The organism is Pleionea sp. WD8-19 (assembly GCF_055326765.1).
In genome coordinates, this window is the sequence record NZ_JBUZOU010000007.1 from 115,343 (window position 1) to 230,685 (window position 115,343).

Annotated in this window: 105 protein-coding genes, 1 pseudogene and 1 riboswitch (2 of these 107 running past the window's edge); of the genes and pseudogenes, 43 read left to right on the forward strand and 63 right to left on the reverse strand. The window is 43.6% G+C overall.

The genetic code is table 11. The features are described 5' to 3' along the window. The 3 genes from ACTUJY_RS10505 to ACTUJY_RS10515 all read left to right on the forward strand — a co-directional run. Positions 1-105 carry the end of a hypothetical protein gene (locus ACTUJY_RS10505; RefSeq protein ID WP_463616040.1) on the forward strand. It extends 171 nt beyond the left edge of the window, so only the last 105 of its 276 coding nucleotides appear in the window; its start codon lies off the left edge, out of view; it ends in the stop codon at positions 103-105. Between the two features lie 163 nt (positions 106-268). Beyond that, positions 269-2,698: a winged helix-turn-helix domain-containing protein gene (locus ACTUJY_RS10510; protein ID WP_463616041.1), complete on the forward strand. Its 2,430-nt coding sequence runs from the start codon at positions 269-271 to the stop codon at positions 2,696-2,698. 2 nt (positions 2,699-2,700) lie between these two features. Then, positions 2,701-3,150, forward strand: a complete 450-nt coding sequence (locus ACTUJY_RS10515) for a hypothetical protein (protein ID WP_463616042.1) — start codon at positions 2,701-2,703, stop codon at positions 3,148-3,150. 92 nt (positions 3,151-3,242) lie between these two features. Here ACTUJY_RS10515 and ACTUJY_RS10520 read toward each other — a convergent pair whose 3' ends face one another. Next, positions 3,243-3,470, reverse strand: a complete 228-nt coding sequence (locus tag ACTUJY_RS10520; protein ID WP_463616043.1) for a DUF6316 family protein — start codon at positions 3,468-3,470, stop codon at positions 3,243-3,245. A 433-nt stretch (positions 3,471-3,903) separates the two neighbouring features. After that, positions 3,904-4,182 carry a met regulon transcriptional regulator MetJ gene (gene metJ / locus ACTUJY_RS10525; protein WP_463616044.1) on the reverse strand — a complete coding sequence of 93 codons (279 nt, stop codon included), beginning with the start codon at positions 4,180-4,182 and terminating at the stop codon, positions 3,904-3,906. Positions 4,183-4,704: 522 nt separating this feature from the next. Here metJ and metX point away from each other — a divergent pair. The 4 genes from metX (at position 4,705) to ACTUJY_RS10545 (ending at position 13,362) form a co-directional block, all read left to right on the forward strand. Beyond that, positions 4,705-5,718: a homoserine O-succinyltransferase MetX gene (metX, locus tag ACTUJY_RS10530; protein ID WP_463616045.1), complete on the forward strand. Its 1,014-nt coding sequence runs from the start codon at positions 4,705-4,707 to the stop codon at positions 5,716-5,718. Positions 5,719-5,730: 12 nt separating this feature from the next. Next, a complete protein-coding gene (gene metB / locus ACTUJY_RS10535) occupies positions 5,731-6,924 on the forward strand; it encodes a cystathionine gamma-synthase (protein ID WP_463616046.1) in 1,194 nt (397 codons plus the stop codon). A 1-nt stretch (position 6,925) separates the two neighbouring features. Then, on the forward strand, positions 6,926-9,334 hold the full coding sequence (metL, locus tag ACTUJY_RS10540; RefSeq protein ID WP_463616047.1) for a bifunctional aspartate kinase/homoserine dehydrogenase II: 2,409 nt from the start codon (positions 6,926-6,928) through the stop codon (positions 9,332-9,334). A gap of 107 nt (positions 9,335-9,441) precedes the next feature. Then, positions 9,442-13,362, forward strand: coding sequence for a PAS domain S-box protein (locus tag ACTUJY_RS10545; protein WP_463616048.1), 3,921 nt, complete (start codon positions 9,442-9,444; stop codon positions 13,360-13,362). 40 nt (positions 13,363-13,402) lie between these two features. On the opposite strand, the gene ACTUJY_RS10550 is transcribed toward ACTUJY_RS10545, so the two are convergent. The 3 genes from ACTUJY_RS10550 to ACTUJY_RS10560 all read right to left on the reverse strand — a co-directional run bounded on the left by ACTUJY_RS10550 (position 13,403) and on the right by ACTUJY_RS10560 (position 17,079). After that, positions 13,403-14,686, reverse strand: a complete 1,284-nt coding sequence (locus ACTUJY_RS10550) for a PilT/PilU family type 4a pilus ATPase (protein WP_463616049.1) — start codon at positions 14,684-14,686, stop codon at positions 13,403-13,405. 178 nt (positions 14,687-14,864) lie between these two features. Next, a complete protein-coding gene (locus tag ACTUJY_RS10555; RefSeq protein ID WP_463616050.1) occupies positions 14,865-15,809 on the reverse strand; it encodes a DUF4097 family beta strand repeat-containing protein in 945 nt (314 codons plus the stop codon). Positions 15,810-15,867: 58 nt separating this feature from the next. Continuing rightward, positions 15,868-17,079, reverse strand: a complete 1,212-nt coding sequence (locus tag ACTUJY_RS10560) for an MFS transporter (RefSeq protein WP_463616051.1) — start codon at positions 17,077-17,079, stop codon at positions 15,868-15,870. A gap of 123 nt (positions 17,080-17,202) precedes the next feature. Between ACTUJY_RS10560 and ACTUJY_RS10565 the strand changes: the two genes are divergently transcribed. Further along, entirely contained in the window at positions 17,203-18,462 is a 1,260-nt protein-coding gene (locus ACTUJY_RS10565; protein ID WP_463616052.1) for an alpha/beta hydrolase, read from the forward strand. 2 nt (positions 18,463-18,464) lie between these two features. Here ACTUJY_RS10565 and ACTUJY_RS10570 read toward each other — a convergent pair whose 3' ends face one another. Continuing rightward, entirely contained in the window at positions 18,465-19,214 is a 750-nt protein-coding gene (locus ACTUJY_RS10570) for an SIR2 family NAD-dependent protein deacylase (protein WP_463616053.1), read from the reverse strand. Between the two features lie 115 nt (positions 19,215-19,329). Here ACTUJY_RS10570 and ACTUJY_RS10575 point away from each other — a divergent pair, with 115 nt between their 5' ends. Next, entirely contained in the window at positions 19,330-20,955 is a 1,626-nt protein-coding gene (locus tag ACTUJY_RS10575; protein WP_463616054.1) for a methyl-accepting chemotaxis protein, read from the forward strand. A gap of 151 nt (positions 20,956-21,106) precedes the next feature. Here ACTUJY_RS10575 and ACTUJY_RS10580 read toward each other — a convergent pair whose 3' ends face one another. Next, on the reverse strand, positions 21,107-23,254 hold the full coding sequence (locus tag ACTUJY_RS10580) for a metallophosphoesterase family protein (protein ID WP_463616055.1): 2,148 nt from the start codon (positions 23,252-23,254) through the stop codon (positions 21,107-21,109). Between the two features lie 239 nt (positions 23,255-23,493). After that, the gene (locus ACTUJY_RS10585; RefSeq protein WP_463616056.1) at positions 23,494-25,623 is read right to left on the reverse strand and encodes a winged helix-turn-helix domain-containing protein; all 2,130 of its coding nucleotides are present in this window, start codon (positions 25,621-25,623) and stop codon (positions 23,494-23,496) included. A 161-nt stretch (positions 25,624-25,784) separates the two neighbouring features. Here ACTUJY_RS10585 and ACTUJY_RS10590 point away from each other — a divergent pair, with 161 nt between their 5' ends. After that, positions 25,785-26,804, forward strand: a complete 1,020-nt coding sequence (locus tag ACTUJY_RS10590) for an alpha/beta fold hydrolase (protein WP_463616057.1) — start codon at positions 25,785-25,787, stop codon at positions 26,802-26,804. Positions 26,805-26,837: 33 nt separating this feature from the next. On the opposite strand, the gene ACTUJY_RS10595 is transcribed toward ACTUJY_RS10590, so the two are convergent. Genes ACTUJY_RS10595 through ACTUJY_RS10620 form a run of 6 tightly spaced genes read right to left on the reverse strand, consistent with a single transcriptional unit; the run spans position 26,838 to position 31,038 of the window. Next, on the reverse strand, positions 26,838-27,272 hold the full coding sequence (locus ACTUJY_RS10595; RefSeq protein ID WP_463616058.1) for a hypothetical protein: 435 nt from the start codon (positions 27,270-27,272) through the stop codon (positions 26,838-26,840). A 42-nt stretch (positions 27,273-27,314) separates the two neighbouring features. Continuing rightward, the gene (locus tag ACTUJY_RS10600) at positions 27,315-27,944 is read right to left on the reverse strand and encodes a dUTP diphosphatase (RefSeq protein WP_463616059.1); all 630 of its coding nucleotides are present in this window, start codon (positions 27,942-27,944) and stop codon (positions 27,315-27,317) included. A gap of 13 nt (positions 27,945-27,957) precedes the next feature. Continuing rightward, complete coding sequence (locus tag ACTUJY_RS10605; RefSeq protein WP_463616060.1) at positions 27,958-28,524, reverse strand: acyloxyacyl hydrolase; 567 nt, start codon at positions 28,522-28,524, stop codon at positions 27,958-27,960. After that, positions 28,521-29,342, reverse strand: a complete 822-nt coding sequence (djlA, locus tag ACTUJY_RS10610) for a co-chaperone DjlA (RefSeq protein ID WP_463616061.1) — start codon at positions 29,340-29,342, stop codon at positions 28,521-28,523. Before djlA ends, ACTUJY_RS10605 begins: the two co-directional genes overlap by 4 nt. Next, positions 29,339-30,007 carry an N-acetylmuramate alpha-1-phosphate uridylyltransferase MurU gene (gene murU / locus ACTUJY_RS10615; RefSeq protein WP_463616165.1) on the reverse strand — a complete coding sequence of 223 codons (669 nt, stop codon included), beginning with the start codon at positions 30,005-30,007 and terminating at the stop codon, positions 29,339-29,341. The genes djlA and murU overlap by 4 nt, the downstream gene beginning before the upstream one ends. 5 nt (positions 30,008-30,012) lie before the next feature. Next, positions 30,013-31,038, reverse strand: a complete 1,026-nt coding sequence (locus ACTUJY_RS10620; protein WP_463616062.1) for an aminoglycoside phosphotransferase family protein — start codon at positions 31,036-31,038, stop codon at positions 30,013-30,015. A 145-nt stretch (positions 31,039-31,183) separates the two neighbouring features. On the opposite strand from ACTUJY_RS10620, the gene ACTUJY_RS10625 reads away from it, so the two are divergent. From ACTUJY_RS10625 to ACTUJY_RS10655, 7 genes and pseudogenes are all read left to right on the forward strand, one after another. Continuing rightward, positions 31,184-33,568, forward strand: coding sequence for an LPS-assembly protein LptD (locus tag ACTUJY_RS10625; RefSeq protein WP_463616063.1), 2,385 nt, complete (start codon positions 31,184-31,186; stop codon positions 33,566-33,568). 47 nt (positions 33,569-33,615) lie between these two features. Next, positions 33,616-34,431: pseudogene (locus ACTUJY_RS10630) on the forward strand (peptidylprolyl isomerase); the annotation flags it as partial. Positions 34,432-34,449: 18 nt separating this feature from the next. Next, positions 34,450-34,914 carry a peptidylprolyl isomerase gene (locus ACTUJY_RS10635; protein ID WP_463616166.1) on the forward strand — a complete coding sequence of 155 codons (465 nt, stop codon included), beginning with the start codon at positions 34,450-34,452 and terminating at the stop codon, positions 34,912-34,914. Between the two features lie 16 nt (positions 34,915-34,930). Then, positions 34,931-35,950 carry a 4-hydroxythreonine-4-phosphate dehydrogenase PdxA gene (gene pdxA / locus ACTUJY_RS10640; protein WP_463616064.1) on the forward strand — a complete coding sequence of 340 codons (1,020 nt, stop codon included), beginning with the start codon at positions 34,931-34,933 and terminating at the stop codon, positions 35,948-35,950. Between the two features lie 21 nt (positions 35,951-35,971). Next, positions 35,972-36,778: a 16S rRNA (adenine(1518)-N(6)/adenine(1519)-N(6))-dimethyltransferase RsmA gene (gene rsmA, locus ACTUJY_RS10645; protein WP_463616065.1), complete on the forward strand. Its 807-nt coding sequence runs from the start codon at positions 35,972-35,974 to the stop codon at positions 36,776-36,778. Positions 36,779-36,850: 72 nt separating this feature from the next. Next, complete coding sequence (gene pyrE / locus ACTUJY_RS10650) at positions 36,851-37,492, forward strand: orotate phosphoribosyltransferase (RefSeq protein ID WP_463616167.1); 642 nt, start codon at positions 36,851-36,853, stop codon at positions 37,490-37,492. 19 nt (positions 37,493-37,511) lie between these two features. After that, positions 37,512-38,498, forward strand: coding sequence for a hypothetical protein (locus ACTUJY_RS10655; RefSeq protein WP_463616066.1), 987 nt, complete (start codon positions 37,512-37,514; stop codon positions 38,496-38,498). Between the two features lie 93 nt (positions 38,499-38,591). Here ACTUJY_RS10655 and ACTUJY_RS10660 read toward each other — a convergent pair whose 3' ends face one another. After that, positions 38,592-39,860 carry a response regulator gene (locus ACTUJY_RS10660; RefSeq protein WP_463616067.1) on the reverse strand — a complete coding sequence of 423 codons (1,269 nt, stop codon included), beginning with the start codon at positions 39,858-39,860 and terminating at the stop codon, positions 38,592-38,594. Positions 39,861-39,873: 13 nt separating this feature from the next. Here ACTUJY_RS10660 and ACTUJY_RS10665 point away from each other — a divergent pair, with 13 nt between their 5' ends. Continuing rightward, positions 39,874-40,074 carry a hypothetical protein gene (locus ACTUJY_RS10665; protein ID WP_463616068.1) on the forward strand — a complete coding sequence of 67 codons (201 nt, stop codon included), beginning with the start codon at positions 39,874-39,876 and terminating at the stop codon, positions 40,072-40,074. Between the two features lie 64 nt (positions 40,075-40,138). On the opposite strand, the gene ACTUJY_RS10670 is transcribed toward ACTUJY_RS10665, so the two are convergent. The 3 genes from ACTUJY_RS10670 to ACTUJY_RS10680 form a co-directional block, all read right to left on the reverse strand. Then, positions 40,139-41,347 (reverse strand): RtcB family protein, encoded by a 1,209-nt coding sequence (locus ACTUJY_RS10670; protein WP_463616069.1) that lies wholly within the window; start codon positions 41,345-41,347, stop codon positions 40,139-40,141. A gap of 265 nt (positions 41,348-41,612) precedes the next feature. Beyond that, positions 41,613-42,383 carry an ABC transporter substrate-binding protein gene (locus ACTUJY_RS10675; RefSeq protein WP_463616070.1) on the reverse strand — a complete coding sequence of 257 codons (771 nt, stop codon included), beginning with the start codon at positions 42,381-42,383 and terminating at the stop codon, positions 41,613-41,615. A gap of 105 nt (positions 42,384-42,488) precedes the next feature. Continuing rightward, entirely contained in the window at positions 42,489-45,071 is a 2,583-nt protein-coding gene (locus tag ACTUJY_RS10680) for an EAL domain-containing protein (protein WP_463616071.1), read from the reverse strand. Between the two features lie 253 nt (positions 45,072-45,324). Here ACTUJY_RS10680 and ACTUJY_RS10685 point away from each other — a divergent pair, with 253 nt between their 5' ends. From ACTUJY_RS10685 to ACTUJY_RS10710, 6 genes are all read left to right on the forward strand, one after another. Further along, a complete protein-coding gene (locus ACTUJY_RS10685; protein WP_463616072.1) occupies positions 45,325-46,224 on the forward strand; it encodes a GGDEF domain-containing protein in 900 nt (299 codons plus the stop codon). Positions 46,225-46,265: 41 nt separating this feature from the next. Beyond that, on the forward strand, positions 46,266-47,114 hold the full coding sequence (gene fdhD / locus ACTUJY_RS10690) for a formate dehydrogenase accessory sulfurtransferase FdhD (RefSeq protein ID WP_463616073.1): 849 nt from the start codon (positions 46,266-46,268) through the stop codon (positions 47,112-47,114). 110 nt (positions 47,115-47,224) lie between these two features. Further along, positions 47,225-48,877 (forward strand): NADH-ubiquinone oxidoreductase-F iron-sulfur binding region domain-containing protein, encoded by a 1,653-nt coding sequence (locus ACTUJY_RS10695; protein ID WP_463616074.1) that lies wholly within the window; start codon positions 47,225-47,227, stop codon positions 48,875-48,877. After that, positions 48,874-51,600 (forward strand): formate dehydrogenase subunit alpha, encoded by a 2,727-nt coding sequence (fdhF, locus tag ACTUJY_RS10700; protein ID WP_463616075.1) that lies wholly within the window; start codon positions 48,874-48,876, stop codon positions 51,598-51,600. Before ACTUJY_RS10695 ends, fdhF begins: the two co-directional genes overlap by 4 nt. Before the next feature lie 227 nt (positions 51,601-51,827). Next, complete coding sequence (locus tag ACTUJY_RS10705; RefSeq protein WP_463616076.1) at positions 51,828-52,664, forward strand: glycosyltransferase family 2 protein; 837 nt, start codon at positions 51,828-51,830, stop codon at positions 52,662-52,664. Positions 52,665-52,703: 39 nt separating this feature from the next. Continuing rightward, a complete protein-coding gene (locus tag ACTUJY_RS10710; RefSeq protein ID WP_463616077.1) occupies positions 52,704-53,369 on the forward strand; it encodes a class I SAM-dependent methyltransferase in 666 nt (221 codons plus the stop codon). Here the strand turns inward: ACTUJY_RS10710 and ACTUJY_RS10715 are convergent. The 5 genes from ACTUJY_RS10715 to ACTUJY_RS10735 all read right to left on the reverse strand — a co-directional run bounded on the left by ACTUJY_RS10715 (position 53,366) and on the right by ACTUJY_RS10735 (position 56,992). Further along, the gene (locus tag ACTUJY_RS10715; protein WP_463616078.1) at positions 53,366-54,139 is read right to left on the reverse strand and encodes a mechanosensitive ion channel family protein; all 774 of its coding nucleotides are present in this window, start codon (positions 54,137-54,139) and stop codon (positions 53,366-53,368) included. The two genes, ACTUJY_RS10710 and ACTUJY_RS10715, sit on opposite strands and share 4 nt — an antisense overlap. Before the next feature lie 103 nt (positions 54,140-54,242). Further along, positions 54,243-54,812 (reverse strand): DJ-1 family glyoxalase III, encoded by a 570-nt coding sequence (locus tag ACTUJY_RS10720; protein ID WP_463616079.1) that lies wholly within the window; start codon positions 54,810-54,812, stop codon positions 54,243-54,245. Between the two features lie 101 nt (positions 54,813-54,913). Further along, positions 54,914-55,330 (reverse strand): SRPBCC family protein, encoded by a 417-nt coding sequence (locus tag ACTUJY_RS10725; RefSeq protein WP_463616080.1) that lies wholly within the window; start codon positions 55,328-55,330, stop codon positions 54,914-54,916. A gap of 2 nt (positions 55,331-55,332) precedes the next feature. Then, complete coding sequence (locus tag ACTUJY_RS10730; protein ID WP_463616081.1) at positions 55,333-55,665, reverse strand: ArsR/SmtB family transcription factor; 333 nt, start codon at positions 55,663-55,665, stop codon at positions 55,333-55,335. 82 nt (positions 55,666-55,747) lie between these two features. After that, positions 55,748-56,992, reverse strand: a complete 1,245-nt coding sequence (locus ACTUJY_RS10735; RefSeq protein WP_463616082.1) for an HDOD domain-containing protein — start codon at positions 56,990-56,992, stop codon at positions 55,748-55,750. Between the two features lie 298 nt (positions 56,993-57,290). Here ACTUJY_RS10735 and ACTUJY_RS10740 point away from each other — a divergent pair, with 298 nt between their 5' ends. The 3 genes from ACTUJY_RS10740 to ACTUJY_RS10750 all read left to right on the forward strand — a co-directional run bounded on the left by ACTUJY_RS10740 (position 57,291) and on the right by ACTUJY_RS10750 (position 60,507). Continuing rightward, positions 57,291-58,955 (forward strand): hypothetical protein, encoded by a 1,665-nt coding sequence (locus tag ACTUJY_RS10740; protein ID WP_463616083.1) that lies wholly within the window; start codon positions 57,291-57,293, stop codon positions 58,953-58,955. Positions 58,956-58,958: 3 nt separating this feature from the next. Beyond that, a complete protein-coding gene (locus ACTUJY_RS10745; protein ID WP_463616084.1) occupies positions 58,959-59,810 on the forward strand; it encodes an EamA family transporter in 852 nt (283 codons plus the stop codon). Between the two features lie 262 nt (positions 59,811-60,072). Further along, positions 60,073-60,507 carry a hypothetical protein gene (locus ACTUJY_RS10750; protein ID WP_463616085.1) on the forward strand — a complete coding sequence of 145 codons (435 nt, stop codon included), beginning with the start codon at positions 60,073-60,075 and terminating at the stop codon, positions 60,505-60,507. Positions 60,508-60,544: 37 nt separating this feature from the next. Here the strand turns inward: ACTUJY_RS10750 and ACTUJY_RS10755 are convergent, their stop codons facing one another. The 3 genes from ACTUJY_RS10755 to ACTUJY_RS10765 form a co-directional block, all read right to left on the reverse strand. After that, a complete protein-coding gene (locus ACTUJY_RS10755; protein ID WP_463616086.1) occupies positions 60,545-60,910 on the reverse strand; it encodes an acyl-CoA thioesterase in 366 nt (121 codons plus the stop codon). A 130-nt stretch (positions 60,911-61,040) separates the two neighbouring features. Then, positions 61,041-62,153, reverse strand: a complete 1,113-nt coding sequence (locus tag ACTUJY_RS10760; protein WP_463616087.1) for a ribonucleotide-diphosphate reductase subunit beta — start codon at positions 62,151-62,153, stop codon at positions 61,041-61,043. Between the two features lie 10 nt (positions 62,154-62,163). After that, positions 62,164-64,968: a ribonucleoside-diphosphate reductase subunit alpha gene (locus tag ACTUJY_RS10765; RefSeq protein ID WP_463616088.1), complete on the reverse strand. Its 2,805-nt coding sequence runs from the start codon at positions 64,966-64,968 to the stop codon at positions 62,164-62,166. A 409-nt stretch (positions 64,969-65,377) separates the two neighbouring features. Next, positions 65,378-65,596, reverse strand: a riboswitch (cobalamin riboswitch). Positions 65,597-65,810: 214 nt separating this feature from the next. On the opposite strand from ACTUJY_RS10765, the gene ACTUJY_RS10770 reads away from it, so the two are divergent. Genes ACTUJY_RS10770 through ACTUJY_RS10780 form a run of 3 tightly spaced genes read left to right on the forward strand, consistent with a single transcriptional unit; the run spans position 65,811 to position 68,614 of the window. Next, entirely contained in the window at positions 65,811-67,622 is a 1,812-nt protein-coding gene (locus ACTUJY_RS10770; protein WP_463616089.1) for an ABCB family ABC transporter ATP-binding protein/permease, read from the forward strand. An 18-nt stretch (positions 67,623-67,640) separates the two neighbouring features. After that, positions 67,641-68,144, forward strand: a complete 504-nt coding sequence (locus ACTUJY_RS10775; RefSeq protein WP_463616090.1) for a DUF6265 family protein — start codon at positions 67,641-67,643, stop codon at positions 68,142-68,144. Beyond that, a complete protein-coding gene (locus ACTUJY_RS10780; protein ID WP_463616091.1) occupies positions 68,144-68,614 on the forward strand; it encodes a GNAT family N-acetyltransferase in 471 nt (156 codons plus the stop codon). Before ACTUJY_RS10775 ends, ACTUJY_RS10780 begins: the two co-directional genes overlap by 1 nt. A gap of 36 nt (positions 68,615-68,650) precedes the next feature. On the opposite strand, the gene ACTUJY_RS10785 is transcribed toward ACTUJY_RS10780, so the two are convergent. Further along, the gene (locus ACTUJY_RS10785) at positions 68,651-68,833 is read right to left on the reverse strand and encodes a PA3496 family putative envelope integrity protein (RefSeq protein WP_463616092.1); all 183 of its coding nucleotides are present in this window, start codon (positions 68,831-68,833) and stop codon (positions 68,651-68,653) included. A 140-nt stretch (positions 68,834-68,973) separates the two neighbouring features. On the opposite strand from ACTUJY_RS10785, the gene ACTUJY_RS10790 reads away from it, so the two are divergent. After that, complete coding sequence (locus tag ACTUJY_RS10790; RefSeq protein WP_463616093.1) at positions 68,974-69,414, forward strand: hotdog fold thioesterase; 441 nt, start codon at positions 68,974-68,976, stop codon at positions 69,412-69,414. Positions 69,415-69,584: 170 nt separating this feature from the next. Then, the gene (locus tag ACTUJY_RS10795; RefSeq protein ID WP_463616094.1) at positions 69,585-72,722 is read left to right on the forward strand and encodes a two-component regulator propeller domain-containing protein; all 3,138 of its coding nucleotides are present in this window, start codon (positions 69,585-69,587) and stop codon (positions 72,720-72,722) included. 50 nt (positions 72,723-72,772) lie between these two features. Here ACTUJY_RS10795 and greA read toward each other — a convergent pair whose 3' ends face one another. The 9 genes from greA to hrcA all read right to left on the reverse strand — a co-directional run bounded on the left by greA (position 72,773) and on the right by hrcA (position 84,664). After that, entirely contained in the window at positions 72,773-73,252 is a 480-nt protein-coding gene (gene greA / locus ACTUJY_RS10800) for a transcription elongation factor GreA (protein ID WP_463616095.1), read from the reverse strand. Continuing rightward, complete coding sequence (gene carB, locus ACTUJY_RS10805; RefSeq protein WP_463616096.1) at positions 73,252-76,473, reverse strand: carbamoyl-phosphate synthase large subunit; 3,222 nt, start codon at positions 76,471-76,473, stop codon at positions 73,252-73,254. The genes greA and carB overlap by 1 nt, the downstream gene beginning before the upstream one ends. Before the next feature lie 60 nt (positions 76,474-76,533). Next, on the reverse strand, positions 76,534-77,661 hold the full coding sequence (carA, locus tag ACTUJY_RS10810; protein ID WP_463616097.1) for a glutamine-hydrolyzing carbamoyl-phosphate synthase small subunit: 1,128 nt from the start codon (positions 77,659-77,661) through the stop codon (positions 76,534-76,536). Positions 77,662-78,251: 590 nt separating this feature from the next. Further along, positions 78,252-79,055 carry a 4-hydroxy-tetrahydrodipicolinate reductase gene (gene dapB, locus ACTUJY_RS10815; protein WP_463616098.1) on the reverse strand — a complete coding sequence of 268 codons (804 nt, stop codon included), beginning with the start codon at positions 79,053-79,055 and terminating at the stop codon, positions 78,252-78,254. Positions 79,056-79,177: 122 nt separating this feature from the next. Further along, complete coding sequence (locus tag ACTUJY_RS10820; protein WP_463616099.1) at positions 79,178-79,519, reverse strand: outer membrane protein assembly factor BamB family protein; 342 nt, start codon at positions 79,517-79,519, stop codon at positions 79,178-79,180. A gap of 52 nt (positions 79,520-79,571) precedes the next feature. After that, positions 79,572-80,705: a molecular chaperone DnaJ gene (dnaJ, locus tag ACTUJY_RS10825; RefSeq protein WP_463616100.1), complete on the reverse strand. Its 1,134-nt coding sequence runs from the start codon at positions 80,703-80,705 to the stop codon at positions 79,572-79,574. Between the two features lie 108 nt (positions 80,706-80,813). Further along, positions 80,814-82,748 carry a molecular chaperone DnaK gene (dnaK, locus tag ACTUJY_RS10830; protein ID WP_463616101.1) on the reverse strand — a complete coding sequence of 645 codons (1,935 nt, stop codon included), beginning with the start codon at positions 82,746-82,748 and terminating at the stop codon, positions 80,814-80,816. A gap of 171 nt (positions 82,749-82,919) precedes the next feature. Next, positions 82,920-83,546 (reverse strand): nucleotide exchange factor GrpE, encoded by a 627-nt coding sequence (grpE, locus tag ACTUJY_RS10835; RefSeq protein WP_463616102.1) that lies wholly within the window; start codon positions 83,544-83,546, stop codon positions 82,920-82,922. A gap of 77 nt (positions 83,547-83,623) precedes the next feature. Continuing rightward, on the reverse strand, positions 83,624-84,664 hold the full coding sequence (gene hrcA / locus ACTUJY_RS10840; RefSeq protein WP_463616103.1) for a heat-inducible transcriptional repressor HrcA: 1,041 nt from the start codon (positions 84,662-84,664) through the stop codon (positions 83,624-83,626). A 162-nt stretch (positions 84,665-84,826) separates the two neighbouring features. On the opposite strand from hrcA, the gene ACTUJY_RS10845 reads away from it, so the two are divergent. Beyond that, positions 84,827-85,714, forward strand: coding sequence for an NAD(+) kinase (locus ACTUJY_RS10845; protein ID WP_463616104.1), 888 nt, complete (start codon positions 84,827-84,829; stop codon positions 85,712-85,714). Between the two features lie 91 nt (positions 85,715-85,805). Continuing rightward, complete coding sequence (gene recN / locus ACTUJY_RS10850) at positions 85,806-87,464, forward strand: DNA repair protein RecN (protein WP_463616105.1); 1,659 nt, start codon at positions 85,806-85,808, stop codon at positions 87,462-87,464. Between the two features lie 100 nt (positions 87,465-87,564). On the opposite strand, the gene fur is transcribed toward recN, so the two are convergent. Then, complete coding sequence (gene fur, locus ACTUJY_RS10855; RefSeq protein ID WP_463616106.1) at positions 87,565-87,963, reverse strand: ferric iron uptake transcriptional regulator; 399 nt, start codon at positions 87,961-87,963, stop codon at positions 87,565-87,567. A gap of 164 nt (positions 87,964-88,127) precedes the next feature. On the opposite strand from fur, the gene ACTUJY_RS10860 reads away from it, so the two are divergent. Next, the gene (locus ACTUJY_RS10860; RefSeq protein ID WP_463616107.1) at positions 88,128-88,472 is read left to right on the forward strand and encodes an outer membrane protein assembly factor BamE; all 345 of its coding nucleotides are present in this window, start codon (positions 88,128-88,130) and stop codon (positions 88,470-88,472) included. Between the two features lie 8 nt (positions 88,473-88,480). On the opposite strand, the gene ACTUJY_RS10865 is transcribed toward ACTUJY_RS10860, so the two are convergent. Then, the gene (locus ACTUJY_RS10865; protein ID WP_463616108.1) at positions 88,481-88,738 is read right to left on the reverse strand and encodes an anti-sigma factor family protein; all 258 of its coding nucleotides are present in this window, start codon (positions 88,736-88,738) and stop codon (positions 88,481-88,483) included. Continuing rightward, positions 88,732-89,343, reverse strand: coding sequence for an RNA polymerase sigma factor (locus ACTUJY_RS10870; protein WP_463616109.1), 612 nt, complete (start codon positions 89,341-89,343; stop codon positions 88,732-88,734). Before ACTUJY_RS10870 ends, ACTUJY_RS10865 begins: the two co-directional genes overlap by 7 nt. A 136-nt stretch (positions 89,344-89,479) precedes the next feature. Here ACTUJY_RS10870 and ACTUJY_RS10875 point away from each other — a divergent pair, with 136 nt between their 5' ends. Together ACTUJY_RS10875 and ACTUJY_RS10880 are read left to right on the forward strand one after the other, a co-directional pair. Next, a complete protein-coding gene (locus ACTUJY_RS10875) occupies positions 89,480-90,103 on the forward strand; it encodes an HvfX family Cu-binding RiPP maturation protein (RefSeq protein WP_463616110.1) in 624 nt (207 codons plus the stop codon). Positions 90,104-90,231: 128 nt separating this feature from the next. Then, positions 90,232-90,435: a hypothetical protein gene (locus ACTUJY_RS10880; RefSeq protein ID WP_463616111.1), complete on the forward strand. Its 204-nt coding sequence runs from the start codon at positions 90,232-90,234 to the stop codon at positions 90,433-90,435. 43 nt (positions 90,436-90,478) lie between these two features. Here ACTUJY_RS10880 and ACTUJY_RS10885 read toward each other — a convergent pair whose 3' ends face one another. From ACTUJY_RS10885 to ACTUJY_RS10900, 4 genes are read right to left on the reverse strand one after another with little or no spacing between them, the layout of a single operon-like run. Beyond that, the gene (locus ACTUJY_RS10885) at positions 90,479-90,640 is read right to left on the reverse strand and encodes a hypothetical protein (protein WP_463616112.1); all 162 of its coding nucleotides are present in this window, start codon (positions 90,638-90,640) and stop codon (positions 90,479-90,481) included. After that, a complete protein-coding gene (locus ACTUJY_RS10890) occupies positions 90,641-91,012 on the reverse strand; it encodes a DUF423 domain-containing protein (protein WP_463616113.1) in 372 nt (123 codons plus the stop codon). It lies immediately after the preceding gene. 2 nt (positions 91,013-91,014) lie between these two features. Continuing rightward, positions 91,015-92,664 carry a glycosyltransferase family 2 protein gene (locus ACTUJY_RS10895; RefSeq protein ID WP_463616114.1) on the reverse strand — a complete coding sequence of 550 codons (1,650 nt, stop codon included), beginning with the start codon at positions 92,662-92,664 and terminating at the stop codon, positions 91,015-91,017. Between the two features lie 59 nt (positions 92,665-92,723). Then, a complete protein-coding gene (locus ACTUJY_RS10900) occupies positions 92,724-93,617 on the reverse strand; it encodes a glycosyltransferase family 2 protein (protein WP_463616115.1) in 894 nt (297 codons plus the stop codon). Positions 93,618-93,761: 144 nt separating this feature from the next. On the opposite strand from ACTUJY_RS10900, the gene lpxL reads away from it, so the two are divergent. Next, positions 93,762-94,673, forward strand: coding sequence for an LpxL/LpxP family Kdo(2)-lipid IV(A) lauroyl/palmitoleoyl acyltransferase (gene lpxL, locus ACTUJY_RS10905; protein ID WP_463616116.1), 912 nt, complete (start codon positions 93,762-93,764; stop codon positions 94,671-94,673). On the opposite strand, the gene ACTUJY_RS10910 is transcribed toward lpxL, so the two are convergent. The 7 genes from ACTUJY_RS10910 to ACTUJY_RS10940 are packed head-to-tail and all read right to left on the reverse strand — an operon-like array spanning position 94,667 to position 99,992. Next, positions 94,667-95,263, reverse strand: coding sequence for a hypothetical protein (locus ACTUJY_RS10910; protein ID WP_463616117.1), 597 nt, complete (start codon positions 95,261-95,263; stop codon positions 94,667-94,669). The genes lpxL and ACTUJY_RS10910 overlap by 7 nt on opposite strands. Positions 95,264-95,273: 10 nt before the next feature. Beyond that, a complete protein-coding gene (locus tag ACTUJY_RS10915; protein ID WP_463616118.1) occupies positions 95,274-96,008 on the reverse strand; it encodes a hypothetical protein in 735 nt (244 codons plus the stop codon). A 15-nt stretch (positions 96,009-96,023) separates the two neighbouring features. Next, entirely contained in the window at positions 96,024-96,665 is a 642-nt protein-coding gene (locus ACTUJY_RS10920) for an SCO family protein (protein ID WP_463616119.1), read from the reverse strand. After that, positions 96,662-97,564 (reverse strand): heme o synthase, encoded by a 903-nt coding sequence (gene cyoE, locus ACTUJY_RS10925; RefSeq protein WP_463616120.1) that lies wholly within the window; start codon positions 97,562-97,564, stop codon positions 96,662-96,664. Before cyoE ends, ACTUJY_RS10920 begins: the two co-directional genes overlap by 4 nt. Beyond that, positions 97,561-98,574 carry a COX15/CtaA family protein gene (locus ACTUJY_RS10930; RefSeq protein WP_463616121.1) on the reverse strand — a complete coding sequence of 338 codons (1,014 nt, stop codon included), beginning with the start codon at positions 98,572-98,574 and terminating at the stop codon, positions 97,561-97,563. The genes cyoE and ACTUJY_RS10930 overlap by 4 nt, the downstream gene beginning before the upstream one ends. Further along, a complete protein-coding gene (locus ACTUJY_RS10935) occupies positions 98,567-99,229 on the reverse strand; it encodes a hypothetical protein (RefSeq protein ID WP_463616122.1) in 663 nt (220 codons plus the stop codon). Before ACTUJY_RS10935 ends, ACTUJY_RS10930 begins: the two co-directional genes overlap by 8 nt. 1 nt (position 99,230) lies before the next feature. Next, the gene (locus ACTUJY_RS10940; RefSeq protein ID WP_463616123.1) at positions 99,231-99,992 is read right to left on the reverse strand and encodes an SURF1 family protein; all 762 of its coding nucleotides are present in this window, start codon (positions 99,990-99,992) and stop codon (positions 99,231-99,233) included. 46 nt (positions 99,993-100,038) lie between these two features. Here ACTUJY_RS10940 and ACTUJY_RS10945 point away from each other — a divergent pair, with 46 nt between their 5' ends. Further along, positions 100,039-100,293 (forward strand): twin transmembrane helix small protein, encoded by a 255-nt coding sequence (locus ACTUJY_RS10945; RefSeq protein WP_463616124.1) that lies wholly within the window; start codon positions 100,039-100,041, stop codon positions 100,291-100,293. Positions 100,294-100,327: 34 nt separating this feature from the next. Here ACTUJY_RS10945 and ACTUJY_RS10950 read toward each other — a convergent pair whose 3' ends face one another. The 7 genes from ACTUJY_RS10950 to ACTUJY_RS10980 all read right to left on the reverse strand — a co-directional run bounded on the left by ACTUJY_RS10950 (position 100,328) and on the right by ACTUJY_RS10980 (position 106,347). Continuing rightward, complete coding sequence (locus ACTUJY_RS10950) at positions 100,328-101,290, reverse strand: cytochrome c oxidase subunit 3 (protein WP_463616125.1); 963 nt, start codon at positions 101,288-101,290, stop codon at positions 100,328-100,330. A 20-nt stretch (positions 101,291-101,310) separates the two neighbouring features. Then, complete coding sequence (locus tag ACTUJY_RS10955) at positions 101,311-101,871, reverse strand: cytochrome c oxidase assembly protein (protein WP_463616126.1); 561 nt, start codon at positions 101,869-101,871, stop codon at positions 101,311-101,313. 28 nt (positions 101,872-101,899) lie between these two features. Next, positions 101,900-103,468 (reverse strand): cytochrome c oxidase subunit I, encoded by a 1,569-nt coding sequence (gene ctaD, locus ACTUJY_RS10960; RefSeq protein ID WP_463616127.1) that lies wholly within the window; start codon positions 103,466-103,468, stop codon positions 101,900-101,902. Between the two features lie 11 nt (positions 103,469-103,479). After that, positions 103,480-104,637 (reverse strand): cytochrome c oxidase subunit II, encoded by a 1,158-nt coding sequence (gene coxB / locus ACTUJY_RS10965; RefSeq protein WP_463616128.1) that lies wholly within the window; start codon positions 104,635-104,637, stop codon positions 103,480-103,482. A gap of 228 nt (positions 104,638-104,865) precedes the next feature. After that, the gene (locus tag ACTUJY_RS10970; RefSeq protein WP_463616129.1) at positions 104,866-105,510 is read right to left on the reverse strand and encodes a hypothetical protein; all 645 of its coding nucleotides are present in this window, start codon (positions 105,508-105,510) and stop codon (positions 104,866-104,868) included. After that, positions 105,507-106,142 (reverse strand): sigma-70 family RNA polymerase sigma factor, encoded by a 636-nt coding sequence (locus tag ACTUJY_RS10975; protein WP_463616130.1) that lies wholly within the window; start codon positions 106,140-106,142, stop codon positions 105,507-105,509. Before ACTUJY_RS10975 ends, ACTUJY_RS10970 begins: the two co-directional genes overlap by 4 nt. Continuing rightward, positions 106,114-106,347: a hypothetical protein gene (locus ACTUJY_RS10980; RefSeq protein ID WP_463616131.1), complete on the reverse strand. Its 234-nt coding sequence runs from the start codon at positions 106,345-106,347 to the stop codon at positions 106,114-106,116. Before ACTUJY_RS10980 ends, ACTUJY_RS10975 begins: the two co-directional genes overlap by 29 nt. 202 nt (positions 106,348-106,549) lie before the next feature. Between ACTUJY_RS10980 and ACTUJY_RS10985 the strand changes: the two genes are divergently transcribed. From ACTUJY_RS10985 to ACTUJY_RS10995, 3 genes are all read left to right on the forward strand, one after another. After that, positions 106,550-106,999: a YiiD C-terminal domain-containing protein gene (locus tag ACTUJY_RS10985; RefSeq protein ID WP_463616132.1), complete on the forward strand. Its 450-nt coding sequence runs from the start codon at positions 106,550-106,552 to the stop codon at positions 106,997-106,999. Positions 107,000-107,007: 8 nt separating this feature from the next. Next, positions 107,008-107,775, forward strand: coding sequence for a hypothetical protein (locus ACTUJY_RS10990; protein WP_463616133.1), 768 nt, complete (start codon positions 107,008-107,010; stop codon positions 107,773-107,775). A 250-nt stretch (positions 107,776-108,025) separates the two neighbouring features. Further along, complete coding sequence (locus ACTUJY_RS10995) at positions 108,026-108,607, forward strand: hypothetical protein (protein WP_463616134.1); 582 nt, start codon at positions 108,026-108,028, stop codon at positions 108,605-108,607. A gap of 212 nt (positions 108,608-108,819) precedes the next feature. Here the strand turns inward: ACTUJY_RS10995 and ACTUJY_RS11000 are convergent, their stop codons facing one another. The 6 genes from ACTUJY_RS11000 to ACTUJY_RS11025 all read right to left on the reverse strand — a co-directional run bounded on the left by ACTUJY_RS11000 (position 108,820) and on the right by ACTUJY_RS11025 (position 114,028). Then, positions 108,820-109,572, reverse strand: coding sequence for a helix-turn-helix domain-containing protein (locus ACTUJY_RS11000; protein WP_463616135.1), 753 nt, complete (start codon positions 109,570-109,572; stop codon positions 108,820-108,822). Then, positions 109,569-110,156, reverse strand: a complete 588-nt coding sequence (locus ACTUJY_RS11005) for a ParA family protein (protein ID WP_463616136.1) — start codon at positions 110,154-110,156, stop codon at positions 109,569-109,571. Before ACTUJY_RS11005 ends, ACTUJY_RS11000 begins: the two co-directional genes overlap by 4 nt. 33 nt (positions 110,157-110,189) lie before the next feature. Beyond that, the gene (locus ACTUJY_RS11010) at positions 110,190-111,089 is read right to left on the reverse strand and encodes an adenylate/guanylate cyclase domain-containing protein (protein WP_463616137.1); all 900 of its coding nucleotides are present in this window, start codon (positions 111,087-111,089) and stop codon (positions 110,190-110,192) included. Between the two features lie 344 nt (positions 111,090-111,433). Continuing rightward, on the reverse strand, positions 111,434-113,080 hold the full coding sequence (gene groL / locus ACTUJY_RS11015; protein WP_463616138.1) for a chaperonin GroEL: 1,647 nt from the start codon (positions 113,078-113,080) through the stop codon (positions 111,434-111,436). Positions 113,081-113,131: 51 nt separating this feature from the next. Continuing rightward, positions 113,132-113,419 carry a co-chaperone GroES gene (groES, locus tag ACTUJY_RS11020; RefSeq protein ID WP_463616139.1) on the reverse strand — a complete coding sequence of 96 codons (288 nt, stop codon included), beginning with the start codon at positions 113,417-113,419 and terminating at the stop codon, positions 113,132-113,134. A gap of 150 nt (positions 113,420-113,569) precedes the next feature. After that, positions 113,570-114,028 carry an FxsA family protein gene (locus tag ACTUJY_RS11025; RefSeq protein WP_463616140.1) on the reverse strand — a complete coding sequence of 153 codons (459 nt, stop codon included), beginning with the start codon at positions 114,026-114,028 and terminating at the stop codon, positions 113,570-113,572. A 138-nt stretch (positions 114,029-114,166) separates the two neighbouring features. On the opposite strand from ACTUJY_RS11025, the gene ACTUJY_RS11030 reads away from it, so the two are divergent. Continuing rightward, on the forward strand, positions 114,167-115,343 hold the 5' portion of the coding sequence (locus ACTUJY_RS11030) for a diguanylate cyclase domain-containing protein (protein WP_463616141.1). It continues 692 nt past the right edge of the window; only the first 1,177 of its 1,869 coding nucleotides appear in the window; it begins with the start codon at positions 114,167-114,169; the stop codon falls past the right edge of the window.

Below are 115,343 nucleotides of genomic sequence, written 5' to 3' on the forward strand. Positions count from 1 at the left end.
AACTTGCAAGGCCAACGCGTCAACCTTACCTACTATCCCGATACCGAAACCGTTGCTGGCTTTGATATGGAAATCATGCGTGTTGTTCGTCTAAAGATATCCTAAAGGCACTCAAAAGCACTTAATTTCATTGGTAAACTGCAATAAATCACGCCATACTAACTTTTAATTCGAACCGTAACACTTCGGGAAAGAAGCCAAACCATTAGAGCTTATCCGCTTATGGGGTTTGGTTTGCAGTCTTCTTACATGATCAAACGAGGGTCGCATGGAGCACCACGAAGAGGAAGACAAGGGTTTTCACAACCATCATATCGATCAAAACCTGTACCGGGGTTTTCAGCTCAATCAACACCTGGTATTTCCCTCAGAAGGCGTCGTACTCAGAAACGAGCAAACATTTCATCTAGCACCCAAAGCCATGGAAGTGCTTCTCTTTCTAACACAACACTACAATCGTATTGTATCCAGTGAACAATTGCTGGAATTTGCTTGGGGTGATGAAAATGCCAGCCGTGGGGCATTAACTCACACAATTTCTGAAATTCGTCATGCCTTAAATGATCGCACAGAATGTCCTGAATTTATCCAAACCTTTCCTAAAAAAGGGTATCGACTGATCACCAAACCCATGTTAATCGAAAGTGATGAAGACTCCATTCCATCGAACTTTACATCTGTTTCACAACAAAGTGAATTACTGACCAACAATGTCGCACAACCTTCGACTTCTCAAACTTTATTGAAGAAGTCTCGTCTATTCATTATCAGTATTATTTTTATACTTTCTCTTTGGGTGTCTATTCAATTCTTATTTCCAGCTTTTCATTTATCTTCTCAGTTCCAACAGCGAACCACACTGATATTATGCGCATCATTTGCCATTTTTATGTTATTAAATGGGTTGCAAGAACGGCGCGTTAAACGAAAACTGTTAGCCGATGTTGAAGCCCCAATACTAAATCGAAAGCTCGAACGACAATTTCGACTCGATTTACTTTGGATTGTATTGTTAACCACAACTCTAGGATTTTTTTCTTACCAGTGGCTGCAAACACCATCAAAGGTTTCTACACAAACCAATACACTTCCTGAAAATTTAACTCAAAAAGTAGAGATCACTACCGATAATAAAGCACTAATATTACTCCCATTACAAATTGAAAACCCTTCCTTCGTACCTCGTTACTTTGTTAATACATTAATTAACGAATTACGCTCACTGATCAACAATCATTCCAGTTTTCATGTCCTGTCATTACCCGATGAACTTACAGTCGCCAATCAATTTGATCGCATTACTCAAAAAACAGGCGCTCGGTATTTACTGAATACTCGTATCGTGGGTAGTGAAAACACGCTACGTATCATTGTCGCATTATTTGATAGTAGCTCGAAAACGGATGTATGGCATCAGTCGTTTCAGTACTCCGATGAAGGATTATTCAATCTTCATTCACAACTCCAAAATAAATTGATCAGCTCTTTAAGAATGTTATCTTCCGATGCAATCGAAATTCCTGGCAAAATAATCGATACTAAGAGTGTGGATGCTTATGAACACTACATTCAGGGTAAAAATATACTTCTGCAAGCCAATAACGATAAAGAGCTGAACTTAGCAGAGCAATATTTTTTACAAGCACTCACCTTTGATCCTGACTTTGTATCCGCAACGTCCGCTTTGTGCACAACCTATCTAGAAAAGTACGATCGCAATAAAGCCGTTAACGAGTACCAAATGGCAACGAGTGTTTGCCAATTATTATTGCAATACAAAACGCTAACACCAGAGTCATTCACAACGCTTGGTTCGTTGTATCGATTTGGTGGCGAATACCATAAATCTTTAAACTATTATCAAAAAGCCTTAGCACAAAAAAATGATTACTTACCTGCAATTACAGGCTTAGCAAAACTCTATATCAGCATGAATCAGAGCAACCTTGCCGAAAGCTTACTCAGTCAAGCCATCAAATTGGAACCGGGATACTGGCGCAACCATCAGGAGTTTGGCGACTTTTTATTTAATAGCGGTCAATACCGTGCAGCGCAAGATCACTATAAACGTGTCATTTTTTTAAAACAGGATCATGAAGAAGCCTTTAATCGACTCGGTGCAGCATTTTATTTGGATAATCAATTCGAACTGGCAGCAGAGGCTTGGCAGCAATCCACACGACTATCACCGAGTGCCAGTAATCACTCCAACCTAGGCACTGCGTTTTTCTTTGCGCACAAGTTTGATAAAGCAGTGTTTCACTATCGACAAGCGGTGAATTTAGAGCCACAAGATCCAGTACTCTGGGGCAACTTGGGTGACGCAAGAAAGTATTCCGGTAATCAAGCACTGGCTTTGCAAGCTTATGATATCGCTATGAACTTGGCGGAAAAAAACCTAGCGGTTAATCCTAATGACCGTAACCTACAGTCTATGCACTTACGCTATCAATCGGAAATGGGATTGTGTCATACGATGACCGATGCCATCATTGAGCTGACCGAAAACGCGATACAAGATCCTTATCTTTATTACGATGTTGCGATCGCGGCGTTAAATTGTGGTGCCATCGAACTCGCGCAGAAAATGGTAGAACAAACTTTGGATAAAGGATACTCCTTACAACTGCTTAAGCGAGATATACAATTTGAAAAAATCGCACCCTTCATACAACAACTCGAACAAACAAGGAGCTGAATATGCGTACTCTGATGATACTACTAATTTCATTATTAATTTTTTCATGTAACAAGGGAAAAAACGAAATCAATCCAGAAAATTTTAAAGATCAAACCGTCACCCTCAAAATCACTGGAGAATGTAAAGCCATTCCCATCGCCGATCCAGATGATAACTGCGAAACCGCTAATGGCGGTCGTCAAGACTGTGATGATAAAGGATCGTGTGTTTGTTCTACCTCTGGTAAGCAGATTGCCTGGAAATCCACCGATACCAACAGCAAAATTAAAATTACCTTTCGAAAAGAAAATCCGTTTAATAAAGAGTGTGAAATAGACCGTTTTAAAAATGAGATCTCGTGCAAAGTAAGGGAGCGTGCAGAGAAAAAAGACTATATTTACGATATATTTCTGGAGCAAAATGGCAAAGCATGTCCGGATCCTATTGATCCGCGTATCGTAATAAAGTGATTTATAGGGTGATTTAAAACCTATCGCCTCTTAATTTTTGCATTAAGATACCCGGGAATTCTAGCCCGGGGCTTTCATTCAAAAAGTGACCATTAAATAATCTTCTGAATGCGATCAAATGGCATTTGTATTCCTCGCTGTTTTACATCGCGATAGATACGAACGGCTCTCATGGTTTTGTCTTTACTGTCGAAAGGTCCGAAAGGATCACCATTCTCATCCTCAAAATACCATTGCCCGGCCATCTTAAATACTCGGGAGGAACGGTAAAATAAATTATATTGCCTCTCTTGAGGCCTAGTTTCCACTAGCTTCATCATTACCAACCCTTTTAATTCCACCAACTAATACCTAGTAGACGATATAGATGTGAAGATCGAGTGACAGTTGCTTGAGAATTGCGATAAAAATCGATTTATCTCAGATGGAACTCCGAATTTGTGAACTAAGCCACTCTTTGACAAGCAATTTATTTACCGGCCAGCTTTAATGAGAACTGGCCCGATAAGAGAAAAAAAGAAAGGTTTGGTTGTGCTGCAGCAATCGAAAAAACGGTCTTTAATTTCCTGAGGCAATAAAAAGATGAAGTTCTAAGTTCTAAGTTCTAAGTTCTAAGTTCTAAGTTCTAAGTTCTAAGTTCTAAGTTCTAAGTTCTAAGTTCTAAGTTCTAAGTTCTAAGTTCTAAAAAATGTGTTTCGAGAATATCGGCACATCAATCATATTTTTTATACTCATTACTTAGCGCTTAAAACCTCACTCTTCATCTTGTAACCAATATTCTGTTTCTGCATGATCTTTAGAAAGATCATGATCCGATGGTAAAGGTTGCCCAGTGTAGGCATGTAAAAACGCTTCACAGAGTAATTCGCTGTTGGTTGCGTGTCGCAAGTTATTCACTTGGCGACGCGTCCGCTCATCGGTCAATATTTTAAGTACTTTTAACGGAATGGAAACCGTAATTTTCTTAACTTCTTGGCTTTTCTTGCCATGTTCAGCGTAAGGGCAGATCCCCTCGCCTTTGCGTTCTGCCATTGGACACCTCGAAACGGAAAAAGACGTTGCGATCTTACCCGGCTGGTCTTATCTGTCAATCAGAGCGTGTTTATCTTTGATTTATCGTTACTGCTGAAAGCTATTTTTGCGCAACGAAGCGAATAATTAAAAGTTATTCTCGGCTTTGCCTCCTGAGCCGCTCTTCCTCCTGCATCCATGCCGTCGTATTAACGAAACCGACTACGCAGTTGGGAAAGTAGCTCTAGCCCTTCAGGTTATGGCCAAAATTTCTCCACGCGTAAATGCGCGGATGCAGGTTACGGACGAGAGCTGAACGCGGAAGCTTTGTTCGTCGATGTCTTGGAATGACCAAGCCATACTCCTCACATCGAGATGCCGCATCATTTAATTGATGAATTTTTAGTCACAACAATGACAATCAATGAGCGATAAACGTATTCAACATGCTCATTTATTCTAAGTATAGACTTCTACACATCTTGACATCTAAATTAGTCAAATCTATATTTAGCCATCCAAACGTCTAGAAGTATATTTAAAATGACTTCGATTACCGCTCAATCCAATTCCACCAAGCTTCTCATTACGCGGGAAGTTGCTGCATTGCCTCAGCATTGGCCTCTGTTTCATGGAGGCAAAATCAGTAAAGGGCAGCTGGGTTACACTTTTTATGGTGACGCTAGATTGCCCTGCATTTTGGTACTGGGCGGTATTTCAGCAGGACGCGATGTTGCGCACTGCACCAAGGAATACGCCGCTGGATGGTGGTCATGTCAGGTAGGAGAAAGTAAAGCCATCGATTTAAATCGCTTTAGCGTACTCGGTATCGATTACCTAGGTGGTAACGGAAGTTCCGCGACTGCGGATCAACATGCCGATCCACGGGCTACCGCCATCGACAGCCGCGATCAGGCGCGCGTTATTGCTTGGTTAGCCGAGCAGCTGCAATTAACGCAATTTGCTGCAGCTATTGGCAGCTCCTACGGTGGCATGGTTGTTCTGGCGTTAGCCGAAGAGTTTCCAGAGTTAATAGATAAAGCACTGGTTCTTAGTTGCGCCGCCCGTAGCAGCGTACAAAGCACCGCAATTCGAAATCTGCAACGTCAGATTGTTTCACTGGCACAAACACCGGAACAAACGGAAAACGCGCTGACACTGGCACGCGCACTGGCCATGGTTACTTACCGGTCACCACAAGAACTGGAACAACGATTCGCAGATCGACCACAAATTACCGAGCAAGGTTTTCAAGCACCGGTTACGCATTATTTAAATGCCAGAGGTAAGGCTTTTGCCAACGCATTTAACGTCGAAGCGTTTTGTTGTTTGTCACAATCCATCGATCTACATGCCATTCAACCACAAAAAATTAACACGCCTTTAACGTGTGTCGCTGTTGAAGAAGATCAACTGATCCCCATGGCTTTAATCCAACAATTGGCCGAAGCGTCCAATGCACATTTCATCAAAATAAATTCCATTTATGGTCACGATGCGTTCCTAAAAGAAGCACACACTGTGACTTGGATTATTCAACGATTTTTAAAAAATTAAGCGAGAACACTCATGACTTTTACCAATCAGTCCTCTTCCGCTGCAACGATTGCGGTTAAAGCCGGTATTGAATCCGACAGCGCTTACGGCGCAGTAACGCCTGCTCTTTACCTGTCGAGTAATTACACATTTAAAAACTTTGCCGAACCCAGACAATACGACTATTCTCGCTCGGGTAATCCAACGCGCGATTTACTGACCGATGCAATTACCGAACTGGAAGGCGGTGCTGGAGGCGTTATCACATCAACCGGCATGTCTGCCATTTTATTAATCACTCAGTTACTCAACGCCAACGATTTAGTCATCGCACCGCATGATTGTTACGGCGGAAGTTACCGCCTGTTTCGCAGTCTCGCAGATAAGGGTCATTTTCGTATTTTATTTGTCGATCAAAACGATCCCATCGCGTTAAATAACGCTTTTACTCACAATCCCAAACTCTTGTGGATCGAAACGCCAAGCAATCCTTTACTGCGTATCGTTGATATTGAAAAACTCTCCAACCTAGCGCATCAACACCAGTGTTTGGTTGCTGTTGATAATACTTTTTTAACACCAGCCTACCAAAAACCCTTTGAATTGGGTGCCGATCTTGTTGTGCACTCAACCACCAAATACATTAATGGTCATTCCGATGTAGTGGGAGGTGCTGCCATTGCAAAAACCAGCGAGTTAGCTGAACAACTGAAGTGGTGGGCGAATTGCATTGGCATTACAGCCAGTCCTTTCGATAGTTTTCTAACATTGCGTGGGCTTAGAACGTTGAACGCTCGACTGAAACAACACGAATTGAATACTCAGGCCATATTGACGTATTTACAAAATCACGAACAAGTCGAAACGATTTATCATCCTTCACTGGAACATCATCCGGGCCACTTGGTCGCCAAAAAACAGCAAAAAGGTTTTGGAATCATGCTCAGTTTTGAACTAAAAGGCGATGTACAAGAAGTGCGTGCTTTCGTATCCAGTTTAAAGCAGTTTTCTTTAGCGGAATCTCTTGGGGGTGTTGAATCCTTAATATGCCATCCGGCCACAATGACTCACGCCGCGATGGATGAAGTCGCTCGCGAAACCGCAGGCATAAAAAATAACTTGTTACGAGTTTCGGTTGGTATTGAAGACTATAAAGACTTGATTGCCGACTTACAACAAGCTTTTTTTAACGCAGCACAGTGTCGATTAAAACGAAAGGTGGTGTGACATGTCTCCTGGACTGCCTCAGAAAAATGAAACCGGCTTTAAGCAACTGGCATTACCACAACAAATTTTCAAGTTTGGTGGCAGCTCGTTAGCCAATGCAAAATGTTATAAAAAAGTCGCTCGTATCATCATTAAAAATTTACAAGCAAACGATTTAGTCGTGGTATCTGCATCTGGGCAAAGCACCGACTGGTTGAGCGCCATTGCCAATGCTCATCCACAAGCGAATGCTTTTCTACAAAAACTTCGTTATCACCATCAAGCCATTATTCATGAGTGTTTACCTCAAAAGTATCAGCCCCCTTTACTCGCTCAACTGGAAAAAAATTGCGAATGGTTGCAGCAACTGTTACTTCTCAACCAACAACAATCGTTTATCAATGAAATCATCGCCTTAGGTGAACTTTGGTCGGCACAAATTTTGTGCGCTTTGTTGGAAAATCAAAATATAGAGGCCAGCTGGCTGGATGCTCGCCAATTTTTAAAATTACAGTGGCAAAATCAAGGATGGCAACCCGACTTCGAAGTCTCAAAAATCTATTTATACGAATTGTTAAAATCAAGGCAAGGTCGTATATCAATCGTTACTGGGTTTATCGCCAGCAATTGCGATAATCAAACACTCACTCTGGGTCGTAATGGCAGTGATTACACCGCTACATTATTGGCGCAAATGACACATTCAAAACAGGTGTGTTTGTGGACCGATGTCGCGGGTATTTACAACTTCGATCCCAATCTTTCCGATAACGCGTCTCCATTGCTTCAACTCAACCAGAACTTGTTACAAGAAATGAGTTACTTGGGTTCGCCAGTCGTCCATGCAAAAACTTTGCGCCCATTACAAAATACACAAAGCCAACTGAGCATACGTTCAACCTTTACACCGGAGTTAAAAGGCACCCGTATATGTCACATTAATAGCTTTAATCCTCAATCGATAATTACGCACAAAAATCAATTAGCGACTATAAAAATTACCGGAAGTTCAGAAATCGCTTGCCAAAGACTGATTAAGAAACTACAAACGCACGCTAACGATGTCACCAATGAATTTTGTATTACGCTGAAAATAGGCGCAAATCACTTTTTACTTCTAGTCGATCAGACAAGACTGCCTTACTGGCAAGCGCAACTGAATGAAATAGCCAGCCAACGATCGTATATCATCGATATTGCTAAACCTCAAAGCTGCGCACTTCTTGCATTGGTTAGTGAAAATTGTGAATCCCTGCCGTATCATCAGGAGTTTTTCAAAAACTTTATTGAAAAGTCGCAGCCTTTAACGCAATTAATAAGACATAATAACGCCTATCTGTGTCTATTTACTAAAAGCAATATTGATGACATCGCCATCGACTGCTTTAACCAATGGCAACAATTCCAAAATAAACGAGCATTATTTTTACTCGGCACAGGGAATGTCGGCAGTACCTGGCTTAATCAATGGGGCCTGCGTAACGAAGTGAATACAGAGGTGGTGCTTACCGCAAATTCGAAGCAACTTTCGTTGCTTTCAGACTCAAAGTGTTTTGAGCAATACGAAAATAAATGCGAGCTTATTAAAAACATCGTTCAACAAGCGCCGTTTCAACACAAGCTGATCATCGACGCTACCGCCAGCGAAAGTATTGCTGCGAGTTACGCTTTTTTCCTTAAAAACGGTATCCATATTGTCAGCGCGAATAAAATTTGCTCATCGGCTGATCATAATGCGTTCCAACAGCTAATTGATTTAACGAAGACGCAAGGAGCTTTGTGGAAACAAAACGCTACAATTGGTGCCGGACTACCCATTAATTTCACGTTAAACGATCTGGTTTCTTGTGGTGATAAAATTCAAAGTATACGAGGAGTTTTTTCCGGTACTCTGTCGTGGCTATTGCAACAGTATGATGGCCAACAACCTCTATCTGAATTAATTCGGCAGGCACAACAAGAAGGTTATAGTGAACCGGATCCAAGAATCGACCTGTCCGGCGAGGATGTGGCTCGAAAGCTGGTTATCGCTGCTCGACTGGCAAACTTTAATTTAAATAAACAGGAAATTTCTCGGGAACCACTTATCGATACAGATTTTTTATTTGGCAACGAACACGATTTCTGGTCTTGCGCCAAGCAATTTGATGACATCTTCCATCAACGATGGCTGTCAGCCAAAGACAACAATCAATCGCTGGTTTACGAAGCCTGCTTTTCTGTTGATAAAGGTGCTCATTGTGGTTTAAAAGCCGTTGATAGAAACGATCCGCTAGCGCAAATTTCACCTTGCGATAATGTATTTGTCATATCCAGCCAATGGTACTGTAACAATCCATTGATTATACGGGGTCCGGGTGCCGGGCGCGAAGTGACAGCGGCAGCAATTCAATCCGATATTAATCAGGTACTCGAGTATACATCCCATTAAAAAACCACTTCTTACTCAGAGTAAGCCGATCATGGAGGATCGAGTGGCGGGAATCTAAGGCTGTCACTATTATTAAATAACCACCAACCATAAGGCAGTGGCTCCGAGTGCAGCGCTTGCAAAAACTGACCGAATTGCTAACGATTCGCATGCTCCTGATTCTGTCTGGAGCAATCGTCCTATTTGTTACGCTCACAAGCTTACTGTATCAAAGAGAAAAACAAAAAGCCTACAATTATTATTACGATCGTGTCGAAAACACCTCCGCTTTACTCAACAAAGAGCTGGAGGAGACACTGCAACAACACGAACGAGATTTAAAATTTCTTGCCTCTGTGCCACCCATTCAAGGGATTATTCGAGCAACGCAAAGTCAAGGCTTCGACAACCAAGAAAACAGTACAAAAGAATTGTGGGTTCATCGACTGCAAGAAATTTATCAACAATATTTATCCTTACACCCAACTACGGCACAAGTAAAGTACATCGGCATAGCGAATAACGGAAAAGAACTGGTTCGAGTGAACAATGAAAATGGGAGTGTCGTGATAACTCCGGAAAAACAATTACAAAACAAAGCGTATACCGAATACTTTCGAGCGACGCTTCAATTGACAAAAAGCGACGTTTATATTTCCAGTATTAATCTCAATCGTGAATTCGGAAAGTTGCAATACCCTTTAGTTCCTACGCTTATATTATCTACTCCTGTATTTGATTCAAACAACCATATTTTCGGTATGACAGTAATAAATATTAATGTCACCTCATTGTTTGAACGATTAAATAAAATACTTCCTAAAGAATTAACGCTGTACATTTTAAATGAACATAATGACTTTCTTTATCACCACCAACAAGATAAAACCTTTGGTTTTGAGTTCAATCGTACTTTTAAGTGGCAAGATGAGTTTAAGCCTATCCCACACGATTTCAAGTTTCCTTCTAATTTAAATTTATTACGTTCTGAAAAAGAGATTTTGTTGTCTCAAAGTCGTTTGGTTTCCCTAAGCAACTCAGCAATTCGATTAAATCTACAGTTAGTTTATCCGGAGTCACCCGTCAGGAAACGCGCAATGCAACTAACATCGCGTACTGTACTATCCGTATTAGCGGGTATGTTTATTATTCTTGGATTCACTTTAATGTACTGGCGAAATCAAAAGCAAAAGCAAAAAGCCAGTGACGAACATTTACGACTTGCATCAATGGTAAATAGTTCACAAGACGCAATCATAGGCATCACGCCAGGAGGATTGGTCACCGATTGGAACCCCGCATGTGAAAATTTATTTCGATACAGCGCTGAGGAAGCAAAAGGACATTATCTAACGGAATTGATCATACCGGCTCAACTGATTGATAGTTTTCAACGACACTTGGAAAGTTTAGTTCGTGGACAGAGTATTCCTTGCTTTAATACCCAGTTAAAAAATAAACACCAACAACAACTTCAGGTTTCTATATCTGCTGCCCCAATTTTGAATAGCCGTAAAGAAGTGGTTGCCATAACCGAAACTATCCGGGACATCAGCACGCAAATCGCGGCAGAAAATAAAATTCGCGAGATGAATGAAACGCTAGAACGCCAAGTTCAACAACGAACCGACGAAATCCGTCGTTATCATGTTCTTCAACAAGCCATATTAAATCACGCAGGCAGTGCCATTATCGCCACTCAAACCGATGGCTTGATTACACTGTTTAATCCAACCGCGGAAAAAATGTTGGGATATAGTTCCGATGAATTAGTGGATAAACACACCCCAGCTCTTTTTCATGATCAAAGTGAAATTGTGGAACGCGCCAATGAATTCAGTAAAGAACTGCAACGCGAAGTACAGCCGGGTTTCGAAGTATTTGTCATAAAATCGCAATTGAATTTAAAAAATGCGCACGAGTGGAGCTACATAAAAAAAGATGGCACTCGCATACCGGTGTTTTTGTCAGTATCCGCATTAAAAGGCGATAATGATGAAATTAACGGTTATCTCGGAATTGCGACTGACATCACACAACAAGTACAAGATCGTCGCAATCTCGAGTCGATGCACGATCATTTATTAAAGGCCGCTGAAGTCGCCGAGCTTGGGATATGGCGTTGGGATTTTTCTCAGAACACCCTCGACTGGAACAGTAAAATGTATCAACTGTACCAACTGAATGAGAACAATCATAAAGCACACTTAAGTATAGATTATTGGCTATCTTTGATACATCCCGACGATGAAGGCGAAGTTCGCCGTAAACTTCAACGCGCCTTAGCGGGAGAATCCAGTTTTGAGTCGGAGTTTCGAGTTGAAAATAAAGACGGGCAGATCAGAACACTGGTTGCCGCTGCCGTTGTTGAATACAACCAGAACGGTGATCCCGTCATGTTTCTGGGCATTAACCGTGATCTAACTGAGCAAAAGAACTATGAAGAAGGGCTAAAAATTGCAAAGCAAGCTGCCGAGCGTGCTAATCGAGCAAAATCAAATTTCGTTGCCAATATGAGCCATGAACTTCGCACACCCATGAATGCTATTACCGGAATGTTACAGCTCTTAAAGCAAACGCCTCTCAATCGCACTCAAGTGGATTATGTCAATAAATCGGAATCCGCTTCACGAGCTTTGCTCAATGTGATCAACGACATTCTGGATTACTCAAAAATAGAAGCAGGACAGTTCAAACTGGATCCTCAAAATGTTCATCTCGATCAAATTCTTAATGACGTTGCCACAATCGCTTCAAATAATCTCATAGATAAGAATCTGGAGGTGATTTTTGAAATTGATCCCGACTTGCCGGACATTGTAGAACTCGACGGTTTACGTTTGCAACAAGTACTCATTAACCTTATGAGTAACGCCATTAAATTTACTGAACAAGGCCAAATAGTACTTTCATGCAAATGGACCAAACGCTTTAATCATAAAGTGATGCTTGAATTTAGTATTCAAGACACCGGTATTGGTATTGAACCCTCGAAATTGAGCGATATTTTTAAAGGTTTTACTCAAGCAGAAACATCGACTTCACGTCGTTATGGAGGAACAGGATTAGGTTTAACGATCAGTCAACGATTAACAGAACTACTGGGTGGCGAACTCAATGTCGAAAGTGAGCCAGGTAAAGGCAGTCGGTTCTATTTTGAAATACCCGTAACCGTAATCAAGCAACACACTTCTCAAACACCTATCGAATGGAAAAATATTCGTTTATTAGTGATTGATGACAATCGTAGTACTTTAAATGCCATATCTAAAGTTGCAGAATCGTTAGGTTGGCAGGCCGAAAAGTTTGCTTCAGGACAACAAGCGATCGAACATTTAACAACAAATAAAGGGAGAAGCCACTACGATCTTATGCTCGTCGATTGGAATATGCCGCAACTCAACGGGGTTGAAACCATTCAGGCAATTCACCAAATGCCTCATTACAAACAACTACCCAGCATTCTGATGGCTGCGGCAAGCGATCAAAATCAATTACACGAGCATTCAAAAAATCACCCACTATGCACTCATTTATTAATGAAACCTGTCACCACTACTTCATTACTCGACGCATGTATTGACTTACTCGACAATCAGCCGAGCCAACCCAAATTTTCATCTTCACAAAAAAATCGATTACAAGATCTCAAAATTTTACTGGTAGAAGACAACTTAACCAATCAAATCGTTGCCAAAAAGCTATTGCAAAACGAAGCAGCTGAAGTACATATTGCAAATAATGGATCAGAAGCGGTAAACACTCTCAAGAAAGATCCGACCAAGTTCGATGTGATTTTAATGGATATACAAATGCCGGAAATGGATGGTTACCAAGCAACCGAAATTATCCGCAACGAAATGCGTATTAAAATACCCATCATCGCAATGACTGCCAACGCAATGGCACCGGATAGAGAAGCCTCACTTGCTGCGGGTATGAATGAACACCTTGGAAAACCCTTTAATATTGACACACTGGTAGAAATGGTCAGAAAGTATGTCAAGTATTTACCACATCAGAATGAAGAAACTCAATCCGCTTCATAATTATTTTTAGAGTACTAAACACTGAAAGCATTGCTCTATATCATGAGTCTACTTTTTCATTCGCGTCATCAATTTTAAACGCAGCTTTTCCAGATGAAAGATCGTCATCCTCTTCACCATCATCAATAGCTTCCAACTCGAGCGTTAAGCCAGACGAAGTGGTTACCGAGCTCGGCTCTTTTTTGGGGGCATCCGTTTTCTCAGAATCAACCTCCACTTGCTCTGCGTTTATTTCCTCCATAGGTGCATCATTTTCGGACTTACCAGCAAGTTTGATCATAAGTCGCAAGTTATTGGGTGAGTCTGCATTTTTTAACGCCTCTTCAAGGCTAATGCGCTCTTCTTCCCACAGCCTATAAAGCGCACGATCGAATGTTTGCATCCCGAGATTAAGCGACTTCTCCATAATTTCTTTAATTTCGTGGACTTCTCCTCGTTTAATGAGTTCCTGCACGGTCGGTGACCCTAATAAAATTTCGATCGCAGCACACCGTTTTCCATCAACCGTTGGTACCAAACGTTGTGAGACAAATGCTTTAATGTTTAATGAAAGGTCATTCAGCAATTGATTACGTCTTTCTTCAGGGAAAAAATTGATAATACGGTCTAACGCCTGATTCGCATTGTTGGCATGGAGCGTAGAAATAGCTAGGTGTCCCGTTTCTGCGAAAGCTAATGCATGTTCCATGGTTTCTCGATCCCGGATCTCACCAATCAAAATCACATCAGGTGCTTGACGTAAAGTATTTTTCAGCGCTTCATGAAAGCTCAATGTATCAACACCCACTTCCCGTTGATTAACAATACAACGCTTATGTCGGTGCACAAACTCAACGGGATCTTCAATGGTGATAATGTGTCCACCTTCTTTAGCGTTACTGTTTCGATAATCAATTAATGCCGCAAGTGACGTCGATTTACCCGATCCAGTACCACCAACAAACAGAATTAATCCGCGCTTTTCCATAATGACTTTGGTTAGAACTTCGGGTAATCCCAGGTTTTTATAATTTGGAATTTCTGTTTTAATATTTCGGATAACCATAGCAACGTCATTTCGTTGCTTAAAAATATTAACCCGAAATCGTCCCACTCCTTTTTCAGAAATCGCAAGGTTCATTTCCAGTAACCGATCAAACTCCTCTTGCTGATCATCACTCATGATTTGATTTGCAATTTCGCTGATTCGCGCTTGAGTCAGTGGGTCGCGCTCCAATGGCTTTAATATGCCCTGAAATTTACCACATGCCGGAGCCCCGGTACTGAAATATAAGTCGGAGCCGTCTTTACCAGCCAAAATTTTGAGATAGTCGGTCAGTTCCATGCTGCCTCACCAAATAAAAGGGTCATGGCTAAAAGCTTAGAACAGGCTGGTTGATTGGCAAGTCGAAGCGAGTTGCGAGTTGCGAGTTGCGAGAAAACTATGAAATCCATTTCCTCCTATCAAGTTAAACTCGTTGGCTTTTACTCGAAACTCGTAACTCGAGACTCGTTACTGAATATTATTTCTTCTCTATATAAACATTACCAGCACTGGTTTGCAGCTCCAGTTCGGGACCGCCACCGTTGATAGGGCCTTTCAACTTATACTTTGCAGACTTTTCGCCGTTAACCGCAAAGTCACTGCGGATTTTGTGGCCACGAGCGTATAAGTTGACTGCAATATCTTCCGCTAACGTCGCAGTAATGCTGCCACCGCTGGTCGATATTTCCGAGTCTCCTTTAGGCTGTTTGGTCATTGTGATATCAACACTGCCACCAGAGGTTTTGGCACGTACCTTCCCCCCCGCTTCTTCAATGCGGATACTGCCGCCCGAGGTTGCTACATCGGTTTCACCCGAAATAATGCCAAGGCTGATACTACCACCGGAAGTCCGACCCGAAACATCACCATCAATGTCACCCAATCTCAGCGAGCCCCCACTGGTGCGTACTTTAACATTACCTTTTGCACCATCTACTGTAATGGAGCCACCCGAAGTATGACCATCGATGTTACCCACAATGTTGCTAAACGAGAGGCTCCCACCCGAAGTGTTCACATCAACATAGCCTTGCAAATCTTTCACTCGAATCGAACCACCGGAAGTGCGCATATCGAGATTAAAGTTTTCCGGAACTCTAATCTCAAAATGCACCCGGCGAGAGCCCCAGCCCCAGTGACCGTTGTTCTTTTTACCTTCAATGGTCAGTTTGTTTTTACCAACCGCAAATTCGACATCAAACTCACCTTTATCCAAACCATCAATTTCGACGGTAACATTAACTTTTGGCTGTTTATGCGTATCTACATCGATCGATCCCAGATCGGTGTCCAGTTTCAACACACCACCCGGCTCAAGATCAAAGGACTTTTCAATCGTCTGATCGGCCCTAACCTGCAGCGAGACAGCACTGACCATCAATAAACCTAAAACGGACAACCAACATTTTGTTTTGTGTTTCACAGAATAAACTCCTTGAGTTGAGATTTGTCTGTTAGGACGTTAACTTCTTGTAAATGGTTTAATTCTTATCTGATCGATACAAACGCTGGCAAATCAAAAAAGCCACCACCATGTAAACCAACAGTGAAGTCATAATTTGATCAACCGAATATTTCATATCGATCATCACACCTAAAACCACCGGGGCGATCGCCGTAGATAACACCATCAATGCACTGACCAGAGCACGGATACTACCAAGATGTCGTGTGCCGTACACTTCTGGCCACAAAGCGCCCACCGTCGGCCCACTGGCACCAACCGACCACCCCGCCAATAGCATAAATGCCGTCCAGCCCCAAATAGAAGCAATCTGCAAACAGGCGATACCTAGCATTAAAGGCAATAAATAGAAACGCAGTACACGTCGTGCGCCCCATCGATCGACCAACGATCCCGTAAATAGCGAACCTAAAGCGTGTGTTATTGCGTACAGAATCATATTGGATGCCAACTCCGGAAGCGACCAATGCCGACTCTCGGCCCAAAATACCTGATGAAAAAACAATCCGGTGATCAACATGGCTGGCGACAAAATCACCGGAATCGCTAACCAAAAACGGCCATCAACAACCACTTCCGCGCGACGCCACTGTTTTTGTGATTCATCCACCGGTTGTGGATTTTCAGAGTTGTTTACCGGTCGCTGACAACGCTCATCACCCAGGCTCCATAATAACGCTGGAAGAAATACCGCAATGATTAACAGCGCTAATCCCCACCAGGTTTCACGCCAGCCAAACACTTCAATCGTAAACGCTGCGATTAAAGGCATGAGTAATTCACCGAGTGGCATTCCCATCGCTGCGATACTGATCGCTTTACCACGATTTTTATCAAAATATCGAGCCATTGATGTATAAGCCGTATGACCTGTTAAGCCCTGACCGCAAAAGCGGATCAACAAGAAACCGACAAATAACATATACGGATGCCAGGCTAGAGCAAGAACCAGTGATGCTACAAACGTGCCTACCAAAACCCAGATCGTAAAATGACGCAACGAACTGGTATCCAGCTTGCCACCAATTAACATCAATGCAAAACCGCTGATTAAGGTAGCAAGAGAATAGTAGCTGCTGTATTCGGTGTGCGATAAGTTAAAAGTATCGCGCCAAACACCGCCAAAAACCGAAATGAAAAAGGTTTGTCCATAGTTTCCAACAAATACCAACAGCAAACCAAAACTGAGGAAGCGATAATTTTGTCGAATAAAAGTCAAGTAGTTCACAAATGCGAATCAATAAATTTAACGGATGCGTATTATATACTGGATAGGAATGATTTAGAGTTTCTCATTAGAAATATGGTAAGGTAACTAAAAACACACTGATAACATCATCTGGATCCGCCAATGCTTGCTTTATGCAATCGTTTTTTAATTACCTTAACCATTGCAGCTTTCAGCCTTTCATCACCCGCCAATAAAGCAACTGGCAAAAATAAAATTGCAATCATCAGTGGCCATCAATACCAACACCACTCAAAAAGACTTCAGCAACAACGTCGCTTTATGGTGTCATTACCCGAGTTTTATTACGCAAGCGAACGTCGTTATCCAACGCTTTACGTGATCGATGCTGATTTTCAGTTTCAGCATGTGTCGTCCATTGTGAATCACTTGGCCCGAATGGGTAAAATTCCACCGATGATCGTAGTGGGTATTGCCAACCAGGGACAAGACGATTACGTATATCATACCACCTGGATTAGCGGCAACGACCCGGACCCTGCGTTTGGTGGAGCAGACATTTTTCGTCAATATATTCAATCTGAGCTGGTACCTGAAATCGAAAATTCTTTTCGCACCAATCAAAATCGAGCATTGGCAGGTTATTCACTGGGAGCGCTGTTCAGCCTTTACGCCATGATGCAAGACAACACCCCATTCAATGCGTATTTAGCCATGAGCCCAAGCGCCTGGTACGACAATTTTCAATTGCAAGAAAAGCTGAAAACCTACTTGGAGTCGAAGCCCACACAACACCCCCCTTTGTTTTTGTCGGTTGCCAATGAACAACAAATGGGCGTGAAACCTCTAGCAACACTTTTTGAAAAAAAGTTACCCACAAGCTGGCGCTGGGAGTTTAAAACGTATCCCGACGAAACGCATTTCTCGACGGCTTTACCCGCTTTGTACGATGCATTGCAATTTTTGTTTCCGGATTTTCATAAGGATGCTGGACAACTGCAGGCGCTTGGCGAGTATCAACACGTATTGGACCACTTTTATGACAAGAAAAAAGGTTGGAACGGCTTTCGATTTGAATGGCTGCAAGCTTATCAGTTTGCCCGCTATATTTTTGCCTCAAAACAAACGAATCAAGTTGACTCGATATTAAAACGCATGAGCAAAGACTTTCCGTTTTCAGTTACCGAAATAACAGTTCGAATAGCCGAAGGTTTTAATAAAACCAATCAACCCGACAAGGCACAAACGTTGTTACAACAATTGCCGGAACAAAGTCGTCAACACGTAGGGTGGCATCATCAAATGAGTTTGAGTCTGGAAATGCAAGGCCTGCAGCAAAAGGCCGCACAACACCATCAACAAGCCTTAGCTCTGGCGAAAAAATATCGCTTACCCAGCTGGGCCGTATGGGAATTGAAATAAGGCTAAAGCAGCGATAGTGCTTCCAGCAATTGACGAAACGTTGGTCCAGCCTTTTCTGCAATGACCCAATCCGCCTGCGAGGATAAGGGCGTTGCTTCCGGATTAATTTCGACGATGCGAGCGCCAAAACTGGCAGCCAGTGCAGCAAAACCTGCCGCTGGATACACCTGCGAAGACGTTCCTACCGATAAAAACAGCTCACACCGCTGGGCTTCATGCTCAACCTGCTCAATCACGACTGGATCCAAACTTTCACCAAACCAGACCACGGCCGGTCGCAAATAATCGTTTTCGCATTGCGGACACAAGGTTAAAGGAGCCTGTACATCTTCAACTGTCCGACGATAGTGACACGATTCTGAAAAACAGCGGTTTTCCATGAGCTGCCCATGTAGCTCATAAACCCGCTCGCTGCCAGCAATTTGGTGCAAACCATCCACATTTTGAGTGACCAGCGACACGTTAAACTCCTGCTGCAAACGTGCGATTCCTCGGTGCGCATCGTTAGGCTCCGCTTTCTGACACTGTTGTCGGCGCCATTGATACCAGTTCCATACAGTTTGTGGATCGCGACGAAAGCCATCTGCACTGGCTAACATCATCGGATCGTATTGCGACCACACGCTGTTATCACGCCCACGGAAGGTTAACAACCCACTTTCGGCAGAAACGCCAGCTCCGGTCATGATCAAAGTGTGCTTAGATTTTCGTAACCAACTGGCCAATTGCTGGACATTATTTGCATTCGTCATTTAGCAAATCCCTAAAGATTACCTACACTTAATGATTATCGACTTTGATTCTATCGTAAGGCGAACCAGTCGTAACCCTTTGTGTAAAACGACTAACAAGACGAGGTTTAGGACAATGAAGCTTTTTACTCAAAGCTTACGCAACCGTATTTTGGGAATTATCAGTCTCGCATTAATCATAATAATGTTGGTGTCGTTGTTTATGGTTGGTCGACTCGACAACAGCATCGAAAGCTACAATGAGTTAATCAATGAATCGGTAGACTACGAGCGCCAGTCGTCGGAATTGGTCGCTTTGTTTAAAATTCAAGTACAGGAATGGAAAAACGTATTGTTACGCGGCCACGACAGCTCAAACAGAGATAAGTACTGGCAACGCTTTCTCGACCGCCAAAAAGAAATACAGCAAAAAGCAAAGGCGCTTTCTAGCCGACTATCGGGCACAGAAGCCGGACGATTGATCAATGAGTTCGCAGAAACGCATTCAAAGCTGTCGAACCTGTATAAAAAAGGCTACGACGCCTTTATCAATAACAATTACGATCACAAAGCGGGTGATAATGCTGTACAAGGGATTGATCGGGCGCCCACGCAACAACTGCAAAAAGCCGCGGATGTCATTGCTGCATCGGTACAATCGAGAGCGCTTGCAGCTCGAGAACAGGCTTCAAACGCTGTAACCTTAGCCATTCCGAGTATTCTGGTAATCACTTTCGTGCTTTTGGCTCTGATGCATCTGGTCTTAAACAATCAATTCAAGCGTCCTCTAGAATCCTTAATCAATCATATGGAGCACTTCGGCCAAGGTGACTTTTCCAGTACCATCGAAGTCACTACGCAAGACGAGCTCGGGCAAATGCGCAAACAATTGGGCAATGCTCAGGAGTTTTTGCGCACTTTAATGTCACAAATTAAGCAAGCCACCGAGCAGTTAAATAAAAATGCCGACACGGTCAATCGTGGCTCTTCCGAAATTGCTCACAGCACCCAATCCACGACGTCTCGTATTGAGCAAACAGCCACTGCCGTTACTGAGATGACCTCTACCGTACAGGAAGTCGCTCAAAACGCCACCGGGGCCGCCGAATCGGCATCCAAAGCCGACGCATCGGCTCAAAATGGTTTGAAAGTGATGCACAGTACTATCTCAACCATAAACTCACTGTCTAATGAAGTTAAAGCGGCATCCGAAGTCATTCGTAAGCTGGAAGACGATACCAACAGCGTTGGTACCGTGCTCGATGTCATTCGGGGAATCGCCGAACAAACCAATTTACTTGCTTTGAATGCGGCCATCGAAGCGGCTCGCGCGGGCGAACAAGGGCGTGGCTTTGCAGTGGTTGCAGACGAAGTGCGAAACTTAGCGCAACGTACTCAGGAATCCACTGCGGAAATTCAGCAAATTATAGAAAACGTTCAAACCGGAGCCAAAGACGCTGTTGCAGCGATGGAACAAGGCAGTGAGTCGACATCGACCTGTGTCGAACAAGCGAATGCAGCGGGTGCGTCGCTCGATGAAATTACATCCGCGGTTAATGAAATTCATTTAATGAATACACAAATTGCCACCGCTGCTGAAGAGCAAACAACGGTATCGGAAGATATCAGTAAAAATATTAATGAAATTTCAACTGCAACGAATGAAATACATTCCAATGTGCGTCAATTCAACGAGCTGGCTCACTCCTTGGCGGAAATGGCCGAAGAACTCAACACCATTACATCAAAAATTAAAGTGTAGTTGCTACTTTCATTCGAGTTTTAGCCCGTGAGCTTAATGTTCAGTTACCATGTCGATATTGATTTCATCCTCATCGGCATTAAGACCAAACCGATAAGTAAACGGGCAATATGACAATAAGTCTTTTAGGATAACTATTGAAATAATTGCATTACCAATTTATTTGAAAACTATTGGTTAATATTTGATAAAAGCCGTTATTGTCTAAATCATCTTGCCACACAGTAATTACTTGTCCATTATCACTCAAGGTGACCGCTGGATATCGCTGTTGGCCATTTGCATTGTAGTTGACCGTTCGATCGTTTAAATGTCGAATACCATTTGAATAAAAACCCGCCATATAAATCTGATACATGCCATTCTTGTCTTTATCATCTTCCCAAACAATCACAAAATTCCCCTGACTGTCCGCTGCAATATCCGGTTTGACTTGTTGCCCTGAACTTTCACGATTAACAACGATATCATTAAAACGTCTTATTCCTTGTGCATTAAAACCGGCTGCGTAAATTTGGTAGACACCATTTTTATCATTATCGTCTTGCCAGGTTATCACAATATCCCCGCTAGAACTGGATGCTATACGCGGTGCGAATTGTTGACCTGCACCTTTTTGATTCACGGTAAAATCATTAAAGAGTCGATGCCCATAATAGTTAAATCCAGAAGCGTAAATCTGATAGTAACCGTTGCCGTCGTTGTCGTCTTCAAAGGTGACGTAACGCCTTCCATTATTGTCCATTGCAATCGCAGGTTTTTTTTGCTGACCAGCTCCTTTTTGATTCACCGTTTTATCATTGTGAACTCTTAAACCTTTGTCATTAAATCCTGCCAATAAAATTTGATACTTTCCATTACCATCTTGATCATCTTCCCAAACAACGGAAAAGTTACCGACATCATCCATCGCAACTTGGGGGTTTAGCTGCTGACCAGAAGAAACTTGATTAACCACAAATTCGCTGAAAGTGCGATGCCCTAAATGATCAAAACCCGCTGCATATATTTCATATTTACCATTATTATTACGATCGTCTTGCCACACAACAACACTGGAACCATCTCGGGCAACAGCCACCCTTGGATTGACTTGTTGTCCGGACGATATTTGATTGACAGTACTTTGCGGAATGGCTTCACAACCATCGTGAGAAAACTGCCGACTCACTATTTCAAACTTACCATTTTGATTTTTGTCATCTTGCCAAACGATAATAAATTGGCCGAGCTTATCACTGCTAATGGAAGGCATTTTTTGTTGACCCGATGCAATCGTATTAACAGTAAAATCATTGAATGTTGTTAATGATTCCTTGTACTGATAAGGCGGCAACGAAAGAGGAAAGTCAAATGAAAATTGATGTTGAACATCATTTGGATCCAATGAATAGTATTCTTGATTAAATGACGTTACATCTTCTAACACACTAAAAGTTCGAGCACTCACTTTTTCATTTATTAAATCGAACTCAAGTAATCGCATCCAACCATTTCCGTGGCTCTCTCCATTGCGCTTCTCAAACTGATAGTCGGTTAATATTTCCTGCACATCGTTTCCAAAATAGCCAACTCGCTTTTTAATTTCTGAAGCACCCGTATGGCCAGACAAGACCATACGAACATTGCTGTGACGGCTTGAAAGTTCGTTCCAAACAACTTCTCCATTGCTGCCTGTTAACCCGTACTTTGACGCACAATTGGTATGATGTTCTCCTCCACGGTTTTGATAGCAATGTGTAGCAATAAGTATATGTTTGTTGGGGTTAGCCTTGATCACATTGTTCGCCCAACAGAGCGCCTCTTTTCTGGGAGCAAACTCTAAGTTCACGACCATATACTCCTGTCCTGCGATCGTAAAGAGGCCAAAATTATTATCGGCATTGTCGCCTTTATGCCCCCACCAGTTTTTTCCTAAAAAATGATCAACACCAAAAAATTGATTGTAACGCGTGGTGTCTCTTTTTTTACCACTATTTGGATTATCATGGTTCCCAGGCAACACCGTGTATCGAATATTGTGGTTATCCAGTATTTGGTGAGCATTAAAAGCCGCTTCCCATTCCGGTAGGGTATTATCGTGAGTAATATCGCCTAAATGAATGACCATTTTTATTGACTTGCTGTATTGGTTGTCGGCGATCCATTGTGTTTGTTTTTTATAGGTTAATGGATCTCTTAGCGAGTAATATTGGGTATCTGGAAGAATTGCAATGCTCTCCATTCCTTGAAAGCTTTGCACAGTAAAACTTGCCAAGAATAAAAAACCACCAAACAGATAAAAAAAGTATCTTGTCATTCCATATCTCCAATTAAAATACAACTTTGATATTGTTAAGATAGATCGAAGACTATGAACTTTAGAATAAAACCAGAAAAAGGACAGGTATATCTCAAATCAGTAACCTAGGCTCACCGACGTAACCTTTTTAATTGAGAGAATTTGTTTTCAGGACTTGTATTCCTACGACGAGCAGTCATCTCAAATATGCCTTTTAAGATGACGTCTAACAAAAGCTCGCTTAAAAATTCCGAAAGTCAGTATGTGAAATCTTTTTGATAAAATCGAATGCGTACCAGGTCAGCCTTGCGTTCAGTAATGGCAGAAATAACGATTCGGTCTTCTGTCGAATTGATAGTGAACGTATTGAGTAAGTTTTTATCCAAAGGTAACAAGAGTCGTGATGCTTTTGTTTGATAATCGTATAAAATGATTCCTGGCTTAGCGTTATTTACCGCGCCTACGTAATAAATCCCTTTAGATTCCACATACCAATTAACCCAATTAGTCACAGAAAAGTCATCAATAATACGTTCGTCTTCTCCAGTTATAAGATTTAGCTGCCAAAGTCCATCTTCATGAAACCTAGAATAAAAGAGAGTCTTTCCGTCGACACTCTCTCGTGCACTGTAGCCGCCATTCTCAGTGATCTGAACGTGCTGTCGATCGGCTAAGTCATAGCGCCATATTTGCCAATCGCCTGACTTTTCTGATGCGTAATAAATCCGTTTTCCAGTGCGATCAAACGATGCATTACTGGCTTGGGCATTTTGATCAATAAGCATCCTTGACTGACCAGTTATTATGTCTAATGTATAAATACTTTTCGATTCGTTATACAAAAGTGAGCGCCCAGTCGGGTGCCAAGAAAAATTTGTGTAGCTATCGCTCAATTGTTTTAACGCTTTGTCATTATACATGTCACTTTTCACCCAAATAGCCCATTCTCCTTTTTTATTGGACAGGTAAGCGATATTCGACGCCGAGGAAATTCGAGGTAAAAAGTTCAATTGTGTGGAATGTGTCATTTGTTCTTGAAACAACCACTTTTCTTGCTCTAGCTGATACTGAAATAAATTCACATGAACACTACCTTTCGAGGCAAGAAACTCAAAAGGAGTCAATGGACTTAATCTCGAAAAATCGCCCATCGTTGCCAAATGCGCTATTCGTTCACCTTTCAAATTGAAAGCAACCAGCTGATTGTTATTCAAAAACAGCACTCGATCACCGCCATAATTCCAACTGAAAGACTTAGCATAAAAAGGCAGTACAAATTCGCTTTTTTTAATACCATTTACTTTATCGTATACAAGGACCAAACTACTCTGTTCGGAAAGATAACGTAATACAACCAAGTCATTGTGATTGATATGGCTGGCAAGAAAGTAATCGCCAAGTAAATTTCCCTTTTGATTGGGCAAGGAAACTTGGTCGGTGTTGTTTGTTCTAATAGAGTGTCGAAAAACTGCGTAAGGTTCATCGACACTTTTTCGGGAAGAAAAGTAAAGCGTTTGTTCGTCTGCACCCCAGGCTAAATAGGTATTAGCACGTGTACCACACTCCAATAGTTTTTCTTCCACGTCAACAGTCAGTTCATTTGTAAGAGTAATTCGATGAATACTGCATCGCCTTGAATGACGGTTATCCCACCGAACAAAAGCAATTGCTTTACCACTAGGAGACCAGACAGGATGAAAGTTGTCACTTGAGGAAAAAGTGAGCTGGACTAAACGATTTGAGCCCAAGTGTTGCAAATACAAATGGCTGTTTTCGTCCGCTGCATTACGGCGTACAAATACTATGGATTGACCATCAGGTGAACTTTGAGGCTCCAATTCCATACCTGGAAAATCCGTTACAGATGATACTTCAAATGGCCGCAGTGAAAAATGCTGTTTTTCTTCACCGATCAGATGAATGACTGAAACAATTATTACTAGAAGTACTAGTCCACTCCAAAAGATTATCACAAGATGGGAAAAAGTCTTTGTCTGTAATTCAGTCTTGTTCGGCTTTGAAACGTCGTGGTCAGTTACTTGATTCGCCGCAAAATGACTGCCCGATAGTGGCGCTCTATTGGGTTTTACCGTTTTCAGTAAATAACCTTTTCTGGGTACGGTTTGCAATTCGACATCAGCTGTTTCAATTAATTTTCTTAACTGCGAGATCGAACGATTCACCGCATTATCAGAAACCACTTTCCCTTGCCAAACGTTTTTCAGTAATTCTTGACGACTGACAACCGAATCCAACTCATGGATAAAATAACAAAGCAGCGTCACAATGAGTGGCTCCGCTTTTATTTCATTGCCATCGATAAAAATAAGACTGCGTTCTTGAGAAACAATCATGTTGGCTATTTTATATTCTTCTTGAAAATTCATGGACGACTCAAATTCACTTTTTATCAAAAGCCCGATAAATCTTTGATTTCTATAGTAATCACTTTGTAATCACACTTTCATCATAAAAGCCTTATGGCTATAAAATTCACGTTGCCTTGAAATGTGTTTCCTCAATACAAACCATAAACCAAGGAAATGTCATGAAATCAAGTTTTGCAACGTATTCACTCATCATATGTTTTTTATTTCCCTTTTGGATAAAAGCTGAACAGCTTCCTCCATTGCCACAGTACAGTGAAATGCTGTCTGTTGGAGAGCGATCGTTACATATTAACCAAAGAGGAGACCTGAGTCGAAGTGAAGCGATAGTGCTTTTATCAGGACCAACCGACTATTGGCACAGCGACTCCGCTTGGTTTGCAATGTTATTGCCGCAACTGAGTCAACACAATCGCGTCATTGCCATTGATCGTGCTGGAAATGCTTGGAGCGAAATTTATCGTACCGACTCAAACTACATACAATTTGCAGATGATTTAAACATTGCTTTGGAAAAGCTCAGTGTTCACTCGGTCACTTTTATCGCGTTTGCCAGTGCAAGTTTGACGTTGCATCACTACATGGATCGTTATGGCGATCAAGGTCGTGTTAAGGGCGCGGTATTGATTGACCCTGATGTGTTAACAGAATATGGCATCAACTTCTACAAGTCCGGAATACCGCAAGGATGGATGACTTACAATAGTGAGTGGAACGATTACATCGCAGAGGGAGGTTACACCGAGCGTACTAAAGAAATCGTCAAGTTGGAAAAGAAACACGTCAAATCGTTAGTGAGTAAAGCGCAAAAAGCCCATACCGATTGGGCGTATCTAAATGCAATCCTAAAAACTCGAAAGCGCATATCCAGACAGCAAAATAAAATCAATCAAGTTTCAGTTTATGGAAACGACCTGGATACTGCGTTTTTGTCGCCACTCCCCTCCAGCTTACCATTGGTTATCATTAATACCGACTTTGAACTGTCGTATCTAGCAAATATAGAAGACGAATTGGAAAAGCAATCGATAATCCAGTGGCATGAAGAAGGTAATCAATGGTTTCAGTATCTAGCAGACAATTCGATTAAGGGATGCCATATTGCGCTCTCTTCTCAAGACCACTTAGCGCCCTTGTTTAATATTGATTTGATTGAAACAAGTTTGGCACTACTTCAATAACAACACAATGATTTTTCATTGACGAACTGGCTGTTATTTCATCTGCAACGAGTCGCGGTGTTCGCAAAATTCAGGAACACCCGACAACACTTGAACACATGCATTAAGCGCCTCACTCATATCCTTACACTGCTTCATCGCCCATTGAGCGGTGGCCACAATCGATCCCTCCTTAGGTACGTCCTTGCAAAAATGTTCCGTCACTGGTGCATTGATTAAACATTCATTAATAAACACGCGGTCGGCAATTTGACAGCTAAAATCGTCGCACTCTTTTATTCGTTGTTTAACTGCATCAACACACGCCACGCTATCACCTGTGGCGGCAATTTGCAGCGCGTGCTTTCCGGCAGCATCGACTTTTTCGGCAATAACGTCCTGTTGACTGCTCCACCAAAGGTAACCTGCGATAATCGCACCAAGAACAGTTACCGCAACGATCGATAAAACAATCCACATGACTTTCATAAAAAACCTTACGTCGACTTTATGAAGCTAACCTCAATAACTTTACGCGGGGTAACGATTTTGTAATCCTTGATAAACCTGCTCGCGAAACTCGGAGTGTTCAGTATCTAACGTATTTAAAATTTCAACCAAGTGTTCGTTGTCTTCTTTTCCATGCCAGTTTTTAATGTAACTGCCTTCTTTATAGCCATGATCTTGACGGAAAAAGTTCAACGTATTTTTACCCACGTAATTCTTGTATAGTTCAACAAAATCCATTTCAATTTGTTGCATGCAACCAGCAAACGCTTTCGCATCAAAACCCTGTGTCGTTAGTGCCCCAGCAGCAAGCCGCTCTAATGTTTCGCGAAATGTTTTTTGGGTTTGAGGCTGCGACATTTCCTCCGCCAATTGTTGTGCGATGGTTTGATAATCATCTTTACCATTGATACGGCAACTTAAGCCAAAATGAAAAATATCCACCAGCTCCAACTTCACCTGCTCCAAATCCGGTGATTGATGCTTCCACCATTTCCAACCGTAATGATCGAGCATTTCGCCGCACTCAATCCAAATAGCGCGATACCATTCAAAATTCTTATCGAACCAGTCACTGTGTACTTTCTTATTCATGGCGTCTTGCATTTCCAGCATGATCGCCAATTGCTGGATCTGTGATTGTTGTGTTGTCATTACTTAAAAACCTTTATGGAAAAACATAATTTAAAACCAGTGACGCAAAGTCGAGCCCAGGATTAGGTTGGTCAAAATAACCGTTGGAGTAGTGGTTATACCTTAGGGAAAGATCCCATTGGCGGGCATCATCGAGGAAAGTACCGGCAGCAAAATGCATGGCAAAATTAAAGTGTGTTGGCACGGATAGATCGGCTAATCCTCTTTGATCAAAATAAGCCACACCTAAAGCCATCTCGTAATAAAAGCGACTGCTGTAAGTTTCATCCGCGAAAAAACGAATGGTAGGCTTCAATGCATAAATATTTAATGTGTCCATTTGCCCTTGATGCTCTTCCTCCAATACAAACCATTCGCTGTTTAGATATACGCGACCGTAGCCGAACAAACCATGATCCCAGTACGCATTGAGATCCGACCGCCACCCCATTCCAGTGGCATTGGCCGCAGTGGTGTCACCCGACTGGATGAGCGTATCGTCCATGCCAACACCGGCCATAACTAACCAACCATCTTTGGCTTGTAGCGGCAACCCTACGAATAAAAATAAAAAAAACGTTACGCGTAATAACTGACTCATTTTTTGCCTCGCGTTTGCATTATGGTCTCATAGGCCATTTTGATTTCCTGCGTTTTTTCAGTTGCGACTTTGATCATTTCTTCGGGTAACCCTTTGGCCACCAGTTTATCAGGATGGTGCTGCGCCATCAGTCGACGGTAAGCCTTTTTTACGTCGGCATTGGACGAATTTTCATCAACGCCCAACAATTGATAAGCTTGTACCAAAGAAGCTCCGGTGTCGGGTTCTTCACCGGCTCCTTGATAATAGCCGCCTGCCTGTTGTTGATAAAAGTATTGCTGTGCCTGCACCATTTTAATCAGTTGTTCGAGAATAAACCGGGAAAACTTCAAAACTTTGGCCATTTCCAGCAACAATTGATGCTCATTTGGATGCAGTTCATCATCGGCGAGCGCTGCTTGAATTTGAATTTCAAGAAACATCTGTTTTAGGTTACGTTGTCGGCCACAAATTTCCGCAAATTGCTCTAATCCTCCACGCCAATCGAAGTGAGTATCTTTACCCTGACCGAACAAGTCGATGGCGCTTTTACGAAGTTCTTCATTAAGTCCCATACGTTGCATGACACGTCTTGCGGTTTCAATTTCACTTTCACTCACCCGTCCGTCAACTTTTGCCATACGCCCCATCAGTGTGAATGTCGCACTAAAAAAGGCAGCTTGTATTTGCTCCTGATCGGTGGCGTCAAGCGATTCGATAAAATCCTTATCCATACCTTTATCAAAACTGTGGCCGAGCATCGCACCTAATGCCGCTCCCAGTGGACCACCGAGGCCAAATCCAAGCGCGCCGCCTATCACCTTTCCCCACCAACTCATTGTGCCGTTCCCCTTTTACCTAAATATTTCCGTAATGCATCCAATCGTTCCGGCGTTCCAATATCCATCCACAATCCCTCATAGAGTTCGGCACTAATGGCTTGTCGTTCAGCCTGTTTACGCAACAAAGGGCCCAGTGCAAACGAGTCGCCCGTCTGGTACGAGTTAAAAGCACTGGGTTGATAAACGCCAATTCCAGCGTAAGTAAACGTTTCAGCGGCACGATTCACTAACTTTCCTTCCTTTAAACCAAAGTCGCCTTGAGCTTTAAACTCGGGGTTAGCCACCAAGATTAAATGCGCAAACTCAGGATTCAGCTTTCGCAATTTGGCAAAAGGATAATCGCAATAGATGTCACCGTTAACGATAAGAAAAGGATCGGAGCCCAAAAGAGGTAACGCTTTCACTATTGCACCACCGGTTTCCAATGGACTCGGCTCTCGTGAGTAAACAATGTCAACACCGTAACGAGCACCATCACCAAGAAACCGCTCAATTTGCTCACCCAAATAGGCGGTATTTATCACTAACTGCCTAAAACCCTGTTCAGCCAAATTTTCAATGTGGTATTCGATGAGAGTTTTACTTCCGGCTTTTAGCAGCGGTTTGGGTATCGTGTCGGTAAGTGGTCGCATACGTGTACCGAGACCCGCTGCCAAGATCATTGCCTTCACGCGAACACCTGCCACATCATTTGGTGTTTGCGCAGTTCGGGAGCAAGACGGTGTTCACACCATTCTCGATATTCATCCATTTCTGGATACAGGGACATGGCTTCTATTAAATAGCCCAATGTAAGCGGTATATCTTTCAAATAAGCAGCCTTACTGTCTCGATGGCACAAGCGACAGAAAATGCCCGCAACTTTGATGTGACGTTGCATGCCCATCCAGTCGTAGTCACGCACCAGTTGCTCACTGGAAACCCCAATTAAACCGATGTCCGCCGCTTTTTCCTGATAGTAATCGAGCCAACGTAACTGACACGCCCGAGGCCACCGAATGTAACAGTCTTTGAGCAAGCTGATCAGATCATAGGTGTAAGCGCCCACTACCGCATCTTGGTAGTCGATCATGGCGAGTGAATCGTCGTCCTGAACCATTAAGTTACGAGAGTGATAGTCACGGTGCACCACCACCTGCGGTTGTTGCAATGCAGAGGATGACAAGCTTTCAAACCAACGATCCAACATTTGGTGTTCCTCACGACTCAAATCCATCCGCAAGTGTTTAACCAAAAACCAGTCTCGAAAGAGCTCCATTTCCTGATGCAATCGTACATAATCGTAAGGAGGCAGCTGATGTTCTTGCTGCTGACAGCCATATTGCAGTTGGATTAACGCGTCGATTGCCGAGTGGTAATAATGATCGGCATTATCCGTGGTTAACTGATTTAATAACAGGCGATCACCCAAATCGGACAACAGCATAAAACCTTGATTGACGTCTTCTGCGATAACGTGCGGTAACTTAACGCCTGTTGCAGCAAAAAGATGCGTGACCTCAACAAACGGAGTGATGGGTTCTTTATCGGGCGGAGCATCTACCGCGATCAAACTGGGTCGTCCCTTGGCACCTGGTAATCGAAAATAACGCCGAAAACTCGCATCACCACTCACCACAAGCAATGGCTGTTCTGGCTGGTTTAATTGTTGTGCTACCCATTGAGTCAATGCACTTAATCGTTGATCGGACATAGGATCCTGATATTTACTACTGAAACCGGTCTCATTCGCCGGTTTTAATTTAAGATTGCCACAATACGTTTAATTTGCTTTATCATACGCGTTTTTAATAACGTCAGCTGATTAACGATTAGCTGCCACAGGACGCCAATTTCGGGTGAAGCATCTTATCAGTTTACTTCAATTCAGCCTCGGTTTTGTTTTACTGTCGGGCGCTGCGGTTTCGAGTCACATAGCACTTGCTGAGCCATCTTCTCAAGTCGAGCGCAAAGCAAAGTCTGCGGATGATAAACACAGTGAAGACAAATCGCAAAAGCAAACGAATTTATTCCAGTCTGAGTATGCGGAAAGCTTTTGGCAATCACGCCAATTTATCCCGTTGCTGAGCTGCCCAGACAACATAGAAGCCAAACCAGACAGCATTCAACAGACTCACACGCCAGCGTCGACAGGTTACCAAATGTCGGCCGATCAGGCAGAACCCTCGTCTTCCACGCAATTAAAACTGCGCGGAAACGTTCGATTGCAAAGTAACCAACTGCAAATGGCCGCAGGACGGCTGGCATTGGATCGCGAACAAGGCAATTTTGAAGCGGAAGACGGTATTTTGTTGGAAACACCGGAGTCTCTTTTTGCAGCCAGCGCTATTGAAGGCAACCTGGATCAGCGCCAGTTAAAACTGACTGACAGTCAGTTTCGAATGAAAGCACAAGGCGGTAACGGGCAAGCCAGGCAAGTAGAACTGATGCCCAATAACCAGCTGCAATTGAAAGAACTCACCTTTTCCACCTGTCCTGCCGGAGATAACAGCTGGCGCTTCAGCGCTTCCAGTTTAGCTTTGGATCCTGTTGCCGGATGGGGTGAAGCGGAAGATATGCTGCTTAGGGTCGGGGGCGTACCGGTATTTTATTTCCCATGGCTAACATTTCCTATCGACGACCAACGCCATACTGGCGTGTTGCCTCCTTCTATTACTCCCAAAAGCCGTAACGGACTGGATCTCGCTGTTCCTGTTTACTTCAATTTAGCGCCCAATTACGACGCTACCTTAACGCCACGATATTTGGAAGATCGCGGTACTCAATTGGGCGCCGAGTTTCGATATTTAATGGACGACTCCCAAGCCCATCAAGGAATGAATCAGTTAGAGTGGATCGATGATCGACAAAGTGAAAAGCCGCGCTGGCTATACCGGCTGAATCATCACGGTATAATCGATGACGCATGGCGAATTCGAATTGATGCTGCCGGTGTAAGCGATACCACTTACTTTCAAGATTTGGGCAATGGGATCCATATCGCTAACCAGGATCAATTGAGTCGTTTTGGTGAAGTCGGTTATATTTCACCGCGGCTCCAAAGCTCTCTATCCGTTCTACAATTCCAACCGCTAACGTTGAATCAGTCGCCCTATCGCCAATCGCCACGATTTCGGATCCATGGCTATCTTACCGAACTGGACAATCCGCTCCAATGGACACTGGGCAGTGAGTTCAGTCGCTTTGAGAATGCCGCTTCGACATTACCGGAAGCAGACCGCAGCTTAATACAGAGTCGTCTCAGCTACCGTTGGCAAACAACTTGGGGCTATCTCAACCCCGCACTCAACTGGCATCGTGCACACTACCAACAAACACATCCGACGGATGGAAGTTCGAATTCAGAGATAAGTCTGACCCGCTACAGTATCGATTCGGGTTTAATATTTGAGCGTGATTCAAGTGACTACCTACAAACAATAGAACCTCGGTTATTTCTGCTCTATAGCCCCTATAAAGAGCAGTCTCACATTGGGCTATACGACACGCAACGACCCGACTTCACTTTTTATCAACTGTTCGCGGACAACCCTTTTTCGGGTTTCGATCGCATTGGAGATGAACAAAAAGTCTCGGTGGCTCTCAGCAGCCGTTGGTTTAAAAAAGGCAGTGCTCAAGAATTGTTGCAAATGGGTATCGGAAGAAGCTATTACGCAGAAGATCGTCGAGTGACCCTTTTTCCGGATGACGCTATCGATCAACGCGACAAGTCCAATTTGGTATCACACCTGACGTGGCACCCCACAACCGAATTAAGCTTAAGCACCCATTACGGTTACAACACCAGCACAAAGGAAACTGAGCAAGCCCACTTGAGCCTGGTTTATGAACCCTCTGACGAAATTATTGTCAATGTCAGTCATCGCTTTAAAGATTCCGACACCGGTTTTCATGAGCAAAGCGATGTGGCCTTTACTGTTCCACTCAGTGATACGTGGCGCCTGATAGGTCGTTGGAACTACGATTTAGCCGCAAAGCAAAGCTTAGAAACCTTTGCTGGTGTGGAGTACGAATCTTGTTGCTGGGCGATACGGGTATTTTCGCGCCGCTATTTAAGTGCGCGTCTGGATCCAAATGGGGTTATAATCCCGAGCCAGTCAGAACGCTTTAACAGCGATGTTTCATTTCAGTTCATCTTCAAGGGGATGGGCGGAGGCGGACAAAAAGGTTTATCGCAAATGCTGGAAAACAGCATCTGGGATTATCAAGATCCCACTTATTAAATGAATGATCTGCCAACGACAGCGTCAAACGCAGTAATACGGAAGCAAGCATGAAGAAAATTTTAACTCTTGGATTAACGGCCCTTTTGGTCACCGTCAGTTTAAAGGTAACGGCGGTAGAAAAACTGGATCAAACCATTGCCATTGTTGAGCAAGATGTGATCCTAGAAAGCGAATTAAAGCGCCGAATGAAAGCCATTTTGAGGCAATTGAAAGAAAAAAATCAAGCCGCTCCACCGATGGTTGTGTTGCAGGAGCAAGTTTTAGAGCGCATGATCGTCGATTCACTGCAACTGCAAATGGCCAAACGTGCCGGTGTACGTATCGGTGAACAGGAGCTCAATGCAGCCATTTCTGACATCGCCAAGCAAAACAACCTGTCGCTGGAAGCACTCCGTCACTCGATGGAAAAAGACGGTATCAACTGGGAGCTGTTCCGCGAAGACTTACGTGAAGAAATTATGGTTGCGCGTGTTCGCCGCGGTCAGGTCATGCAACGCATTAACATCAGTGAACGCGAAATCGATAACCTGGTCAAACTGATGGATGCCGAAGGCGCACAGAACGTCCAATACCATTTAGGGCATATACTGATTCCAATTTCCGACGCCAGTGATCAAAGTAAAATTCAGGAAGCCCGAGAAAAAGCACAGGATCTGATCCGTCAGCTGCGCGATGGGGCCGACTTTGCCAACCTGGCGATTCAGCACTCTGCCGGCCAAGAAGCGCTACAGGGTGGCGATTTCGGCTGGCGACCTGCGGCTCAGCTACCCACATTATTTGCTGGTCCAGCCAAAGCACTTGAAATTGGCGGTGTCAGTGACGCTCTCCGTAGCGGCAGTGGCTTTCATATTATTAAACTGCTCGACAAACGCGGTGAAATGAAACACATCGTACAACAAGTTAATGCACGTCATATACTGTTGATGCCAAACGCGATACGTGATGAACAAAAGTCAAAAGAGCTGATTGAAAAACTCAAAAAACGTATCGACAAAGGTGAGGCTTTTGCTGACTTGGCGAAAGAGTTTTCTGACGATAAAGGCAGCGCCCTCTCTGGTGGAGAGCTGGGTTGGAGCGTACCGGATAAGTTTGTTGGTCCATTCAAACAGGCGGTAGAAACGTTACCTCTGCATACCGTCAGTGAGCCGATTCAAACTCAGTTTGGTTGGCACATCATCGAAGTGCTGGGTCGTCGCGATGCCGATCAAACCAAAGAGTTGAAACGCGATCAAGCAGCTCGTATTTTGCAAGCCCGAAAGTTCGACGAAGAAGTCGAAAGTTGGTTACGCGAAATGCGGGATACTTCGTACGTTGAAGTACTTATTGATACTGAACAAAAATAAAGGGCCATCACTCAGGGTGACAACTGCAAATCACTTACCGCTTATTGTCATTACCAGTGGCGAACCTGCCGGTATCGGTGCCGAAGTTACCCTGAAAACTCTGCAAAACGATTTTCCTGCGCGCATTTTGGTCCTCGGTGATCAGCAACACTTGTTGTCGGTTGCCGAAGCCGCAAAATTGCCAGTTACTTTCCAAACACTTGAAGCAGCACATCAATGCCCAAAGCATTCCGCTTCTCAAATTTGCGTCTTGCATACTCCGCTTTCCCAACCCGCACATTTAGGTCAACTCAATCCCGCGAATGCCGGTTACGTCTTGCAATTACTGCAACAGGCGCATGATCTGGCTATCTCTCACATTGCCGATGCAATCGTTACCGCTCCAATACACAAGGGCGTCATCAACGATGCTGGAAAGTCTTCTTATTTCAGTGGGCATACCGAATATTTCTCAGAATTAAGTGATGCCAAACAAGTCGTGATGATGTTGGCCAGCGCCCAGCTGCGTGTCGCTCTGGTTACCACCCATTTACCGTTAAAAGAGGTGGCTTCGCAAATTTCTCCAACACGGCTGCATCGTGTGCTCAACACTTGCGTTGATGGATTAAAGCAATTAGGCATCGCTTATCCCAATATCAAAGTATTGGGTCTGAACCCTCACGCCGGTGAACAGGGTCATTTGGGCAAAGAAGAGCAAGATGTCATAATCCCTGCGCTGAAAACATTCAAACATTCGAGTTGCGAAATTACCGGCCCTTACCCTGCCGACACGGCGTTTACTAAGCACAACCTAGCAACAACCGACCTTTTTTTGGCCATGTACCATGATCAAGGGCTTCCAGTGATTAAATTCGCCAGTTTCGGTGAATGTGCTAATGTCACACTGGGCTTGCCTTATATTCGCACATCGGTTGATCACGGCACTGGCCTCGATATTGCCCAACAATTTATTGCGGATTGCGGCAGTATGAAATACGCCCTTGAGTTTGCAATACAGACCGCAACGCAGTCTGAAGTAGACGGTACGAAAAGCTAAAAAGACAAGAAACAGGCGTCAATGAAACCTATTCATCACAAAGCAAAAAAACGATTCGGTCAAAACTTCTTGCACGATCCTTCTGTGATCGATCGCATTGTTGCCACCATCAATCCACAACCGGGAGACAACCTGGTTGAAATAGGTCCTGGTCCAGGTGCGTTGACACAGCCGATATTGAAAAAAGCCGGAAAAATGCGTGCCGTTGAGCTTGATCGTGAAGTGATCCCAAAATTAAAAATGTACTGTCTTGGTGATGGCGAGCTGGAAGTTATCGAGTCGGACGCACTCAAAATTGACTTCGCCGCGTTTACCACAGCCCCTCAATCGTTAAGGGTAATTGGTAATTTGCCTTACAACATTTCCACACCGCTGATGTTTCATCTTTTTAGTCAAATCGATGCAATCCGTGATATGCATTTTATGTTACAAAAAGAAGTAGTGGACCGATTGGTTGCTGTGCCCGGTACCAAAGATTATGGGCGCCTCAGTATCATGGCGCAGTATTACGCGAAACCGGAATTTATGTTTCTGGTCAAGCCTGGCGCGTTTAATCCACCACCTAAAGTGGATTCTGCCATTGTTCGCTTAACACCAAAAACGACCGAAGAAAAACAACACACCAATGTAACGTTAATGAATCAAATAGTGACCAGCGCGTTTAGTTTGCGCCGTAAAACCATTCGCAACAGCTTAAAAAAATTCTTACAAACGGCTGATTTTGAAACGCTGTCTATCAACCCTCAAGAACGCGCAGAAAATTTAAGCCTGCAAGATTACATTCGTATAACCGATTATCTAGAGCAGCAACACCGTGATAGCCAATGAAAGAAAACACATTCAAAGATAAATCGATATAATAGTCACAAATTAATTTCCGGAAACGTTATGACCACGAATATAACCGACCTTAAAACTCAGTTTCTTAAACTTGCCATTGAGCGACAAGCGCTGAAATTTGGCGAGTTTACTTTGAAATCAGGCCGAATCAGCCCCTACTTTTTCAACGCAGGACTCTTCAACAGTGGTCGTGACTTACACCAACTGGGATTGTGTTACGCGCAAACTTTAATCGACTCAACAGCCGAGTTCGATATGCTATTTGGCCCAGCCTACAAAGGGATCCCGCTGGCAACCGTAACCGCTAGTGTACTCTTTGCCGAACATCGGCAAGATTTACCACTCTGTTACAACCGAAAGGAAGCCAAAGCGCATGGCGAAGGAGGCACCCTTGTGGGTGCTGAATTGAACGGTCGGGTTATGATCGTCGACGATGTGATCACTGCCGGTACGGCCATTCGAGAATCCATCGATATCATTAAAGCTCACGGCGCTGAGCCGGCGGGAGTACTGGTTGCACTCGACCGCCAGGAAAAAGGAAAGGCCGAGTTATCGGCGATTCAGGAAGTCGAAAAAGACTATGGAATTCCAGTTTATTCCATCGTTAACTTGACGGATCTGGCCACCTTCATTAAAAATGATAACCAACTCTCTGTTTTCAGTGAAAAAATTGCAGATTATAGAGCGCGTTACGGCGTTTAATATCTGCTACAGTTATCTTATGCGAATAAACCAATCTTTTTCTTTTGCAGTTACCCTGTCATTAATTGGCTGCCTGTTGTTCAGCAGTGTCTTGCTGGCGAAAAACTATTATCGATTCAAAAATGCCGAAGGGCAGACGGTTCTGGTGGATCAGCTGACTCCGGAAGCCATCAACACCGGTTACGATGTCATCAATGACGAAGGCAAACTGGTGCAATCGGTCCCACCCGCAAAAACCATTGGTGAGCTGGAAGAAGAAAAAAAGCGCCAGCTAGAAGAAAAGCGTAAACAGAGAGAGCAGCAACGCCAACTGCGCCGAGACGCAGAACTGTTACGCCTGTTCGGCAGTGTTGAGGATATTATGCGTGCAAGAGACGCCGCTTTACTCGGTGTTGAACAACGTGAACAACTCAACGAAAACGATAAACAATTATTACGTGCCGGCCTTGAAGACTTACAACGCCGAGCGGCTGATTATGAACGGCTTGGAAAACCCATACCTGCAAACCTGAAGAGTGAAATTACTCAACAACAAAAACAAATTGCCGAGCGTGAACGCAATGAAGTGATCATTGAGCAGGAACGTGAAAACGTGATGGAGACTTTCGAAACCGACATGATACGTTTTAAAGAGCTGCAAGCGAAACGCATGGCTCACCGATTAAAAAATGACAACAACGGAAAAAAACAAAGCAATGTATTAATGCTCACCTGCAACTCACAAAAAGACTGTCATGATATTTGGCAGCTGGCTCAAATTTACGCGCAAACTAATGCCAGTGGCCGACTGGAAGTCGTAACCGACACCATTATTTTAACGTCTGCTCCCAAAGCCGATACCGAAATTGGCATTTCTTTTTCGAAGTTACCGGCTCGCAATGAAACGCAAATCATTCTAGAAGTGTCTTGCAACAATACCGAGGCTGGCCAACAGCTTTGTAACAGCTCTGAAGCTCGCCGACTGGTGGATGGTTTTCAAGCATTTGTCGATAAACAATTGCGGTAATGTTGTTAAAATTTCGGCGAGCATTTTTATAACTTTGAGCAAGAGAAGCTACGAAATATAGCGATACTCCCACTCTAAACGTGATCTAAAGTACTATTCCTGTGAAAAGTTAAACGGTCGATTGGCTAACGAAAACTCAACGTTTCGAATCCCGGTAATCAATTCATCATTGGCTAATAGGGGCAACAATTTCTTCTGCTCTTTAATTTCTTCGCAACTGCCATCAGGTAGAAGTCGTGAGAAAAACTCCATCACTTGCGGTTCAGCATGACGCGCGCTATACCACAATTGATTCGCTTGATCGCCGTAAATCCAGCCTGGTTTACTGTCTACCCACATATCACCAAAACACCCCTGACTGAGGAAGTACTTTTCGCCCTGAAATGCCAACACATGCCCATCATTGCTAACACGGAACTGGTAGTTATTGAAGCTTTGGGCTGACATCCATTGGTCGGCTGTATCGGTATGTAGTATTCGCGCGACCGGCTGCTGCCGAACATCAAGTAGCCATGGGCCTTCACTGGCGCCTTGCGAGACACTTTGTTCGTTAGAAATGGAATGGCTGCTGAGCGCCACAGCCAATTGTTGCTTCAAATGTTCCAACTCCAAACGCGAGTCTTGCAGCGATTGATTGGCGTCGACACTCATATAAACCAATGCAACAAAGGTCATCACCATAAAGCCACCCAACACCATGGAGAGTTTTTTCAGTAAGTTTTGCTGATGGCTTTGATAAGCCACCGACAGATAGTCTCTCTCGGCTTGCAATTGGTTGACCAATTTGGATTGCTGCTGCATATGAAACTGTAAACTTTTACGGTAAAGTTTATTGCCATTTTCCGCCGTTTCCTGACGCAGTTCCCGGTTGGCTTGGGCTACTTGAAAAGTAAGTGCCGGAACCACCTTGTTTTCAATCAACGACTCCAGCCAAATTTGCATTTTCTGCTCAACGCTAGGCTCAATAACCGCATCGTTTTCAGCAATGACGGGTTGTTTCAATAACTTGATTTGAGTGAGGGCATTTTTCAACAACGACATATCCAACGTTTTCGGGATCACGTCTTCCACACCTGCCGCACGTACTTGTTCCAAATAGTCGCTGCTGGAACGAGCAGTAAACATGTATATCGGAATATCACACCAATCGGCGCTGCGCTTGATCAATCGAGCAGCCTCTAAACCATCCATATCAGGCATAGAGTGGTCCATAAAAATGACATCTGGCTTATTTTTACCAAGCCACTCAAAAGCTTCGGCTGCGGAATAAACACTTTCGGTTTTTAGGTGCAAACGCTGTAACAAACGCGAAAGAACCATACAAGCAGAACGAGAATCATCAACGATAAGGGCAGTAGGCATAGGGAAACGCTCCATGTCTGGATCAGGCTGGCATCATTTTCATCGAGTTTATGCACCTTTGTCCGTGATGCAGTTAACATCCATTCTTAATAGCCCAATCAAAACGCTAAAAAACAATGCATCAAAAACGACAAAAGCTCCTTTCGGAGCTTTTGCTTGTCACCTTTACGTAAGGCCTTGGTTGTTTTCTGGTGGACACCGCCTTTGCGCATGATCGCTTCGGAAACGGTCCAGTTTCGGGGTTTGCTTTTACTCTTCATACAATAACCTCATGAACTTTACCCTTTTACGCAGAGCACCTGCTTTAAGGTATGAACCACTTCGACCAGATCGCTCTGATGTGCCATCACCTGATCGATATCTTTGTAAGCTGCCGGTATTTCATCCAGCACAGCCGCATCTTTTCGACACTCAACACCACGCGTTTGTTGCTCTAGGTCAGCACGGCGAAATCGTTTTTTTGCCGCTGTACGACTCATCGACCGCCCAGCACCGTGAGCACAAGAACAGAACGAATCGGCATTCCCTTTACCCCGAACAATATAAGACTTGGCGCCCATGCTGCCGGGAATAATTCCCAGTTGATCCTCACGCGCACTGATCGCTCCTTTACGCGTCAGCCAAACATCACGACCAAAATGATGTTCTTTTTGCACATAATTGTGGTGACAATTAATCGCCTGTTGCGTCAGCTGGAACGGAGGCAAATGCGGTTCAATAGCACGAACGACCAACCCCATCATTTCCTCCCGATTCAGTCGCGCGTATTCTTGCGCCCAATTGACCGCTTCTACATAAGCCGCAAAATGATCACTGCCTTCTACCAAATAAGCCAAATCACGATCGGGCAAATGCAACTGATTACGCTGAATATCTTTTTTAGCCAGCTGAATAAAGTAGCGACCAATCGCATTACCAATACCGCGACTGCCAGAATGCAACATAATCCAAACATCGTCACTTTGGTCAATACAAAGCTCGATAAAATGATTACCACTGCCCAAAGTGCCCATCTGTTTTACCCAGGTTTCTTGAGGGCGCTTTAACATTTTGCAGAGCGTTGGGTGATCGGAGAAAAGTTTATCGATACCGCGTTCCAGTTTTTTACAAGCGCTGGTACGTGCAGATATCATTTTATGAGCGCTAAAACCAACCGGCACAGCACGTTCAATACTGCTTCGCATGGCACGCAAGCTATCGGGTAATTGCGATGCCTTTAAGGACAAACGCACGGCATTCATGCCACAACCGATATCCACACCAACCGCTGCGGGAATAATGGCGTTAACGGTCGGGATCACGGTGCCAACGGTTGCCCCGATTCCCGCATGCACATCAGGCATGACAGCAATATGAGAATGCACAATGTCTAAATGTGATAGATTTTTCAATTGTGTTAGTGCCTGATTTTCAACTTTGTCGGTAAATATTTTTACCGGTTTAAAGCCATTTTCAGCATTTTTATTTAATTCAAGTTGTATGGGCATATTATTTTCCTTTTGGAACATCGTACTGTTCCATAACTTTAGTTTAGATCCCTTTTTTGCAAGCTGACCACACTACTTTAGGCAAAAAAAAGCCAGCGATCGCCGGCTTTCATTGAGCTGCCGACTCGAAGGGATCGTCCTTCCCTTCAAGTCGAATTCCTGAAGGGAGTTTTAAGACTGAATACCTTGTAAATTGAACATGTGTTAAAACTCCTCTGTTATCTTGAAAAACGTTGTGCGCATTATAAGTTTGAAGCATAAAAAATCAAGCGTATTGTTTACTCCATTGTTGAATAATATTTGCCATCTGTTGTACACCGTCGGTTAGGCATGCCGGGCCAGGTTGTAAAATATCCGCCGATTTAATTTCAAAAAGCTGATCGTTTCGCACTGCCGGAATGTCATCCCAACCCTTTCGTTGCTTGACCATTTCTGCTTTGAATTTTCGACCACACCAGGAGCCGATGAGGATATCAGGTTGCTTTTCGATAATGCTTTGGCCATCAGCGATGATGCGATCTTTACCTAGACCGTTTCGCGACAGCTCCGAAAAGCAATCGATTCCTCCAGCGATTTCTATTAATTCAGATACCCACCGAATACCGCAAATATAAGGCTCATACCACTCTTCAAAATAAATCCTTGGACGGTGATTTAATGACTCGCTTTTCCGCTTAATGCTTTCAATATGAGTTTGTAACGATGCCATTAGGTTTTCTGATTTTTCCGGTTTACCGATCAGTCGCCCTAGGGTTAATAACATTTGAAAGATCTGCTCAATACTGCGCTGATTAAAAATATGCACTTCGACGCCCTGTCGAATCAGTTCAGCCGCAATATCGGCTTGCATATCGGAAAACCCTAAAACCAATTCTGGTTTTAAGGCCAATATTTTATCGATTTTCGCGCTCGTAAAAGCCGACACTTTGGGTTTTTCTTTACGCGCTTGTGCAGGTCGTACTGTGTAACCGGAAATTCCGACAATGCGATGCTGCTCACCCATGAGATAAAGTGCTTCGGTTGTTTCTTCAGTCAAGCAAACAATGCGAGAGGGATAACTGCTGAGCATAATGGTGTTAATTTTCGATAATAATGAATGTGCGTTGCACTTTACAGAAACTTCCGATAGAAAGCCAATCGATTAAAACTTTCGTGATTGCTTATCGAAAGGTATCACGTTGGATAATTGATGTGCCAGCTCTTCAGAACGACAAGGAGGTGAAAAATAATACCCTTGAAATAAATGACACCCTTGTTGTTTAAAAAACTCTACCTGCAGTTTGTTTTCTACACCTTCTGCGACGACCTCCAATCCAAGTTGAGATGCCATACTGATAATGGTTTTAGCAATGGTCTCACTGTCCTTATCACCAGGAATATCATTGACAAATGACTTATCGATTTTCAACTTATCCAGAGGTAATTTTTTCAAATAGGATAACGATGAGTAACCAGTACCGAAATCATCGAGAGAAATTTTAATCCCTTTATTTTTTAAACAACGCAATACGTCAACGGCGTGATCCATATCGATCATCAACATACTTTCAGTAACCTCGAGTTCCAAACTGTCGACCGGTAATCGCGTCGTTTCAAGCATACTCTCTATGTAAGGGATCAGGGATTTATGCGCAATTTGTCGCGCCGACAAATTAACCGTCACATAAAGCTCACGATTATAGTTTTCTCGCCACTGCTGTACTTGTCGACAGGCTTCCGCTAGTACAAATTCACCTAACATCAGAATACTGCCCGACTCTTCCGCAACCGGAATAAATTCCAGTGGAAAGATCACATGTTCCTGTTTATGTTGCCAACGCACTAACGCTTCAACTCCTTTAAAATTACGCGTTTGAGTATCAAATTGTGGTTGATATACCAGAAACAAATCTTTTTGCTTTATTGCCTGTCTTAACTCCACTTTCAATCGTTCTTTACGATTGATCTGTTCTTCCATGCTCGGATGAAAAATGACAATTCGATTTCGGCCCATACTTTTCGCATGATACATCGCCATGTCAGCACGTTTGATAGCCGCGTCAGCTTTATCTGCATCGTGTGGAAAAAAAACTATGCCCTGACTGATGGAAATAGAAATTTCGTGACGACCAATAAAGGTTTCCTTTTTTACCTCATGCCGTATTTTTTTCGCAATCGTTATGGTGTTATGTTTGGCTCGCTCAAAATCGTCACCAATTTCAGCGAGCATAATAACAAACTCATCGCCACCAAAACGCGCTACCGTATCACTTTCACGGCAGTGTTTTTTAATTCTGGCCGCAGTAGCTTGCAGCAAAAGGTCGCCCACCGAATGCCCCAACGTATCATTGACGTTTTTAAACAGATCCAGATCGACAAATATGACCGCTCCTATTCGGTGATGACGACGTGATAATGCAATGGCTTGTCCAAGACGATCCATTAACAGGGTACGATTGGGTAAGTCGGTCAATTCGTCGTGCTTTGCTAAGTGCTCTGCCTTTTCAGTGCTTTGCTTTTGCTCGGTAATATCTACCGCAACACTAACAACGGCTGGGATTTGACTTTTTTTACGCACAAAAGGCACTTTGGCCATTTGATAAAAACGCGTTTCCGAAAATCGAGGGGCAACTTCGACTTGCTGATGCGTGCTGCCACTTTGACGTCCCATTATTTTTTCATCTTCCCCCAATAAAGGCTCCAAATGTGGTTGCTGTTGCATCAACTGTGTCCGTGTGGTTTGCTTCAGCTCGGAAAGGGTACGGTCGAATACACGAGTGGATTCGAGATTAGCCAGTATGATTTTTCCGGTAGCATCGCTAGCAAATATGGCATGGGGAACCAGGTTAATGATTTGCTTTAGCTGTGCTTCACTGAGCGATAACTCACGTGTTCGACGCTTAACTTCTCGACGTAAAATAACAGCCAATAGCGTAACGAAAACCATACTGCCCAGCAGTATATAAAGTGTGTACAACAACCACTTGGGGAACTCGGTTTTTGCTTCACGATTGATCCAGCGATCGGTAATTTGATAATAAACGGATTGATTGTCCGCTTTCCATTTCAGTAGCGATTCGTCGATGGTCTGTAACAGTTCAGAGTTCAAACCTTTTTTAGTCGCAAATAAAACAGGAAACGGATTAAACATGAGATCCGAACGTGCGACACGGTACTGGTCCTCGATCACGAATCCGTAATGACTGTTTACTATACCTGCTTTCACCTGCTTTGAATCGATGGCCTCAAACACTTGCTGAAACGAATCCATCGGTCGAATCACACAATCAACACCGAAGTTTTTACACAATTCAATAAATCGCAAACCACTAATGCCATTTCGTAATACCGCGACTTCTTGGTGGTCCAGCTCTAGAAAATTTCGAATTTCATAACCGGGCTGTGTGTACAATTGCCCCCAAACACTGAGGACACTTTGCTCAGAAAAGTCAAAATAACGTGCTCTTTCTTCTGAAAAGCCAATGGCGCTCATAACATCAAGCTCACCACGTTGAAGTCGCTCCAATTGATTGGCCCAACTGTCCATCACCCACTCAACTTGCCAATGATTCAACCGAGCCACTTCTTCAACCAACTGTGGCAGAATACCAACCGTTTCACCTTGCTCATCAATAAACACCAGAGGTGGCATTGGCGCACCACCAATGAGTACACGGCGAGGAGGTTCGGCTGCATCAAGTAAAGTAAAAAACAGCAACAGGCTGGCAGTTAAGAAAACACGCACAAGGTAAAATCTCAAAAAGTAGTAATTGTAACCCTAGCGCAGAAAGTGTTATTCACAAACAGATTTTTCGCTACTAGACTTAAATGGACTAAAAACTTTCTTGTTTAAAACCGTAAATGAGAAATTGTTCACATATTGCTTTGCATCATTAACGCCCTTAAACCGAACAATTGCTACAAAATTTCGATATTGCTTGAATTTTTTTACTGCATCATCAACTCTTTTTTAACACCTTTTGGAGAAGGAAATCGAAATGTCATTGCCCGATAACATCTTTAAGCAGGCAGTTGATAACGCATTGGATATTATTGTGATAACTTCCGTCAATGAGCACGATCCGGGGGACAATCAGATTGTGTATGTGAACGAAGCCTTCGTATTGCACTTTGGTTATCGCAAAGAAGAAGTGATGGGCAAAAGCCCGCGCTTTTTACAAGGTAACGAAACCGATAAAGAAACACGCGATCGTATTCGTGAAGCACTGGCACAAGGCTGGCCGATCCATACCGAAATTGTGAATTACGGAAAAGATGGTAATAAATACTGGATCGACTTAAAAATGGTACCGCTCTACGACGATCAAGGAAAAGTCACTCACTATTTGTTCATTGAGCGCGACTTGTCAAAGCGCAAATCAAGAGAACATCAGCTGTATCAGGAAGCGACCATAGACGGTTTAACACAACTTTATAATCGTCAACACACCTTCCAATTGGCAACTCAACTGCTTGAGAAAGCCAATCGCTACCAAGGTCATTTGAGTGCGTTAATGTTGGATATTGATCATTTCAAAATAATTAATGATACTTTCGGCCATCCAACCGGTGATCGTGTGTTACACCAGCTTGCTTTTCTACTCAAAAAACACATTCGAAAAGCCGATGTTCTTGGTCGAGTTGGTGGTGAAGAATTTTTAATTATGTTGCCCGAAATTGATTTAAAAGATGCGAAAGCCTTTAGCGAAAGGATTCGGCAACAAGTGGCGAAATACGACTGGTCACGACAAGATGTGGATCGTCGTATCACCATCAGTATCGGCGTTTCCGAATTTGTTTCTGATGATACACTGGAATCCCTGATAAAACGTGCAGACAAGGCACTTTACCAAGCTAAGCATAGCGGTCGAAATCGCGTGGTCGCATTAAGCGCTTAACATCAGTAAACTTTGCGATTCATTTATCGACGAGACAACCCGTGAGTAAGCCCACCTCATATCAATGCCCTGTTACACCGTTTGCGATAAAGCGATTTCCAGGCAAAACCATTGCCTGGCAGGAAGATAAGATTGCGGTTGAAGAACCTTTGCAAATTCGCCTTAAATGGATGCCTGATAAGCGCCAAGTACTATCCATTACATTACGCTCACCAGGCGATGATATAAATCTCATTCTAGGTTTCCTCTTCGCAGAAGGAATCATTCAACGACGTACTGATGTTAAAGCGATAGAACAAGAATACGAGTCGGAACAATTATTACAAAACCAATGGTCAATCACTCTCGCCGATCACTGCCGTCCCGAACTCGATAGCCTATCCCGAAATCTCACGGTACATTCGGCTTGTGGCCTTTGCGGAAAAACAACATTACAAGCGCTGGAATTAAACAATCCGCCAGCGATACCAGAACTCCATGAAACGATAACGCCGCAAACACTTTTCCAGTTACAGCACACATTACCGGCGCAACAAAGTGGCTTTCAACAAACCGGTGGTATGCACGCTTGCGCTTTATTTGACTTCAGTGGTAACTGCATTGCAATGCGTGAAGATATAGGTCGACATAATGCGCTCGACAAACTGGTAGGACATCAGCTGCAACAGAAGCATTTGCCTGCTAATCATCGCATACTATGGCTAAGCGGTCGCGCCAGTTTCGAATTGGTTCAAAAAGCTTTAATGGCAGGCATTCCCATCATATGCGCCGTGGGTGCACCGAGTAGCCTGGCCATTCAAACCGCTCAAAGATTTGGTATAACGCTCATCGGTTTTTTACGTGACCAGAGCTTTAATGTTTATCACGGTGATTGGCGGATTAAGTTCTAAGCTCTCATAAACAGTCAACCGTAGGATGAGGTGAAGCGAAAACCAATCAAGCAACTAGCAACTAGCAACTAGCAACTAGCAACTAAATATATTATTTCCAGGATAGAAAAATGTCGAAGAACATTACCGCATTGTCAAAACGCAAAGGTTTAACCGATAACCTGTTCGAACGCATTGTTGAAAGTAAAAATGCGGAACATCGACAACAAATAGCGCGCGACTTTTTAATTGGCGAAGCCATCGTACAGGGTACGGCATCGTTTTATGATTTTATCGATGGAAACAACGCCAATAAAAAAGCCTACGTGTGCAACGGCTCTTCTTGTTTGTGTGCCGGAACTCAACCAACCGTTGCGGAAACATTACTTAAACATTTTCGGCAAGAAGAAATAGGTCACGTTGCCTGTTTAGGCCGTTGCCATGAAAATCATTCGTTTCAAATTAACGGCGAGAATTTTTCGGGAAGTGACCTGCAACAAATTGACGCTATATTGAACAAAAATGTTGACAGTAAAGAAAATTATCATGTTCAGGCACTGTGTGAAACACCCATTCTGACAACGCCTATTGAAGACATCGCCGAGTATTACCAGTTATTCACCACATTATTGACCAAGCAGAGTCCAGAAGACTTACTGCAAGAAATCATCGATTCCGGTTTACGCGGCCGTGGTGGCGCTGGTTTTCCTACGGGTATAAAGTGGCAAGTCTGTCGTCAGACCAACGATAATGAAAAATACATTGTTTGCAACGCCGATGAAGGTGATCCGGGAGCCTTTAGCGATCGGTACTTGTTAGAACATCAACCGCATTCGGTACTGTTCGGAATGTTAATAGCCGGATACATTGTCGGTGCGCAAACGGGTATTCTTTATATTCGCGACGAATATCCCGACTCGATTGACCTTTGTGAACAAGCCATCGAAGAGTTTGAACAACTGCAATTACCTTTCGATTTTAACTTCAAAATCATACGTGGAGCAGGTGCGTATATTTGTGGTGAAGAAACCGCACTGTTACGCTCCATTGAAGGGCAAAGGCCCATGGTCTCCACTCGGCCACCTTATCCAGTCACCGAAGGCCTTTTCAATAAGCCCACCGTACTCAATAACGTAGAAACCTTTGCCGCCGTGCATTGGATATTACAGCAGGGAGCGCAAGCGTTTAAATCTCGCGGAAATCAAAAGTCCACCGGTACGAAACTGTTATCGCTCGACAGTGCATTTAAACGCCCCGGCATCTACGAAGTGGATATGAATACACCGTTACGTCATGTGATAGATGCAGCTAACGGTTTTAGTCAACCGATGAAAGCGTTGCATATTGGCGGCCCGTTGGGTGGTCTGGTACCAGTTGAATACATCGATAAGCTCACCGTAGATTTTGAAAGTTTTCACACGCATGGCTTTTTGTTAGGTCATGCTTCCATCATTGGCATTCCCGAGCAATTGCCACTCATCGAATACATGGAGCACCTGTTTGAATTTACGGCCGTCGAAAGTTGTGGCAAATGTTTTCCTTGTCGACTTGGCGCTACACGCGGTAAAGAAATGATTCGCAACGCCATTGATGGCCATTCAAAAATAAATGCAGACTTACTCGACGATCTTTTAGAAACGATGGAATTGGGATCGTTATGTGCATTAGGTGGTGGCGTCCCTCTCCCCATAAAAAATATTCTACAGCACTTTTTGGACGAGCTTTCTGAATACTTCACACCAAAAAAGCAATCCCATATTCCGATTGTCGAGGTAAACGCATGAAGCACCCAAATTCTAAAGGTACAGATTCAAAGCCCCTTGCATTTATTGATGGCCAGCCACATGAAATAATACCGGGTGAAACCATTTTACATTTCGCAAAGCGAGTGCAAAAACACATACCGACACTTTGCGACGACCCTCGACTTGAAGCCTATGGCGCCTGCCGTGTTTGTTCTGTTGATGTGGCCTTAACGGCCGATGGCCCTACAAAAGTGGTCGCGGCCTGCCATACCCCCATAAGCGAAGGAATGCACATTCAAAGTGAAAGTCAACGCGTACAAAAGTTACGGCGTAATATCATCGAACTGGTGTTGACCGATCACCCGCTCGATTGTCTGACCTGTGAAGTGAATGGAAACTGTGAATTACAAGATGTCGCTGCCGAAGTGGGTATTCATCAGGTTCGATATACCCCAGGGCGGAACCATTTAGATTACGAAAAAGATACGTCGCATCCTTACATGCGTTCCGATCTTTCCAAGTGCATCAACTGCTATCGTTGTGTACGCGCTTGCGATGAAATTCAAGGAGAAATGGTACTGAATGTCGATGGTCGAGGTTTTGACAGCCGCATTATAAAAGGCATGGATACTAACTTTGAAAGCTCGCCTTGCGTTTCTTGCGGTGCTTGCGCGCAAACCTGCCCGACAGCAGCCATTTCCGATACGTTTTTTTCCAAGTCCAAAGAAGCGACGGAAAAAGTAAGAACGATTTGCTCTTACTGTGGTGTGGGTTGCAATCTGGAAGTTTCGGTAAAGAACAATGAAATTCTCTCAATTCGAGCGCCAAACGATGCCGAAGTCAATGCTGGGCACACCTGTTTAAAAGGACGCTACGCTTGGCGCTTTTACAATCACCCGGAACGATTAACTCAACCCTTGATCCGAAAAGCGAATCAATTTGTCGAGGCAAGCTGGGAAGAAGCCTACGACTTTATCGTGCAAAAGTTGGTAAACATCAAGCATCAGCATGGTGCGGATGCCATTGCCGGCATTTCTTCCGCTCGTTGTACCAATGAAGAAAATTATCTAATGCAAAAATTAATGCGCGTTGCGATAGGAACCAACAATATCGACAGTTGTGCACGCGTTTGCCATTCACCGACAGCTTATGGAATGCAACAAAGTTTTGGCACCGGCGCGGCAACTAATTCAGTTAAAGATATTCTGCTCACCGATTTTATTATGATCATTGGTGCTAACCCAACGGCCGCACATCCGGTTACAGGCGCAAAAATTAAACAGCGATTAATGAAAGGGTGTGCATCGATTGTTGTCGATCCGGTGAAAACTGAAGTGGCCAAGTACGCGACTTATCATCTTCAATTACGGCCCGGCACCAATGTCGCTGTATTAAATATGATGGCGCATTACATTATCGAAGCCAACTTGGTTAACCAGGCCTTTATCGATCAGCGCACAGAAGGCTGGCAAGATTATGTCACCGCAATAAAACGTCTGGATATGGATCAATTGTCCAGTATTTGCGGTGTTGAAAAAAATTTAGTGAAACAGGCAGCCATTGCCTACGCCAGCGCACCTTCTGCGATGAGTTTTCACGGTTTAGGCGTAACCGAGCATTCACAAGGATCGCGCACCGTCATGAGCATCGCCGATTTGGCGATGATGACTGGCAATATTGGTCGGCCAGGTGTTGGTGTCAATCCACTTCGCGGTCAAAATAATGTTCAGGGTGCGGCCGATATGGGTTGCCAACCCCATCAAGGCGCGGGTTATTTGCCCGTGAATGATGAAAACAACCAACGATATTACCAGGAAAAATACGGTGTTGAGGTACCGAAAAATATTGGTTTGAAAATTCCACAGATGTACCAAGCGGCTCAACAAGGTCGTTTGAAAGCCCTCTGGATCATGGGGGAAGATTTGGCGCAATCGGATCCGAATCATCATTACGTTGTGGATAGTTTACAAAAGCTCGACTTTTTAGTGGTGCAAGAAATTTTTCTCAGCGAAACCGCCAAACTCGCCGATGTCGTGTTGCCTGGCGCATCCTTTTTGGAAAAATCCGGCACCTTTACCAACGGTGAACGCCGCATTCAAGCAGTACGAGCAGCCGTTAACCCCATTGAAAATGCCAAGGTGGACGGTCAAATCGTGATCGATGTGATGCGACGCATGGGTGTCGAACAACCCGATTATGATCCTTCCGTTCTATTAACGGAAATTTCACAAATCGTTCCTTTTTTTAACGGTGTGAAATGGGAGACGCTGGGAGACAACGGCAAACAATGGCCAGTGCTTGCAGATGGCAGTGACACCAAAATCTTGCATACCGAAACGTTTAAGCGTGGCCTCGGTAAATTTCACTATTTTGATTGGGAAGAAAGCAACGAAGTTGTCAATCATGGTCAAGATTTTCCATTTATTCTCACTACGTCCCGCAACCTGGAACACTATAATGCAGGCACCATGACTCGACGCACCAATAACAAAGATATTGTCGACGAAGATGTTTTGTTGATTCATCCGCTTGATGCCGAAAAAAAATCGGTGAAAACCAACCAAAAAGTACGTTTGTATTCCGCTCGAGGAGAAGTTCATCTCAAAGCCAAAGTGAGCGAAAAAGTTAAGCCCGGAATACTCTTCACCACTTTCCATTTCCCAGACGATATGGTGAACAACATTACCAGCAGTGAGAGTGATCGAGAAACCCTGTGCCCAGAATATAAAGTAGTCAGTGTGGATTTTGAGCGCGTCGCATGAACGCGCACTTCTTCAAGAAGCCACCTCTAAAATAGAGTTTTGATGTTGAGTCAAGGTGTAGATGATTGGAGGAGCAGCGCAAATTCCAAGGCAGGCAATAGTTCTGACATAATCGGCACTTTCAAGATAACTTTGAGTTAATCTTGAGCGAACAAGTGGCCAGGGTTAACTTCGGCTCTAATTGTAGTATCATTGCCACGAGTTGAAACCATAACCAAGCAATGAATATGTCCCAACCTTTAGTCACGGTAGGTGTGGCACTGTATAATCATCAAGATTACATTGTGCAATGCCTTGCCTCTGTAACAGAGCAGTCCTATAAAAATATCGAGCTCATTGTCATAGACGATGGATCTAAAGATAATTCTTATCAAGTTGCTAAAGAATATTTAGAACGTCAAAATATTAATCCGAATTTTCGCATCATTACACGTCCAAACAAAGGCATGTGCAATACTCTTAATGAAATTGCACGCAGTGCCCAGGGTGAATATATCTCCTTTATAGGTTCAGATGACTATTGGAAAGAAAATAAAATTGCCGATCAGGTCGAGTTTCTGGAGTTACACCCTGAGTATGTTTTGGTCCATTCGAATTCTATGAAAGTAGACAGTCACAACAATGAATTAAAACCGATTGACTACTCGAAAAAAGTCAACCAAGGCAATGTTTACGAAGCACTGATCAAACGTACCGGAGGCATTAATACGCCATCACACCTTTATCGAACCAGCATTTATCAGAAAATCGGTTACTACGATCCGACCTTTCGATTTGAAGATACCGATTTTTGGTTAAGACTGTCTAAAGCTCACCAGGTAGGCTTTATCAATAAAATACATACTTACTATCGTTGGCATGGCGAAAACTTAAGTGATTCCAAAAACGCATTAACCTTTTATTACGACGAGCTTATCAGGATATACCAAAAAAACATCGACGATAAAAAGCTCAGAAATTTCGCCATTGCGAAGATGTATAAAAAGTGTGCTCAAAAATCGTTGAAAGCTGGTCGCTTAATTGATACGTTTCAATACCTTTTAAAATTTTTAAAACAAAAATAACGTTCCCCCTCAATAACAAAATACAGGAAACGCTGCAAGATGTCGGATCAATCACTGAATAATTTGTATCAATCCAAAAAAGATTATTACTCAGGAACTCGACGGGAAATGTTACCTTTTGTTCCGGATAACTGTAAAAAAATATTGGAAGTAGGATGTGGCGAAGGTGGTTTTTTAGCTTCAGTAAAACAAAACCACTCTCTAGAAGCCTGGGGGGTTGATATCAGCGAAAAATCGATTGAATTGGCGAAAGATAAAATTGATAAAGCCATTTGTACCAACTTAACGGAAGATATGAGCGTACTACCCGATGGCTACTTCGATGCGATATTCTTTAACGATATGTTAGAACACATCGTCGATCCTCGATTATTGTTAGCAACCATTGGCTCAAAGCTTTCGGAAAAAGGTATTATTGTCGCTTCTATTCCCAATGTAAGGCACTTTAAAGTATTGCTAATGCTATTATTTGCAAAAGATTTTAAATACGAAAAAGCAGGTGTCATGGATGAAACACATTTACGCTTTTTTACTCGAAAAAGTATGATTCGCTTGTTTCGTGATGCGGGCTACGAAATAGAACAAGTTGTTCCTATTAATAAAAGCAAGTCCATCCGACCTAAACTCCTTAAACTCTTAACGTTGGGTCTTATTGGAAACGATATCAGCTACTTACAATTTGTTGTTGTCGGCAAAAAAAACTAAGTCTTGTTTTTATGTGATTTTTCGGTCTGCTTAAACCATAATCCCATAAAATCTTTCGTTAATTTTTGTTCAATTTCAATGGCTAATTCAGTGGGACAAAAAATCGTAAACTGCATAACCAGTTTACCCAAATCGGTGGTCTGAACCCGTATATCCGGTTCTGGTCCATGAATATTGACGTCCAGCCTCTTTTCTATCAACAAACTGTACCGCTGCGCAACATCATGAAATGACTCACAATACTGCTTGGCCTTATCCAACATCGACTGTTTAATCTTAAAAATATCGACCAAGGGCTCAACCGTTATTTCGAAACAATGTGAAGCATAGCGCTTCAAATAGTTAAAGTTTTTAACTGCCATGGTTACGAAGCGGCTATTAGGTACGGTCAGTGTTTTACCTGTGTAAGTGTAGGTATGATAGTCTACTTCAAGTAACGTCACTTTTAACCAGTCACTGTTAGCCACCTCGCCGCAATGTTCATCAACCTGGATCCAATCACCGACTGCAAAGGGTTTGGTGCTGTAAATATAAACAAAACCCAATAAGCATTGTATGTATTCTCGAGTAGCAAGAATAATCGCTACAGTAAAGGCGGCGATGGATAAAGCAAAACTTTGAATTTCGACCGACCAGATGATAAAAATCAGAATAAAAACTAAGAAATTACTCAAGTTACGAATGGCAGAAATCATGGAGCGTCGATCAATGCGCTTGCGCTTTGCTCGCTTACGAATTGAGCGAATGATCGCTTCACGGATCACTAACATGAGAACTACGAAAATGACAGAACTCAATGCCTTATGGTCAAAGATCAGAGCTACAGTTTGTTCAAGTAATGACATTAGACTGGTTATTGTTCAGAATATTTAATTAATGGGCGTTGACTAATGGTCCGGCAACTTCGGTTCGCTTCGCTTTTCCAGCAAGCACTTCTACAATGGTTAAAGCGAACTCAATAGCCGTTCCTGGACCTTGGCTTGTAATGATTTTTTGATCACGATCAATGACAACATGGTCATGAGCTCGTATCACCGTTGACGGCAAATGCGAATGAAATCCAGGATGACAAGTGGCGATTTGTCCAAGTAAGCGATGTTTATATAGTATGACAGCGGGAGCCGCACAGATGGCACCAATCCAGCGTTGTCTTTTTTTCTGCTCCTGCAATAGCTGAAGCAACCTGACATTCTCAGCAAGATGCTGCGCTCCTGGCATACCACCCGGTAGTACAATAGCGTCGAATTTTTGCGCTTCCAGTTGATTGATATGCGTATCGGCAAATAATCGCACACCGCGTGACATGTCACAAATCAGTTCACCGTTTGCATTGCAGGCTGCCAATGTCGTATTAAAGCCGGCACGAATCAAAATATCGACAAGGGTAACGGTTTCAATTTCTTCGCTACCATTGGCAACGGCAATTAAAATATCAGCTGACATATTTCTTTTAAATTTTTTACAGTCATTGTCTCATTGTATCCGAACAACAGAAAATTACATCCTTGTAATTCAGGTTACTCACGCTGACCTTTTATTTACGCTTATGCAACTTTATTCAAGTTTGCTAAACAACCTTGCCATCCCTGCTGGTGTTTATCACAAGTTTCCTGGTCGACAAATTCTTTGTGGATCAAGGTTACCGACGAATTCTGTTCATTAAGTGCCGCAAACAAAACTTCCACTTGAGTGGTATGCGGACTGCCTTCCCATTGCCAACTGAATGCAATTTTTTGATTTTCAACCACTTCCAAGTATTCTCCACCGACAATATGTTGCTCCCCTGATGGATCTTGCATAACGATACGGTAACGGCCACCGGTTTTCACATCGGCCGTTGCTTCCGGCACCGTCATATCTCCCGGAGCAAACCAGCGCTTGATGAGTTCAACATCACTCCAGGCTTGAAATAGTCGAGTTAATGGTACATTAAAACTTTGTTCGATCGTTAATTGATGCATGTTCAATTCTCCTCTTGGTCGAGATTCAGGGATAAGCTTTGCAGTCGTTTCTGCCAGAAATTTCGGTAAATACTGATCCAGTCGAGTGCTTCAGTGAGAGGTTCTGCGGCAAGACTCAGATGATGTGCGCGTCCTTGCTGTCGACGGGTAATGAGACCGGCTTTTTCCAACACTTTCACATGTTTGGAAACAGCGGCAAGCGACATTTCAAAATGGGATGCCAGCTCGTTCATGGTCCTTTCCTGGTCAGCAAGCAAGTGAACCATTCGACGACGACTGGGATCGGCCAGAGACATAAAGATTTGATCGAGTTGAGCCTGTTTAGCTTCGGACATAGCACACCAATATTCAACCATTTGGTTAAATATTAGGGCAATCCAACCAAATATTCAACTAGTTGGTTGAATATATTTATGCCTACATCAACATGCTTTTCAATTCTTTGAGTTCCTGCTGAGATTCTTGCAGGATTTTAATGCTAAATTCCGGAGTCGATTCGCCGACTTGAATACGCCGAAAAGCAGGCAGATCGTTTAAATGCGGTAAATTATGGTATTTGTGTTTTTGTATATATTCATGCAAAAGGGCGATGTTAAGCAGATCCGAGTAATCTGGATACATGATTTGCTCTTTGTGCCAATGTTCCAGGTATTTCATGCACTGATAATACACATCACCCAGCTGCCATTGCTCAATGATATCGCAAGCAACCTGAGATTTGTGCGCTTCCACCAAGGATTCCACCATGTCACTTAATTTTAAAAAACCCTGATATTCCGCGGCAAACGAATAAATGGAAAGCTCACCAATTTGATGAAGCAACCCCGCCATCATCGCGACTTCCGGTTCAAAGGCAAGCTGACTTTTTTTGGCTAAAACGGCGCAAATAACCGCCACATCCACACTGTCACGCCAAATCTCTATTAATATTTTGCTTAACGCCTTGTCATCGGATTTAAAAAGCTCCCGCAGACTGAATATGGTGACTAATTGTTGAGTGGTCTGTTTTCCTAAACGAATCACAGCATCGGTCAACGATCGGATCGGTGCTACGCCTCGATACAATGCGGAGTTAGCCGAACGGATCAGTTTCACCGACATCGCCGGATCCAGCATGATCACCTGAACCAATTCTTCCATGGAGTGGTCTTCGCTCTTTGCAAACTTTCTTATCTTTACTGCAACATCTGGCAATGAGGGTAAAGGCAGCTCACCCTTTATAATCGCTTGCCTGATTTCCTGAGAGATCATTTCCGGTGTCAGCTGGGAATTATTGAACTCCACCAGCTTATCCCCTAACTCCTCTTCATTGTGTTTGTGCAAAATGTAAGTAAGTAACTCATGCTGAATCTTTAAAACCAACACTCGCGTAAGGCTGGTCGCCGTATATTTGCGCGGTCGAAGCGTCGCCAGCGGTCGAAGTACATCTTTACTTTCGGCCTCAACCTCATGACTTTTGCCATCTGCTGCAGTAAGGTGCAGGCGACCCGACAGGAGAAAATAGTCAAATTGGTCACGATCATGAATCGTGAAAAGGATTCGCCCCTTAGCAATAGGTTCCAGCTCTACCTGACCAGCAATAATCACTTTTTGCTTATCGTTCAGGTACTCAAACGCAGTAAACCGGGATAAAGCTTCTAGTTTTTGTTCAAAAGACGCCATTTTCGCTCCTTCGAATACCGCAAGCACCGCTCTTGGCCGAAGATAACTCGTTGAAATAACAAAAGTTACTTTGAAAACTTAGTTCACACCTGCAGAAATAACAACCGACATTCGAGTCTATTAGCGATCAAAACCTACCTATCCGTAACATTGCGTGTTGCCTCACATTTCCAGTGTAAATAAAAAATTGAAATTTTATGTCAAATCAGTCATATTTCTGCTCCATTTGGCTAAGTAATATTCAACTTCATTAATCACTTGCCATAATTGTTCTTTTAATCAGAGAAAACCGGAAGTTATGCCCTATCAGGATCAAATATCATCGGTCGCCTTAATAGCGGATCACATTCGTGAATCAGTAGACAAAGCGATCCAGTCGCTAGAAACCTATCATTCTGATACCGAGGCATCACCCGCCCGAAAAGCGGCCTGGTCAAACCTGTACCAACTCAACCGAGTATTTACTTTTATTGAATTGCCAGCGGCAACGGTGCTTACACGAGACATTTGCAATATTTTAAAAGCATTGAAAGATCCCTTTCGTCCAGAGTACGAAGTGCTATTGGAAACCATCATTTACAATTTGACGTTGCTGGAACGCTACATCGACTTTATTTGCAGTAAACCTTTCGACTTACCTCAACTGTTATTCAACCCGATCAACGAATTACGTAGCATCGCCAATATGCCTCCTTTTGCTGAATTTAGCTTTTTCAAGGTGGACCATCGAAAAGTTCGAAGTAATGAGAATACTCAACCCAAAATCGATCGTTATGAAATGGTGAAAGTGTCACGCCGCCTGCGCCAAATGTTCCAGATGGGACTGATCGAAATCATTCGAAAAACAAACATTAACGGCGGCCTAGGCATGATGGCACGCGCTGTCGATAAACTGGAACAAAAATGCGGTAGTCCTTTCGCCCCGAATTTATGGTGGATAGCACTAGGCGCACTTCAAGGGTTTCAGTCGGGTGGTTTACTGCTGACCAACTCTCGCATCAAACAGTTTGCCAAGTTGGACTTGCAAATTCGAGAGCTGAGTCGCATGGATCAAAACTTGAATTACGATAACCGCAAAAAAGCAGAACAATTGGCATTCGAGCTTTTGTATCTGGTTAACCTTTCAGACGCCAATGACGAAATCACACAAGAACTCAAACAACATTTCGAATTGCCCAACACCGGACTGACTGAGCGTAATTTAACTCAGGAGTTTTTGTTACTGAAAGGTCTCAATGAAGACGATTACGCCACTCTGTTTAATAATATCCTTGATACCATCTTGAAGGTACAAACCGATCTGATTGCCGAAGATTACGAGGCAGATTCAGTCGAAATAACCCAGCTGTATGAGCAATTGAAGCAACTACACAGCCTGTTCTCCGTGTTGGAGTACCTAGAATTACAAAGTACGTTAAATGAAGCCTGCCATCGAGTGCACACCTGTGTGCAAAAAAGTCAGCCATTGTCGGATCAAGATCGACAGTTTGCCAGCGCGTGTCTTTCACAAATTGAAGACACGTTGAATGACAGCAGTCAAAGCTCTCAAGCCGGTCAAACCAATCTTAAGCGTCATCAATTAAGTCAAGAGCAAATCGCTGCCTGCAACTTAGCGCGTAAACAAATCCATCAAATTTTTACTCAAATCGAAAGTTACAGTAAACAGGAATACGATCCCGAGTTATTAAGTTCTCTACCATCGTCATTACAACGTGCCGCGGATGAAATGCGAAAGCTCGATAATCACGACATGCTGACACTCACCAATGAATTGATCGAGTTGTGTGAGTCGCATTTCCTAAAACAATCGGCAAGCTTATCTGAACTCGAGTTGCTGGCAGATATTCTCTGTAGCATTGAATTTTTTCTGGAAACACAGGAAAACCAATACACACCCAGCCCGAAAATTTACCAATTCGCCGACGAAACACTGGCAAAATTAAAAGCTTTTGCACAAGTTTAACTTATGCACTGGTTACTACTGGTTACCCTGATTTGGGCGTTTAGCTTCTCCCTTATCGGGGTTTACCTTGCAGGAGAAGTGGATGGTTTTATTGCCGTTTGCAGTCGCATGGTATTGGCGACACTGATTTTTCTCCCGTTTCTGAAAATCCGTCAAAATCAACTCACAACACAACTCAAATTAATGCTGATTGGTGCAGTGCAAATTGGTGTTATGTATCTTTTTTTCTATCACAGCTTTCTTTACCTATCTGTCGCTGAAGTTTTATTGTTCACCATTTTCACTCCCCTCTACGTAACATTAATTGACGATGTTTTTTTTATTAAACACATGCGCTTTCACTGGCTCGGTCCAGCAGCATTGGCAGTAATAGGTGCTGCAATAATCCGATACCACAGTGTCAGCTCCGAATTCCTTGTTGGTTTTCTTTTGGTTCAGGCAGCCAATATTTGTTTCGCGTTTGGACAAGTTGCCTACAAACGATTGGAGCTGGGTGACCATATACAACAAAAGCACTCGTTCGCACTGTTTTTTATCGGAGCCACTATCGTTAGCTTTATTGCCATGGGACTGTTTGCTGACTTTAGTAAACTTCCAAAAAGCACTATAGAAATCAGTGTGTTGCTTTGGCTCGGTGTCGTTGCTTCTGGTCTCGGTTATTTTTTATGGAACTACGGTGCAAAACAAGTGAATACAGGACAATTAGCAACAATGAACAATGCACTTATTCCAGCAGGACTATTGGTTAACTTTTTAATTTGGGAAAAGCCAACCAATTATTTCACGTTAACCGTTGGTGGCATTTTAATTGCTTTATCCGTTTATTTAACGCGTAGAAAAACAACACATTCTTAATCGATGCCTATTAAAAAAAACAACTGATTTCATGGCACTTGAGTGAGCTCTAAACGACAGCCCCCAATGAGAAGTACTTCATCATAACAACCTCCTTAATCTCTCTATGTAATCTAACAGACCAGCAAAAGCATCTCGAATTGCAAATAGTTTCAATTTGAGATTTACAATCCGTTTACATTAAAAATAAGTTTACCTAGGATGATCTCGCCTTGAGTTTATCGCTCTTGGCTTTTTTAAATTAAATGGAGACATAATTAAAATGAAAAATACATTAGCAAGAAAAGCAACATTATTATTACTTAGCGCTGCAGCGAGCAGCTTTGCTTTAGCCAGCAACAAAAATATAAAAGACATACCCGAAGTAGAAGCGGATAAAGCAGCACCTATGGCCGCATCATCAAGCACCACAATGAAGTGTTTAGTCGACACACCGAAATGGGACAGCTGGGGCTACGGAAATTGTTTCTCTGCGGATTGGGCTCGTACCACAACGGCTTACTTTCAAATCGAAGGTGGCCCTTCCAGTAATTATAAAGTCTATTGGTCCGACTCTCGATGCAGCAATACTTCCAAAAGTTGCTCATTGCCGATTAGACAATATCAATCGATTTCTTTAAGTGCAGATATTCTCGATCTATCCAACAATACCTTTACCTCGGCGCAAGCGACAGCGCACTACGAAGGTATGCACTAATCGATGGATGCGCCTGAATATTCAGGCGCATTTTAGATCATTTGAATGGTATTTTATTTCCTTGCTCATCCACATTCACAAACGTAATTCGAGTTTCAAACAAAAGCGTTTCTGACTGCTCTCGCGTTCCCGTAACAGAGACATGGTAGTTTAAAGACGTTAGGCCTTTCTTTTCCAGTTGAACTGCAAAGCGAATGATCTCACCACACTCTATACGATGTTTAAATTCGACATTATCGAGCGCAACGGTCACAAAACGACGACCAGGAAAATGTAAATTGGCCGACATATAGGCCACTTCATCAATCCACATCAATAAATACCCACCAAACAAAGAGCCTTGGTGATTCATATGTTCTGGCAACACCAATTTGTGATGTTGCATTACTTTTGTATTCGACATAAACAATACCTTTGCGAGTTGCGAGTTGCGAGTTGCGAGTTGCGAGAAAATTATGATATTTCATTTTTTTCAAAAAACAGGTCCGTTTTTACTCGGTACTCGAAACTCATGACTCGTAACTGATTTTCTTTTACCACTGCAAAGCAGCACCCGCTTGGTATTCAGTCACACGAGTTTCAAAAAAGTTTTTCTCTTTCCGCATATTGGCTTGTTCATCGAGCCAGTTCAATGTTGCTTCGGCGCCAGGAAAAGGTTCGGCAATTTTTAACTGCTTGGCTCGACGATTCGCCAAAAATCGAAACTGCTCGCTGTGGGCTTCGGCAGAATAACCCAATATGGGTTCAGGCAATAAAAACTTAGCGTAAGCGGATTCTGCAGCTTCTGCTTCCATCCACATTTCGATTAATGCTTTGGGATCCAGAGTCAAATTTTCTTCTTTTAGTATTTCTTTAACAACTCGAATACCAAAAGCACAATGCAACACTTCATCCCGCATGATGTATTGTAACTGTTCTCCCGTTCCTTTCATTAACCCTCGGCGCTGTAAAGCAAATACAGGACTGAACCCATTATAGAACCAACAACCTTCAAAAACGGCAGCGAAAAACAGGTACGACATAATAAACAGCTCAAGATCATCACGATTTCGCAAATCGATAGAAGAGCTCATGACCGCATTTAATCGACGATTGGCAATTTTAATTTTACTGTAAATGGCGGGCATCACCCGATAGCGATTGTAAATGTCTCCCTGCTCCAGGCCAATGGTCTCGATACAATGTTGATACGTCCAAGTATGGAGTGACTCTTCGTAAACCTGACGGGCCTGATATATTTGCAGTTCCGGCGCACTCATCTTTTCCATGACCGCCAATCCGATATTGCGCATCGCAAGAATATCCGAAGTCGTCAGATACGCCAGTACATTTTCATAAACGTGTTTTTCTTCAACGGTCAACTTGTGATGATAATCGTGCACATCCTGTGTCATATTAATATCCAGAGGCGTCCAGTGATTTTTATTGCCGTTCAAAAAAAACTCCCAGGCCCAAGGGTATTTAAAAGGTGCCAATTGATTGACATCGGTTAACCCGTTAACCACTCGTTTGTCTTCCGCTCGTACCGGCGGTAATACATCGTTAAATGACTCTTCAACTTTCGTCGGTTGCGACTCCGTTACCGTTTCAATTTCAAGAGGCGGTATTGCAACCGCGAGCGGGTTATCCCAATTTAATGCTTTCATCATTTTCTCCTTACTGGCAGGCTTCGCAATCGGGGTCGAGAATAGAACAGACTTTCGCTTCAGTCGCAATCATCGATTCCTCAGCGTTTTCAGGAGCTTGATCTTTCACACTGAATTTTTCCGCCTGAGTGGCACCCAATGAACGTAAGTAGTAGGTGGTTTTGAGTCCACGCGACCACGCTGTCTTGTACAAGTTATCCAATTTTTTTCCGGACGGTTCCGCCATGTACAGGTTTAAACTCTGCGCTTGGTCGATCCATTTTTGACGACGTGCTCCGGCTTCCACCAACCAACGCGGATCGATTTCAAATGCGGTAGCAAAAATCGACTTAACTTCAACGGGTATGCGCTCGATCGGTTGAACGGAACCATCAAAATATTTCAGATCATTGATCATCACACTGTCCCATAGACCTAACTGTTTAAGCCTGGTGATCAAGGCGTGGTTACTCACGGTAAACTCACCGGACAAGTTGGATTTCACATACAGGTTTTGATAAGTCGGCTCAATGGATTGCGAAACGCCAACGATATTTGAAATGGTGGCGGTTGGCGCGATGGCCATCACATTCGAGTTTCGCATGCCATATTGTTGTACCAGCTTACGAACAGGTTGCCAGTCCAAATGTGCAACGGTATCGAATGTACAATAGCCTTCTCCGCGTTGACGCTGTAACTCTATTAAAGAATCAATCGGAAAAATATTCTGTTCCCACAAGGATCCCGTATAACTTTCATAACAACCACGCTCTTGTGCTAACAATGCCGAAGCTTCAATCGCAAAATAGGAAATTTGCTCCATGGTCCGATCCGCAAACTGAACGGCCTCTACACTCGCATACGGAATATTCAACAAATACAACGCGTCCTGAAAGCCCATCAGCCCCATACCAATCGGTCGATGTTTTAAGTTCGAATTACGCGCTTTCTCCACGGGGTAAAAATTTATGTCGATGACATTATCCAGCATTCGAACTGCGGTTCGCACGGTATTTTGCAATCGCGTCACATCCAACTCTGCATTTTTAATATGTCGCGACAAGTTGACTGAACCCAAGTTACAAACTGCAATTTCCTGCGCATTGGTATTTAGAGTAATCTCAGTACACAGATTAGAAGAATGCACAACGCCCACATGTTGTTGCGGCGAACGCAAATTGCAAGGATCTTTAAACGTGATCCAGGGATGACCAGTTTCAAACAACATCGATAGCATTTTTTGCCACAACTGTTTCGCCTGCACTTTTTTGAACAACCGAATTTCACCACGTTCGGCCTTCGCCTCGTACTCACAATATTTTTGTTCAAATGCACACCCGTAAAGATCGTGCAGCTCGGGCACATCGTTGGGCGAAAAGAGCGTCCACGCTTCTTCATCAAACACCCGCTTCATAAACAGATCCGGGATCCAGTTAGCGGAATTCATATCGTGTGTTCGACGGCGTTCATCACCGGTATTTTTGCGCAACTCGAGAAAATCTTCGATATCCAAATGCCAGGTTTCGAGATACGCACACACAGCGCCTTTTCGTTTGCCCCCCTGGTTAACCGCAACGGCGGTATCGTTAACCACTTTTAAAAACGGGATCACCCCTTGCGACTGGCCATTAGTACCTTTGATGTGCGCGCCGAGTGATCGTACCGGAGTCCAATCATTACCCAGTCCACCGGCCCACTTTGACAATTGTGCGTTATCCGCGACCGCTTGATAAATGCTTTCCAGATCGTCATCCACGGTAGTGAGGTAACAGCTGCTCAGTTGTGATCGGCGTGTGCCGGAGTTAAATAACGTGGGTGTCGAGCACATGTAGTCGAAAGAAGAGAGCAAGTTGTAAAACTCAATTGCGCGTTGATTCGGATTGTCTTCTTTAATCGCCAACCCCATAGCCACTCGCATAAAGAAAATCTGCGGCAACTCCAATCGCGTCTCACGCCAGTGCAAAAAATATCGATCATAAAGTGTCTGTAATCCAAGATAAGTAAACTGACGATCGCGTTCCGGTCGCAGCGCTTGAGCGAGGTGTGTCAAGTCAAAACTCAACAACGACTCATCCAGTAACTCTAAAACCACCGATTTTTCAATGGTGGCCGGAAAGGCATTAAGGTAGAGGTTGTCGTCAGCTGCATCCAACTCGAGAAAATCGGCGACTTGTTGTTGTAAATTTTGATTCAACAATTGCGCGCAAACGTAAGAGTAATTGGGCTCTTGCTCAATCAAAGGACGCACGGTCATCAACAATGCCGTACTCACATCACGGAGCTTGATCCCAGAATAAAGGTTCGCTTTCGCCAGCTGAAAGACTTTGTCTGCATCAACGTCTTCGAAGCCATAACACGCGTTATGAATAGACTGCTCCACTTTTGATAAGGGTAATGATTGCTGCTCACCATTTTCGAGCACTACATTAATGGATTCTGAACTCGATTCAAGTTCCGCGGCTTGACCGGCTTGTGTCATTTGACGGTGGTGTGCATGTTGTTCGCGATACAGTACGTAAGCCCGCGCCACTTTTTGCATACCTTGGCGCATCAGACCCAATTCCACCTGATCCTGTATGTCTTCAATATTAATTTGACCGCCACTGGGAAACTGTCGCTGAAACCGGTCAACGATATCGCTGGTTATCTGTTGAACCAGGTTACGTACACGCGATGAGCCAGAAGCGCTTTGACCTTCTACAGCCAGAATCGCTTTGGTCATTGCCATAGCGATTTTTTCGACTTCAAAATCGACGGCTTCGCCATTGCGTTTGATCACCCGAAAAGTCGAAGGGAGTGCTCTTGGGGATAAGTCGGAATATGTGTGTTGATGCATGATGAGTCGCGTCCTTTAAGTTTATGAAAACCCACGCGACACCATTGAACACGGATATCGGCCAAATAAGAGACGGCCTCAACAAGACACCGACAAAAGTACCTTATTCAACTCAACGTGTCCAATCACCTTAATATCGCGAAGGCGCTTAGGGCCTGTTTATCTTTCATTAGTCATCACTGTTGCGTCTAAAACTCCGTCAATCTAGGCGTGAGGAGTGCGGTTTGGTCGTTCCAAATAATCGACGAACAACAACGAGTGACGGAGTTTTAGCCGCAACCCGCAGGGCTGGGGCTATTTTTTCACCCAGCCGCGTTGTCGGTCGCGTTAATAGAATAACTATTAATCGCTCGCTCCGCCTTGCTGGACAAAAAAATAACCTCCAGTAGTGACGACCAATGAAAGATAAACAGGCCCTTCTTCTTTGGCAGGTCTTCGGACTTCAGAGTATGGAGTGAATCACTCCGCCTTAAGTAACGGCTTCCCACAAGTGAATTGCAGTGCCTGTAACCCATTGTTCGCTGCTCAATGTTTACCGGTTACTTTCGTTCTCTGTTACCGCTGCGCGTCAGTTCCGGATTTGCACCGGATTCCCTCTTAGCAACCGACCGATATTCGACTAGGTTTCGTTCAAACATTTCGACTTTGTTTAAAGCCTAACCAACTATCTAGTAGTTGAACCAAAGCATTAATACTATATATTGTGATCTTTTGCTTTGGCAAATTGTTTTAACGATATTTTGATTGAGTGCTCGCTTCTCAAACATTTTATGATGGGTATTCTCTGTCATTCTGTTTACACTACACTTTCAGTAGAACAACTAATCGAATCAAGCGAGTCCATGCGCAGAGGTCACTTTCCCCAAAACGACGATCAACAAGTCAGTTGGCACACATTGAAGCAATTACTTCCCTATTTGTTGGAGTTTAAATCACGTGTGCTACTCGCATTGCTCTGCCTGATAGCGGCCAAAATTGCCAGTGTCGGCATGCCCTTTATTCTCAAATACACGGTGGATTCGCTGAATATCGAGTCGGACCTGGAAAAAATTCTGACGGTGCCAGTTGCGCTCATCATTGCCTATGGCTCAGTGCGGTTAGCCAGCGTATTGTTTGGAGAGATTCGCGATACATTGTTTGGTCGAGTGACCGAGCGCGCCATGCGCCGTATTGGGCTTACCGTATTTAAACACCTGCATGGACTCGACTTAGACTTTCACTTAAATCGACGAACCGGCGGTTTGTCGCGTGATATTGAACGAGGCACTTCGGGTATCAGTTTTCTGCTGCGTTTTATGGTGTTCAATATTGTGCCAACCTTGCTGGAAATCGCGATGGTTATGGCGGTGTTCCTTTACAGTTACGACATCGGGTTTGCAGTAATCATTGCAAGTTCGATTGTGCTCTATGTTTTTTGGACAGTAAAAGCCACCGAATGGCGTACTCGTTACGTTCGCGAAGCCAACGAAGCCGACTCGAGAACGAATACGGCAGCCGTTGACAGCCTACTCAATTATGAAACGGTTAAATATTTTAATAACGAAAGTTACGAAGCGCATCGTTACGATCAGGATCTCGCTGACTGGGAGCAAGCACGCCGTAAAAATCGCCTGACTTTATTTGCACTAAACGGTGGCCAATCAATGGTAACAGCCGTTTCAATGACATCGATGATGATGCTGGCCGCGTATAACATCGTAGATGGCAAAATGACGCTCGGCGATTTTGTATTAGTTAACGCCTTTATGATGCAAATATTCATGCCATTAAATTTTCTTGGCTTTGTGTATCGCGAAATGAAAGGCTCCTTAGCCAATATCGAGCAAATGTTTGCCCTGTTACGACAAGCACCCAAAATCAGTGACGTTAAAAATGCGAAAGAACTTGTCGTTCACCAAGGAAAAATAGAGTTTCGTAATGTCAGCTTTCATTATCAAGCGGAGCGATCAATATTAAAGTCGGTGAATTTGACCATACAACCCGGGCAAAAAGTCGCATTTGTTGGCAGCAGCGGCGCTGGAAAATCCACATTGATGAAACTCATGTATCGATTTTATGATCCCGTTGAAGGACAAATTTTGATTGATGATCAACCCATTGATCAAGTGACACAAAACAGCTTACGTAAAAATATCGGCATTGTTCCGCAAGATACCGTACTCTTCAATTCCACCATCGGAGAAAACATTCGGTATGGCAATATTGAGGCTTCTGAAGAACAAGTTAAAAACGCAATTTCTCATGCTTATCTCGACGACTTTATTAAGCAATTACCCGATGGACTGAACACATTGGTTGGCGAGCGAGGCTTAAAATTATCCGGTGGAGAAAAGCAACGAGTCGCCATTGCTCGTACTATTTTAAAAAAGCCACCCATTTTATTATTTGATGAAGCTACATCTTCGCTAGACAGTAAGTCGGAACAATTTATTTTAAAAGCGATTAATCATGTTGCGAAAAACCATACCAGTATTATGATCGCACATAGACTCTCAACCATTGTTGATGCGGATGTCATTTTTGTTTTGCATCATGGCGAAATTGTAGAACAGGGCAACCATCAAGCGCTCCTCAAACAACAAGGGCACTATGCCCGCTTATGGCATATTCAACGCGAAGAGCGTCAACAACAAAAAGCAGTTGTTGAAGTATAAATTTCAGGACTCGACAAAATGTACAAAATGATATTCATTATTTTTACTTTTGCAATGACCCTAAACGCTATTGATCAGGAGAACACCTTATCATTGCCAGAAGGTCAAAGTTCACCACCCGCAACCTTAAAAGATATCCATTGGCTTGAAGGGCACTGGCGTGGTAAAGCCTTAGGTGGAACAGTAGAGGAAATCTGGTCGGCTCCCTTAGGTGGCAGTATGATGGGTGTGTTTCGCAACGTGGTAAACGATCAAGTAAAACTTTACGAAATTGAAATAATCCGAGAAGTTAATCAAAGCTTACTGTTGCAATTGAAGCATTTTCACCATGATCTTAAAAGCTGGGAAGAAAAAAACGAAACGGTGGATTTTCCATTAGTAAAAATCGAACCGAATGCGGCTTATTTTGATGGATTTACAATTAAACGCATCAATGAGAATACGATTGAAATGTTTGTCGTTGTGGCTAAAAAACCGCAAAAGAAAGAACTGCACATCATTTATCAAAGAGTCCAAGATTGATGCAGCTAACCAATGCCACTCAATACGATGCTATTCAAATAAGTGAATGGTTTAACACGAAAAACGAAGTGCTTTTTTGGGGCGGCCCAAATTTTCGCTTCCCTTTTACCGAACAAACCTTTCTAGAAGATATAAAACTGAACGCCTTACCGAGCAAAGTTTTAAAGCAGGATCAAAAAATACACGCGTTCGGTCAGTTTTATTTGCGTCAGGGTCGTTGTCACTTGGGTCGATTGGTCGTCAGTCCCGATGCTCGTAGAAAAGGAGTAGGATCCGAATTACTCAGCCAATTGTGTACCAAAGGAAAGCAAGCACTGTCTGTAAACGAATGTTCACTATTTGTGTTAAAACAAAATCAACCCGCTTATCGACTGTACCACCGTTTTGGTTTTCGTGAACAGACGTATCCAGAGCCGATACCGATAGACGACTGCCTTTACATGACGTATCAAACCGATAATAGACGTTGAAAGTCGTGCAGTGAAGTCACTGCACGAAACACAGAATCAAGACCAACTGTCTTCGGTAAGCTCCCGCAGACGCTTTTGTTCGAAGTAGTTCTCAAGATCGCGCTTCACTTCGTTACTACTGCGTGAACTTTTGTGTCCTTTTTTTTTGGTAAAACTCAACTCGTCATCCCAATGATGTTTATGTTGCTTACTACGGCTTACTCGCCCTGAAGATTGCATGATATACCTCACTAAAAAGAGCACCTTCAGGCGGAATATAGGACTGACGAATGCGATTTTCTAACGAATTCTCTGATTGATCACGATAAATTTTTTTTGTTAACCTCTCCTTGATAACTCACTTATATGCAGAAAAATTCATGCCAAAATCGATCTGGAAAAAGTCATTTACGTTAAAGTCTCTCAACATTCGTAATCAAAATACATTGGCTAGCCACCTGTCGATGGAGGTTACTGAAGTTGGTGATGACTATCTGGAAGTCAGTATGCCCGTGAACCAGTGCAGCCATCAGCCCATGGGCCTGTTACACGGTGGAGCCTCAGCCGCACTGGCTGAAACCGCTGGCAGCATCGCCGCGAATATCGCGGTCGATGATGATCATTACTGCGTTGGTATGGAAATTAACGCCAACCACCTCAAAGCGATTCGAAATGGCGTCGTTCTCGCAAAAGCGTCTCCGCTCCATCTTGGTAAAAGCTCGCAAGTCTGGGAAATACGAATCACTGGCAGCAACGGGGATTTGATTTGTGTATCTCGATTAACCATGGCGGTACGCCAAAAGTCGAAAAAACCTGAATGAACGTAACTTTATGTTAAGAAAGTGCTTCACAGACTTATTTTTTGTCACCGAAAACCCTAAGATGTTCGACTCCTTATCGGATTTATCATGAGTGATCGGCTATGCTTTATCGAATGTCGAGATATACCGTAGTCAGACTAAACGCTCATGCGGCAATGTGCTGCACAATTTTGCTTTGTCTCTTTGTACACTGTAAACCGCTTTTCGCTCAATCATCGCTTCCATTTTTCAATCTCGCAGACACCAACGGATTAAAGGGCAATGAAGTCATCAGCATTTTACAAGATCGACAAGGATTTATCTGGTTTGGCACAACACAAGGATTGAGCCGATACGACGGCCATGAATTTATACATTTCCATGCAGATGCATCAAAATCAAACCGTCTATCGGACAATAAAATTTGGAGTCTGTTTCAAGACGCTCAAGGAACCCTCTGGATTGGTACAGAGTCTGGAGGAATCAACCGGCTGGACCCAGAAACCAATGTAATTACCCACTTCATGCACGATCCAGAACAACCTGATAGTTTGAGTCACAATTACGTGCGCGCAATTAACGCGGCGGGCCCCCATCATTTATGGATTGCCACTTCGGGTGGCGGACTGAACCTCCTTGACACACGGTCCAATACGTTTCAGCACTTCAAACATCAACCAGACGATGAAAACAGCTTGTCGAGCAATGAATTACGCTCGATTGAGCCCGATCATCAAGGCGGTCTTTGGGTAGGCACGCGATTTAACGGATTAAACTATATAACGCCGGATAAAAACACCATCATACGTTATGAGCTCAAAGCAGATTCTGTAAATACCCTGCCATTGAAACAAGTTCAAAGTTTGAAGCTGGTTTCTCCCAATTTACTCATAATTGGGACCTGGGACTCAGGCGTGTATCGCTATCAAATCGATCACCATCTTTTGCAACCACTCAGTACCGAATCGGGCGAACAGCAATCCATTCGTTCGGGCGTAGTTTCAATGACAACTGAAGGAGACAATCTTTGGTTCGGCACCACGAACAATGGCATATATCGTTATAACTGGCAGCGGTCGGAACTCTTACATTTTTATCACAGCGCCGCAGACAAGCATAGCCTAGCCTCGGGCAGTATTTACAGTTTGATGGTCGATCGAAATGCGCAGCTTTGGGCTGGCAGCTGGGGAGGAGGCGTCAGTTATACCCATTTAAAAGCTTTAAATTTTAAACGATACTATCATGTGCCAGGTGACTCGAATTCACTGTCACCAGGTCCTGTAGAAGGCGTGGTCGTTGATCATCAAGGTACCCTTTGGGTCGGTGTTGAAGGTGGAGGATTAAATCGATTTGACACAGTAAACCATCGCTTCGAAAAACTTAAGCACCAACCTAACAACTCGAACAGTTTAAACAATAATGATGTTGAAGTGCTTTACTACACACAGGATGATAAAAATTCACTTTGGATTGGCACACGTTTTGGCGGTCTGACTCAATACCTTATCGAACAAGAAGCTTTTCGACACTTCACACATGACGCGAATAATCACAACTCGCTTTCCAACAACGATGTTCGCGCCATCGTTCAAGACCAAGATTTGAATTTATGGGTGGGTACTACCAATGGACTCAATCGATTAAATGCGGACCGGTCGCAAATAACCCGTTACTTTTCAGACAACGTTCCGGGATCGCTGAGCCACAACAGTGTCTATGTATTATTTAACGATAGCAATAATCGACTTTGGGTCGGGACAAATGGTGGTGGGTTAAATTTGTTTGATCCTACCAACAATCGCTTTAAACACTTTCGTTTCAATAACAATGACCCATACAGTATTCGCCATAATTTTATTTGGGATATCATAGAAGACAACGCAGGTAATCTTTGGATTGCAACTGAAGCAGGGTTAGAGCAATTAACACAACAAGAAATCAATCAACCTGATGCGCAATTCATTCACCACACCAACGAAAAAGTGATCTCGTTGATAATGGATGAACAACAACGATTGTGGATGTCGTCTCCCAAAGGCATTTATTTGTACGACCCGAGACAAAAATACGTATATCTGTATGAAGCTTTTGATGGCACCCTAACCCGACACTACTATCCATCAAAGTTTAAAAGTGACGATAATCGCTTCTTTTTCGGTGGTTACGAAGGCCTTACTGAATTCAATCCCCATTCACTGACACCACAAAAACGTCATGAAAAAGTAGTCCTCACTTCATTGGCTGCCAACGATGAACAGCTCAAATTCAATAGTTATCAACTAGAAGCTTTACAACAACAAGGTCAATCGATCGAACTTCCATTTTCAGCAGCCGGTTTTACAGTAAAGTTTTCAACGTTGGACTTTCTCACTCATCAGAACCATTCTTATCGTTTCCGACTGCTAGGACTGGATCCGCACTGGCACCAGGTGAGAGAAAACGAGGCATTTTTTACTAATATTGAGCCTGGCAATTACCAGTTTCAAATACAGGCAAATGGTAAAGATAATTTATGGAGTTCCGAAACGTCGTTGTCCGTTACGATACTCGCTCCTTATTGGCGAACCCGTTGGGCTTACCTTATTTACACTTTGCTGTTGTTATTGATGGCTTATCAATACATTACTTTTATTAAACGCAAACAATATTTGAAAACATTGGAAAGTGCGAGCGTTAGTGATCATTTGACCGGTTTAAAAAACCGATTCTTTGTCAGTAAGTACCTACAACAAGATATAGAACTTTGTGTGCGACGCTTTCGCGATCATTACAACAAAGACAACAGTGAAGACCTAGACTATCTATTTTTTATCATTGATATTGATCACTTTAAGTCAGTAAATGATCAATACGGTCATAGTGCCGGTGACAGAGTATTGCAAACCTTCGCCAAAGTATTAATTCAAGTCTATCGTGAATCGGACTTCTTGATCCGGTGGGGTGGCGAAGAGTTTCTCGCGATCGCGCGTTCTTCCAACCGCGATCACGCAACCGATATTGCAGAACGATTACGGAAAAAAGTGGAAGGTACGGTATTTAGCATTGGCAATCAATGCATCGATATTACCTGCTCCATTGGCTTTTGCGCTTTTCCACTGGATAAGAAAAATATTGAAGCGATTAATTGGGAAAAAACGCTGGAATTAGCCGATCGCTGTTTATACGCCGCCAAGCATAGCCAACGCAATGCTTGGGTGGGTTTTACCATGGGTCATATTGAAAATTCAGAATCGATTAGCAAGCTTATAGAAAATACGGAACAGGCGATTAAAGACGGTCAACTCAGTTTACAATCGTCACTTCAAACAACATCACTTCAATGGATTTAAAAAAAATGCCGGATCAATCCGGCATTTAAAAATATCAAACATTCGAATGATTATAAGTACTTCACTTCGGCAATTTCATATTCAATGTCACCACCTGGGGCACGAACAACCACTTCATCGCCTTCATTTTTGCCAACCAAAGCGCGAGCAATAGGAGAGGACACAGAAATTTTATTCATTTTTAGATCCGCTTCGTCGTCACCGACGATTTGGTAACTGACTTCTTCATCGGTATCAAGGTTCACCAACTCTACAGTAGCACCGAATATGACTTTACCATTGTTAGTCATAGAAGTGACATCGATGATTTGCGCGTGCGACAACTTGCCTTCAATTTCCTGAATACGCCCTTCAATAAACCCCTGCTGTTCACGGGCCGCGTGGTACTCCGCATTTTCTTTTAAATCACCGTGTTCACGTGCTTCGGCGATGGCAGCAATCACTTTAGGTCGCGCTTCCATTTTCAAATGGTTCAGTTCTTGGCGCAGTTTATCTGCGCCTTGCTTCGTCATAGGTACACGGTTTTGCATCAGAAATTTACCTTTTCATGAAGTTCTTGGACAGACACTACTTTCTGACGGTTTTGATTGTTGATCGCCTGGGTTGTTGCCAGTGCTCCCGCCAGCGTTGTGGTGTAGGCCACTTTATGTTGTAACGCTGAACGACGAATGATAAAGGAGTCCGCGATCGCCTTTTGTCCTTCAGTGGTATTCACAATGTAATCCACTTCGTCATTCTTAATTAAATCGACAATGTGTGGGCGACCTTCACCCACTTTATTAATTTTTTGGCAGGGAATTCCCGCATCCAATAACGCTTTTGCGGTTCCGGATGTACCGATAATTTCAAAGCCACAATCAATCAGTGCACGCGCAACACTGGGTATCTTACATTTATCAGCATCACGTACGCTGATAATGGCTTTACCGCCTTTGGGAACTTGGCTGCCGCCACCTAATTGAGCCTTGTAAAAAGCTTCGCCAAATGTTTCACCAACGCCCATGGCCTCGCCGGTTGACTTCATTTCCGGCCCTAATATCGGATCGGAACCTGGAAATTTATTAAACGGAAAAACGGGTTCTTTTACCGAGAAGTAAGGAGGAATGACCTCTTGCGTCATTCCTTGTTCTTTCAAGCTGGTACCTGCCATAACACGCGCCGCAATCTTGGCGAGAGGCACACTGGTTGCTTTGGAAACAAATGGTACCGTTCGAGAGGCACGCGGATTCACTTCCAAAACGTAGATGTCTTCACCCTTGATGGCAAACTGCGTATTCATCAAGCCACGAACACCCAGCTCCTTTGCCATAACAGCAACTTGGCGTCTAAGCTCGTCTTGAATACTTTCCGACAATGAATGCGGCGGTATTGCACAAGCAGAGTCTCCTGAGTGCACACCCGCTTGCTCAATATGCTCCATAATACCGCCTATCAAGCAAGTTTCACCGTCGTAAATGCAATCAACATCCACTTCAATGGCGTCGTCAAGGAATCGATCCAACAACACCGGCGATTCGTTTGAAACACTCACCGCTTCGTTCATATATCGGCGTAATTCTTCTTCCGAATAAACGATTTCCATGGCACGACCGCCCAAAACATAAGATGGACGTACCACCAAAGGATAACCAATTTCATCGGCCAAACGCACACCTTCTTCCATATTTCGGGCGGTACGGTTTGGTGGTTGACGTAAACCCAATTTATCGATGGCTCGTTGAAAACGTTCACGATCTTCAGCACGATCAATGGCATCTGGTGAAGTTCCGATAATGGTTACACCCTCGGCTTCCAAGGCACGACAGATTTTTAGTGGCGTTTGTCCACCGTAGTGTACGATCACACCTTTCGGTTTTTCTTTTTTCACAATCGCCAATACGTCTTCCAGCGTAACCGGTTCGAAATAAAGTCGATCGGAAGTGTCGTAATCAGTGGATACCGTTTCCGGATTACAGTTCACCATAATGGTTTCGTAACCGTCTTCACGCATTGCAAGCGCAGCGTGTACACAACAATAGTCGAACTCTATTCCTTGACCAATTCGGTTGGGGCCGCCACCGAGCACCATGATTTTGTCTTTTTCGCTCGGGTTGGCTTCGCATTCTTCTTCATAAGTGGAATACATGTAGGCCGTCCCCGTTGCAAACTCGGCCGCGCAAGTATCCACACGTTTGTATACCGGGAGAACACCCAATTTATAACGCAGTTTCCGAATTTCTTTTTCGGTTGCGCCGATTAAGTCCGCCAAACGCGCATCGGAGAAGCCTTTTTGTTTATAACGGAACAAAGTCTTCGCATCCAAATCACCCAGCGGCTGTTTAGCAATTTCACCTTCAAGTCGAATTAACTCTTCGATTTGCACCAGGAACCAAGGATCAATATTGGTCAGTTCCTGTACTTTTTCCATACTGAATCCAGCCCGGAAAGCGTCACCGATATACCAGATCCGTTCTGCGCCGGGTACGATCAACTTTTGCCGTAAAACACCTTCCGCATCATCATCCGCAAGATCGACAATCGGATCAAAACCGTGCTTACCCACTTCGAGTCCACGCAGCGCTTTCTGCATCGACTCTTGTAAAGTACGTCCAATCGCCATTACCTCGCCCACAGACTTCATTTGTGTGGTTAACGTGGCGTCGGAGTTAGGGAATTTTTCAAAGTTAAAGCGCGGAATTTTAGTGACGACATAATCAATGGATGGTTCAAACGATGCCGGTGTTTTGCCGCCGGTAATTTCATTTTTCAATTCATCAAGGGTATAACCCACCGCCAATTTTGCGGCAACTTTAGCGATTGGAAAACCCGTGGCCTTTGAAGCTAATGCGGAAGAACGAGACACTCGTGGGTTCATTTCAATCACGACGAGTCGGCCATCAGCAGGGTTCACGGCAAATTGCACATTGGAACCACCGGTTTCTACGCCAATTTCGCGTAACACGGCCAAAGAGGCGTTACGCATAATTTGATATTCTTTATCGGTCAGAGTTTGCGCGGGTGCAACCGTAATCGAGTCACCCGTATGCACACCCATGGGATCGAAGTTTTCAATGGAACAAACAATGATGCAATTGTCGACTTTATCGCGCACCACTTCCATCTCGTACTCTTTCCACCCAATTAATGACTCATCAATCAAAAGCTCATGAGTGGGCGACAAATCCAGACCACGGTTACAGATTTCTTCAAACTCTTCCCGGTTATAAGCGATACCGCCGCCGGTTCCTCCCATGGTAAAGGAAGGACGGATAATGCAAGGAAAGCCAACATGCTCCAGAACTTCGTATGCATCGCTCATGCTATGTGCAATACCGGAGCGTGGCATATCGAGACCGATTTTACGCATGGCTTTGGCAAACAAGTCACGATCCTCAGCCTTATCTATAGCCTCGCGTTTCGCGCCTATCATCTCTACGCCATGAATTTCCAATACACCTCGAGAGGCCAGATCCAACGCACAGTTCAGTGCCGTTTGGCCACCCATGGTGGGCAGTAATACATCGGGTTTTTCTTTTTCGATAATTTTCGCTACCACTTCCCAGTGCAGCGGCTCTATGTAAGTTTTATCGGCCATTTCCGGATCGGTCATAATGGTCGCCGGATTGGAGTTTACCAGGATGACCCGATAACCCTCTTCACGCAAAGCTTTACAAGCCTGTGCGCCAGAATAATCAAACTCGCAAGCCTGACCAATAATAATGGGGCCTGCGCCGAGAATCAGAATGCTTTCGATGTCGTTGCGTTTTGGCATTGTCGATTGTGCCCTTAGTATTCGTTCAAAGTAGTAGGTGGTCTTCGCTCGTGGTCAATATCAGCGGTTTTGCTCCATCAGCTCGATAAAGTGATCGAACAAGGGAGCCGCATCGTGAGGTCCGGGGCTCGCTTCTGGATGCCCCTGGAAACCAAAAGCCGGTTTGTCGGTACGATGTATCCCTTGCAGACTGCCATCGAACAGAGACACGTGCGTCGCTTTTAAATTATCCGGTAATGTTGACTCATCCACTGCAAACCCGTGGTTTTGTGACGTGATCATCACGCATTCCCTTTCCAGGTCCTTAACCGGATGATTGGCACCGTGATGGCCGAATTTCATTTTGACCGATTTTGCTCCGCTCGCCAGCGCTAGTAACTGGTGCCCTAAGCAGATCCCAAATGTCGGGATATTTTTATCGAGAATGGTCTTGATTGCATCGATGGCATAGTCACAAGGCTCTGGATCACCCGGACCATTGGAAAGAAAAACACCATCGGGATTCATTGCTAGAACTTCTGCAGCAGGCGTTTGTGCGGGAACCACTGTGAGCTCGCATCCACGCGCTACCAACATGCGTAGGATATTTTGTTTCGCGCCAAAGTCGTAGGCCACCACTTTAAAGCGGCTCTCCGGTGCAGTTTGATAACCACCTTCGCGCTCCCAAGTTGAGTTGGTCCAGCTGCTTTTGGCTTTTTGCGATACAACTTTCGCCAGGTCCATACCTTTTAGTCCGGGAAAGTCTTTTGCTGTTTGCAACGCTTTGGCTTGCTCGAGATCATCGCCGGCCATAATCGTGCCGGCCAGTGCCCCTTTTTCTCGCAAAATACGCGTTAATTTGCGCGTATCGATGTCTGCAATACCAATAATATTACGCTGTTTTAAATAGTCAGAAAGCGATTGTTGATTACGGTAATTGCTCGCCAGCAAAGGCAAATCGCGAATGACCAGTCCGGTCGCCCAAACCTGTGAAGATTCCTGATCTTCTTCGTTGGTGCCGGTATTACCGATATGGGGATAGGTTAAAGTGACAATTTGTTGCGCGTAGGATGGATCAGTTAGAATTTCCTGATAACCGGTCATCGACGTATTAAACACCACTTCGCCGACGGTAATACCGGTAGCACCAATTGCGGTGCCTTCGAACAGGGTTCCGTCTTCAAGGACAAGGATGGCGGGTTGGCTCAAAAGGGACCTCCACAAATACTCCAGATACACAAAAAGCGGAACTCAAAAACTTGGATTCCGCTTTTTCGAAAAAGATATAGGTAACCTATAAAACAGACATTGTCCGCTACGGACAAAATCGGGGTATTTTACGTGATCTGAGTGGTGTTTGTCCATGTTCGAAAAATCGACAGCGCTAAAAACGGAAAAAGGCGACAAATGCCGCCCTATTATCCATTATGCAATCATCCTGAAAGCTGTCATCCTGATGCTACCTTCCTGTAGCTATTGTCCCTTGCACTTCCTTGTCAGACCATCCTAGGTCTTCTCCATTGCCGCCGTTTGTTCCCTGCCGCATGAGTGGAATAGTAAAGGATTCGAATTATTCGACAAGGCTCTAATCAGGGGCCCTCTAATTACTGTTAATTATACAAAAAGATAAATATTCAATAAAAACAAGTAGTTAACCAAAAGCGGCAACTTGAATATTTCAATATCCCTAGTCTTTTTTATCCCTTTTCTGAGTTAAGCTTGAGACATGGCTTACACACTTGGCAGGAGATCGCCCTGTTCTTTTCTTTAGAAGCACTTTTCTTACGTTAAGTATTGGCCTAATTTAACCCTAAAACATCCAGCATATCGTAGCTTCCTGCGGGCTGAGCAGCCAACCAACAAGCGGCTTTAATCGCCCCCTGGGCAAACGTTTGGCGACTGCGTGCCTTATGCGTGATCTCAATTTCTTCCCCTGCCATAGCAAACAACGCGGTGTGTTCCCCAACAATATTCCCGGCACGAATCGCAGAGAATCCTAACGAACCAGGTTTGCGAATGGCATCTTTGCCACATCGATCGAAAGCCGCGATTTCACTGAACACCTTGTTCATGCCTTTTGCAACCGCTTCTCCCATTCGTAACGCTGTGCCTGAAGGTGCGTCTTTTTTGAAACGATGATGCGCTTCGATAATTTCTATATCCGCATCATTGCCAATTATTTCGGCAACCATTTCCAGCAGCTTCAAACTCAAGTTCACACCGACACTCATATTAGGCGCCATAAGAATGGGGATGTGTTGCGCCAGCTTCTCCAATTTTTCTTTTTGCTGGTAGCTGAAGCCCGTTGTGCCGATGACCAACGGAATGCCGAGACCAACGCATTCTTCGGCGGTTTGCAAAGAAAAGTCCGGCAAACTGAAATCAATCAATACGTCCACCTGTTCTTTATGAGCCGCTAGGTCATCCGATAATAATGCTGCGTTGTTTATTTGTGGAAATTGTTTGTTGACTGGCTCACCGACCCACTTATGACCGGGTCTTAATAATGCAACGGCAAGCTCGACTTTGTTAGCACGATCCACAGCAAATAGTATTTCTTGCCCCATCCTACCGGTACAGGCATTTACAGCAATTTTAGTCATGACTCATTCCAGAAGTTTTTGTTATTGGTACTCATTGTAGCAAAGAGCTAACAGCAACTTTAATAACCAAAGGGTGTGATTGAATTAGAGCAAGTCCGTCGAAAAAGGACGAATATATTTTGTTAACTGCCGGTAGAAGTCGCTGCAGCAGTAGCAGCAACCGCACCTGCGGCGGCGGCCGATGTTTGTAGACTGCCTACAGCACTTTGATCATTATGAGGTGTCGCTAGAATAGCAGTACTGTATCCCAAGCCGGACAATCCGTTTTTCCACAATATTTTCCCTGAATCTGCTGCGAGTCCGTATAAGTGACCACCGGCATAGGCAATGATGATCTTTCCATGAACGATCAAATTGGTAAAGCTAGAAGTCCGTTTGAGGCGAGTACGCCAAACTTCATTGCCATTATCGGTATTTATAGCAACCACATGACTACTGATTGCCAAATAAGTATGATTTTCCACTTCGCTTGCTCCGTTTATGTTTTTTTCCTTAGTCAGAGCAAACTTAAAAACCTTACTTGGTCATCCCTTCCCAAAAGCTTTTCACGCCATCAAACCAGCTTTTCGATTTTGGGTTGTGACGGTTGTTTGCGTTTTTCAATGAATCCTCAAATTGTCTTAGCAGCTCTTTTTGCTCTTTGTTCAAGTTGACCGGTGTTTCAACAACGATTCGACAGTAAAGATCACCTGCGTGAGTGCCACGCATAGGGGTCACTCCTTTTCCGCGTAGTCGGAATAATTTACCCGATTGCGACTCAGCAGGAACTTTTAAGTTGACGCGACTGTCGAGCGTGGGTACTTGCAATTCACCACCCAAACACGCTGTAGCAAAACTGATAGGAACCTCGCAATAAAGATCGTTACCTTCGCGAGTAAAAATGGGGTGCTCTTTGACGTGAACCTGAACGTAAAGATCGCCCGGTTGAGTGCCAGGCCCGCCGGCTTCACCTTCACCGGAGAGACGAATCCGATCACCTGTATCAACACCCGCAGGAATTTTCACCGATAATGTTTTTTCTTTTCGTACACGGCCTTGGCCATGACAACTGCCGCAAGGATCTTTGATCATAGTGCCCTGACCATGACACTTAGGGCAGGTTTGCTGAACCGAAAAAAAACCTTGTTGCATACGGACCTGACCGGCACCGCCACACATATCACAAGAGGTGGGTGCAGTGCCTTTTTTCGCTCCACTGCCATCACAAGTTTCACAAACAACATAAGTAGGCACGTGTATTTTTGCCTGCGTACCGTGTACAGCTTCCTCTAATGAAAGTTCTAAGTTGTAACGTAAATCGGCACCTCGGCGCGCCCGGCGACCACCACCGCCACCTCGAGAGCCGAAAATATCACCAAAAACATCACCGAAAATATCGCTAAAGCTAGCACCACCAGCGCCACCACCAAAACCGCCTTGTGATGGATCGACACCCGCATGGCCGAATTGATCATAAGCCTGACGCTTCTCAGGTTCAGAAAGAATTTCGAACGCTTCTTTCGCTTCTTTAAATTTATCTTCTGCTTCTTTGGAGTCGGGATTGCGATCGGGATGGTACTTCATCGCCATCCGCCGATAAGCTTTTTTAATATCCTGCTCACTGGCGGAACGATCCACTCCCAACACTTCATAATAATCGCGCTTCGACATACCGGTTTAGCCTGTTTCTTTGATCAAAGTTTATGTGATAAAGACAAAGAACGCGGACAAAAACGTCCGCGTCTTATTTTGTTAAAAATTGCCGGACGACTCGACAAGTTATTTTTTATTGTCGTCTACTTCTTCAAATTCAGCGTCAACAACGTTGTCTTCTCCGTTACCTGAAGAAGGTTTTTCATCAGCGTGATCGCCACCAGCGGCTTGTGCCTGGGCCTGTGCATTGGCATACAAACGCTCAGCCATTTTCGCAGAAGCTTGAGACAATGCTTCGGTCTTGGCTTCGATGGCTTCTTTGTCGTCACCTTTAATCACTTCTTCCAAATCTTTGATCGCTGCTTCAATAGCTTCTTTTTCACCATCTTCAAACTTGATGTCTTCATCTTTCATGCTTTTCTTGGTGGCATGGATCAAACCATCTGCTTTGTTTCGCACATCGATCAGCTCTTGGAATTTTTTATCTTCATCCGCATGAGCTTCTGCGTCTTTTACCATCTTATTAATTTCATCTTCCGATAAACCACTCGAAGCTTTGATAACAATCGATTGATGCTTACCCGTCGCTTTGTCTTTAGCCGATACATTCAAGATACCATTGGCATCTATATCGAAAGACACTTCAATTTGCGGAACACCCCGTGGTGCGGGAGGAATATCTTGTAAATCGAATTTACCCAGCGATTTGTTTTGTGACGCTTGCTTACGTTCACCTTGCAACACATGTACGGTTACCGCAGTCTGATTGTCATCTGCAGTCGAAAACACTTGAGACGCTTTGGTTGGGATCGTGGTGTTCTTCTCGATCAAATTGGTCATCACACCACCCATGGTTTCAATCCCTAAAGATAATGGCGTTACGTCTAATAACAAGACATCTTTAACATCACCAGACAGAACCGCACCTTGAATGGCTGCACCAATCGCAACCGCTTCATCGGGATTGACGTCTTTACGAGCTTCTTTTCCGAAAAACTCAGCAACTACTTTTTGAACTTTAGGCATACGGGTTTGACCACCCACCAAGATCACGTCATGAATTTCAGACACATTCAAATCGGCATCTTTTAATGCCATTTTAAGAGGGTCTAAAGTACGCTCTATCAGATCATCAACCAGTGATTCCAACTTAGCACGCGTTAATTTAATGTTTAAGTGTTTAGGCCCTGTTGAATCGGCTGTAATGTACGGCAAATTGACATCGGTTTGCTGACTAGAAGACAGCTCAATTTTGGCTTTTTCTGCCGCTTCTTTCAATCGTTGCAGCGCTAATGGGTCATTATGTAAATCAATTCCGGACTCTTTTTTAAATTCATCCGCCAAATATTCAATAATACGCAAGTCAAAGTCTTCACCACCAAGGAAAGTGTCACCGTTGGTCGACAGTACCTCGAATGTATGCTCACCTTCTACTTCCGCAATTTCAATAATGGAAATATCAAAAGTACCGCCACCCAAATCGTAAACGGCGATGGTGCGATCACCTTTAGCTTTATCCATTCCGTAAGCTAAGGCTGCCGCTGTGGGCTCGTTAATAATACGCTTAACATCCAGGCCGGCAATACGACCCGCATCTTTGGTTGCTTGTCGTTGCGAATCATTAAAATATGCCGGTACAGTAATTACCGCCTCAGTAACCTTCTCACCCAGATAATCTTCGGCCGTTTTTTTCATTTTCTTTAATACTTCGGCAGAAATTTGAGGTGCCGCTTTCTTTTCACCTTTCACTTCAACCCAAGCATCGCCATTATCGGCTTTCACAATTTTGTAAGGCACCATTTTGATGTCTTTTTGCACGACTTCGTCTTCAAAACGTCGGCCAATAAGACGTTTAACGGCAAACAAAGTGTTCGTCGGGTTCGTCACGGCCTGACGTTTCGCCGACTGGCCTACTAAGATTTCACCATCGTCAGTGAACGCTACAATAGAAGGCGTGGTACGAGCGCCTTCGCTGTTTTCGATCACGCGCGCATTTTTACCTTCCATTACCGCCACACAAGAGTTGGTGGTTCCTAAATCAATACCGATAATTTTTCCCATGGTACTTCTCCAAACTTGAATTCTTTAATCGATGAATACTTTGGGTTATTTCGCGACAAAACACATCAAAATAACCGTAGAAATTGTCTTGCTTCTCTATCTTGGGGCGGTTTTAACCAATTCAAGCAACTTTCCATTCAAACCGCTTTATACCCCTTCAAAAGATAACTCTTAAACTTTTTGGTCAATGGAAGCGGCACTGGCTTTATTCACCACAACACGTGCCGGACGCACCACTCGACCGTTCAAGCAATAACCTTTTTGAAACACCGCCACCACGGCATTGGGTTCAAATTCAGGGTTTTCTTGCATAGACATTGCTTCATGCAACTGGGGATTAAAAGGCTCGCCCACAGGATCCAGCTGTTCAACGTTTTTCTTCGCTAACGTATCGACGAACATTTTCAGGGTCAATTCCATACCCTCTTTCAACGCTTTACTTTCATCCTGAGTTGCAGGCTGAACCAATCCTTGCTCCAGGCTGTCGAGCACCGGTAGCAATGATTCAACAAAACTTTCGAGGGCAAACTTATGCGCACTTTGTACATCGCGTTCGGCACGGCGACGAATATTTTCCACTTCCGCATGTGCCCTTAGCACGGCTTCCTGACTTTGCTGCACTTTGGCTTCGGCGTCGGCCAATTGCTGTTGCAAAGCTTCCACATTAACGCCTTCCGGTTCGTTCGATGCGGAAGTATTCTGCTCGTTATCAGTTTGCGTGTTTTCGGTATCGGATTGTTCGGCTTCCGGCTTAACAGGTTGCTCGGAATTGGTTTGCTTTTCTGTTGGTTCTGACATTGAAAATCCCCACTGTCTGTTGTCAGAAAAAATGTCATCATCACCATTAAGGCGACTTCTGGCAGGCTATATGGGGGCTAGTCCACCTGATTCAAGGCCGAAGAAAGTAATTTTGCGGTTATATCAACAATCGGGATCACTTTGTCATAGCGCATGCGGGTAGGACCGATTACCGCCAGTACACCGACCGGACGACCTTCGATTTGATAAGGTGAGGTCACCACACTGCAGGAATCCAGCCCTTCAGTGGCGCACTCTTCACCGATAAAAATCTGCACACCGTCGGCTTGCAAGGCTTTATCAAGCAAAGCCAAAACACGTTGTTTGTGTTGGAAAGCATCGAAAATGGCTTTTAAATGGGTGATATCAAGCTGGTTTTCAGCCAAATCGAGTAGATTTTTATCACCCGACAAGTGGTAATCATCGGTTGCACTGTCGGGGGTAATGCTTTTTTCCGCCAGCTCGACGGCCAATTGCATCATCCGATTCAGTTGCTGTTGCTCATCGCGCATTTTGCGCAATAGCGTGTCGCGAGCGCTGGAAATATCCTGTCCCACCAGATGATGATTCACAAAATTGGTCGCTTCGACCAACTCAGCCGCAGTCAAAGCGCGTTCTGTGTAGATCACGCGGTTTTGAACTTCATGATCATCCAATACCAACACGACCAAAATACGCTTTTCGGTTAACGGCATAAACTCAATATGCAAAATACGTGTAACCTTACGACTCGGAATTTTTACCAACCCAGCCATATGCGTTAATTCCGAAAGTAATTGAGATGTGCCAGATAACAACTCTTGCGTATTTTGTTGCGGATTCAAAGTACTCGAAACCTGTTTAACCAAATCCTGCTGCATATCTTTAACCGTAAGCAGATGATCGACGAACAACCGGTAGCCTTGATTGGTCGGTATACGACCGGCCGACGTATGCGGTGACGAAACCAGCCCAAGCTGTTCCAGTTCACCCATCACATTACGAATCGTGGCCGCACTGACCGAGAGGTTTGAGATCTTCGCCAAAGTGCCCGAGCCTATTGGTTGTCCATGACGCAGGTAGTTTTCTACCAAGGCTTTCATCAAGGTTCTTGCTCGCTCACTGACCTGGGCTGACATCGCTATAATCTTCGCTTTTTAACCGGATTGTTAATAGATAAGGGTTATTTGTAACAAGGTCAAGTTGAGTTCAAAGCATCGTTAATAATTCTCTTGAATACTCAAGAGGTTAGCAGTTAAAGTGAGTCACTGTTATCGTCTTAGAATGTTTCTGGATCCGGAATGAGCAAATCCGTAGTGGCGTTCCAAAAAGTCGGCATTGTCGGCAAACCGCAAAACCCGCAAGCCGCGGAAACGATACAAGTACTCCATGATCACCTTCTGGGCGAAGGTTGTGACATTTGGGTGCAAGACTCGCTGGCTTCCGATTTACAATCGACACAGGCGCATTTTATACCTCGCCAGCAACTCGGAAAGTCCGTTGACTTGATCATCGTCGTTGGTGGTGACGGCAGTATGCTCAACGCAGGAAGAACGCAGCTTCAGCATCAGGTTCCTATGGTCGGAATCAATCGTGGTCATCTGGGCTTTCTTACCGATGTGCGACCGACCGAAGTACCAGAACGGATCAGTGAAATATTGCGCGGCGAATTTAACGAAGAAAAGCGCTTTATTCTCAACGCCGAAGTGATCCGTAACGAAACCGTTATTGGAGACTCCCGAGCTGTCAATGAAGTGGTGATCCATCCTGGTGAAATTTCCAAAATGCTGGAATTTGAACTCTTCATTAACCAACAGTTTGTTTACAGTCAGCGCTCCGACGGCCTTATCATATCAACACCTACCGGCTCTACCGCTTATGCCTTATCCGGTGGTGGCCCCATCATTTCACCCATTGTTGATGCCTTAGTGTTGGTTCCCATGTTTCCACACACGTTATCAAGTCGCCCCATCGTGATTGACGCCAACAGTATTGTCGAACTGGTCATCGCTCAAGACAATCGGCACTCACCCATGGTGAGTTGCGACGGTCAGGAAAATATGAGCCTTGCACCGGGTGATCGAATTCGCATTAAGAAACACCCACTCCCTTTGCGAATTCTTCACCCTTTATCGCACGACTATTACGAAGTGCTGCGAACCAAACTCGGTTGGGGCCAAAAATTATAAGCCGCTACTCAAGCAGCTAGTAAAAAAGACCTGACAAAAAAATGGACTGGATTTACACTAAGCGCAACTTTGACCATTCGGTGACAACGTTATGCTGGCGTCAATACACATTAAAAACTTTGCACTCATTGAAAAGTTGAACCTTGATTTACAGTCCGGAATGACGGTGATCACGGGCGAAACCGGTGCTGGAAAATCCATCGTCATTGATGCGCTGGGGTTGGCTTTAGGAGAACGAGCCGAAAGCTCCATGATTCGATTTGGCGCCGATAAAGCGGACATCAGCGCCAGCTTTATTATTGCAGACGACTCTTTGGCCAGTCGCTGGTTGAAACAAAAAGAGCTGAATGAAGACGGCGAATGCATTTTACGCCGAGTGATCGCCAAAGAAGGCCGATCACGGTGCTTCATTAACGGGCACAGTGCAACGCTCAGTATGCTCAAGGAATTGGGCGATTACCTGGTTGATATTCATGGTCAGCACGCGCATCAATCCTTGTTGAAACCACAACATCAATTAACTTTGTTGGATGAATTGCTGGACGATCAACAGTTACTCGAAGACACACGCACAGCAGCCCAAAACTACTTGCAAGTCACGCGTTGCATCAATGAAATCGAACAGGACGCTGCGCAACGAAAAGAGCGCGCCGAATTGTTGGCCTATCAATTGGAAGAGTTGGAAGCGCTGACTTTAACGACCGAAAGCATCGAACAGCTAGAACAGGATCATGCACGTGCAGCTAACCTGCAAGAACTCACATTAACAGCGCAATCGGCTTTCGACCAACTGTTTGACAGCGAACCCAATATTTACGAGCAATTGTTACACCTGCAAGATCAGCTGCGCGACTCAATGAAAAAAGACGCCACTTTGGAAAGCGTGCATGAACTCATGGCATCGACGACCGCGAGCCTGGAAGAAGTAAAATCCGAACTGCGACATTACCAAGACTCGCTGGACATCAATCCTGATTATTTAAACGAATTGGATGAACGCTTATCAACCCTGTTCGATCTGGCACGAAAACATTTGGTCGACATTCAACAATTACCGCAAGTGGAACAACAAATCCGCCAGGAACTGGAGTCTTTACAGCAACAGCAATCGGACAGCCAGCAACTCCTGAAACAACAACAAACGTTGAAGACACAGTATCAGCAGGCCGCTACCAAACTCAGCAAATTAAGAGCCAAAACGGCAAAAGGTCTGTCTCAACAGGTTACCGAACAAATGCAAACGTTAGGCATGGAAGGTGGAAAGCTTCAAATCTCTTTGAGCTCGGATCAAACGGTCATTTCACGTCATGGCTTCGAGTCGGTCGAGTTTCTGGTGACCGCCAATCCCGGACAACCGCTACAGCCTTTATCAAAAGTGGCTTCTGGAGGAGAACTGTCACGCATCAGTCTTGCGATCCAGGTGATCACGGCACAAAAGCGCATAACACCTTGTCTGATATTCGATGAAGTGGATGTCGGTATTGGTGGGCAAACTGCGGATATTGTCGGTCGTATGTTGGCCAAAATTGCACAGCATGCACAGGTGCTTTGTGTAACCCACCAACCACAAGTGGCCGCACGTGGTGATCATCATCTATGTGCCAGCAAGACACGCGATAAAAAATCAACAGCAACCGCTATGGTAACATTGCAGCCAGAAACCCGAGTAGAAGAGATCGCTCGTATGGTCGGTGGTCAGGATATAACCGACTCTACCCTCAAACATGCTCGAGAGTTGTTGGAGGCTTAGCGAGGTTCGAGGTTCGAGGTTCGAGGTTCGAGGTTCGAGGTTCGAGGTTCGAGGTTCGAAGAGATTATAGCTCCCCGTTCCCGCACCTCGCTCTTGTGTTTTATTTAGGCTCTACGTATAAAACCAGCGAATGATCCGCCAACTTATAGCCGTGGGCTTCTGCAATTTCCTTTTGCAATTTTTCAATTTCTTCACTATGAAACTCAATCACTTTGCCCGTTTTCAAGCACACCATGTGATCATGATGTTCACCACGTTCAATCTCAAAAACCGAGTGCCCACCTTCAAAATTGTGTCGTGCCACCAGCCCCGCTTGCTCAAACTGAGTTAAAACACGATAAACGGTGGCTAATCCAACTTCTTCTTCCGCTTCCATTAATGCTTTGTAAACATCCTCGGCACTCATATGAGGATCTTCACTGTTTTCCAAAATTTGTAATATTTTTACTCTGGGAAGCGTGACTTTCAGCCCCGCCTTTTTAAGTTGCTGATTATCCAAGGATCGCTCCTATCACTCTCAAAATACGTGTCAAAGGTTGGAAGGCCTCAACACATAACTCTCACTTGGCTCAATCCAAAATTTATGTGTAAAGGCATGAATTATGGATATAATACGCAGTTTAGCGGTCGAAGCCCAAACGAATTTACCAAAAAGAGCCAAAAATGCGAATTTTCAGTACAGTTTTACTGTCATCTTTTCTGTTTTTATCCAGTGGATGTTCCATATATAAAATGAACATTCGTCAGGGCAACATCATTGAACAAGACGACATTTACCAATTACGCAAAGGAATGAATAAAGCGCAGGTTCGTTACTTGTTGGGTCGTCCGCTGGTAAATGACTCCTTTGCCGATGACAAGTGGTATTACATCAGCACGTTCAAAAATGGTCGTACCGAAGAAGTGACTCGCAAAGAATTGATTGTTCACTTTGAAGGCGAATCATTGATGAACCTGAGTGGCGATTTCGAATTACCTGAAAACTTCGACAGCTCCGAAAATCAATAAGCCTCACGTCAGTCGGGCTTTTCCGAATTGCCCGACTGTTCAAACTCTAACAGCAATTTTTGACGCAGCGATTGCGGTAATTTTCGACCGCGAATCCAATGCCGCAACGTCGCGCTGGTTAACGCCATCTGACGTTGATAACGACGGCAATGCTGGCACATCATCAAGTGCACACGCAACTTCATCCGCTCCAACAAACTCAAATTGTCATCCAGCAGCGAACTGCTCATCTCGGTAACTTTTTTACAACTTGGTAACCCTAACATTGGCCTTCTCGCTCAAACCGGTCGATCACTTGCAGAACCTTATCGCGCGCTCGGTGCAATAACACTCTTACATTGGATGAGGTGACATTAAGAATGTTACAAATCTCATCCAAAGTGTAAGCACCTGTTTCCTTCAACATCAAGGCTGCTTTTTGATTATCCGGTAACTTCTCGATGTGTTTTTCGATACAGTTTTGCAACTCCTGTGCCTGCATCAGTTGATCGGGAGAGTCGCCATGCCATTGACTCGACGGAGACTGCCAATGGCCATGATCGTCAAAACGAGGATCGCTGGCCCAACCTTCACTCAGTTGCTCGAGCGAAATATTGCGAGATTCTTTTCGGCGACGAGTTTTCGCTTCGTTAGTAGTAATTCGCATTACCCAACTTTTCAAACTCGATCGCCCTTCAAACTTTGGTAAACCTTTCATCACTGAGATCCAGCTTTCCTGCACAATTTCTTCAGCGATGGCATTACCACCGATAGAACAGGCAATATAATACATGGGACCGTACCAAGTTTTCATTACGAGCTCGAAAACCTTACTGTCTTTTGCACGCAACCCCGCGATAAGTTGCTGATCGTCCGGTAGTTTTTCCGTCAAAATGGTTCCTGTAGCTGTACAAACCGAGTAGACTTGAATTTTAGGCTGAGAGTTACAGTCGGGTCAATCAAGCGATCAAATGAAACAAAATCGCGTCATCTGCATCAGTACTTCAAATTAGAATGTGAGCGCCTTTATGAACCTGATCCATACCTTGTCAAAGCATTATCAATCTGCAGTTTCTCAACTTACCCGATTCGACGGTTTGCCGCCGTTACTCTTTCGGCTATTTTTAGTTCCCGTGTTTTGGATGGCCGGTGCCAACAAAATAGACTTCGATACTTTAATGCCCTATGCCTCTACTGTGGATTGGTTTGCTTCACTCGGCCTGCCTTTACCGGCATTAATGGCCTTTCTGGCAGGCTGGACGGAATTACTTGGTGCGGTATTACTGGCCTTAGGGCTGTTCACCCGCTTCATCTCCATTCCCTTAATGATTACCATGTTGGTTGCGATATTAACGGTGCACTGGGATCATGGCTGGCAAGCCATTGCTGACCCTCATGCGCCTTTCGCTAATGAGCGCGTTATGGAAGCAGCAAAACGTTTGTCGCGAGCCAAAGGAATTTTGCAGGAGTATGGCAATTATTCATGGCTGACGGAAAAAGGCGGCTTTGCCATTATAAATGGCGGAATTGAGTTTGCGGTCACTTATTTCATCATGTTGTTGTCTTTGATGTTTACCGGCGGTGGACGGTTTACCAGTGTCGATCATTGGGTAAAACGATATTTTCCTGGTTATCATAAACAAAAGGATTAACAAAAAACACTCTTATATCGTTGAAAAATAAGAAAAAATATTCAATATTTTCTTACGATTTTTAACTTTACGTCGGTTACTTCATTACGCTATAGCTTTAAGTAATGGTTTTCGTTACGGAGGTCATTATGAAAAAGCTAGCGTGCCTAATTGGTTGTTGTGTCTGTGGGCTTTTGTTACTTGGCGGCTGTTCCAGTCATCAACCCAACCACGAGTATGTGATTGACAGTCAGAAAGTGCATGCCGTCGAACGCGCCGCAAGATCATCAACCCATAACATCGATATTATCTGGGTCAATCCACCGAAAAAACGCGTTGAAAAAAAAAATTAAAGGGATTCACCTTTGAAGGTCACTGATGAGAAAGCAGTAAATTTCACATCAGCTGATCTTTTCGTTTTTTTAAAACACTGACCCCGATAAAAATTGCCAACAGCCCCACCAGGCCGACATAGTGGGAAAATCCGGCAGGCAATAGCATTGGGCTGATAAAACAACCTATGCCAATTGCAATTAATGTCCAGCCTAGCTGCTGCATTTATAAATCTCTGATTGCAAACACCAATAATCCCAACCAGCCAACAAGTAACAATACACCACCCAATGGTGTTATTGCACCGAGCCAACGCCAACCGGTTATGGCCAACAAATACAAACTTCCACTAAACAAAATAATTCCACAGGCCCAACTGAATGCCGTCCACTTAATTGTGGCTGCTTCAGGAAAACGTAGGTGAAGCATGAGCAACGCTAATAAAGCTAAGGTATGAAACATTTGGTATTCCGTTGCGGTTTGCCAAACACCTTTTGCGTAGTCGTCTAACCGATGCTTTAATCCGTGTGTCGCGAAAGCGCCCAATGCGACAGCGAAAAATCCGGAAAATGCAGTGAAAACCCAGTAGAACTTCATCTTTACCACACACACACTTTGTTTAAACGACGCTTGCTGCCTTTCAAATATTTACGTGTTTGCCCCAACCCCATCATATCGTCAAACACAGAACCCACATCGATGTAGGTATTTTGTGGAAACTGTTTGTCCATTTGATAAATCAACATATTACTCAACACGCCGGCACTAAAAATAAAGACTTCGTTCTCAACATGAGTAAGGGAGATATAGTCCGAAAGTTCTTGCACCAAGCGATCGTAATCATTCACCCAAGAATTGGGGCCTACGCGAAAATCTTTTTTCACATTAAAGGGCAACCCCTGCAAATTTGCTTTTTGATGACAAACCATATTGATGGTTCGAGTTTTTAAGGCATCGACCGTTTCAGACAAAAACTTGGGGTAATTAGCATTAACAAACAGATTGGCCCAAGTTAAATGTGACTCGGGTTGCTTTGATTGCACGCGCAGTTCTTCGCAATGCTGATCCCCAACACAACAACGGCAGGGTAAGCCAACAAAATAACGGTCACTTTGATGCAGCAAAGAGTCACTTAACACTCGCCGATACTTTTCATCACGTGCATCATTTGGCGTGTATTTGTGTTCGCCATTGCATTTTTCCGACAGATCGATGGATTCACCATTGATCACTACCATTTCACCATCACCAAAACGCACCAGCGAAAAGTTTTCGCCGTTACAAATTTTGTCATTGAACAAATTCAGTTCGGAAGTAAATTCTTTTTCCCGAAACATTGAAATATCTTGACGAGTAGCAACAATCTGCCAACCGTCTTTTCGATAAAGATCAACAATGTTCGAACGCGTATCTTTGTGATCTTTAGTCTTATAAGTCGCTACTTTTAATCGACCAACCGCTTTACCAAAGTCCGGACGGCAACACCAAAGCGATTGATCGTTTTCCGGATGAGGAGGAACCAAAGTTTTGATATTCCCGTGTTTCAGCGCCATGTAACTGAGGTGAATGTCTTCCCCATTTTCCCAAAAACGCGGCTCCTCTCGCCACATATAATTAACGTACTCTTTACGCATAAACCAGGCGTGACCGACTAAATCCACTTCTACGGTTTGATTCAAATGCTTACCGTTCCATCCCGCTTTATTCTTACTGGAATATCCGCCACTTTCCGGCAACAAAACACCCGAGCCACCAAGAATTCCATCAGAGCCAGACTCTATGGTATTGATACAGTTCTCGAACCAACGTGGCTGCGGTAAAATATCATCATCAAAAAACGCAACGTATTGAGTGCGGACTAAGTTTGCCAGAGCGAAACGCCCCCAAAACAGCCAGTTCGTATTGGATACCACAACGCGATCCGCCAACTCGGAAACATCGAGTAAATCTTCTTCACTGCGATTGGACCATACCCAAATTTCTTCCGGGGGCACCGTTTGATTACGCAATGATTTGATCTGCTCACCTAAGTATTCTGCACGCCGATAAGCTGTGAGTATCACAGTAATGCCGCTGTTAGATGCTGGCTTTAATTCGGGTGCATCGCGATTAAATTCGATCACACCTTGATTGGCCACCTGCTTACGTAATGAGGCGCCACCCAGCTTGACTCGCCACAGCCCCATCACTCGTGTGTTCCACCACCATTTGATGCTTTGACCAAGCGTTTTTTTGCGTTTTTTCGACATAAGTTAATTTCTGCTTAAATTATCGTTAAACAAACCGTATCGTTTAACCAACAAGACAATCATTCCTGCATATGACGTATTTTACTGCGAACTTTTGACAGCGACGAATCGGGCGCATAGCGACCTTTGGTCACATGACGAATTTGAAACACATTAGGAACATCAACAGGCTCACCCCGAGTTCCGAGCAACCAGCGAAACACCTTATCTTCATAGGTCTTTCGCCATTTGTCTTCGGGCGTTTGATAAAGCCGAATGCGGTCGCAATAACCTATCGCACGTGCAACATCAGCATGAACTATTTGAAACGCTCCTTTCGCCTTATCACGCGTATGCAAACTGAAATCAGAGGTATCTATTTCAACGACCGTCGGCTCAGCCTCTTTTTTAAGTAAAGGGTTATCATCGTCCAACATTGAAGTGGTGCTTTCCTGACGAGGATAGACTAATGCATCGGTACATCCTTGCAGTTGCTCCGCTAGTCCGTCAAGGCAACCTTCACCAAAAATAATGTCGCAATCAGTAAACCAGATCCAATCGGCTTGGGTACTTTTTGCTGCGCGATTACGGCCAATAGCCCTACGCAATAATTCACCTTTCGATACCGGTTGCCAGTTCCACTGTACATTTTGAACGCTCTGTTTCTCAAAAAATGCCAATAGCTTTTCAGTCGCTTGATCTTTTGGGCAATAGTATACGGTGACGGTTACGGCGACCTTTTTTGGCGGGTACAATACGTAGCTGGAAAGTTGGTAAGCCAATAGATGCGAGTAGTTCCAACAATGACTGACGATTTCCAGTGACATAAATCCATCAACAGCCTTACGCTCTTCTTGTGTTGGCAAACGTTCTCGAAACCAGGATGCAGGTAGGGCTCCGGCGGAAGCAATTCGGTAAAACAAGCTGAGTATTTCATCATACCAACGCTTGGCAGGGAGTTCAGTCGGCTTCATTTAACATACATTGACTTAAGAAAATTGACGCGATCATAGCATATTCGTCACCAGAAAAGATTATCTACCGAATTTACAACCACAAAACCGGGTGGCATAGGATATAATGCCGCTTTGAAACCATTTGAATGCTTATAAAAATACGTGGAAGACAACACTTCAAGCATCAATCGCTTTGCACCGAAACACTGGCCAACGTTGCTGTTTTTTGCCATGGCTCGTTTGCTCGCTCATTTACCTTATTCCAAGCTGTATCGTGTCGGTCGAAGCTTAGGCCGTGTGATTTATTACCTTGGAAAAAGACGCACCCATATCGCACGCGTGAACATCCAAAAGTGCTTTCCTAATCTTTCAAAAACAGAGCAAGAGCATTTAGTAAAGCAAAATCTCATTTCCACCGGTATTGGCATGATGGAAACGGCCATGCTGTGGTTTGGCCCTAAAAGAGATTGGCATCAACTGGTTGAATTTGAAGGCCTAGAACACCTAGAGCAGGCCAAGCAAGCCGGTAAAGGTGGCTTGCTGCTAGCTTTTCATTTAACCAGCCTTGAAATTGGTGGCTCACTGTTAGGTACACGTTACGAATTGGGTGCACTTTATCGTAAAAACAAAAAAGTGCTGATTGAAGAAGCGATGGTAAACGGCAGAAAACAGTTTGTTCATCCTATTCCACGCGAAGCCACACGCGATATGGTGAAATGGATCCGCAACAACGGCTTCGTTTGGTACGCGGCCGATCAAGATTACGGTCGTCATCACAGTGTGTTTGTGCCTTTCTTTGGTGTTAATACGGCCACCATTACCGCCACCACTCGGTTTGTGAAACTGACCAACGCACCGGTCATTCCGATGACGCAAGAGCGCATTGACAAGGGTGAAAAAATTAAAGTCACGCTACACCCTCCACTCGAAAATATTGGCCAAGACGCCGAGCAAGATGCATTAACAATTAACCAATTTTTGGAAGACTACTTGAGAAAACACCCAACGGAATATCTTTGGATCCACAGGCGATTTAAGACTCGGCCGAGTGAGACGGATGACTCGTTTTACTGACGAGCAGAAATTTCGTTTACGTGAACTCTAAATTGTTTTATATCAAGTTTGGGATAAGCAGACGCGATGACATCCTTATCTCTTAAAAATAAGTTTCTTACAGCAAAATATACCAACTTTGGGTTCGCGTAAGGTCCTCGAAAAGCAGTGAAGAAGTCACCGATATATAAAACTTCTCCATGTTTTACTTCAAATGTAAAACTAACATCATCTTGGTTAAAAAAGTCCATTATGAAATATTGAGTTCCAATAGTGGATTGCGTTTCAACGCTGTAAATTTCGTACTCGCCTTCAGGTAATTTAAGGTGATATAAAATCCCTGTTCGATGTTTAAATTCTGAATAAGAGCCAAATAAAGGTTTGTTATTGTGTGTGAGATATCCAATATCTTTTCCGGTGGCTTTATTACGAACTCGATACTCAGGATTTTGCTGGCTTCCAATATAGGTCAAACTTCCAATTACAATCCCAGTTTCTGGAGATACCACCAAGTTTTGGCGTCCATCGGCATTATTGTAATTTAAAGACGCTTCTTTCTTACACGCCGCTAATGAAAAAATCAGAGTGAGCGATAAAACAAGTCGGTACATAGTAGGTGTCTCAAAGCATTCGAATATATTTTTCAGCATAATCCTTACCATCATCACCTTCTCTCTCGATGAATAGTAACAGCGTTGAGTAATATTTATGATTGTATGAAAGCCCTAACGTTTTAATCATATAATTTAGCGCATCTTCTCTATCTGAGTTATCTGGCAAACTTGCTTGTATTCGTAATCCTTCATTAATTTGCGCTTCAATGCCTGGAGAAATTAACTTTCGAGATATTAGCTGACGAATAAAGGTTTCCATCAATTGGTAATTATTTGACTTAAATACGTTGTGAGCTGCTGCAGTAAGTCCTTCTTGAAAACTTGCGTCCACTGGCTCATCTAACACTTTACTCCATTGGGAATACTGTTCATGTAAATCTAGTGCTTGCTCAACTCGCTTTTTAAAATAATAGTTTTCTTTTTTTGCTAAAGAATTTAAATACTCTCTTTCTTCTAACCCTCCGCTACTACCAAGGGTCAATAAACTCCAAGCTATCAAGTCTCTCACATTTCGACTTTCATTCAACTCTTCTTTCTTAATGATCTCTTTCAACTCTTGATAGACTTGAGTTGACAGCCATCCCTGAACACTTAATTTCTTCAATAAAAGTATTTGATCTGAAACTTGTAAGTTTTTAAACGTATATTCAAACTCCAATTCATCTTTTTGCGTAAACTGGCTGAATGCAGGTTTAAGAATCAGTAATAAAGAAAGTAAAAAGAAACTTTGAATACGCTTCATGATTGAAATTGGCCTTTATATATTTTTTCGAATAATCAAATAATCCTCAACCATTTGTGTAATATTAAACTCGTACCCTTCGGTTGGATCTTCCAGCGTTCGATCAAAAATAGCGTGACGTTGTCCTTCTGGGTTTACCAAAAACACTTTTGCGGTGTGGTCCACCAGGTAATCATCACCCTCTCCTCTTTTCATATATATTGCACCAAAATCCAAAGCAAACGGTTGGAGCACACCATGCTCGGCAGTTGCCCCCAAAAAGCTCGGATGAAAAGCATTGGCGTATTGGATCAATTGCTCTGTTGTGTCACGTTCTGGATCCACCGACACCAAAATGACTTGCGTTTCTTTTTGCACGGGCTCAGGGAGCTGATTATACATTTGTAATAAAGCGGACATTGTGGTGGGACAAACATCCGGACAATAGGTATAGCCAAAAAATACGAAACTCCATTTGTTTTTCAAGATCTCTTCGGTGATTTCACCATCACCAGACTTCAACTGAAAAGGTGCCACTTGTTTGAGTTTCGGATAAATCATTGCGTGCTTTGGTTTTGCGTTTTCTAATTCTAATTGTTCTCGAAAAACCAATAACCCAATGATAATTACGGAAAGCGTAATCAATGAATAAATGAATGTTTGCTTTAAGTAGTTCATATTTTTATTTCAAAGTAATGATCGACAAGCATAATAACAAATAAAAGCATCAAATAAACTATCGAGTAGCCGAATGTTTTCATCGCAAGCCCAGGCTGATCGGCAAATTTAAGCTTTAAAGCGTAAATTAAAAAAATCACACCCAGAACCGAGGAACCTAACAAATAAATCAAACCAAACATTTTGGTAAGAAATGGTAATATCGTCGCTAACAACAATAAAATGGTGTAGAAAATAATATTGGTTTTCGTGAACTCAATTCCGTGCGTTACCGGTAACATTGGAATATCCGCTTTAGCATAATCATCTCGACGATGAATGGCCAATGCCCAAAAATGTGGCGGTGTCCAAACAAAAATAATGAGCACCAAAAGCAACGCGTCCGGTGGAATTTGTCCATCATTGCCGGTTACAGAAACCCATCCTAGTAATGGCGGAATTGCACCAGATAATCCCCCCACTACAATATTTTGTGGCGTTGCTCGTTTTAAATACATGGTATAAACAAACGCGTAACCCACCAATCCAAAAAACGTTAATACCGCGGTTAAAGGGTTCACCCACAGTGCGAGTATCATCATCGACAAAGCCGCTAAAACAGCACCAAACAACAATGCTTTTTTCGGCTCGATCGTTCCAGTCGCCACCGGACGGTTCAGCGTACGCGCCATTTTGGCATCGATTTGCGCGTCAACGACATGATTCACTACAGCCGCCGCACCTGAAGCCATTCCAATACCTAATGTACCCAGAATCAATATATCCACCGGTACCATTCCAGGCACGGCTAAAAACATACCGACTACCGCCGTTAGCAAAATAAGTGCAACAACTTTCGGTTTGCACAGTTCAAAGTAGTCTTGCCAGCGAGCATGGATTTTAGCTTGTTGCACATTCATGATTGGGCACCCTGTTTCGCTAACCAAATCTGAGTGCGCAAACCGACCATAGAAACCAACAACAACGACGCCACCACATTATGAGCCACGGCATTACTGAGCGGTAAATTAAAAGTGACATTAACCACCCCTAAAGTCACTTGAATTAACAGCAACGCACCAATTAAATACCCAAACTTTTTTAACGTTTGCGACATTTTCTCAAACATTAAACGTACCGATAATAAGCCTACAACCAAAGTGGTAATGATAGCGCCAATGCGGTGCGACGCATGAATCGTTACCTTAGCTTCGTTCGATAAAATGCCATATTGATAGGTTTCGGCACCGTGCCCCCATAGAGTGAACGCTTCTGTAAAACTGGTATGCTGATACCAACCACCAAAGCAAATGGGCAAATCGGTGCACACCAAAGCCGCGTAATTGGCACTGGTCCATCCGCCGAGTGCAATTTGAAAGGCCAATACAACAATAGCGACTGTCACAAAAGACTGAAACCGTAGCGCATCTGACCATTTAAAATCCATATTGGGTTGATACAGTCGAATAACCAACACCGCCAGTAAACTAAATGAAGTGAAGCCGCCCAGCAAATGCCCCATCACCACTAACGGATGCAATTTCTCGGTGACCGTCCAGGCGCCGAGTGCTGCTTGAAAAATAATAAGCGCTAAAAGACCCACCGAGAGTTTAACGGAGGCATTCGCATGTTGACGGCGCTTTATGGCGATCCAGGCCAGTGCCAATATGACTAAACCGAGAGTTCCCGCGAAATAGCGGTGCACCATTTCTGGCCAAGCTTTTTCAAATTCGTATGGTTGATCCGGAAATGCCAGGTTGGCCTGCTCAATATGATGATCTTTCACCGGTATTTTTAAAAATCCATAACAACCGGGCCAATCAGGACAGCCCAAACCAGCATCCACTAATCGGGTAAATGCCCCCAAGCCAATCACAACAATTACGAAACCAATGGCGACTAAGGCCAATTTTTTTTGCAGTTTATCCATCATTTTTCTTACTAATATCTAAATAACGTAATACGCGAGTTACATCGTTGCGTAAATCTTTGCTTTTGAGAGGTGCTTGATCTTTATTCGAAATGAGATCGTAGCGCATGAAAATATTACCTAAAGGGTCGACCAAGTAAATGGCATTGGCGGGCATATCGTTTGTGTTTAACCCTCGTTTATCACCTCTTTTTAAAGGAATTCGTCCTTGCTGCATTTCCACTTGTGCAACAGCAACATCTTGCCATTCGTTTTGCAATGCCAAAGGCTTGTCATTTAAGATCAGTAAATAATTCGTTTTTTCTACATTTTTAGCTAAGCCAAGTCGAGTTTGTTGCAGTAAAAACCAATTAATTTGACAAACGTGATCACAGCGATTGTCATCGATGACCAGCAGCCAGTTCCATTTGCTCATATAGGGGCTTTGATACCACACAGAAAAATGGGAAGAGATCAGATCAATATCCTCGATGTGCCAAGGTTCTTCAAGAATTTGCCCTTTACTTTTACTTCCACCGTCAAACCAGCCACCAAAATAGGCCAAATAGGCCATTAGCACTGGTGCAATAAATATTGCGGCTAACGCCAACAAAGTGAATCGGTTTTTTGAAATATTCGCTTGCTGGGTGTCAGCAGGCATTTCGTTAAAGTCCATACTATGATTCTTTTTTTCGAAGGGTTAATACTAAAAAAATAATGGCCAAAGTCATGGCCAGTCCAAACCATTGAATCGCATAAGCCAAATGCTTTTCAGCCGGCATAGCAATGACATTCCAGTCACGGACAAAGCCATGCTCACTCGTTGGCGAAAGACGAATTATATAGTCTAAAACATCGCCTTTCCTAGTCTGCATTAGCTCCTTCAGCAAATTGAAATCGAGTCCTTGAATAACCCATTGATTTTTAGAAGCTTCTGTTAATGCATGCTCAAAAAGGATTGGCTTGCCTTTACTAAAATAGGCTTGCCCGTTACCTCGCCAAAACTCCGGTAAGGGCTCAACCTTAGGTAAAAACCGCCGATCGGGCAAAGTTTTAATCCAGCCCCGGTTTACCCAAACGATGTTTCCACCCGATAGCTCCACTGCCGACAAAATATGATAACCGTCTTGTCCTTGATAAGGTTCATTAGCCAGATACACCACTAAAGGCAATGTTTTACCAGAGAAGGCTACTGGTTGATAATCATTTACGCTCTCTGCTTCCGCTTCGAGTGATTCAGGTTCTTTTTTTTGCTGAAGCTCATACTGCTGAACCAAACTTTCTTTTTCTAGCGCTCGGCTCCATTGCCAAACGCCTAAACGAACAAGTACGATTTGCAGCGCAATAAAAACAAGCAATAAAAACCAGTTCAATCGCATGAATCGTCGACAGAACGGCAGTTCAAATTCAGTCGTCCATTTGTTCAGCTGTTTTCTCATGAATGAACTCGTATAATGGATCATCACTCAATACTGAGGAATGACCATGCTCGGAAATATAATTGTTGTAGTATTGCTTTTAGCCATCGCTTTTAACTTATTTCGCGGATTGTATTTTTTAGTTAGCGCCAGAGGTCGTGGTAACAAAAAAGTGGTTAACTCGCTCAGTTGGCGCATTGGCCTATCAATTCTGCTGTTTGTACTGTTAATTGTGCTGAACTATTTTGGTGTAGTGAAACTTCATTCGTTACCCCAAAAACCCGTTGAAACCGTAACAACTTCACAGCAAAAAGCCGGGTAAACCCGGCTTTTGCGTTTTTAATTTCTTCAGCTTTTTACATCGCGTAAACGAAAACAAAAAGGAATAACCAGACCACATCAACAAAGTGCCAATACCAGGCTCCCGCTTCATACGCGAAATGGTTTTCTGGCGTGAAGTGCCCTTTAGAACAACGAATTGACAATACAATCAAAAAGACGGTTCCGATGGTTACGTGCAACCCATGGAATCCCGTCAGCATAAAGAAGGTACTGCCGTAAATTCCGGAGCCCATGGTTAACCCTAAGTCGACATAAGCGTGATAATACTCATAAGACTGTAAAGCCAAGAATATCGCGCCAAGCAAGGCCGTGATCCAAGTAAACAGAATTAACGTTTGGCGGTTGCGATCGATTAATGCGTGATGCGCAATGGTTAACGTCCAAGAACTGGTCAAAAGAATGGCGGTATTAATCGCAGGTAACCCCCAAGCCGGCATCGCTGTAAATGCCGCATCGGCTCCCGCTTTAGCATCGGCAGGTGTTACTGTTAGAGGCCAAAGATTTTGAAAACCCGGCCAACTCAAAACCGACGTCATGGCTTTATGACCGTCCATGCCATCACCTGCTAACCAAGGCAATGCGAATGTTCGAACGTACCAAAGTGCGCCGAAAAACGCAGCGAAGAACATCACCTCCGAGGTAATAAACCACATCATTCCGTAACGATAGGATCGATCCATTTGCAAGCTGTTCATGTTCGCCATGGATTCTCGTGCAGCTGTGCTCCACCACTTCCACATCAGGTAAAAAATGATAGCCATACCCACCATCAGCAAATAGCTACCAAAGTTGCCATCGTTATTGGTCACTACGGCTTTTGCAACTTCTCCTGCCGCTTCAGCAGCTTGATTTTTTGCTGTGGTTGTTTGCTGAATAAAGTGTCCTGCACCGAGAGCAGTGATAAATAAACCGACCGAACCAATAATCGGTAAATTGCTTTGCTCCGGTACATAATATTTTGTTGTTTTTTCAGTCATCGTTTGTCTCCCTTAAGGATCTAATTGGCAGCGACCGAGTCGGATCCTTTGGACGTTGCATTAAACAATACGTAAGACATGGTAATGGTGTGCACACTGTCTGGCAGATCGGGATCAATATAAAACTTCATTGGCATACTGATCTCTTCACCAGGCTTCAAGGTCTGTTGTTCAAAACAAAAGCACTCGGTTTTATTTAAGTAAAAAGAGGCTTGACTGGGTGCAACACTGGGTACCGCTTGTCCGGTGATCATTTGCTGCGAATAGTTACGCGCGTAGAACACCACTTCGTTTAATTCTCCCGGATGAACTTCGACTCTATTAACGGTTGATTTAAATTCCCAAGGCATACCGCGGTTAATATTGGTGATGAGCTCCACCGTAACCGTACGTGACTTGTCAGCTTCGACTTGTTCGTATAATGCTTCACTAACAACCACTTTGCCGTTAATTCCGGTAATTTCACAAAACACGTTATAAAGAGGAACCATGGCGAAAGTAAAAGCTGTCATCAACAGTAACAAACCCGTTACTTTGAAAATCACTTTTTTATTTTTACTCTCACTCATGGTGTCATCCAATCTAGGCCTCCTTTAAGAGGCCAATAATTTATTTTACTTCCGGAGCCTGTTCAAAAGAATGATAAGGCGCGGGCGAAGGCAAATGAGTAAACTCTAAACCTTCTGCGCCTTCCCAAACCTCATCACTGGCTTTGCCCTTACCGCCTTTAATACAGTTAATAACAATATAAAGGAAGAGCAATTGACCAAAGCCCAACATGAAAGCGCCAATGGAAGACAGCTGATTGAAGCCTTCAAACATCATGTTGTAATCGGGAACACGACGTTGCATACCGGCTAAACCGGAGAAGTGCATTGGGAAGAAGGTGATATTCACCGCAATGATCGACCACCAGAAATGCACTTTACCCAAAAACTCGTTGTACATATTTCCGGTCCATTTTGGCAACCAGTAGTACACCGCAGCAATGGTTCCAAATATAGCACCCGGGAAGAGTACATAATGGAAGTGCGCTACAACAAAGTAAGTATCGTGGTATTGTTTATCAACTGGCGTCATCGCCAACATAACACCCGATACACCGCCTAAAGTAAACAACACCACAAACGCCAGTGCAAACAGCATCGGTGTTTCGAAGGTGATAGAGCCTTCCCACATGGTTGCTACCCAGTTAAAGATCTTAACGCCGGTTGGTACCGCGATGATCATGGTGGCAATCATAAAATACAGCTCGCCGGCTACCGGCATACCAACAGTAAACATATGGTGTGCCCAAACGACAAACGAAAGGAAAGCAATGGAAGCGGTCGCATAAACCATGGATGCGTAACCGAACAACGGTTTACGGCTGAAAGTTGGAATAATATGCGATGCGATCCCAAAGGCCGGCAAGATCATAATGTAAACTTCCGGATGACCGAAGAACCAGAACACATGCTGGAACATTACCGGATCACCACCGCCCGCCGCGTCAAAAAAGGACGTGCCGAAATGACGATCGGTCAGCATCATCGTGACCGCGCCCGCAAGAACAGGCATCACCATAATCAACAAGAAAGCCGTAATCACCCAAGTCCAAACAAACATGGGCATTTTCATCAAAGTCATACCCGGTGCACGCAGGTTAAATACCGTTACGATGACGTTAATAGCCCCCAAAATGGACGAGATACCCATTAAGTGCACGCCAAAAATAAAGAAGTCAGTACTCGCTGGCCCATATTTAGTAGACAGCGGCGCATAGAAAGTCCATCCAAAGTTAGGCGGACCATCAGGAAACAATTGTGGAACCAGCGATAACAACAACAACGTAAACGCAAACGGCAAAATCCAGAAACTGAAGTTATTCATTCTGGGCAAAGCCATATCGGGTGCGCCGATTTGCATTGGGATCAACCAGTTCGCCAAGCCAACAAACGCCGGCATAACCGCACCGAACACCATGATCAATCCGTGCAGTGTGGTCAAAGAGTTAAAAAAGTTGGGATCCCAGAATTGCAGGCCGGGCTGGAATAATTCCAAGCGAATACCGAGCGCCAGCAATCCTCCGATTAAAAACATGATGAAAGAGAACCATAAGTACATGGTTCCGATGTCTTTATGATTTGTTGTTAACAACCAGCGACTGATGCCGGTTGGATGATGATCGTGTGCCATGATTCAGTCTCCTAATTACCGGCTTTCAGTTCAGCAACGCGACCCGGTTGCATGGTATCGCCTGTGTTGTTACCCCAGGCATTTCGTTCGTAAGTGACAACAGCAGCCAGATCAACGTCTGACAACTCTCGACCGAAACTCGGCATGGCGCTTTTACCTAAAATGACCAATCGCGTATGATCGTCAGCAGAACCTTCAGTAACCAGTTTGCTGCCTTTCAGTGCTGGGAAAGAACCTAATCCTTCACCATTGGCTTGATGACACAAAGCGCATTTACTGTCGTATACTTCTTTGCCGCGCGCCATCAAATCTTCCATCGACCAACTTCTTGCCGCCGCTTCCGCTGCTATGCGCTCCGCTTCAGCTTTCTCTACTAACTTTTGCTCAACCCATTGATCGTACTCGGCTTGCGATACCGCACGAACCACAATGGGCATAAACCCATGCAAACGTCCACACAACTCGGCACAAACACCACGATAAATACCGGGCTCATTTATTTTCGTCCAGGTTTCATTGATAAAACCAGGAACAGCATCCAGTTTTACCGCGAAGTCTGGCACCCACCAAGCGTGAATGACATCTTCGGCTGTAATCAGAAAACGAATCTTTTTACCCACTGGAAGCACTAACTCATTGTCGACTTCAAGCAAATAATTATCGCCCTTTTCTGTACCGGTACGATCGTAATCTTCGTATTGTGCTGCCGGAGTCGACAACGCAGAAACGAATTCAATATCGTTTTCCAGATATTTATAGCGCCACTTCCATTGCAATCCTGTGACCTGTACCGACATGTCGGCTTTACTGGTGTCTTCCATATCCAACAGCAAGCTGATGGCAGGTTTGGCCAGATAAATCAGGATTAACATAGGAACCACGGTCCATATAATTTCTAACGTGGTGCTGTGACTGAACTTAGCGGGGTTTGGATTGTTGGATTTCCGGAAGCGTATTACCGCATATAAAATCGCAGCAAAGACCAAACCGGCAACAATAAACATTAACCAGACAACTTCCATATGCAGATCGAAAACTGCTTGAGAATTGTCGGTTACCCCGGGACGAAGATTAAGTGTGGAATACTCAGGCTCGGCTGCCCATAAACTGCCCATTATCAGCGAAACGAACAGCACCAAGCCTGACATTACCCGTTTAAGTAATGACATGGTGTGCTTTCTCCATCAACAACCCTGGTCAGAAGCTGACCATTTTTTATTTTGTTAACTTTATTAATTTATGTTTTGTCCGAAATCTAATCTTATCGATCAGATATCAAACAATGGCGTAACCATACCTTAAAAGCGGGTTCTCTGGCTATCCCCAAAATGAGAGCAAAGAAAAAATATTCGGTGAAATAAGAGGAAAAACAAGCCGATAGCTGAACAAAAAATCAGCTATCGCAAGAAAGGACGGATCACTTCTTCGATCGGATAATCAGGATACTCTGCGGTAAACGCTTTCACTTCTTGGTTCATTTCATGAAACTCTTGCGCTTCGGCTAATTTTAAAATTTTCTGTATCCAGCGTTGTTGTAGTTGATCCGGATGCGGGCTCAATTCAGAATGCGATTTCCCTTCCGGCATATCATAAAACTCGTTGCTCTTTACCAATGCGTGCGTATCGCCAATGGTTCGCTCCGGTTTCGAATGCGGTTGCCGTACAAACTCCTGGTCGCCAGTTGACGTTTGCTCTATCGAAATAGCACTGTCGAAGGTAAAATCGGTGGTGATTTTTTTCGACGCAAAAGGGTCGTTTTGTAACACAGAATCCTTTTGGATCATCGGCCACATGACATGCGCCAAAGTCAAAGTCATCACCATAGCCCCTGCAATTGATACCGGAATTCTCAAGTGATCCCAAAATCGGGTTTTTACCTGAAATGGCTTTGTACTTTTAGCCGTTTTCGTAGCTTCTCGATGCGCTGCAGCACAAATCAACTTATCCAAATCGGCCGATGGCTGTTCAATAGACTCCCGTCGATAGGTATCCAGCAGTTTCTGCTCGTCTTTTGAGTAAATGGAATCTTGCTTTACGTTCATGGTTGTTGCTCTCCCAATTGCTCTCGCAACTTATTCATTGCATATCTCAACCGACTTTTTATGGTTTCCCGGCTGGTTCCTGCAATTTCGGCAATTTCGGCCAACGCAAGCCCACCTTCCTGCTGCATCAGTAAGGCTTCACGTTGCTCAAAAGGTAAATCACTGATGGCTTTGCGCATGGCTCCGGCCATTTCGGAATACTCCAGCGCCTGCAAGTTCGTAACCTGATCACTGCTGTTTTCCACAATTTCCTGGTGATTTCCATCAATTCGCTGGGCATATTGAGAAGAAGACATATGTCGAAAATGATCGATCAAACGATTGTGAGCAATGCGATAAAGGTACGTCGTAAATTTGGCACTTTGTTCGTAAGTGCTTCTGGCATTTACAATTTTCAACCAAACATCTTGAAACAACTCTTCGGCAATATCATGGCTGTAACACTGCCGCAGAAAAAAACGCAACAGCCCACCTTTATGACGCGTGTACAGACGTTCAAATGCCACCGCCGATCCTTGACAGTATTGAACCATCAAGTCTTCATCACTGTCGCTTTCTGGCATGCTTGTTTGCTCCATATTACCTGCTACTGGGGCAAAATTATCACTGGTTTGCAATGATATAAAATTCATGGATCACTGTCTTCTCATTTTCAATAAATCCTGCGGACTCACCCAACCAAAAGGCCTTTCGTTTTACACTTAATTCATCCGGTTTACTTTCGGCGGCACCGATAAATTCATCAAGTTTTTTAAACCTCATAGCAATTAACGAGGTCCAATGCCACCCGGGGTTAATAAGAGCTTTTTGAATCGCAACGCATACTTCGCTGGTCATTCATATTTAACTTCACTTCGAAAGAGAGAGCGATATGCTTTGTGTAATACCTTTATAGGTAACCGAGAATAGAAATGAGCTGCGATCACGATTTAACGCCTCAAAGTCATTTTGGGAAATGTTCCTATCGATTCAATGAAAAACTAGTCGCCACTGGTACCAATGATTACAATATGATTTTATCACTTTAAGGAGTTACCGCTTGTCTGCAATCGAATATTGGAACCAGAAGATTCACAGCGAAATTCCAGCCACTCAAATGCTTGGTTTGGAAATCAAACGTCTTGCCCCAAAGTTCATTGAAGTAGTTGCCCCTTTGGCAAAAAATGTGAATGGTCACCAAACCGCATTTGCAGGAAGTATTTACACGATAGGAATTACTTGTGGCTGGACACTAATTTCTCATTATTTATTGCAAAACAATATTACGGCAAGTGTTGTGGCGGGCAAAGCAGAAATTCAATATCGTCGACCTATTCACGAAAACTTACGAGCGCATTGTAAACTTCCTGACAATAATTGCTTATCCGCTTGGAATGGCTTTTGGGATCAGAACCGTTCGGCTCAACAAGTTTTAACCGTAGAAATTGGAGACTCCAATGCGGTATCGGCAATTTTAACTGCTACCTTTTATATAAAACGTACTGACTGATACCGCTAATGAACTCCATTTTCTTGATAACGAGTGCCACATTCCTTTTGAACGTGATTCCATTATTCGCTCAAACCAGCTCGACAATAGAGAGTGCCAAACCACTCGAAACTAACCGAGAAATCATTCTCAAACAATACTCCCCTCAAAGAGTTATTCCAGTCGCTCAAAATAATCCTATGGCGAGCCTGATTCACTTTCCAAATAAACACTCCATTACTTATGGACGGGTTCTTTTCTTTGGAGCACCGAATACAGCACCTGAAAAATCAGGTAAAAACCGAATAATCAACCGAGGCTTACCTGAGTTGGGTTGGAACACTTATTATCTCATGCATTGGAGAAAGGGTGTTGAAGCAAATAATTCATCACCCACAACATCAAACACAAGTGTCTTCTCAGATGCCTTAAACGTTTTACTCAGTCAGGGTAACGATGAACTTTTTCTAGTAGCAGACGATACCTTCTTAGAGAACTTTATAGATTTATTAGCAAAAGAAGCGCCAAAGACTCAAGGATTAGTTCTTTTATTGCCGAAAACCTTCCTATTCAACGAAGAAAAGTTACAAGCTTTGAAGCAAATTAAACAACCCACTCTAATCTTTTACCAATCGAATCGCCATAACGACTGGATTGGTAAGTTGAAACAGGTACCTGCTCATACTTTTACGTTAAAAGATATTTCTCCAACCAACCGCTTAACTCACAATGGTCAATTTGTTGTTGCTCAGATTCACGGTTGGCTAAAAAAACTCACCTTAAAGCATCCCCAATGAGCAAATTTTCTGTTTGCACACACCCTTTTTCAATGATTTTTTTTCCTTCTACTGGTACTTGTTTAAAGCGACTTGTTTGTAAAACGCTTTGAAAAATTGCACTCAACTTTTAATTTCACCTGTATTTGAAAAAAAAATGACGATTTTTCTGTGATTTTGCTATTTTTTTATTGATTTTTTTTGAAATTCACATACTTACGCTATAAACTTTGTTTTGAGCTCGTTCACTCATTCATTTTGGAGGTTTACAATGGCTAAAGGTGCTGTTCGAAAAAAACGTAAGGTTGCTGCAAAAAAAGCAGCAAAGAAAGCAACGAAAAGAAAAGTAGCTCGTAAAGCGAAAGCAGTAGCAGCTACTGGTTCAACCGCTAAAACATTAGCCGCTGCAGAAAAAGTCGCTGCGAAAGCAAGTGCTGTTGCAGCTAGTGCTGAGAAAAAACTCGCTGCAGCTCAAAAGAAAGCGGACTCAGCTAATAGTGCGTTAAAAGCCAAGCGCGATGCTGCCAAGAAACGCAAAACCAAAGCCGCTAAAGCTGCAGCTGCAAAAGCTGTCGCTGCAAAGAAAAAAGCAGCGGATGCAGTAAAAGCTGCCAAAGCGGCTGTTAAAGCGGCGAAAGATGAAGCTAAAGCTGCAGCAGCATCAGTAAAATCCATTAAGGGTGTTGCCGGTAAAATGGCAAAAGCATCTGCCAAAGCTGCGGCTGCAGTTGAAAAGTTTCGTGCAAAGCAAGATGCCCAACTGGCTAAGCTAGAAGCTAAACTGGTAAAAGCTGCGGCTAAGCCGAAAAAGAAAAAAGCACGTCGTAAAAAGAAAGCCGCAAAGAAAGCTTAATGCCGCTTAAAGCAGAATAAAAAAGGGACCTGAAGGTCCCTTTTTTATTGCCCGTCATTTATTTTCAATCACCATAAAAGCGTCTCATAATTTTTACTTACCACAATACACCAAAAACCTTGCGGTATGAGCAGTTGAGCCCATTCACTTCTAAGTGTTACTCGTTTAAATCGACAATTTTATCTCAAAACCTGTTTTTCTTGAGTAAATAATTAAAGAATTGAACGTTTCGGCTGTCGCTTAAATTCAGAGAACTCTTTAAAGTCCCAAAAACGAATGGCCAACATGGCACTAAAACCGTCCCGTTGTTCTAGGGGTAATCGACTGTCCATTTCAATTAAATGATGTATATCTTGCTCAAGCTTTTGTAGTTTTTGCTTAATTTGCAGCATTGAGTTACGAGACAACAAGCCAGAAACAAACTTTAACGACTCTTCTGGCTGATCAAACTTTGCATTAAGAAACGCATCTTTAACGTTTTTCATCACAAAGTTTTCGATTGGCCCTCGCTTAATCCAATGAAAATCACGAGCTGTGATCAGCCGAATTTTATTTTCAGGCAACAATTCAATAATACCCATTCGGTCAAGCTTTACCAATAAGCGTATCAATTCCGGCTCTGTAAAACGGTAATGCTTAAGAATTTGATCAAAGCGCCAATGATTTAATACCAAGTAAGTAACCAGCAATAGGGATTTATCTTCAACGATGGCCTGCTCTTGCTCACGGGTTAATTGAGTCACTTTTTCTCGAGCTCGTTCAGCATCCAGAATCAATTCGTGCAAACTGATATTAAGCATTTGACAGATCTGCTCAACTCTATGCAACGTAAAGTTTTGGGAAGCAAACAATCGCTTAACACTGGCTTCACTTAAATTAAGCTGTTCGGCAACATCCAGATAAGTTAATTGCTGACGCTTTAACGCGTATTTTAATTGCGTAATCAAATTGGGAATATCACTCATGATTTTACTGTTTGTACTTTGGCAGGCTCGGTGACTCTGAGGATCAAATCGAAAAGTCGCAACATTTCCTGACGTGCATCATGTGCTCCATAAAGGTCAACATCGAAAACCGATTTACCCATTGAAATGGCTCTGGAATATATACTGCGATCTTTCACTAAATGCGCGCCTTCAGAATACATTCGTAATGCCAGTAAACGCTCATCCTGGCGACGTACATCAACGGCATTCACGCACTTGATAATATGTTTATGGCGTACATAACGAATGGATTTATTCACCGCGCGAATATCAAGAATACTGGCACGCATCGGTACGATTACGATTTCACCTTCAAAACTAATATCGGTATGTGGCGGCAGATCGTAAATGATCCAGTCCGCCAAAGGTCGAACGGCTGGCTTGCCTTTCAATACGGTAAATGACAATTGCTTGTCATTAAAAACATCAACTGCCGATTGCTGTGGATCCATATCGCAAAGTATGACTTTCTGACCTCTAGAGTGTGCAGCGGCGGCCAAGTTGATGGCCAGCGTGGTTTTACCCACCCCACCTTTCGGTGACCACAAAGCAATTGACCTCATCCTTGCAGATTTCTCATAGTTTTCAAATAATGGTCAGGATTCAAACTTAATCACAATGGCATCAGGGGATTTATGAGTCACTCCCAAACTGAACGTACCGTTGCCCAATAGTGGTAATTCTTCACGACGTAAATAAATTTCTTGTGCATCTTCGGGCTGAATGTAGGTACCGTTGGTACTGTGGTCGATCAGGACAAATTTACCCCGTCGAAAGACAATATGGCAGTGATCGCGAGACACCAGCTCACTATCGATAAACAAATGCACCTGCTTTTTATTACGTCCAATAATATAAGGCGTTTGTTCCGGTGAAATTTCAATAATTTGTCCTTGGGCAATTAGACGGATTTGATTGTGATCCAGGTGCTCAGAAACCGCTTGCATCGAAAAAACCTGAGTCTCCGTGAACCCGGATGTGGGTGTTTTCCAAAACAAACGGTGAATGGTGGAATGATCAAGAGCACCTTTAATAGCGACCTGATCATACTCTTGCGTTGATTGCTTTAACTCTGGCGTTAATTGTTCAACCGTCGAATCGGTTAGTAAAATTTGAGAACTCTTGGCAATTCCGGTAACAAAAGCCGCATCGTTTACAGCTTCACCAAACAGATCATCGCCTTCTTTCAACGTTTTTCCATAACCAATGCCAATTCTTACTCCCAATCCATGCGAGACGACAAATGCCTCCATTTCGCGCTGAATTGCCATAGCCGCCTGGCAGGCATTTTCACAAGAAAGAAAGCTGGCCATGATTTCATCACCAATGGTTTTTACAACACGACCTTCAAATTTGCGAGTATTAAACACCATCACATTGATCATTTGATCAATGATTGATTTTGCTACTTCGTTTCCTTGTGACTTATAAAGCGCCGAGCTACCGGAAACATCAGCAAACATGATAGTGCGTTTTTTGCCCCGCGAGAAAAGCATGAATAATAGTTACCTTTAAAATTTTTATTGTAGTCGTAGAATGGCTCAGTTACCTCTGAAATTTAACAAATCCAACCCGGATAGGCCATAACGGAAATCGGTACCTCATCATATTTTTGAGATTCCAGTGAAAATACTCAACTCTTACACGCTAACTGTTTTAACACAACCTACCGATTTATTCTCAATAAATGAGTTATGACTTAACCCAACTCGAGATTAAGACTCAACAAATGAAGAAATTTAATCATTTATCGGCAAAATGTCACTTACCCACTATTTGTTGAAACATAAAAAAAGCCCCGATTATCGGGGCTTTTTAAGTCAGCTTGGCAAATCAGCGATTACATCATACCGCCCATTCCGCCCATGCCGCCCATGCCGCCCATATCAGGCGCTGCAGGAGCATCTTTTTTCGGCAGTTCAGCAACCATGGCTTCAGTGGTGATCATAAGACCTGCAACCGATGCCGCATTTTGCAATGCTGTACGAGTGACCTTGGTTGGATCGAGGATACCCAAGTCAATCATATCGCCATACTCGCCAGTAGCCGCGTTATAACCAAAGTTACCTTCACCTTGCGCCACTTTATCAAGAATGACTGAAGCTTCATCACCGGCATTATTCGCAATTTGACGAAGTGGCGAGTTCATTGCGCGCAGAGCAATTTGAATACCTGCATTTTGATCTTCGTTATCACCTGTCAGGTTTGCAATTTTTGCTGCTGCACGAACCAAAGCAACACCACCACCCGGTACAACGCCTTCTTCAACCGCTGCACGAGTAGCATGCAATGCATCTTCAACGCGTGCTTTTTTCTCTTTCATTTCAACTTCGGTAGCAGCACCAACTTTAATGACAGCAACACCACCCGCTAATTTAGCGACACGCTCTTGCAGTTTTTCACGATCGTAATCAGAAGACGTTTCTTCGATTTGCTTACGGATCTGGCTCACACGACCTTCAATAGAAGCTGCATCACCGGCACCGTCAACAATGGTTGTATTTTCTTTGGTGATCGATACTTTTTTCGCAGTACCCAAGTCATCCAAAGTCGCACCTTCAAGAGACAAGCCAACTTCTTCAGAAATCACAGTACCACCGGTTAGTACGGCAATGTCTTCCAACATGGCTTTACGACGATCACCAAATCCAGGCGCTTTAACCGCAGCCACTTTAACGATACCACGCATGTTGTTTACTACCAGAGTTGCTAAGGCTTCGCCTTCAACATCTTCAGCAATGATCAACAAAGGTTTACCCGCTTTAGCAACATTTTCCAGTACTGGAAGCATATCGCGGATGTTAGAGATTTTTTTATCGAACAATAAAATGTATGGGCTCTCTAACTCAACCGACATACTGTCTTGATCGTTGATGAAGTAAGGAGACAAGTAGCCGCGATCAAACTGCATACCTTCAACTACGTCCAGTTCATTGTCGAGTCCGGAGCCTTCTTCAACAGTGATAACACCTTCTTTACCGACTTTTTCCATGGCTTTAGCAATGATGTCACCGATATCGTTGTCAGAGTTAGCCGAAATGGTTCCTACTTGAGCGATGGCTTTGTTATCGGCACAAGGTGCAGAAAGGCTTTTTAACTCTTCAACTGCTGCACGAACCGCTTTGTCGATACCGCGTTTCAGGTCCATTGGGTTCATACCCGCTGCAACAGACTTTAAACCTTCGTTTAAAATGGATTGCGCTAAAACGGTTGCCGTAGTCGTACCGTCACCAGCAACGTCAGACGTTTGCGACGCCACTTCTTTAACCATTTGTGCGCCCATATTTTCGAACTTGTCATCCAGCTCGATTTCTTTAGCAACAGACACACCGTCTTTAGTGACAGTTGGTGCACCAAAAGCTTTATCCAGTACAACGTTACGACCTTTAGGCCCCAGTGTGGTTTTTACGGCGTTGGCCAGAATATTCACACCCGCTACCATTCTTGAGCGAGCGTCATCTCCGAAAAGAACTTCTTTTGCAGACATTCTCAAATCCTCTTTCAGTTAATTCGTATTCAGTGTGAAAACCGGGGGAAATTACTCAATTACCGCCATGATGTCGTCTTCACGCATAACTAACAGCTCTTCGCCGTCAACTTTTACTTCAGTACCAGCAAACTTGCCAAACAACACTTTGTCGCCTGCTTTCACGCCAAGCGCTCGTACTTCACCGTTGTCTAATGGTTTGCCATTTCCAACTGCAATGACCTCACCTCGACTCGGTTTTTCTTTCGCGTTGTCCGGTATTACGATTCCGCCAGCAGAAGTTGTTTCTTCTTCAAGACGGCGAACAATCACTCGATCATGTAATGGACGAATGCTCATAGGGTCATCTCCCTTAAATAGATTGGTTGATAAAAAGATTACAATTTGTGAATGGCGCTTAATATGGGGATTAAATTTTAGCACTCAACCCCTGAGAGTGCTAAAAATTAAAAATATTTTATCGATTGAGCCAATATTTCCCCGGGAACATCAATCTTTATCGGTATATTCGCCTTCAAAGGTACGACCGGAATGGCGTGTTGACGAATGCTTTTCCTGATGACGGTAGACACTGTGCGTTGCGTAATAATTGATTTTGCTTTTAAACCGTCGCTTTATGATAGTTAGTACTAACTTTCGAGTAAATGGTGTTAAACACAATAAACCAATGCCGTCGGTAATCAAGCCTGGCGTGATCATTAAAGCGCCCGCCAATAAAATAACAACGCCTTCCAGCAATTCGCCAGAAGGCATTTCGCCCTGTGAAAGACGCACTTCAACACTGCGCCAGGTACGCATGCCCTGATATTTAAACAGGGTGTAACCCACCATTGCTGTGCAAATGATCAATGCCAATGTTGGCATCACACCCCAGGCAGCGCCGACCTGAAGTAAAATCATCAGTTCGGTAAAAGGAATTACAATAAAAAGCACTGGCAACCATGACATAGAAACACTAACCTTTGATATTGGTATAAAAATTTGAAGCATATTCGTTTAACATGTTGTAACTCAATAAGAAAGCTCGAGAGTTTTTATTGAGCAACACTTTCTTATCTTAACACGAACAGGTCAGTACACAGTTTTATGAATAGTTCGCTTGCCAACCCTAACAGCGCCGATTTCAAAAAGATTATTTGCCGCCGGGTTCCCATTAAGTTGCAGCAGTTTGCGCGACTGCTATCGGACTTAACCACCACCGACATAGACGCTTTACGCGTAAAAGCCATGGAAAGCCAGATCCGCAAAACTCGTGAAATCTGCGAAGAATATGGCGTTGAATCGACGGCTTCATTGCTGGCTCATATCCAATCGCAACTGAAATTAGACTCTGAAGCCTTAAGTTCACAAATTCCACTGATCAAACGATTCATTCAACGTTTGGAAAGCCATGCCGAGCGCTTGAAACTGGGACAGATCAATACAGGCTCTCAACAAGCAGTCAAGCAGGCACGTGAAGAAGCCGCACAAGAATCTGAGATACAACCCGTAGAACCGAAACCAAAACTAACGGATGACGAGTCTCCCGCCGCTGAGTTTAGTGAACCCGAACCGATTAAACCCGATGACGAACATCAAGTGATCGACATCAGCAGCGATCATGCAACGCCTATCGAAGACGAGCCAACTCCTCTGCAAGAGATCCCATCACCGGCTTATGAGTTCAAGCACAGTGTTATCGATGACAGCGCAGCTGCCCCCACTTTGTTAGAACAGGTCAGTGAGCTAACCATTTATTGGTGTATCACCGATCAACGTCGTCATTTTCAGGTCAGAGATCAGATGCAAGACTTTGGTTATACTGTTGAACCCTCCGATCTTGAACAAGCGCTAGCTCAAGCCGCTGGTGATTCGCAAAAAGTGGTGATTGCTTGTCTGGATGAAATTGACGAAGAGGCTATCGATAATCAAACCGCTCACCTCATCGTCTTGTCAGAACACGACACCCTTGAAAACCGACTGAAAGGTATTCGTGCCGGCTCAACGCTGTTTTTTGCCCATCCTGTCGATACGGTAAAAGTCATGGAATACCTTGATACGCTTGAGCATAAATCATCGGCTAAACCTTACCGAGTTGCAGTAATGGAAGACTCGAAAGCTCAAGCCAAATTTAATGATAAAGTACTTACCGGTGCCGGATTCGAAACTCGAATCATCATCGATCCAATGGAATTACTAAACGGTTTGAGTAATTTTGACGCCGAAGTGATTTTTATGGATATGCAAATGCCTGGTTGCAACGGAATTGAACTCACTCGAGTGT

What these genes read in the sequence shown, in the direction of transcription:
- ACTUJY_RS10510 (WP_463616041.1), top strand. Translation starts at nt 269, where the DNA reads ATGGAGCACCACGAAGAGGAAGACAAGGGTTTTCACAACCATCATATC.
- ACTUJY_RS10515 (WP_463616042.1), top strand. Translation starts at nt 2,701, where the DNA reads ATGCGTACTCTGATGATACTACTAATTTCATTATTAATTTTTTCATGT.
- ACTUJY_RS10520 (WP_463616043.1), bottom strand. Translation starts at nt 3,470, where the DNA reads ATGATGAAGCTAGTGGAAACTAGGCCTCAAGAGAGGCAATATAATTTA.
- metJ (WP_463616044.1), bottom strand. Translation starts at nt 4,182, where the DNA reads ATGGCAGAACGCAAAGGCGAGGGGATCTGCCCTTACGCTGAACATGGC.
- metX (WP_463616045.1), top strand. Translation starts at nt 4,705, where the DNA reads ATGACTTCGATTACCGCTCAATCCAATTCCACCAAGCTTCTCATTACG.
- metB (WP_463616046.1), top strand. Translation starts at nt 5,731, where the DNA reads ATGACTTTTACCAATCAGTCCTCTTCCGCTGCAACGATTGCGGTTAAA.
- metL (WP_463616047.1), top strand. Translation starts at nt 6,926, where the DNA reads ATGTCTCCTGGACTGCCTCAGAAAAATGAAACCGGCTTTAAGCAACTG.
- ACTUJY_RS10550 (WP_463616049.1), bottom strand. Translation starts at nt 14,686, where the DNA reads ATGGAACTGACCGACTATCTCAAAATTTTGGCTGGTAAAGACGGCTCC.
- ACTUJY_RS10565 (WP_463616052.1), top strand. Translation starts at nt 17,203, where the DNA reads ATGCTTGCTTTATGCAATCGTTTTTTAATTACCTTAACCATTGCAGCT.
- ACTUJY_RS10570 (WP_463616053.1), bottom strand. Translation starts at nt 19,214, where the DNA reads ATGACGAATGCAAATAATGTCCAGCAATTGGCCAGTTGGTTACGAAAA.
- ACTUJY_RS10575 (WP_463616054.1), top strand. Translation starts at nt 19,330, where the DNA reads ATGAAGCTTTTTACTCAAAGCTTACGCAACCGTATTTTGGGAATTATC.
- ACTUJY_RS10580 (WP_463616055.1), bottom strand. Translation starts at nt 23,254, where the DNA reads ATGACAAGATACTTTTTTTATCTGTTTGGTGGTTTTTTATTCTTGGCA.
- ACTUJY_RS10585 (WP_463616056.1), bottom strand. Translation starts at nt 25,623, where the DNA reads ATGAATTTTCAAGAAGAATATAAAATAGCCAACATGATTGTTTCTCAA.
- ACTUJY_RS10590 (WP_463616057.1), top strand. Translation starts at nt 25,785, where the DNA reads ATGAAATCAAGTTTTGCAACGTATTCACTCATCATATGTTTTTTATTT.
- ACTUJY_RS10595 (WP_463616058.1), bottom strand. Translation starts at nt 27,272, where the DNA reads ATGAAAGTCATGTGGATTGTTTTATCGATCGTTGCGGTAACTGTTCTT.
- ACTUJY_RS10600 (WP_463616059.1), bottom strand. Translation starts at nt 27,944, where the DNA reads ATGACAACACAACAATCACAGATCCAGCAATTGGCGATCATGCTGGAA.
- ACTUJY_RS10605 (WP_463616060.1), bottom strand. Translation starts at nt 28,524, where the DNA reads ATGAGTCAGTTATTACGCGTAACGTTTTTTTTATTTTTATTCGTAGGG.
- djlA (WP_463616061.1), bottom strand. Translation starts at nt 29,342, where the DNA reads ATGAGTTGGTGGGGAAAGGTGATAGGCGGCGCGCTTGGATTTGGCCTC.
- murU (WP_463616165.1), bottom strand. Translation starts at nt 30,007, where the DNA reads ATGATCTTGGCAGCGGGTCTCGGTACACGTATGCGACCACTTACCGAC.
- ACTUJY_RS10620 (WP_463616062.1), bottom strand. Translation starts at nt 31,038, where the DNA reads ATGTCCGATCAACGATTAAGTGCATTGACTCAATGGGTAGCACAACAA.
- ACTUJY_RS10635 (WP_463616166.1), top strand. Translation starts at nt 34,450, where the DNA reads ATGAAACACATCGTACAACAAGTTAATGCACGTCATATACTGTTGATG.
- rsmA (WP_463616065.1), top strand. Translation starts at nt 35,972, where the DNA reads ATGAAACCTATTCATCACAAAGCAAAAAAACGATTCGGTCAAAACTTC.
- ACTUJY_RS10655 (WP_463616066.1), top strand. Translation starts at nt 37,512, where the DNA reads ATGCGAATAAACCAATCTTTTTCTTTTGCAGTTACCCTGTCATTAATT.
- ACTUJY_RS10660 (WP_463616067.1), bottom strand. Translation starts at nt 39,860, where the DNA reads ATGCCTACTGCCCTTATCGTTGATGATTCTCGTTCTGCTTGTATGGTT.
- ACTUJY_RS10665 (WP_463616068.1), top strand. Translation starts at nt 39,874, where the DNA reads ATGTCTGGATCAGGCTGGCATCATTTTCATCGAGTTTATGCACCTTTG.
- ACTUJY_RS10670 (WP_463616069.1), bottom strand. Translation starts at nt 41,347, where the DNA reads ATGCCCATACAACTTGAATTAAATAAAAATGCTGAAAATGGCTTTAAA.
- ACTUJY_RS10685 (WP_463616072.1), top strand. Translation starts at nt 45,325, where the DNA reads ATGTCATTGCCCGATAACATCTTTAAGCAGGCAGTTGATAACGCATTG.
- ACTUJY_RS10695 (WP_463616074.1), top strand. Translation starts at nt 47,225, where the DNA reads ATGTCGAAGAACATTACCGCATTGTCAAAACGCAAAGGTTTAACCGAT.
- fdhF (WP_463616075.1), top strand. Translation starts at nt 48,874, where the DNA reads ATGAAGCACCCAAATTCTAAAGGTACAGATTCAAAGCCCCTTGCATTT.
- ACTUJY_RS10705 (WP_463616076.1), top strand. Translation starts at nt 51,828, where the DNA reads ATGTCCCAACCTTTAGTCACGGTAGGTGTGGCACTGTATAATCATCAA.
- ACTUJY_RS10710 (WP_463616077.1), top strand. Translation starts at nt 52,704, where the DNA reads ATGTCGGATCAATCACTGAATAATTTGTATCAATCCAAAAAAGATTAT.
- ACTUJY_RS10715 (WP_463616078.1), bottom strand. Translation starts at nt 54,139, where the DNA reads ATGTTAGTGATCCGTGAAGCGATCATTCGCTCAATTCGTAAGCGAGCA.
- ACTUJY_RS10720 (WP_463616079.1), bottom strand. Translation starts at nt 54,812, where the DNA reads ATGTCAGCTGATATTTTAATTGCCGTTGCCAATGGTAGCGAAGAAATT.
- ACTUJY_RS10725 (WP_463616080.1), bottom strand. Translation starts at nt 55,330, where the DNA reads ATGCATCAATTAACGATCGAACAAAGTTTTAATGTACCATTAACTCGA.
- ACTUJY_RS10730 (WP_463616081.1), bottom strand. Translation starts at nt 55,665, where the DNA reads ATGTCCGAAGCTAAACAGGCTCAACTCGATCAAATCTTTATGTCTCTG.
- ACTUJY_RS10735 (WP_463616082.1), bottom strand. Translation starts at nt 56,992, where the DNA reads ATGGCGTCTTTTGAACAAAAACTAGAAGCTTTATCCCGGTTTACTGCG.
- ACTUJY_RS10740 (WP_463616083.1), top strand. Translation starts at nt 57,291, where the DNA reads ATGCCCTATCAGGATCAAATATCATCGGTCGCCTTAATAGCGGATCAC.
- ACTUJY_RS10745 (WP_463616084.1), top strand. Translation starts at nt 58,959, where the DNA reads ATGCACTGGTTACTACTGGTTACCCTGATTTGGGCGTTTAGCTTCTCC.
- ACTUJY_RS10750 (WP_463616085.1), top strand. Translation starts at nt 60,073, where the DNA reads ATGAAAAATACATTAGCAAGAAAAGCAACATTATTATTACTTAGCGCT.
- ACTUJY_RS10755 (WP_463616086.1), bottom strand. Translation starts at nt 60,910, where the DNA reads ATGTCGAATACAAAAGTAATGCAACATCACAAATTGGTGTTGCCAGAA.
- ACTUJY_RS10760 (WP_463616087.1), bottom strand. Translation starts at nt 62,153, where the DNA reads ATGAAAGCATTAAATTGGGATAACCCGCTCGCGGTTGCAATACCGCCT.
- ACTUJY_RS10765 (WP_463616088.1), bottom strand. Translation starts at nt 64,968, where the DNA reads ATGCATCAACACACATATTCCGACTTATCCCCAAGAGCACTCCCTTCG.
- ACTUJY_RS10770 (WP_463616089.1), top strand. Translation starts at nt 65,811, where the DNA reads ATGCGCAGAGGTCACTTTCCCCAAAACGACGATCAACAAGTCAGTTGG.
- ACTUJY_RS10775 (WP_463616090.1), top strand. Translation starts at nt 67,641, where the DNA reads ATGTACAAAATGATATTCATTATTTTTACTTTTGCAATGACCCTAAAC.
- ACTUJY_RS10780 (WP_463616091.1), top strand. Translation starts at nt 68,144, where the DNA reads ATGCAGCTAACCAATGCCACTCAATACGATGCTATTCAAATAAGTGAA.
- ACTUJY_RS10785 (WP_463616092.1), bottom strand. Translation starts at nt 68,833, where the DNA reads ATGCAATCTTCAGGGCGAGTAAGCCGTAGTAAGCAACATAAACATCAT.
- ACTUJY_RS10790 (WP_463616093.1), top strand. Translation starts at nt 68,974, where the DNA reads ATGCCAAAATCGATCTGGAAAAAGTCATTTACGTTAAAGTCTCTCAAC.
- greA (WP_463616095.1), bottom strand. Translation starts at nt 73,252, where the DNA reads ATGCAAAACCGTGTACCTATGACGAAGCAAGGCGCAGATAAACTGCGC.
- carB (WP_463616096.1), bottom strand. Translation starts at nt 76,473, where the DNA reads ATGCCAAAACGCAACGACATCGAAAGCATTCTGATTCTCGGCGCAGGC.
- dapB (WP_463616098.1), bottom strand. Translation starts at nt 79,055, where the DNA reads ATGACTAAAATTGCTGTAAATGCCTGTACCGGTAGGATGGGGCAAGAA.
- dnaJ (WP_463616100.1), bottom strand. Translation starts at nt 80,705, where the DNA reads ATGTCGAAGCGCGATTATTATGAAGTGTTGGGAGTGGATCGTTCCGCC.
- dnaK (WP_463616101.1), bottom strand. Translation starts at nt 82,748, where the DNA reads ATGGGAAAAATTATCGGTATTGATTTAGGAACCACCAACTCTTGTGTG.
- grpE (WP_463616102.1), bottom strand. Translation starts at nt 83,546, where the DNA reads ATGTCAGAACCAACAGAAAAGCAAACCAATTCCGAGCAACCTGTTAAG.
- hrcA (WP_463616103.1), bottom strand. Translation starts at nt 84,664, where the DNA reads ATGTCAGCCCAGGTCAGTGAGCGAGCAAGAACCTTGATGAAAGCCTTG.
- ACTUJY_RS10845 (WP_463616104.1), top strand. Translation starts at nt 84,827, where the DNA reads ATGAGCAAATCCGTAGTGGCGTTCCAAAAAGTCGGCATTGTCGGCAAA.
- recN (WP_463616105.1), top strand. Translation starts at nt 85,806, where the DNA reads ATGCTGGCGTCAATACACATTAAAAACTTTGCACTCATTGAAAAGTTG.
- ACTUJY_RS10860 (WP_463616107.1), top strand. Translation starts at nt 88,128, where the DNA reads ATGCGAATTTTCAGTACAGTTTTACTGTCATCTTTTCTGTTTTTATCC.
- ACTUJY_RS10865 (WP_463616108.1), bottom strand. Translation starts at nt 88,738, where the DNA reads ATGTTAGGGTTACCAAGTTGTAAAAAAGTTACCGAGATGAGCAGTTCG.
- ACTUJY_RS10875 (WP_463616110.1), top strand. Translation starts at nt 89,480, where the DNA reads ATGAACCTGATCCATACCTTGTCAAAGCATTATCAATCTGCAGTTTCT.
- ACTUJY_RS10880 (WP_463616111.1), top strand. Translation starts at nt 90,232, where the DNA reads ATGAAAAAGCTAGCGTGCCTAATTGGTTGTTGTGTCTGTGGGCTTTTG.
- ACTUJY_RS10885 (WP_463616112.1), bottom strand. Translation starts at nt 90,640, where the DNA reads ATGCAGCAGCTAGGCTGGACATTAATTGCAATTGGCATAGGTTGTTTT.
- ACTUJY_RS10890 (WP_463616113.1), bottom strand. Translation starts at nt 91,012, where the DNA reads ATGAAGTTCTACTGGGTTTTCACTGCATTTTCCGGATTTTTCGCTGTC.
- ACTUJY_RS10895 (WP_463616114.1), bottom strand. Translation starts at nt 92,664, where the DNA reads ATGTCGAAAAAACGCAAAAAAACGCTTGGTCAAAGCATCAAATGGTGG.
- ACTUJY_RS10900 (WP_463616115.1), bottom strand. Translation starts at nt 93,617, where the DNA reads ATGAAGCCGACTGAACTCCCTGCCAAGCGTTGGTATGATGAAATACTC.
- ACTUJY_RS10910 (WP_463616117.1), bottom strand. Translation starts at nt 95,263, where the DNA reads ATGTACCGACTTGTTTTATCGCTCACTCTGATTTTTTCATTAGCGGCG.
- ACTUJY_RS10915 (WP_463616118.1), bottom strand. Translation starts at nt 96,008, where the DNA reads ATGAAGCGTATTCAAAGTTTCTTTTTACTTTCTTTATTACTGATTCTT.
- ACTUJY_RS10920 (WP_463616119.1), bottom strand. Translation starts at nt 96,665, where the DNA reads ATGAACTACTTAAAGCAAACATTCATTTATTCATTGATTACGCTTTCC.
- cyoE (WP_463616120.1), bottom strand. Translation starts at nt 97,564, where the DNA reads ATGAATGTGCAACAAGCTAAAATCCATGCTCGCTGGCAAGACTACTTT.
- ACTUJY_RS10930 (WP_463616121.1), bottom strand. Translation starts at nt 98,574, where the DNA reads ATGGATAAACTGCAAAAAAAATTGGCCTTAGTCGCCATTGGTTTCGTA.
- ACTUJY_RS10935 (WP_463616122.1), bottom strand. Translation starts at nt 99,229, where the DNA reads ATGGACTTTAACGAAATGCCTGCTGACACCCAGCAAGCGAATATTTCA.
- ACTUJY_RS10940 (WP_463616123.1), bottom strand. Translation starts at nt 99,992, where the DNA reads ATGAGAAAACAGCTGAACAAATGGACGACTGAATTTGAACTGCCGTTC.
- ACTUJY_RS10945 (WP_463616124.1), top strand. Translation starts at nt 100,039, where the DNA reads ATGCTCGGAAATATAATTGTTGTAGTATTGCTTTTAGCCATCGCTTTT.
- ACTUJY_RS10950 (WP_463616125.1), bottom strand. Translation starts at nt 101,290, where the DNA reads ATGACTGAAAAAACAACAAAATATTATGTACCGGAGCAAAGCAATTTA.
- ctaD (WP_463616127.1), bottom strand. Translation starts at nt 103,468, where the DNA reads ATGGCACACGATCATCATCCAACCGGCATCAGTCGCTGGTTGTTAACA.
- coxB (WP_463616128.1), bottom strand. Translation starts at nt 104,637, where the DNA reads ATGTCATTACTTAAACGGGTAATGTCAGGCTTGGTGCTGTTCGTTTCG.
- ACTUJY_RS10970 (WP_463616129.1), bottom strand. Translation starts at nt 105,510, where the DNA reads ATGAACGTAAAGCAAGATTCCATTTACTCAAAAGACGAGCAGAAACTG.
- ACTUJY_RS10975 (WP_463616130.1), bottom strand. Translation starts at nt 106,142, where the DNA reads ATGAATTTTATATCATTGCAAACCAGTGATAATTTTGCCCCAGTAGCA.
- ACTUJY_RS10980 (WP_463616131.1), bottom strand. Translation starts at nt 106,347, where the DNA reads ATGACCAGCGAAGTATGCGTTGCGATTCAAAAAGCTCTTATTAACCCC.
- ACTUJY_RS10990 (WP_463616133.1), top strand. Translation starts at nt 107,008, where the DNA reads ATGAACTCCATTTTCTTGATAACGAGTGCCACATTCCTTTTGAACGTG.
- ACTUJY_RS10995 (WP_463616134.1), top strand. Translation starts at nt 108,026, where the DNA reads ATGGCTAAAGGTGCTGTTCGAAAAAAACGTAAGGTTGCTGCAAAAAAA.
- ACTUJY_RS11000 (WP_463616135.1), bottom strand. Translation starts at nt 109,572, where the DNA reads ATGAGTGATATTCCCAATTTGATTACGCAATTAAAATACGCGTTAAAG.
- ACTUJY_RS11005 (WP_463616136.1), bottom strand. Translation starts at nt 110,156, where the DNA reads ATGAGGTCAATTGCTTTGTGGTCACCGAAAGGTGGGGTGGGTAAAACC.
- ACTUJY_RS11010 (WP_463616137.1), bottom strand. Translation starts at nt 111,089, where the DNA reads ATGCTTTTCTCGCGGGGCAAAAAACGCACTATCATGTTTGCTGATGTT.
- groL (WP_463616138.1), bottom strand. Translation starts at nt 113,080, where the DNA reads ATGTCTGCAAAAGAAGTTCTTTTCGGAGATGACGCTCGCTCAAGAATG.
- groES (WP_463616139.1), bottom strand. Translation starts at nt 113,419, where the DNA reads ATGAGCATTCGTCCATTACATGATCGAGTGATTGTTCGCCGTCTTGAA.
- ACTUJY_RS11025 (WP_463616140.1), bottom strand. Translation starts at nt 114,028, where the DNA reads ATGTCATGGTTGCCAGTGCTTTTTATTGTAATTCCTTTTACCGAACTG.